A 109,934-nucleotide genomic window follows, 5' to 3' on the forward strand; every position below is an offset into this window, starting at 1 on the left:
AGACCCCCCCACGACACGAACACCGAATGGGCAGGTTACGGAAGCCCTCCAGATAGGTAGGGTCTCAGTAGGTCGTCGGCTCTCTTCGTGAGGAGGTGACGGGGCGTGGCCGCTCGTGACGATGCAGGGGCGCGAAGGGCGCAGCACGAAAAGGAGGTCAGAGACCTCCAAACGCAGATCTCCTTCCTGGAGGAGGAGATCTCCGTGCTGCGCCGCAAGCTCGCGGAGTCCCCGCGCCAAGTACGTGTTCTGGAAGAACGCCTCCATGAGGCACAGGCCAACCTGGCCGCCGTAACCGGTCAGAACGAGCGTCTCGTAGCGACCCTCAAAGAGGCTCGCGAGCAGATCGTGGCGCTCAAGGAGGAGGTCGACAGGCTCGCACAACCACCATCCGGATTCGGCGTCTTCCTCGAAGCCCGCGACGATGGAACGATCGACATCTTCACCGGCGGACGCAAGCTGCGCGTCAACGTCAGCCCCGCCGTCGACGTCGACGAACTCCAGCGCGGCCAAGAGGTCATGCTGAACGAGGCCCTCAACGTCGTCGAAGCGCTCAAGTTCGAAGAGCAGGGCGAAGTCGTCATGCTCAAGGAACTCTTCGACGACGGCGAACGCGCCCTCGTCATCGCCCACGCCGACGAAGAACGCGTGGTCAAACTCGCCGAACCACTCCGCGGAGTCCCCCTCCGCGCCGGCGACTCCCTCATGCTCGAACCCCGCTCCGGATACGCCTACGAGAAGATCCACAAGGCGGAGGTCGAGGAGCTCGTCCTCGAAGAGGTCCCCGACATCTCCTACAACGAGATCGGCGGACTCGGCTCCCAGATCGAAATGATCCGCGACGCCATCGAGCTCCCCTACCTGCACGCCGACCTCTTCCGCGAGCACCAGCTCAGGCCCCCCAAGGGCGTCCTGCTCTACGGCCCGCCCGGATGCGGCAAGACCCTCATCGCCAAGGCCGTCGCCAACTCCCTCGCCAAACAGGTCGCCGAAAAGACCGGCCAGGAAGGCAAGAGCTTCTTCCTCAACATCAAGGGCCCCGAACTCCTCAACAAATACGTCGGCGAAACCGAACGGCACATCCGCCTCGTCTTCCAGCGCGCCCGCGAAAAGGCCTCCGCCGGAACCCCCGTCATCGTCTTCTTCGACGAGATGGACTCCATCTTCCGCACCCGCGGATCCGGAGTGTCCTCCGACGTCGAGAACACCATCGTCCCGCAGCTCCTCAGCGAGATCGACGGCGTCGAAGGCCTCGAGAACGTCATCGTCATCGGCGCCTCCAACCGCGAGGACATGATCGACCCCGCGATCCTGCGCCCCGGCCGGCTCGACGTCAAAATCAAGATCGAACGGCCCGACGCCGAAGCCGCCAAGGACATCTTCTCCAAGTACATCCTCGGCGGCCTCCCGCTCCACCCCGACGACGTCAAGGAACACGGCGGCTCCAACGAGGCCACCGTCGAAGCCATGATCCAGCGCACCGTCGAACGCATGTACACCGAGACCGAGGAGAACCGCTTCCTCGAAGTCACCTACGCCAACGGCGACAAGGAAGTCCTCTACTTCAAGGACTTCAACTCCGGTGCCATGATCCAGAACATCGTCGACCGCGCCAAGAAAATGGCCATCAAGCAATTCCTCGACACCGGCCAGAAAGGTCTGCGCGTCACCCACCTCCTCGCCGCCTGCGTCGACGAATTCAGCGAGAACGAAGACCTCCCCAACACCACCAACCCCGACGACTGGGCCCGCATCTCCGGCAAGAAGGGCGAGCGCATCGTCTACATCCGCACCCTCGTCTCCGGAACCAAGGGCGCCGAAGCCGGCCGGTCCATCGACACCGTCGCCAACACCGGCCAATACCTGTAAGACCGACCAACCGCGGACCCGGACCGGACCCGGCCGCGAACCGCACCGCGACACGCGCGGCGGCCTCACAACGCGAGGCCGCCGCGCACGCATGCCCCGCCACACCCCCCGCGAATCCCCGGCCCCGTGGCTCCACCCCGCCGGCCCCGATAGGCTCGACGATATGAGTGTTCGGCGGGTGATGGGCATCGAGACCGAGTACGGCATCTCCGTACCCGGCCAGCCAGGGGCCAACGCGATGGTGACCTCGTCCCAGGTCGTCAACGCCTACCTCGCGGCGTCCGCCGCACGGGCCCGCAGAGCCCGATGGGACTTCGAAGAGGAGAACCCCCTCCGCGACGCACGCGGCTTCGACCTCGCCCGCGAGGTCGCCGACCCCACCCAGCTCACCGACGAAGACCTCGGCCTCGCCAACGTCATCCTCACCAACGGCGCCCGCCTCTACGTCGACCACGCCCACCCCGAATACTCCGCCCCCGAATGCACCAACCCCCGCGACGCCGTCATCTGGGACAAAGCCGGAGAACGCGTCATGGCCGACGCCGCCAAACGCGCCGCCATGGTCCCCGGCACCCACCCCATCCAGCTCTACAAGAACAACACCGACAACAAGGGCGCCTCCTACGGCTGCCATGAGAACTACCTCATGCGCCGCGAGACCCCCTTCGCCGACATCGTCCGCCACCTCACCCCCTTCTTCGTCTCCCGCCAGGTCGTCACCGGCGCCGGCCGCGTCGGCATCGGCGTCGACGGCCGCGGCGACGGCTTCCAGATCAGCCAGCGCGCCGACTTCTTCGAAGTCGAGGTCGGCCTCGAGACCACCCTCAAACGCCCCATCATCAACACCCGCGACGAACCCCACGCCGACCCCGAGAAATACCGCCGCCTCCACGTCATCATCGGCGACGCCAACATGGCCGAGCTGTCCACCTACCTCAAGCTCGGCACCACCTCCCTCGTACTCGCCATGATCGAAGACGGCTTCCTCACCGTCGACCTCTCCGTCGACATGCCCGTCGCCGCACTCCGCGCCGTGTCGCACGACCCGTCCTGCAAACACCAGCTCACCCTCCGCGACGGACGCAAGATGACCGCCGTCCAACTCCAGATGGAGTACCTCGAACAGTCCCGCAAGTACGTCGAGGACCGCTTCGGCGCCGACGTCGACGAGATGACCAAGGACGTCCTGGACCGCTGGGAATCCGTCCTCCACCGCCTCGGCGACGACCCCATGCAGCTCTCCCGCGAACTCGACTGGGTCGCCAAACTCGCCCTCCTGGAGGGCTACCGCAGCCGCGACGGCCTCGACTGGTCCCACCCGCGCCTGCAGCTCGTCGACCTCCAGTACACCGACATCAGGCCCGACAAGGGCCTCTACAACCGCCTCGTCGACCGCGGCCGCATCGACCGCCTCGTCACCGAACCCGAGGTCGAGGCCGCCGTCGAGGACCCGCCCGAGGACACCCGCGCCTACTTCCGCGGCCGCTGCCTGCGCCAGTACGCCGACTCCGTCGCGGCCGCCTCCTGGGACTCCGTCATCTTCGACGTCCCGGGCCGCGAGTCCCTGCAGCGCGTCCCCACCCTGGAGCCCCTGCGCGGCACCAAGCAGCACGTGGGCGCCCTCCTGGACCGCTGCCGGACCGCCGCCGACCTCGTCGCCACCCTGACCGGCCAGAGCTGACCTCACGCCCCCGGAGGCGGACGCCACACGGCTGTCGTCCGGTGCCTGAACGCTCTTTTGGATAGTGCCGCTATCGAGCGTTCCAATGGCCTTTGACCTGCACAAACAGGTGACGTCTCGGTATCGTGACCGGTATGCCCGTTTCAGTGGCGGCGCGGCGGGCGATAACCCGAGCATGCCCCCGGTCCCCGGGCCGAGGCGGCGAAACGGACGTTCAAGATCCGCTCGCCGTCGAAGATCGGAGATAGGGTCGAGGGCACCGGCAGAGCGGGAGGTACGGAATGGCCACGAAGGACACCGGCGGTCAGAAGCAGACCACTCGACGCACCGAAGAGGTCGAGGAGACCGAGGCCACGACCACCGAGGACGTGCAAGAGCGCCAGGAGAAGCTCACCGACGACGTGGACTCAATTCTGGACGAAATAGACGAAGTACTAGAAGAGAACGCAGAAGACTTCGTAAGGGCCTATATACAAAAAGGCGGCGAGTGATCCTGGTATGTCCGATTTATCTCACCACTGATCGGACTACATAACCGGGCATCATTCACATAACGAAATACGGGCTGCAAGCACATGGGCGAGGCCGATAAAGTCTCGCCCATGCGTTCGAAAAAATGCCTCGACTGCGGTGAGATCAAGCCCGCAACGGAGTTCTGGAAGTTGAAGGCCTCCAAGGATGGCCTCGCCTACTACTGCAAGGCCTGCTTCGGACTGCGCAACAGTCGGTCATATCGGAAGAAGCAGGGAGAGCTAGGCAAAGAGACCCGAGCTTATCGGCGATACTCAGATGTCCCCGAGGGGATGAAGTATTGCCCACAGTGCGAAGAGACTAAGTCGGTCGACCAGTTCGGGCGAAATCGCGCTAACAGCTCTGGGCTCGCCAACTACTGCCGTCCCTGTCACAACGTGGTCATGACCGCGGAAAGGCGACGCAACCACGGGAGCGCGCGCAACTATCTCCTCAAGCTCCGCTACGGCGTGACTGAGCAGCAGGTCGAGGAGATGATCGCCGAGCAGGGCAGCGTCTGTGTCATCTGCCTCCGCGCGGACGCGAAGCACGTCGACCACGACCACCTGACCGGGCTCGTCCGCCGCATCCTGTGCTTCAAGTGCAACGGAGGGCTCGGGCAGTTCGACGATGACCCGGAGCGGATGCGCCTCGCTGCGGACTACCTGGAGCTGCGGGGCTCCCACGCACGGCGGATGCGCATCGAGATCGGCGCTCCGGTCTTCGGAGGCCCGGACCGCGTTCGCTGGGACCCGTTCTGGCGTTCGAGGGGGAGCAGCCAGCAGTCTTCCCGTCACTACCACCTGCGCCAGAAATACGGGATTAACGACAGGGACGCCGAGTGGCTCCTGAAGGTGCAGATGGGCCAATGTGCGGTGTGCTTCGACTTCCCGGCCGAGCATGTCGATCACGACCATGTGAGCGGCGCGGTGCGCGGGATGCCGTGTTCGGCGTGTAACACGGGCATGGGGCAGTTGAGGGACGATCCGATCGCGCTTCGTCGCGCGGCGGATTACGTGACGGGTCGTCTCGTGCGGACCGTGACGGGCGAGGATGGCAGGACGCGCCTGTCGCTGACCGTTCCGGACGTTGACCCGGCGTCGGTTCCCAGGGGCGGCTGGAAGGTGTTCTGGGAGCAGGACGGGGAGTACCGCAAGCAGACCTTGCCGTTCGACGAGGAGCTCGACATGCCGACATGGGACGGCCTGGGCCCGGAAGGGGCGATGAGCCCTGTCTGAGCCGTCGACGCCGCCGAATCGGCGTGCCGGGCGGCCGGTGGGGCACGGGTTCGCCGTGGGCGGACTGGGACGGGGATCATGCGGCATGCGCGCGGGCGACCTTGAACAGTAGGGTCGTAGTCGTCTGCGCCGGTGGGGTTGGGCAGGGAGCCGGTGCCATGGTGGAGGGAAGGGAGTCGCGTGGCGTCCCACGATTCGCACACCGGGCGTCTGCCGGGGTTGTTCGCGAGCCCGGACACGTCGTCGTTCACGGAGTTCCTGGGCGGGTACTCTCCGGAGTTGCTGCCCGGGAGGCGGACGCCGCCTGCGTCGCGGGTGGGGGATGACATCCCGCACGGGACGACGATCGTCGCCGTGGGGTTCCCCGGCGGGGTGGTGGTCGCGGGGGACCGGCGGGCGACGGCGGGGAACATGATCGCGCAGCGGGACATCGAGAAGGTGTTCCGGGCGGACGAGTTCTCGGCGATCGCCATCGCGGGGACGGCGGGCATCGGGATCGAGATGGTGCGGCTGTTCCAGGTGGAGCTGGAGCATTACGAGAAGCGTGAGGGCCGGACGCTTTCGGTGGAGGGCAAGGCGAACCGGCTGGCGACGATGGTGCGGCAGAACCTGGGCATGGCGATGCAGGGGCTGGCCGTGGTGCCGCTGTTCGCGGGGTATGACGAGGAACAGGACGAGGGCCGGATCTTCTCGTACGACCCGGCGGGCGGACGGTACGAGGAGCGGGAGTTCTACTCGGTCGGGTCGGGTTCGGTGTTCGCGCGGGGCGCGTTGAAGAAGCTGTACCGTGCGGACCTGTCGGCGGAGGACGCCGGGCTGGTGTGCGTGCAGGCGTTGTACGACGCGGCCGATGACGATTCGGCGACGGGCGGTCCCGATCTGACGCGCCGGATCTTCCCCGTGGTGGCGTCTGTGACGTCGGAGGGGTATCGCCGGCTGGGCGAGGACGAGGTGGGCGCGTTGGCGCGGGCCGTCGTCGATGGTCGTTACGAGTCGCCGGGCGGGCCGACCGCCCCGCTGCGTTAGAAGGGATCCTGACCGGTGTCCATGCCGTTCTATGTGTCGCCCGAACAGCAGATGAAGGACAAGGCGGACTATGCGCGTAAGGGGATCGCGCGTGGCCGCAGTGTCGTCGTCCTGCAGTACGACGACGGCATCCTGTTCGTGGCGGACAATCCGTCGCGGGCGCTGCACAAGATCAGTGAGATCTATGACCGGATCGCGTTCGCGGCGGTGGGGAAGTACAACGAGTTCGAGAATCTGCGGCTGGGCGGTGTCCGGTACGCCGACATCAACGGGTATCAGTACGACCGCCGGGATGTGACGGCGCGGGGTCTGGCGAACGTGTACGCGCAGTCGCTGGGGACGATCTTCACGGAGACGAACAAGCCGTACGAGGTGGAGATCGTGGTCGCGGAGGTGGGTGATGCCGCGGAGACGGATCAGATCTACCGGTTGACGTTCGACGGTTCGGTGGCGGACGAGCACGGTTATGTGGCGATGGGCGGCCAGGCGGAGGCGGTGGCGCAGTCGCTGAAGGACGGGTACCGGGAGGGTTCGTCGCTGGCGGCGGCGTTGCGGACGGCGGTGCGGGCGCTGGAGGCGCAGGATTCGGAGCGGCGTCTGGAGGCGACGTCGCTGGAGGTCGCGGTGCTGGACCGCAATCGTGAGCATCGGCTGTTCAAGCGGTTGACGGCGGCGCGGATCGGTGACCTGTTGTCGGCGGACGAGGCCGCGCCGGGCGCGGGGGAGGCGGGGGACGCCGGGGGCGCCGGAGCGGGCGCGGACGACGATGACCTCCTCGATCTGCCCGACCTCCCCGAGGCCCCGAAGAGCGCCGAGGGCCCGAAGGACGCCCCGGGCTCGAAGGATGCCGAAGGCTCGAAGGACGCCGAGAAGGACGAGGACTGACCGCGGGGCCGGGCGTTCCGCCGTGTGGGGGAGCGTCCGGCCTGGGGATGGGCCCGTCGTCGCGGGGTGGTGGTCGCCGCCCGTGCGGCGGCGGGCTTGTCGCGTGTGCGGTGGTTGTGGTGTTCGGTGGAAACGGTCGGTTGGAGAGACTGCCAAGTCGGGTCTGTGCCGCATAGGGTCAGGGTGTGGACAGGCGCATCTTCGGGCTTGAGAACGAGTACGGCGTCACTTGCACCTTCCGGGGGCAGCGGCGGTTGTCACCGGACGAGGTGGCGCGCTATCTGTTCCGGAGGGTGGTGTCGTGGGGTCGCAGCAGCAACGTGTTCCTGCGTAACGGGGCGCGGCTGTATCTGGACGTCGGCAGTCACCCGGAGTATGCGACGCCGGAGTGCGACAGCGTCGTGGATCTGGTGACGCATGACAAGGCCGGTGAGCGGATCCTGGAGGGGCTGCTCGTGGACGCGGAGCGGCGTCTGCGGGAGGAGGGGATCGCCGGGGACATCTACCTGTTCAAGAACAACACCGACTCGGCGGGCAACTCGTACGGCTGTCATGAGAACTATCTGGTCGGGCGGCATGGGGAGTTCGGGCGGCTGGCGGACGTGCTGATCCCGTATCTGGTGACGCGGCAGATCATCTGCGGTGCGGGGAAGGTGCTGCAGACGCCGCGCGGTGCGGTGTACTGCGTGTCGCAGCGTGCGGAGCACATCTGGGAGGGCGTGTCGTCGGCGACGACGCGGTCGCGTCCGATCATCAACACGCGGGACGAGCCGCACGCGGACGCGGAGCGGTTCCGGCGGCTGCATGTGATCGTCGGTGACTCGAACATGAGCGAGACGACGATGCTGCTGAAGGTCGGCGCGACGGATCTCGTGCTGCGGATGATCGAGGCCGGGGTGGTGATGCGGGATCTGACGCTGGAGAACCCGATCCGGGCGATCCGCGAGGTCAGCCATGACATGACGGGCCGGCGGAAGGTGCGGCTGGCGAACGGCCGCGAGGCGAGTTCGCTGGAGATCCAGAAGGAGTATTTCGGGAAGGCGCGGGATTTCGTGGACTCGCGCGGCGGGGACGCGACGTCGAAGCGGGTGCTGGAGTTGTGGGAGCGGACGCTGCGGGCGGTGGAGACGGGCGACCTCGATCTGGTGTCGCGTGAGATCGACTGGGTGACGAAGTACAAGCTGATCGAGCGGTACCGGCGGAAGTACGATCTGCCGTTGTCGTCGCCGCGTGTGGCGCAGCTGGATCTGACCTACCACGATGTGCATCGTGACCGGGGGCTGTACTACCTGCTGGAGAAGCGGGGGTCGGTCGATCGGGTGTCGCGTGATCTGGACATCTTCGAGGCGAAGTCGGTGCCGCCGCAGACGACGCGGGCGCGGCTGCGCGGGGAGTTCATCCGGAAGGCGCAGGAGAAGCGGCGCGATTTCACGGTCGACTGGGTGCATCTGAAGTTGAACGATCAGGCGCAGCGGACGGTGTTGTGCAAGGACCCGTTCCGGTCGGTGGACGAGCGGGTGGACAAACTGATCGCCGGTATGTGACGGGTTTCCGGGGGAGTTGCCCACTGGGGGCTACTGGCCGGTCACCAGGGCGGTAGGGTGAGCGCGCAGTAGCGTGGGCGTCCCTCGAAGGATCTTTGTATGCGTCGTCGTGTTCGGCTGGTGTCGGTGGTCGTGGCGCTCGCGGTGCCGTTGGCGTCGTCGGCGGCGTGTTCGGGCGGCGACGACGTGGACGTGACGGTGCGCGGCGATTTCGGGAGGCTGCCCGATGTGGAGTTCCCGAAGGGCGCGCCCGCGGATTCCCTTGCGGTGAAGACGCTGACGAAGGGGAAGGGGTCGGCGGCGCGCAAGGGTGATCTGGTGGTGGCGGATTATGTGGGCTACCGGTGGAATGAGGGCGGGCGGAAGCTGCTGGCGGACAGTTACGCGAAGGGGCAGCCGGGGGCTTTCCCGACGGGGCAGCTGGTGCCGGGGTTGACGAAGGCGCTGGTGGGGGCGCGTCCGGGGGCGCGGGTGGTGGCGCGGATTCCGCCGGGGGACGGTTTCGGCGCGAAGGGCGATCCGAAGCATCGGGTGGGTTCGGACGACACGCTGGTGTACGTGCTGGACGTCCGTGCCGTGTATTCGAGTTCGGCGGGCCCGCGCGGGGTGAAGCAGGCTCCGCTGGCCGATCCGAAGCTGCCGAGGGTGAAAGAGGCGGCGGGGCGGGCGCCGTCGGTGACGGTGCCGCGTGCTGCGCCGCCGAAGCGGCTTCAGGTGCGGACGCTGGTGCGGGGGGACGGTCCGGCGGTGCGCGCGGGGCGGCTTCTGGCGTTGCAGTACGGGGGGTTCTTCTGGCGGGACGGCAAGGAGTTCAATTCGTCCTGGTCGGCGGGTCACCCGTACGGGCTGATGATCGGCACCGGTCAGGTGATCAAGGGGTGGGAGCAGGGTCTGGTCGGTCAGCGGGTGGGGAGCCGGGTGCTGCTGGTGGTGCCGCCGTCGCTGGGGTACGGGCCGAAGGGGCTGGCGCAGTTCGGGATCAGGGGGGACGACACGCTGGTGTTCGTCGTCGACCTCCTCGGCGTCCACTGACGGCGCGCCAGGGCGCACCGACCGCCGCGAGATCGGCCCGGTTCTATCTTGAATCCTCGTTGTTCATAGAATGGCGGAGTGGAGGACATCGACGCGATCGCGCTGCTGCAGGATCCGGTGCGGCGGCGGCTGTACGAGTTCGTCGCGGCGCAGGGCCGTGACGTGGGGCGGAACGAGGCGGCGGAGGCGGCCGGGGTGGCGCGGACGCTCGCGGCGTTCCATCTGGACAAGCTGGTGGGGGCGGGCCTGCTGGAGGCGGGCAGCAGGCGGCTGACGGGCCGTTCGGGGCCGGGCGCGGGGCGTCCGGCGAAGGTGTACCGGGCGTCGGCGGCGGAGCGGGCGGTGTCTGCGCCGGCGCGGGACTACCGGACGGCGGCGGGCCTGCTGGCGGAGGCGGCGGAGATGGCCGGTCTCGACATGGAGGTGCAGGACGCGGCGCGCCGCAAGGGCAGGTCGCTGCGCGGCCCGTCCGGGTCGTGCGGCGACCTGGACGGGGTCGAGGGGGTGTTGGCGGCGCGGGGGTACGGGCCCGTCCGGGATGAGGACGGGGGCGTGGTGCGGATGCGCAACTGCCCGTTCCGCGCGGTGGCGGAGCAGTTCCCGCCGCTGGTGTGCGGGCTGAATCTGGCGCTGCTGGAGGGGCTGGTGGAGGGGTCGGAGGTGCGGGTGCGGATGGATCCGCTGCCTGGCTGGTGCTGCGTCGCGGCGGAAAAGTCTAAAAACAATGAAGATTGACATAGAAGTGGGCGGCGTGCTGGACTGAGCGCATGGACGATCACGCCCCCTCCGATCACGCCCCCTCCCGGTTCCACCTGGCCCAGTTCAACGTCGCCACGCTCCTGGTCCCGCTCGACGACCCGGGCATGGCCGGCTTCCTCGCGCTGCTGGAGCCCGTCAACGCGCTCGCCGACGCCGCGCCCGGTTTCGTGTGGCGGCTGGTCGAGGAGGGGGAGCCGGACGCGACCGGCATGCGCCCCGCCGGCGAGGACGTGATCATCAACTTCTCGGTGTGGGAGTCGCCGGAGCCGCTGTGGGACTTCGTCTACCGCAGCGCCCACCTGGAGACGATGCGGCGGCGCCGCGAGTGGTTCCGGCGGCACGTGGAGGCGCATCTCGTCCTGTGGTGGATCCCGGCGGGCCACGTCCCGACGGTGGAGGAGGCCATGGAGCGCCTCGCCCTGATCCGCGCGCACGGCCCGACGCCCCGCGCGTTCACCTTCAACTCGTCCTACACCGCCGAAGAGGCCGCGGAAGCCAGCGCCGCGGAAGCCAGCGCTGCGGAAGCCAGCGCTGCGGAAGCAGGAGCCGCGGAGGCGGAGTCCAGCCCGGCCGTCAGGTGAGGAGGGCGGCGGTGTGGCGTCCGGCGGCCGCCGCGGTGAGGAAGTAGGCGAGGTCCTCGTCCAGGCGGCGGCCCATGGTGGACAGCCGGACGCCCCAGTCCTTCTCGGCGGCCCGCAGGACGTCCTCCAGGCCGTCGACGGCGACGGGCACGAGCCGGTGCTGGTCGCCGAGCGGGGCGGCGCCGGCGGCGACGCGGGCGCCGAACTCGCCGCCGAGCTCGGGGACGGGGATGTCGGCGGCGGCCAGGGCGACGCGCCCGTAGGCGGTGAGGGAGTGGTGGGAGACGCCGACGTGGCGTTCCCGCTTGTCGCCCTCGGAGACGCGCAGCGACCCGACGGGCCGCCCGCCGAGGACGGACGCGGCGTTGACGGCCTCACCCGCCGTGACCCCGGAGAAACCCCACCTGGTGCCCGTCCCGAGGTTCCCGGGGCCCTGGGCGAGGACGGCGACGTCGGCGTCCAGGACGAGCCGGGCCGCGAGCAGCCCGGTGTGGACGGTGACGGTCTCCAGATCGCCGCCGAACGCCTGCCCCGCGGTGACGGTGGCGGCGAGCGCGCCCGCGTCCTTCAAGCGGGCGATGGACATGGAGAACCACGACGGCAGCGCCCCGCCGTCCGGCATGACGTACACCACGCGCGCGGACGGCCGCTCGGCCAGCAGCGCGGCGAGGATCGGGGGCAGCGCGGAGTGCAGGTCGGCGACGACGACGGGCATGCCGCCGATGGAGTCGGCGTCGCGGAGGACGGCGTGGTGGGGAGAGTCCTGCTCGTCGGCGCCGAGGACGGTGGCCTGCAGCGGCGTGTAGCGGGCCTTGACGAGGTGGCCGGGTCCGGACGGGTCGGGCGGGAGCCGGTCGGGGACCGCGACGACCATGGCGTAGCCGCCGGTGCCGAGGCCCATCGCCAAGGCCGTAGTGTTGAGCAGGACGGTATCTCCCGTTTCGGGCCGTCCGACCAGGGCGGGGTAGGCCAGGGCGCGGCAGGTGCCGCCGTCCCCGAGCGAGACGGTCAGCTCGACCGCCCCGGGCCATTCGCGCCGGATGCCCTCGACTGTGCCTTTGCGCCATCGGATCACACCGGGAAACGGTAGCGTCCTGAGCGGTGGGCGCGGGAACGATCGGGCGCGCCCGGGGCGGTCCGGGCCCGACGGAGCGAAGAGGTGGTGGCGAAGTGTCGCGGCGCAAGACCGAGCGTCTGCTCAACCTGGTGGTCTGCCTGCTCGCCACGCGGCGTTATCTCACGGCCGAGCAGATCCGCCGCGCGGTGCCCGGCTACCCGGACTCCGACGAGGCGTTCAAGCGGATGTTCGAGCGGGACAAGGAGGAGCTGCGCGAGCTCGGCGTCCCGCTGGAGGTCGGCAGCGACCAGCAGGGCGGCGGCGGCGAGGAGATCGGGTACCGGATCCCGCCGCAGGCCTACGAACTGCCGGACATCCATCTGACGCCGGACGAGGCGGCGGTGCTGGGCCTGGCGGCGCGGGTGTGGCAGCGGGCGAGCATGGCGGAGGCGGCGTCGGGCGCGCTGCTGAAGCTCCGCGCGGCCGGGGTCGAGACGGACGTGACGACGGCGGTGGGGATCGAGCCGCGGGTCAACACCCACGACCCGGCGTTCCCGGCGCTGTGGGAGGCGGTGCGGGACGGCCGCCCGGTCGCGTTCGACTACCAGGGCATCGGGCGGACGTCGATGGCGCGGCGGCATCTGGAGCCGTGGGGCGTGGTGTCGCGGCGGGGCCGCTGGTACGTGGTCGGGTTCGACCGCGACCGCGACGAGCAGCGCGTGTTCCGGCTGAGCCGCATCGTCGGCGACGTGAAGACCGAGGGGCCGGCCGGGTCGGTGACCGTCCCGGACGGGGTGGACGTGCGGCGCATCGCGTTCGACTGGGGCGACCCGGTGAGCGAGCCGCGCCCGGCGACGGTGCTGCTGCGGCGCGGCGCGGCGCAGGGCCCGCGGCGGTGGGCGCGCGACGTCCGCCCGGCGCGGGACGGCGCGGCGGGGGACGGGGAGTGGGACGAGGCCGTCCTGACGTTCCGCGACGCGGACCGGTTCGCGCCGTACCTGGTGCGGTTCGCCGACGACGTGGTGGTGCTCGACCCGCCGGACCTGCGGGAGGCGGTGATCCAGCACCTGAAGTCGGTGCTGGCGGCCGGCGGCCACCCGCCGGGACCGGCGGAGATCGGGGAGATCGACGAGATTGACGGGACGGTGAACGGCCGATGACGGCGAAGGCCGCGGCGACGACGTCGACCGACAGGCTGGGGCGGCTGCTGGCGCTCGTCCCGTACGTGGTGAACCGCGACTCGGTGGCGCTCGGCGAGGCCGCCGCCGCGTTCGGGGTGACCGAGAAGCAGCTGATCGACGACCTGAACCTGCTGTGGTGCGTGGAGCTGCGCGCCCCCGACCCGTACTGCCCGATCGACCTGTCCTACGAGGGCGGGGAGATCACGGTGGCGGAGGCGGAGTCGATCGCGCGGCCGCTGCGGCTGAAGGTGGACGAGGCGGCGGCGCTGCTGGTGGCGCTGCGGATGCTGGCCGGGATCCCCGGGCTGGACGACCGCGACGCGCTCAGCCGCGTGATCGCGAAGCTGGAGAGCGCGGCGGGCGCGGCGGCGGCGGTGTCCAGCCAGGTGTCGGTGGAGGTGGACGCCTACAGCGGGTCGTCCGACCCTGAGCGGACGGGCCTCGCGCTGTTGCGCGACGCGATCGCCCGTAACCGCCGTGTGCATCTGACGTACTACGTGCCGGCGCGGGACGAGAACACCGAGCGGGACGTCGACCCGATGCGGCTGCTGGTGGTGGAGGGCAACACCTACCTGGAGGGGTGGTGCCGCCGGGCGGAGGCGGTGCGGCTGTTCAAGCTGGACCGGATCGCCGACCTGGCCGTGCTGGACGTGCCCGCGCAGGTTCCGGACGACGCGGAGCCGATCGACGTGGACGCGGGCCTGTTCCGCCCGTCGCCGCAGGACGAGGCGGTGACGCTGGAGCTGACGCCGCGCGGGCGGTGGGTCGCCGACTACTACCCGTGCGAATCGGTGGAGGAGCTGGGGGAGGGGCGGCTGCGGGTGGTGCTGCGGACCCCGGACACGCGGTGGGTGCGGGGCCTGGCGCTGCGGCTCGGCGACCAGGGCCGGGTCGTGGCGCCCGAAGGGCTGGCGGCCGGGATCCGCGACGACGCCGTCCGCGCCCTCGCCCGCTACGGCCTGGCCTGAGCTCCCGAACGCCGGGGCCCGAGCCCCGTCCCGACCGGGTCTGAACCCTCGTGGCAGGGGCCTGGGGCTGGGGCGCTATGGCGGCGGGGGATTGTCGGCTACCGTTGCGGGCGTGGCGTGGGTAGCGGTATCGGTGTCGCTGGGCTTCGTCGGCCTGGCCGTGCTGGCCTACTGCGCGTTCCGGGTGTGGCTCGGCGTGCGGCGGTTCGGCCGTGAACTGGAGCGCACCAGGCGGCGGCTGGCCCCGAAACAGTCGGCGCTGCGCGGTGAACTCTCGCGGCTGGAGGAAGCGCGTGCGTCACAACCGTCCGAGGGGGGCGTACGATCGTCCTGAGGACCCGCGTCCGTGAGGACCCTGCTGAAGAGGATTGTCATGGCTGGACTTGGCACGACCGAGATTCTGATCATCCTGGCTGTGGTATTGCTGCTGTTCGGGTCGACGAAGCTTCCGACGCTCGCGCGGTCGCTGGGCAAGTCGGCGCGGATCTTGAAGGCGGAGACCAAGGGCCTGCACGACGACGATGACGACGGCAAGCCCGCCAAATCCGAGCAGGCGCAGGCCGAGCAGGCCGCCGAGCCGGACAGCGCCGCGAAGCCGGCCCGGGACGCGTCCGACGGCGGCGCGCAGCGTCCCCGCGGGGCGCTGGGCTCCGGTGAGCCGATCCAGGGCGTCCCGGTTTCGGACCCCGGCCAGGTCCGCAAGAGCGGCTGACCGCGGCCCGGACCCGCGACCCGACCCTTCCCGCCCCCGAGCCTGAATGCCGACGATGAAGCTGACCAGGCGCGACGCCGCCGCCCCCGACGGCCGCATGCCCCTCATGGAGCATCTCCGTGAGCTGCGCAACCGGTTGATCAAGGCGATCCTCGGCCTCGTGGCCGGCGCCGTCGTCGGATGGATCTTCTTTCCCCCGATCTGGGACTTCCTGAAGCAGCCCTACACGCGGATCCCGTCCGAGCACTGCCTGGAAGGCAAGTGCGACCTGGTCGTGCACGGGATCTTCGACGGGTTCTTCATCCATCTGAAGGTCGCGCTGATCGTCGGGGCGGTGCTGTCGTCGCCGATCTGGCTGTACCAGATCTGGGCGTTCGTCGCGCCCGGCCTGTACAACAAGGAACGCCGCTGGACGTACACGTTCATGGCTGCGGCGGTGCCGCTGTTCGGGCTCGGCGCGGCGCTGGCGTACCTCACCATGGACAAGGGCCTGAGCATCTTCATCGGGCTCGCGCCGGGCGACACGACCGTCCTCGTCGGCGTCCAGGACTACCTGGGCTACGCGCAGGCGATGCTGTTCATCTTCGGGCTGACGTTCGAGCTGCCGCTGTTCGTCGTGATGCTGAACCTCATCGGCGTCCTCACCCACGAGCGGATCCGCAAGTCGCGGCGGCTCCTGGTGTTCGGGGTGTTCGTGTTCGCCGCCGTCGCCACCCCCAGCCAGGACCCGTTCACCATGCTGGCGCTCGCGCTCCCCACCATCGTGCTGTTCGAGGTCGCCGAGGTGATCGCCTACTTCCACGACCGGCGCCTGTCCCGCGCCCCCGACCCGTACGAGGACCTCGCCGACGACGAGGCGTCCCCGCTCGACCTGGACGCCATCGACGCCGAGTTGGAGAAGGGCGAGTTGGAGAAGGGCGACCGCGCCCGCTGACCCCCCGCCGGGCCTCCCGATCGGGACGGGGCTCGCGGGGATCGCCTCCGGATTGGGAATCGGGCCGGTCGAAACCGTAGGCTCCAAGGTATGACCTCCCCCGACACCGACGCCGGCACCGGGTCGGCCGGTGAGACCCCGGCCCAGCGGTACGCCGCCTACCGCAGGCGCACCGCAGGGAACGGCCCGGCCCTGCTGGACTTCCGCACCCTGTACGACTTCGAGCTGGACCCGTTCCAGATCGAGGCGTGCCAGGCGCTGGAGGACGGCAGCGGCGTCCTCGTCGCCGCGCCCACCGGGTCCGGGAAGACGGTGGTGGGGGAGTTCGCCGTGCACCTCGCCCTCACCGGCGGAGGGAAATGCTTCTACACCACGCCGATCAAGGCGCTGTCGAACCAGAAGTACGCCGACCTCGTCCGCCGCTACGGGCCGGACAAGGTCGGGCTGCTCACCGGCGACAACAGCGTCAACGGCGAGGCGCCCGTCGTCGTGATGACGACCGAGGTGCTGCGGAACATGCTGTACGCGGGGTCGCAGACCCTCGCGGGCCTGGCGTTCGTCGTCATGGACGAGGTGCACTACCTCGCCGACCGGTTCCGCGGCGCCGTCTGGGAAGAGGTGATCATCCACGTTCCGGACTCGGTGCGGATCGTGGCGCTGTCGGCGACCGTCAGCAACGCCGAGGAGTTCGGCGAATGGCTCCACGAGGTGCGGGGCGACACCGCGGTGATCGTGGACGAGCACCGTCCCGTCCCGCTGTTCCAGCACATGCTGGTCGGCGCCCGCCTGTACGACCTGTTCGTCGACACCGGCAAGGGCAAGGACCGGCAGGCGCGGCTGAACCCGCAGCTCACCCGCATGGCGGTCGACGAGGTCCGGCGCGCCAAGGTCAACCAGGGCCGCCGCACCGGGCGGCGCCGCGCGCCCCGCCCGCAGCGGTTCCGGCCGCCGCCCCGCCCGGACGTGATCGAGCGGCTGGACCGCGCCGGGCTGCTCCCGGCTATCACGTTCATCTTCAGCCGCGCCGGGTGCGACGCCGCCGTCCTGCAGTGCCTGCACGCCGGGATCCGGCTGACGTCCAAGGAGGAGGCGGAGGAGATCCGCGCGCACGCCGAGCTGCGCACCGCCGACATCTCGCCCGAGGACCTGCGGGTCCTCGGCTACGGCGACTTCCTCGCCGCGCTGGAGCGCGGCGTCGCCTCCCACCACGCCGGGATGCTCCCCACGTTCAAGGAGATCGTCGAGGAGCTGTTCACCCGCGGGATGATCAAGGCGGTGTTCGCGACGGAGACGCTCGCGCTCGGCATCAACATGCCCGCCCGCACCGTCGTGATCGAGAAGCTCGACAAGTGGAACGGCGAGGCCCACGTCGACCTGACCCCCGGCGAGTACACGCAGCTCACCGGGCGGGCCGGGCGCCGCGGCATCGACGTTGAGGGCCACGCCGTCGTGGTGTGGGGGCCGAACGTGGAGCCCGCGTCCGTCGCCGGGCTCGCCGGCACCCGCACCTACCCGCTGAACTCCAGCTTCCGGCCCTCGTACAACATGGCCGTCAACCTCGTCGGCGCCGTCGGGAACGAGCGCGCCCGGACGCTGCTGGAGGAGTCGTTCGCGCAGTTCCAGGCCGACCGGGCCGTCGTCGGCCTCGCGCGGCAGGTGCACAAGAACGAGGAGGCCCTCGACGGGTACGCCAAGGCCGCCGAATGCCATCTCGGCGACTTCATGGAGTACGCGGCGATGCGGCGCCGCCTGTCGGACCGGGAGGCGGAGCTGTCGCGGGAGCGAGCCGGGACCCGCCGCGCCGAGGCGGCGAAGTCGCTGGAGCACCTGCGGCCCGGCGACGTCATCCTCGTCCCGTCGGGGCGGCGGTCGGGGCTGGCGGTCGTCCTGGACCCGGGCGTCGGACGCCGCTCGGACGGGCCAGCGCCGCTCGTCCTGACGATCAACCGGTCCGTGCAGCGCCTGTCGATCCAGGACTTCCCGCGCGCCGTGGAGCCCGTCGAGCGGATCCGGATCCCGAAGTCGTTCAGCCCCCGCAACCCGCAGGACCGCCGCGACCTGGCGTCCACCCTGCGCGCGAAGGTCCCCGACGACGTCCGCGGGCGAAAGCGCGTCCGCGGCGACACCGCGGCCGCCGACGACGCCGAGATCACCGGGCTGCGCGCCGACCTGCGCCGCCACCCCGTGCACGGCTGCGACAAGCGGGAGGAGCACGCCCGCTGGGCCGAGCGGTACCACCGCCTCGACCGCGAGACCGAGCAGCTCCGCCGCCGCGTCGAGGGCCGCTCCCAGGTCATCGCCCGGACGTTCGACCGGGTCTGCGCCGTCCTGGAGCAGCTCGGCTACCTGGAGGGCGGCTCCGTCACCGCCGAGGGGCGCCGCCTCGGCCAGATCTACAACGAGCTCGACCTGCTCACCGCCGAGAGCCTCCGCGAGGGCCTGTGGGACAAGCTCGGCCAGGCCGAGCTCGCCGCGTGCGTGTCCGCGCTGGTCTACGAGTCGCGGCAGCCCGACGACGCCGCGCCGCCCCGCACCCCCGCCGGGCCCGCGCAGGACGCCCTCGCCGCGATGGTGCGGCTCTGGGGCGAGCTGGACGCCGTCGAACGCGACAACCGCGTCTCGTTCCTCCGCGAGCCCGACCTCGGGTTCGCGTGGACGGCGTACCGGTGGGCCAAGGGCGACGACCTCGACGAGGTCCTCCTCGAAAGCGACCTCACCGCCGGCGACTTCGTCCGCGCCGTCAAGCAGCTCCTCGACCTGCTCGGGCAGGTCGCGGACGCCGCCCCGCCGAACAGCCACATCCGCAAGACGGCCCGGCGCGCGATGGACTCGATGCGGCGCGGCGTCGTCGCGTACTCGTCCGTCGCCTAGGGAGCGGGGGCCCGGCGGCGGGCGCGGCGCGCCGACAGGGTCCGGTCGACGCGGTAGGCCGCCAGCCGGACGAGGAACGCCTGCGGCGGGCGCCGCAGGAACCCCGGCGTCACGCGGTGGACGCCGCCCGCCGTCCGCAGCATCAGCGTCGCGGTGCGGCGGCGGTTGTCCGTCCAGGGCAGGCCGTACTGGTCGCGGAGCGTGCCGGGCAGCAGCGCCGCGGTGAGCAGCCGGAACACGGCCAGGGCGGGGAACAGGGCGCGCAGCCTGCGCGGCCACAGGACGGCGCCGGCGACCTCGCGGGCCGTGTCCGTCACCTCCAGCGACGCGAGCATGTCCGCCATGTAGGCGCGGAACGCGGCCAGGTCGGCGGGCTGCGACTCCAGCGGGCAGCCGAGGACCTCGGCGACCGCGCGGGCCTGCCGATAGTACTCCTCCGCCAGGCCGCGGTCGTCGGGGCCGTCCCGGCCGCCGCGGAGCATGACGCTCTCGTGGATGTGCAGCGCCGAGTCGATGAGCGTCGCGTTGACCCACAGCTGCAGGTCCGGGTCGTCGGCGGAGTAGCCGTCGCCGCGGACCGTCCCGTGGACGCCGCGGACCTTCGCCGCGATCCGCCCGACCTGCTCCGGCGTCCCGAACGTCACGATCAGCAGGAAGTCGAGCGTGCCGAACAGGCGGGCCAGCGGACGGCCGGCGAAGTCGCTGTGCTCGGCGACGCCGCGGGCCACGTCCGGGTGCGCGAGCTGCATCAGCAGCGCCCGCCCGGCGCCGAGGCCGACGAGCGGCTCGGCGGAGAGCCGGCGCAGCACGTCCCGGTCGGCGAGCCGTTCGACGAGCTGCTCGGACGAGGGGATCCGCGGTGCGGCGGGCACGGTGCCTCCCGGCGGTCGGAACCTGCGCGGCCATCCTCGCCCACTATTGACAGGTGGTCAATAAGGGTGCGGGACGCCGAAGGCTGCTGAAATGCCGGGAAATGGCCCCGTAACCTGCGATTCAGTGCCACAATCGGGGCGCCCGATCACCATTGAGGGCCGTGGGGAGCACGATGCGCCCGGGGGCGCCGAGGACGGCGCGCACCGCGCCGGCGACGGCGCGCCCCGCCGCTGCCGCCGCCGGAACCGGGAGCGGCCGCCGCCCACGAGACACACGAGAAAGGTCCCGACCCGTGGCCATCCGCGACAAGATGCGCGCCAACGCGGCCCCCGTCCTGCAGCCAGGCGAGAACGTCCAGGCGGTGTTCGGCGCCCAGACCACCAGCCAGTACTTCGCGCTGCTGTCCTACTGGATCATCATTTTCGCCAACGCCTACCGCGTCGTGGTGGTCACCGACCGGCGGATCCTGGTGTGCCGGTCCGGGCGGTTCCGCATGACGCCGGTGAACGAGGTCCTGCGCGAGCTGCCGCGCGGCACCCGCATCGGCCCGCCGAGCGGCCTGTGGTGGCGCTGCGAGACGCTCGGCGAGAAGCTCTACGTCCACAAGCGGTTCCACAAGGACGTCAACGCCGCCGACGGCGTCAACGCCTGACGCCGGACAGACCAGGGGCCTTCCCGCCGAGCGGGAGGGCCTCTCGTCTTTCCCGGGGCGTGGACGGCGCGCGGGCGGGCACCCTACGCAGGTCGGAGACGGATCCGCTGCACGGAGGATCCGGCGCCCCGGAAGGTACCGCTAGCGTGATCCCGATCACGCTATTTCCCGAAACGAACACGCAGGATGTGTGCATGATCGAGGCGGAGAACCTCACCAAGCGCTACGGCGACAAGACCGCCGTGGACGATCTGTCCTTCACCGTCGTCCCCGGGCGGGTCACCGGGTTCCTCGGCCCGAACGGCGCCGGGAAGTCGACCACCATGCGGCTGCTGCTCGGCCTCGACCGGCCGGACCGCGGCGACGCCCGCATCGACGGCGTCCACTACGCCGACCTGCCCGCGCCGATGCGCGTGGTCGGCGCGCTGCTGGAGGCGCGGGCCGTCCACACCGGACGCAGCGCCTACCACCACCTGCTGTGCCTCGCGCAGACCCAGGGGGTCGGCAAGAAGCGCGTCGACGAGGTCGTCGAGCTCGTCGGCCTCACCGGCGTCGCCCGCAAGCGCGCCGGCGGCTTCTCGCTCGGCATGGGGCAGCGGCTCGGCATCGCCGCCGCGCTGCTCGGCGACCCGTCCGTGCTGATCCTGGACGAGCCCGTCAACGGCCTCGACCCGGAGGGCATCGTCTGGATCCGCACCCTCATGCAGCGGCTCGCCGCCGAGGGCCGGACGGTGTTCGTGTCCAGCCACCTGATGAACGAGATGGCCGTCACCGCCGAGCACCTCATCGTCATCGGGCGCGGCAGGCTCATCGCCGACTGCTCCACCGAGGAGTTCATCGAGCGCAGCACCGAGAAGATGGTCGCCGTCCGCAGCCCCGACGCCGCCCGGCTCGCCGGCGTCCTCACCGACGAGGGCGCCAAGGTCACGCCGTCCGAGGACGGGCTGCTGACCGTCACCCACATGGAGGCGCCCCGCGTCGGGGAGCTCGCCGCCGCCGAAGGAGTCGTCCTGCACGAGCTCACCCCGATGCGCGGCTCGCTGGAGGCGGCGTTCATGGATCTGACCCGAGAGAGCGTCGAATACGGCGCGGCCGGAGGCCCCGTGGCCGGACCGATCCCGGGCGCCGGACCCGTCCCGGGCCCCGGGCCCGCCGCCGGAGGAGCCGGCGCCGCGCCCGGCGCGGGTCCCGCCGGGAAGGAGGAGCCGCGATGACCGCCGCCACCACCGAGGCCGCCGCGCGGCCCGCGGGCCCGCCCGCCCACGACCGTCCCGGCTTCGGACGGCTCATGCTCGCCGAGTGGACGAAGATCCGCACCGTCCGCTCCACCCTGTGGTCGCTGATCCTGCTCATCCTCCTCGACCTCGGGTTCACCGCGCTGTTCGTCGGGCTGACCACCGCGCAGTGGGACAATATGACCGAGGGCGACCGCGCCTCGGTCGCCGCCGACCCGGTCAGCTTCATCCTCGGCAGCGGGTTCTTCCTCAGCCAGCTGACCGTCTGCGTCCTCGGCGTCCTGGTGATCGCCTCCGAGTACTCCACCGGCATGATCCGCGCCAGCCTCCTCGCCGTGCCGCGGCGGCTGCCGATGCTGTGGGCCAAGGCCCTGGTGTTCGCGCTGGTCGTCCTCGCGCTCGGCGTCCTGGTGTCGTTCGCGTCGTTCTTCATCGGCGCGGCGCTCATCGGGGACAAGGCGGAGGTGTCGCTCGGCGACGAGGGCGTCCTGCGCGCCGTCGTCGGCGGCGGCCTCTACCTGGCCATGCTCGGCCTGTTCGCGCTGGCGATCGGCGCGATCGTCCGGCACACCGCCGGCGGCATCACCGGAGTGATCGGGTTCGTGCTCGTGCTGGCGCCGCTCGCCACGCTGCTGCCCGGCAGCATCGGCGAGCACGTCCACGCCTACCTGCCGTCCGAGGCGGGCTACCTCATCGCCAAGGCCCACCAGGGCGAGAACGACCTGCTCACGCCCTGGCAGGGGTACGGCGTGTTCGCCCTCTGGACGGTCGCGCTCCTCGCCGTCGCCGCGTTCCTCCTCAAACGCCGCGACGCCTGACCCGCACGCGCAGGCCGTTCACCGGCGACGCGAACGGGCGCCCGCACGGATCTCCGTGCGGGCGCCCGCGTTCGGGCGGGTCAGGCGTAGACGTCCTGCAGCCAGGTGCGCCACGCCTTCTTCGCCGGCTCCTGCTCGGCGGCCGAGCCGGGCGCGAAGTCGTGCACGGCGATCCCGACCGGGCCGCCCCACGCGTCGCGTCCGAAGAACCGGTACATCGCGTCGTCCGTGCGCAGGCCGAGGAAGTACTCGTTGCGGAAGTCGACCACCGCGTCCTTCGCCCCCGCGCCCGGCACGTCCACCCGGACCGTGTCGCCCTCGGCGGCGGCGTCCAGGCCGAGCGCGCGGACGGCCGCGTCGAACGACCCCTTCGCCATGGACGCCTTCGGCCCGTGGACGTCGGACTGCGTCGCCGGCAGCCCCGGGAAATGCGCCAGGTACTGCCGCAGGGTGTGCAGGTAGAAGTCGGTGTGCCGGTTCGCGCCGTCGTACTGGTTGTCCCAGTCGTCGGTGAAGATCCCGCTGTGCACGTAGCGGACCCAGGCGCGTCCGCCGTCGCGCGGCTCGATCAGGTTGTCGAGCTGGTTCAGCGACTGGGGGAGGCCCTCGATGCCGTTCGGGTCCTCCTGGCGGCTGGTCAGCCGGTGCGGCGGGTCCCACGCGGTGACGACCCCGCCGAGCCCGGCCGCGCCGCCGACCCGCGGCTCGTACTCCGCGGGCCACAGCCACCCCGCGGCGCCCGTGGTGATCGCCTCCCACACCTGCTCGGGCGACGAGTCGACCTCGAACTCGCGGACGATCTCGAATGCCTTGGCCATGACGACTCTCCTCTACGTTTTCGTGGTTGCGTTGCGTTGAGCGGCGTTGCGTTTGAGTGGCGGTGCGTTGAGCGGCGTTGCGTTGCGGCGACCGGCCGCCGGTCAGGACTCGATCTCTCCGGGGACGTCCCGCTCCGGTTCGGCGGCGGCCCCGGGCTCAGCCTTCAGCGACGGGTGGACGGCGATCACGACGCGGTGGCCCCGCCCGCCCTCCGACTCCGCGTCGTGGTACTTGCGGACCAGCGCGCCGACGCCGGCGGTCAGCTCCTCGATGAACGCCGCCCGGTCGGCCGCGGACGCGAACCGGACCTCCCCGTCCAGCGCGAACGTCGCCAGGCGCTGGTCGGCCCGCGCCGCGCCGGTGATCAGCGCGCCGACGTCGCGGACCAGCCGGGCCGCGAGCGCCAGCAGCCACCGCGCCGACAGCGCGTCCCGGTGCCGGTCCGGGTCCGGCTGCACCGACGCGAGCGCGAGCGGCGAGATGACGTAGGACGCCGCCGTGGCCCGCATCAGCCGCTCGGTCATGTTGCCCTTGCGGCGCTCGCCGACCAGCTCGACCAGCCCGTGCCGCTCCAGCGCCCGCAGGTGGTAGTTGACCTTCTGCCTGGGCAGGCCGACCCGGGCCGCGAGCGCGGTCGCCGACATCGGCTCGGCCAGCTCGGCGAGCAGCCGCGCCCGCATGGGGTCCAGCGAGGCGGCCGCCGCCTCGGGGTTCTCGATCACCGTCACGTCCAGCATGGCCCCATCATGGCAACCGACAATCAGATTTGTCAAGACAGAATCTTTTGTCGGAGCCTGGCGCGGGACCGGCTGGCACACATTGGCGCACGGGGCTCCGGGCGTTGTAGAAAGTCGTCATGAGCAAGCAGGCCGCCCCCGCCGGCGACGCGCACGGCGTCGACGAGGTCACCTCGGCGGTGCTGACCGCGTCCCGGCTGCTGGTGGCGATCTCCGTGCGGTCCCTCGCCGCCGTCGAGGACGCCGTCACGCTGCCGCAGTTCCGGCTCCTCGTCGTGCTGTCCTCGCAGGGGCCGCTCAAGCTCGTCACGCTCGCCGGGCTGCTGGAGGTCAACCCGTCCACCGCCATGCGGATGGTGGACCGGCTCGCCGCCGCCGGGCTGCTGGACCGGCAGGCCAGCCCCGACAGCGGCCGCGAGGTCCGGATCCAGCTCACCGCCGCCGGCCGCGCCATCGTCGACGACGTCACCGCCCGCCGCCGCGCCGACATCGCCGAGATCGTCGCCCGGATGCCGCCCGGCCAGCGCCGCACCCTCGTCGCCGCCCTGCGCGCCTTCACCGAGGCGGGCGGCGAGCCCCCGGCCGCCTCCCCCGTCCCGCTCGCCTGGACCTGACGCGCCCCGCCCCGCCGTTGAACCCGCCCCGCCGCTGAACCCCGCCGGGGCGACGTGCGTACAGCCCCGGTGACGCACCTCTCCTCGACCGGAAGGACGGCGGCGGATGCGAACACCCCGGCCCATCCCCGTGGCGGCACAGGTCGCGGCGTTCGGGCTCGCCGCGCCGCTCCTCCTCGGCGGCTGCACCGCCCTGGCGCGCCAGTCCAGCGACGGCGGGGCGCAGCCCGCGGCGGCCGCGGCGGAGAACGCCCGCCAGGCCACCGTCACCACCGAATGGGGGCCGCTCGGGCCCGCCGACCGCGTCCTCATCGTCAAGGTCAGAGAGGCCGGGCTCTGGGAGATCCCCGTCGGGCGGGAGGCCGCGCGCCGCGCCGCCCGGCCCGCCACCCAGCGCAACCTCGCCGAGATCGCCCGCCAGCACGAGCGGCTGGACGAGCTCGCCCGCGGGATCGCCGCCCAGCTCAACGTCCCGCTGCCGGACCGGCCGACCGCCGAGCAGCAGAGCTGGATGTCGGAGATCGGCGGCAAGTCCGGCACCGAGTACGACAAGACGGCCGTGGCGCGGATGCGGGTGGCGCACGGCCAGATCTACCCGCAGATCGCCGCCGTCCGCGCCAGCACCCGCAACACCCTCGTCCGGCAGTTCGCCAAGCAGTGCGAGACGTTCGTCCACACCCACATGACGCTGCTGGAGGGGACCGGTTTCGTCACCGTCGACGCGCTGCCCGACCCGCCGACCGTGACCGGCGCGCCCGAGCCCGGCAGCCCGATCCAGCGGCGGACGCCCGCGCCCGCCGCCACCTCCGTGATCAGGGGCTGATCGTGCCCGCGCGGTTCAGCCGCGGGCGTCCAGCTCGGCGAGCAGCGCCCGCAGCGTCGCGCCGAGCGGCGCGTCCAGCGTCACCCGGGCGTGCTCGTCGCCCCTGGTCGCGCCCCGGTTGACGATCGCGACCTGGACGCCGTGCCCGGCCGCGTGCCGGACGAACCGGTACCCCGACAGCACCGTCAGCGACGACCCGAGCACCAGCAGCGCGCCCGCCGCCTCCGTGAGCGCGAAGCAGTCCCGCACCCGGCCCGGCGGCACGTTCTCCCCGAAGAAGATCACGTCGGGTTTGAGGACGCCGCCGCACCGCTCGCAGTCCACGACCCGGAACGCCTCGACGTCCGCGTCGGCGAGGACGGCGTCGCCGTCCGGGTTGACCGTGCCGGGGGCCGCGGCGCGGGCGTCCCAGCCGGGGTTCGCGGCGCGGAGCCGCTCGTCCAGGCGGGCGCGGGGCGTCCGGTCGCCGCACACCAGGCAGACCACCCGGTCGAGCGCGCCGTGCAGCTCGACGACCCCGTCCGCCCCGGCGGCCTGCTGCAGGCCGTCGACGTTCTGGGTGATGATCCCCGTGACCAGCCCGCGCCGCGCCAGCTCCGCGACCGCGCGGTGCCCGTCGTTCGGACGCGCCGCCGCGATGTGCCGCCACCCCAGATGGCTGCGCGCCCAGTACCGGCGCCGCGCCGCCGCCGACCCGGTGAACGTCTGGTAGGTCATCGGCTCGGCCCGCCGCCGTCGCCCCGTCTCCCCGCGGTAGTCGGGAATGCCCGACTCGGTCGACAGGCCGGCGCCGCTCAGCACCAGCACGCCGCCGTCCGAGACGAGGTCGGCCAGCGTCCGCAGCCGCGCCCCCGCCTCCGCCCCGCCGCCGGCGAACCGGCTCTCAACCTGCGTCACCCCTCCATGGTGCACGACGCCGGGCGCTGGACGGGCGCCGGACGGGTGCTACGTTCCGCTGCATGAAGCTGGCCATTCTCGGCGGCGGCGGGTTCCGGGTGCCGCACGTGTACGAGGCGCTGCTGCGCGACCGCGGGACCCCGCGGATCGACGAGGTCTGGCTGTACGACACCGACACCGCGCGCCTGAAGGTCATGGCGGCGGTCCTCGCCGCGCTCGCGGACGGCGCCGGGAGCGCCGCGGACGCGCCGGAGGTGCGCACCGCCACCGGCCTGGACCGCGCGCTGGACGGCGCCGACTTCGTCTTCTCCGCGATCCGCGTCGGCGGCACCGCCGCGCGGGTCTGCGACGAGCGGGTCGCGCTCGGCCTGGACGTCCTCGGGCAGGAGACCACCGGCCCCGGCGGGATCGCCTACGGCCTGCGCACCGTCCCCGTCATGACGCGCATCGCCCGCCGGGTCCGGGAACTCGCGCCGGACGCCCACGTCATCAACTTCACCAACCCCGCCGGCATGATCACCGAGGCGATGCAGGCGGTGCTCGGCGACCGGGTGCTCGGCGTCTGCGACACCCCGTCCGGGCTCGGGACCCGCGTCGCCGCCGCGCTCGGGCTCGACCCGTCCCGCCTCCGGCTCGACTACGTCGGCCTGAACCACCTCGGCTGGACACGCCGCGTCCTGCACGAGGGCGCCGACGTGCTGCCCGCCGTCCTCGCCGACGACGGCCTGCTCGGCTCCCTGGAGGAGGGCGTGGTGTTCGGCCGCGACTGGCTCCGCGACCTCGGGATGATCCCCAACGAGTACCTGTACTACTTCTACTTCAACCGGGAGGCGGTGCGCGCCACCCTCGACGCGCCGCAGACCCGCGGCGAGTTCCTCGCCGCGCAGCAGGCCGCGTTCTACGAGCGCGTCGCGCCGCTGGCCGACCGGGCGTCCGGCGGCGCGGCCTTGGAGCTGTGGCGCGAGACCGTCGCCGCCCGCAGCGCCAGCTACATGGCCGAGATGAAGGGCTCCGTCACCGGCGCCGAGACGGCCGGACACTCCGGCGTCGACCCGGTCGACGAGGGCTACGCCGGCGTCGCGGTGAGGGTCATGGCCGCGATCGCCCGCGACGAGCCCGCCACCATGATCCTCAACGTCCGGAACGGGACGACGGTGGCCGCGCTGCCGCCGGACGCGGTCGTCGAGGTGCCGGTGCGCGTGGACGCCGACGGCGTGCACCCGCTGCCGCTCACCCAGCCCGGCCTGCACCAGACGGGCCTGATGCAGCAGGTCAAGGCCGTCGAGCGCCTGACGATCCGCGCCGCGCTGACCGGCTCGCGCCCCGACGCCGCCAAGGCTTTCGCGCTCCACCCCCTGGTCGACTCCGTGTCGGTGGGACGGCGGCTCCTGGACGGCTACGTCACCCGCATCCCCGAGGTCGCCGCCGTGTTCGCCTCAAAGTGACCCCGCTATTGGCTCGCCGGGGCGGCGGAGCCGCCGAGCGCGCCGCGGTGCCGGGGGAGGCGCCCCGAGCCGGTCGCCAGGGCCAGGCCCGCCGCCAGGGCGAACAGGCCGACGCCGAGGAAGGTCAGCGGCACGATCGTCTTCAGCAGCCGGATCTTGGCGGCGCCGTCGTCGGACTTCGCTTGCAGGGCCTTCCGCGACTCGGGCGTCATCTTGAGGTCCAGGTCGGCGACGACGAGGGCGCCCGCGCCGCCCTGCTGGGGCCGCAGCGTCGACACCACGTGCCGCTGCTGGTCGACGGGCGCGCCGGTCCGCGGGTCGATCCAGTACGTGGACTCCGACCGCTGGAAGCGGTCCACCGGCACGGGCGCGCCGCCCTTGGGGAGGCCGAGCAGCTCGGGCGGCACGGCGGGCAGGCTGCTGGGGATCTTGGTGTCCGGGACGCGCTGGACGAACCGGAAGGTGCGGACGCCGTCGCGCCGCTCCTCCCCGGCGAAGACCATCGGCCAGGCGCGCCGGGTGCCGGTGTCGAAGAGCTGCAGGCCCTTCTTCTCCGGCTCCACCGGCCAGAAGAGGCCGATTCCGGACTGCCGGACGCTCTTGTCGTCCTCCACCGCCGCGCCGCAGCAGTTCTGGAGCCGTCCCGTCCGGCGGTCGAAGGCGAGCCGCTGCTTCTGTATCTCGATCGTGACGCCGTTCGCCGTGTCCTGGACGACCGTGGTGGAGTCCCATACGGCGAGCCCGTCGTCGCGGGCGTCCACATCGGCCCGGATCGTGTTGGTCGCGACGACCGTGGCGCCGGTCCGCGGGGTGAGCTTCCCGGCGTCGAAGTAGGCGGCGCCGTCGGCCTGCAGCCGCGTGACCTGGTACAAGTCCGTCGGCGCGCCGATCAGCGACGGCGCGACGTAGAAACGCGCGAGGACGAACCCTGCCAGCATGAACGCACCGATGCCGATCAGGGTGAAACCGATGGCCCTTCGCATTGCGGCCTCCCAGGAACGCGGCGAAAGTAAAACGGGTGCGCGCACAATCCCACAAAGGTTGCGTACCTGACCAGAGCGGGACGAAAAGCATTTCTCATCGCGGTCGCGGCGGGTGTGAGCGACCGTTTACGCGGAGGTGATATCCGCGACGTCCGGGCGAAATGGGCGCCGCTCAGAATCGGCCGCATGGGAGCCGACAGCGAACCGGGCGGGCGGCTCGTGGTGGCCGGGCACGGCCCGTCCGCGCACCGCCTCGTGGAGGCCCTGCGCGAGCGCGACGCCGCCCGGACCTGGACGATCACCGTCATCGGCGAGGAGCCCCGCCCGGCCTACGACCGGGTGGCGCTGACGACGCACCTGGAGGGCGCCGACCTCGCCTACCCCGCGCACGGCGGCGGGGTCGCCGTCGTCACCGGCGAGCGCGTCACCGCCGTCGACCGGGCCGCCCGGACGGTCACCACCTCGGCGGGACGCGTCGCCGCCTACGACGCGCTCGTCCTGGCCACGGGGTCGGCGCCGTTCGTCCCGCCGGTCGAGGGCCGCGACCTGCCGGGCGTGTTCGCCTACCGCACCGTCGACGACCTGGACGCCCTCCGCGAGTACGCGCGGGGCCGGGCCACCGCGGCCGTCATCGGCGGCGGGCTCCTGGGGCTGGAGGCGGCCCGCGCGCTCCAGGGCCTCGGGCTGCGCGGCGCCGTCGTGGAGGTCGCGCCGTGGCTGATGCCGCGCCAGCTCGACGAGGGCGGCGGCGCGATGCTGCGCCGCCACATCGAGGGCCTCGGCCTGTCCGTCCACGTGGGCGTCCCGGTGCGGGCGCTGGAGGCGGGGGAGGACGGCGCGGTCCGGCGGGTCGTGCTCGCCGACGGCGAGGCGATCGAGGCCGAGGTCGTCGTGTTCTCCGCCGGGGTCCGCCCGCGCGACGAGCTGGCCCGCGCCTGCGGCCTGCCGGTGGGGGAGCGGGGCGGGATCGTCGTGGACGTGTCCTGCCGCACCGAGGACCCGGCCGTCTGGGCGATCGGCGAATGCGCCCAGGTCGGCGGCGCCGTGCATGGGCTGGCCGGGCCCTGTTTCGCGATGGCGGAGGTCGTCGCCGACCGGCTGCTGTCGGACGCGAGCACCGCCGTGTTCGGCGGCGCCGACACGTCCGCGAAGCTGAAGCTCATGGGCGTGGACGTCGCCGCCTTCGGCGACCCGTCCGCCGGGCCGGAGCGGGGCGCGCTCAGCGTCACCTACACCGACCCCGTCGCCGGGGTCTACAAGAGGCTCGTCGTCAGCGACGACGCCCGGACGCTCCTCGGCGGCGTCCTCGTCGGCGACGCCGAGCAGTACGGGACGCTCCGCGCCCACGTCGGCCGGGGCCTGCCGGACGCCCCCGAGCGCATGCTGTTCGGCGGCACGGAACCGGCAGGCGGCGGCGACCTGCCCGGCGCGGCGGTCGTCTGCTCCTGCAACAACGTCACCGCCGACGGCGTCCGCCGCGCGATCACCGAGCACTCCCTCACCGGCGTCCCGGCCGTGAAGGACTGCACGCGCGCCGGGACGAGCTGCGGAAGTTGCGTCCCGCTGCTGAAACGGATCCTGGACGCCGAGCTGACCGCCGCCGGGATCGAGGTCGGCACGGCCCTCTGCGAGCACTTCGGCCACAGCCGCGCCGAACTGTTCGACATCGTCCGGGCGGGGCGGATCACCAGCTTCACCCGGCTCATCGAGAAGCACGGGACGGGCCGCGGCTGCGACATCTGCAAGCCCGCCGTCGCGTCCATCCTGGCGAGCCTCGGGAACGGGCACGTCCTGGAGGGGGAGCAGGCCGCGCTGCAGGACACCAACGACCACTTCCTGGCGAACCTGCAGAAGAACGGCACGTACTCGGTGGTGCCGCGCGTCCCCGGCGGCGAGATCACCCCGGCCGGGCTCATCGCGATCGGCGAGGTCGCCCGCGACTTCGGCCTCTACACCAAGATCACCGGCGGGCAGCGGATCGACCTGTTCGGCGCCCGCGTCGAGCAGCTCCCCGAGATCTGGCGGCGGCTGACGGCCGCCGGGTTCGAGTCCGGGCACGCCTACGGCAAGGCGCTGCGGACGGTGAAGTCGTGCGTCGGGTCCGCGTGGTGCCGCTACGGCGTCCAGGACTCGACGGCGATGGCGATCCGCCTCGAACTGCGGTACCGGGGGCTGCGCGCCCCGCACAAGCTGAAGTCCGCCGTGTCCGGGTGCGCCCGCGAATGCGCCGAGGCGCAGAGCAAGGACTTCGGCGTCATCGCCACCGAGAACGGCTGGAACCTCTACCTCGCCGGGAACGGCGGCATGCGGCCCCGGCACGCCGACCTGTTCGCCACCGACCTCGCCGACGACGAGCTGATCACCCTGATCGACCGGTTCCTGATGTTCTACATCCGCACCGCCGACCGGCTGCAGCGCACCGCGAGCTGGCTGGAGGCGCTCGACGGCGGACTCGACTACCTCCGCGAGGTCATCGTGGACGACCGGCTCGGCATCTGCGCCGACCTCGACGCCGCGATGGCCCGCCACGTCGCCGCCTATTCCGACGAATGGCGCGACACCCTCGACGACCCCGACCGGCTCGGCCGTTTCGTCTCGTTCGTCAACGCCCCGCACACCCCGGACCCGAGCATCGCCTTCGACGTCGAACGCGACCAGATCAGGCCCCTTCTCCCGCTGGAGGTGAAGCGGTGAGCCCCGGAGGCACGGCAGGCGTCGTGGTGGTCGGCAACGGCATGGCCGGGTCCCGGTTCGTCGGCGAGCTGCGGGCCCGCGACGCCGCGACGCCCGTCACCGTGTTCGGCGCGGAGCCGCAGCGCCCCTACAACCGGGTGCTGCTGTCGAACGTCCTCGCCGGGGTGACGCGGCCCGAGCACATCAGCCTGGTCGACGCCGCCTGGTACGCCTCGCACGGTGTGGACGCCAGGCTCGGCGTCGAGGTCACCCGCGTCGACCGCGCGGCCAAGACCGTCCACGCGTCCGACGGGACCGTCACCCCGTACGGGACGCTCGTCCTCGCGACGGGCAGCACCGCGTTCGTCCCGCCCCTGCCCGGCCTGCGCGGCGGGCTCCCCGACGGCGCGCTGGTGTTCCGCACCCTGGACGACTGCCGCCGCATCTCCGGCCTCGCCGAGTCGGCGCGCCGCGCGGTGGTCGTCGGCGGCGGCCTGCTCGGCATCGAGGCCGCGCGGGGGCTCGCGGGCCGCGGCCTGGACGTGACCGTCCTGCACCTGGCCGGGCACCTCATGGAACGCCAGCTCGACCCCGCCGCCGGGAAGGTCCTGGCCCGGACGCTGGCGGCCCTCGGCGTCGGCGCCCGCCTCCAGGCCGCCGTCACCGGGCTGCGCGTGTCGGACGGCGCCGTCACCGGCGTCGAGCTGGCCCTGCCCGGCGGCGGGACGGAGACCGCCGACGCCGACCTCGTCGTCCTGTCGTGCGGCGTCCGGCCCGAGACGGCGCTCGCCCGGGACGCGGGCCTCGCCGTCGGCCGCGGCGTCGTCGTGGACGACGAGCTGCGCTCGGTCACCGACCCGTCCGTCCGCGCCATCGGCGAGTGCTCCGAGCACCGCGACGAGGTGTACGGGCTGGTCGCGCCCGCCTGGGAGCAGGCGGGCGTGCTCGCCGGGCTGCTCGCCGGCACCGACCCCGCCGCCCGCTTCACCGGCGCCCGGCAGATCACCCGGCTCAAGGCCGCCGGGATCGAGCTGGCGTCGATGGGCGAGACGCACTTCGGCGACGACGACGCCGGTGTCGAGGTCGTCCGGTTCACCGACGCGGCGCGCGGCACTTACAAGAAGGCGGTCATCCGGGAGGGGCGGCTGATCGGCGCGATCCTGCTCGGCGAGACCTCCGCCGCCGGGACCCTGACCCAGCTCTACGACCGCGCCGCTCCGCTGCCGTCCGAGCGCCTCGGCCTCCTCTTCCCCGGCTTCGACACGCCCGCCCAGGCGGACGCGCCGCTGCGGATGCCGGACGCGGCCACCGTCTGCCACTGCAACAACGTCAGCAAGGGCCGGATCCGCGCCTGCTGGGAGCGCGGCGCACGCACCGCCGGGGACGTCGCGCGCGAGACCAGGGCGGGCACCGGCTGCGGGACGTGCCGCGACGCCGTCGAGGGCATCGTCGCGTGGCTGGCCGGGCAGGAGCCCGCCGACGTCGCCTGACCGGGGCCGCGGCGGCGGGTAGGCTCACGCCTCCAGGCCCGCGCGGGCCTGCCCGTTTAACCCGCACCCCGGGGAAAGGACGACTCCATGACCGACGCGGGCCCCTTCACCGACGACGTCGTCCGGCAGATCATGCGCCACATGAACGAGGACCACGCGGCCGACTGCCTCACGATCTGCCGGGCGCTCGCCGGCCGGCCCGGCGCGACCGCGGCCCGGATGACCGGGATGGACGCCGACGGCATCGACTTCGCGGTGATGGACGGCGGCGCCGAGCGTCCCGTCCGGATCCCGTTCGCCGAGCGGCTGACCGAACGCCCGCAGGTGCGCCGGGAGGTCGTCCGGATGACCGAGGAAGCCCGTGCCGCACTGAGCGGCTGACCTGCGGCGCGGCATCGCCGCTGGACGTTCCCGACGCCATGTCGGTAAAGTAACCGACGTCACGTCGGAAACTTCGCCGCCGCACCTTCCCAACAGATTTAGGTAAGGCTAGCCTAAGTCCCGGGAATCGAGGAGGGCCGGGAATGGACAGCACGGGCACGGACGGCGCGTTCTCCGCGCGGCTGAGGGCCGCGACGTGGAGCGACCACGGGGACAACGAGACGTCGGCCTACATGAGCGCGCTCGTCGAGGGCCGTCTCGCCCGCGACGAGTACGCGGTCCTGGTGGCGCAGCTCCACCCCGTCTACGACCTCCTCGAAGAGGCCGCCGACCGGATGGCGTCCGACCCGGTCGCCGGCCCGTTCGACCTTCCCGGCCTGCGCCGCCGCGACGCGCTTGAGGCCGACCTGGCCTACTTCTACGGCCCGCGCTGGCGCGCCCGCATCGAGCCCGGCGAGGCCACCGAGCGGTACTGCGACCGGCTCCGCGAGGTGTGCTTCGACTGGCCGGCCGGGTTCGTCGCCCACCACTACACCCGCTACCTGGGCGACCTGTCCGGCGGGCAGTACATCGGCAGGCAGGTCCGCAAGACCCTCGACCTGACGGCCGGCGACGACGGCGTCCGCTTCTACCGCTTCCCCGGCAAGCCCAAGGCGTACAAGGACCGCTACCGGGACCTCCTGGACGCCGCGCCCTGGGACGCCGCCGAGCAGGACCGCGTCATCGACGAGGTCAGGACCGCCTACCGCCTCAACGCCGGCGTCACCGAGGAGCTCGGCCGGATCATCCGCCCCAGCGCCGCCTGACGCGCACGCCCGGAAGGGCGGGGGGCGTCAGGCCGTGCGGGAGAAGCGGACGCGGCGGCGCGCCGGGTCCGCCTCCTCAAGCCGCACCCTGACCTGCTCGCCGAGCGGCAGCGCGGCCCCGTCGCAGCGGCCGAACACCGGCGGCGACACCAACTGGACGCGCCCGCCGGACCGGTCGGCGCTCACGTCCACCACCACCGCGTCGAAGACGTCGCCGACGTGGTCGCGCAGCAGCAGCGCCTCGACGAGGTCGACGCACGCGTGGTCGATGTCGGCGGCGCGGCGCAGCGCCCGCTGCATCACCTCCGGCAGCTCCGGCAGCGCCTCGCGGGCCCAGCCGGGGACGGGGCGTCCCGCCGCGAGCGCCAGGCACACCTCGGTGGCGTACCGGTCGGCGAGCCGCCGGATCGGGGCCGTGACGTGCGCGTACGGGGCGGCGACGGCGGCGTGCTCGGCCTGTCCCGGCGGCGACCCGTCGAACGCGGTGTACCCGGCGCCGCGCATCAGCGCCCCCGCGTCGTGCAGGAACGCGGCGTGCCGGGGCAGGGACGGGTCCAGCGCGCGGACGATGTCGCCGTACGCGGAGCCCCCGGGCCAGGCGACGCCGAGCGCGCCGGCGGCGAGCCTGAGCCGCGCCACCGCCTCGGGCGGCGCGGGCGGCATCGTGCGCAGCAGCCCGACGCCGCCGTCCAGCATCAGCCGCGCCGCCGCCCGCCCGGTGAGCAGCGAGATCTGCGCGTTCCACGCCTCGGTCGCCAGGTCGCCGCGCAGCTTCAGCGCCCAGCCGCCGTTGGCGTGCACGACCTCCTGCTCGGGCAGCGGGAGGCTGACGCCGCCGCGCGCCGCCTCCGCCGCGATGAGCCGCTCGCCGATCTCGCCGAGCAGCGCGATCCGGGGGTCGCCGCCGTCGTGCCGGGCGGTCGCGTAGTCGAGCCGGGCGCGGCTGCGGACGAGCGCGCGCCGCACGTCCACGCCGGTGATCCGCCCGGCGTCGTCGATGTCGATCGTCCACGCGACGGCGGGGCGGTCCCGTCCCGGCAGCAGGCTCGCGGCGTTCTCCGACAGCGGGCGCGGGTGCAGCGGCGCGTTGGCGTCGGGCAGGTAGAGCGTGACGCCGCGGGACCGCGCCTCGGCGTCCAGCGCGCCGCCGGGCCGCACGAACCCGGCCATGTCGGCGATCGCGTACCGGACCCGGTGGCCGGGGCCGCGCCGCTCCAGGTGCATGGCCTGGTCCAGGTCGAGGGAGCCGGGCGGGTCGAGGGTGAAGAACGGGAGCCCGCGCAGGTCGGCGCGGCCGTCGGGATGGACCGCGGGCCCGGCGGCCTCGGTGAGGACGGCGGGCGGGAACGGGCCGGGCACCGAGTACTCGGCGCGGATCCGGTCGAGGCCCGCGCGGATCTCGGCGTCGGCCTCCGCGGTACGCAGTCGCAGCGGTCGGCGCGGCACAGCACCGAGCGTACGGGACGAAAACCCGGTTACGGACCTGATCTACATTGTAAAGGCGTCGGCCGACGGGCGCTCCGGCGTCCGCGCGAACTCCGCCAGCCGCGCCGCGTCCACCACGGTGATCTTGCGGCGGCCGGTGACGACGAGGCCCTCGGCCCGCAGCGTGCCGAGCGCGCGGGCGACGGTCTCGCGCGAGGCGTCCATCCAGCTGCCGAGCTCCTCCTGGGACAGCGGCGGGCCGATCACGATGCGTCCGGCGGCGTCCGGCGGCGCGTGCCTTGCCGACGCCTCCGCCAGCTCGGTCAGCAGGATCGCCAGCCGCCGCGCGCCGTGCGCGGACACGTGCGCCTGCAGCCTGCGGTCGGCGTCGTCGAGCCGGCGCACGAACGTGCCGCTGACCAGCCGCCACACGCCCGGATGGGCGTCCAGGAAGCCGGTGAACCGGGCGGCGGGGACCACCAGCGCGCGCAGCGGGCTGAGCGCCGCCACGGTCGCCGACCGCTCCCGGCGGCCGAGCACCGCGCTCTCGCACACCAGGTCGCCGGGCCCGCGTACGGCGAGGACCACCTCCCGGCCGTCCTCGCTCGACGACGTCACCTTCGCCCAGCCCGACTCGATGATGATGATGTGGTCGGAGTCGTCGCCCTGGTAGCACAGCGGCGTCCGCGGCGCGTACTTGCGCGGCCGCGCGACCGCCCGGAGCGCCGCGCGCTCGGGGTCGTCCAGCGCGGCCCAGAAGGCGTCGCCGGGGTCGGCGGGGCCGCCGCGGCCGCCGCGGGACGCCGCCGCCGGGGCAGGCGGGCGAGCCGCCGGCGCAGGCGGGCGAGCGGCCGGCGGCCGGTCGGTCGGCACGTGCTCGGTCACGGGTCCGCGTCTCCGGTTCCTGGGGTCGGGTGAACCGGTACCCGCGGCAGATGGGGGGAGTGGGGCGGTGAGGCCCAGTGCCGCGGGTACCGGTCGCTCATGCGGCCGCCGGCCGGACGGGCGTCATCGTCCGTCCCGCGGCGGCGCACTGCCTTCATCCCAATGAGAACCCCTCACTGGGCAGGATGCTGCACGCGGGAGAACGCCCTGTCTGCGTCATCTGACACTTTTGACGAAAATTGCAGCGACGATCAGTCAGGGCGGGGGTCAAGGCGCCGGTCAGCGGGACAGGGCGTTCAGCAGGCGGTTGACGGGGCTCGCGAGGTTCCACTGGTCCGCCAGCGCGACGAGAGTCTCGGGGTCGCGCGCGCCGGACGGGAGCCGGTCGTCGAGGTTCGCCAGCTCCGGCGCGTCGATGTCGGTGACGACCCGCACGACCGTCTCGGCGGCGGCGAGGTACTCGCGCGCCGCCTCCATGCGGCGCCGCGCGCCCGCCGGGAACCCCTCGTCGGCGCCGGAGTCGAGCGCGGCGAGGATCCCCGCCACCGACCCGAACCGGGTGACGAGCGCGGCGGCGGTCTTGTCGCCGACGCCGGGCACGCCGGGCAGGCCGTCGGACGGGTCGCCGCGCAGCGTCGCGTAGTCGCCGTACCCGCGGCCGGGGATGCCGTACTTGGCCGTGATCTCCTTCTCGCCCATGATCTGCAGGTTCCTGATGCCGCGCGCCGTGTACAGGACGGCGACCGGGGCGCGGTCGTCCACCAGCTGGAACAGGTCGCGGTCGCCGGTCACGATGTCGACCGGGCCGTCCGCCGCGCCCCGCACCGCCAGGGTCCCGATGACGTCGTCGGCCTCGTAGCCGGGGACGCCCGCCCGCGCCAGCCCGAACGCGTCCAGCACCGCGTCGATGACCGGGAGCTGCGCCTCCAGCGCGTCGGGCGTCTGGTCGCCGCCGCTCTCGGCCACCCGGTGCGCCTTGTAGGACGGCAGCGCCGCCACCCGGAACGCGGGCCGCCAGTCGGCGTCCATGCAGCAGACCAGGCGCTCGGGCCCGCGGTCCTGGACGAGCCGCGCGATCATGTCGATGAGGCCGCGGACGGCGTTCACCGGCGTCCCGTCCGGGGCGGTGACCGTCTCGGGCACCCCGAAGAAGGCGCGGAAGTACAACGACGGCGTGTCCAGCAGCATCAGCCCGCTCATGCGCCACATCGTGCCATGCCGCGCCGACACCGGGGCGCAGGCGGGCCGGGGCGCCGCGGCCCCGGTCCGCCTGCGATCCTGGTACCGCAGTGAAGACCGGAGAATGGAGACGGGTGTGACAACGGAGTTGTATCCGCGTGAGCGCCTCGGCCTGGTGCGGGACGCGGCGGCGAAGGCGGGGCTCGGGGCGGTGCTGCTGACCCCCGGCCCGGACCTGCGGTACGTCACCGGGTACGACGCCAAGCAGCTGGAGCGGCTCACCTGCCTGGTGGTGCCGGCCGGCGGCGAGGCGTTCCTGGTCGTCCCGCGGCTGGAGCTGCCCGCGGCCCAGGCGTCGCCCGCCGGGTCGCTCGGCGTGGAGCTGGTGCCGTGGGACGAGATCGACGACCCGTACGCGCTGGTCGCCGGGCGGCTCCCGCAGGACCCGGGGACGGTGGGCGTGGCCGACCGGATGTGGGCGGTGATGGCGCTGCGGTTCCGCGCCGCGATGCCCGCCGCCGAGCAGGTCGCGGCCGGGGGAGTGCTGCGGGAGCTGCGGATGCGCAAGAGCCCGGCGGAGGTCGCGGCGCTGCGCGAGGCGGGCGCGGCGATCGACCGGGTGCACCGCCGCGTGCCGGACCTGCTGAAGGCGGGCCGCACCGAGCGGGAGGTCGCGCGCGACATCGCCGACGCGATCACCGGCGAGGGGCACGCGCAGGTCGACTTCGTGATCGTCGGGTCGGGCCCGAACGGGGCCAACCCGCACGCCGAGCCGTCCGACCGGGTGATCCGGCCGGGCGAGCCGGTCGTGGTCGACATCGGCGGGACGATGCCGAGCGGGTACTGCTCGGACTCCACCCGCAACTACTGCGTCGGCGAGCCGCCCGCGGAGTACCGCGCGTACTTCGAGGTGCTGGAGGAGGCGCAGCGGGCGTCGTGCGCGGCCGTCCGTCCCGGGGTCACGCCCGAGGCGGTGGACGCGGCGGCCCGCGACGTCATCGAGGCCGCCGGGCACGGCGCCGACTTCTTCCACCGCACCGGCCACGGCATCGGCCTGGAGTCGCACGAGGACCCCTACATCGTGGCGGGCAACCTGGAGCCGCTGGAGCCGGGCATGGCGTTCTCAATCGAGCCGGGCATCTACCCCGGCCCGCACGGCGCCCGCATCGAGGACATCGTCGTGTGCACCGAGGACGGCTGCGAGCCGATGAACGTCACCGACCACGGCCTGGTCATCGTCGGCTGACCCACCCGGCTCGAACCTCAACCGGGGTCACGGGTCGTGCGGCCGGAGGGCGCCCAGCGCCCGGAGGTCGCACGACCCGAGCACGGCGGGTGTGTTTCACGAGACGCGCCAGCGGCTCGGGAAACGTGCCCGCCGTGCCTGACGGGGGTTCCAGGGGGTCGTCCCCCTGGGCTAGCCCTGCTTGTGGAAGTCGGTCACGGTGTCCTGGGGACCGGGGGCGGTCTTGCGGACGGTGTCGGGGTGCCCGATCGCCAGGCCGCTGGACGGGTCGAAGAAGTGCAGCCGGCGGGTGTCGACGCCGAGGTCGACGTGCTGCCCGGGGCGCACGCGCGAGCGGGAGTTGACGCGGGCCGTCCACAGCGCCCGGTTGTCGGTGAGCGGGATCGCCATGTCGGCCTCGCCCTCGGCGGCGTCCTCGGCGAGGTCGGCGGTGTCCTTGTGCTCGACCGGCGGCGCGTCGATCGTGAAGATCACGTTGATCTCGCTGCCGAGCTCCTCGGTCACGCTGCTGCGGACCGCCATCGGCGCCCACTCGGGGCTGGCGTGCGCGGCGTCCTCGAAGTCGGACGGCCGGATGCCCAGGATGATCTGGCGGCCGAGGTAGTTCTGCAGGCCGGGCTTCTCGTTCAGGACGGACGCCGGGACGGGCAGCGTGTACCCGGCGAAGGCGACCTGCGCGCCGCCCTCGCCGGAGGTGAGGCTCGCGGACACGAAGTTCATCGCCGGGGAGCCGATGAAGCCCGCCACGAACAGGTTGACGGGGTTGTCGAACAGCCGCTGCGGCGTGTCGACCTGCTGCAGGCGGCCCTCGCGCAGCACGCAGACCCGCGTCCCGAGCGTCATCGCCTCGACCTGGTCGTGGGTGACGTACACGGTGGTGACGCCGAGCCGCTCGTGCAGCTGGCTGAGGGACGCGCGCATCGACACGCGGAGCTTGGCGTCCAGGTTGGACAGCGGCTCGTCCATCAGGAACGCCTGCGGCTGCCGGACGATCGCGCGGCCCATCGCGACCCGCTGCCGCTGCCCGCCCGACAGCGCGGCGGGCTTGCGGGACAGGAACTGCTCGAGGCCGAGCATCTTGGCGGCGTCGCGGACCTTCTGCTTGATCTCCGCCTTCGGCGTGCCGCGCAGCTTGAGGCCGAACGCGAGGTTCTGCTCGACGGTCATGTGCGGGTAGAGGGCGTAGTTCTGGAAGACCATCGCGATGTCGCGGTCCTTGGGCGCGAGGTCGTTGACGACCCGCTCGCCGATGGAGATCTTCCCGCCGGTGATCTCCTCCAGCCCGGCGATCATGCGCAGCGCGGTGGACTTGCCGCAGCCGGACGGGCCGACCAGCACCATGAACTCGCCGTCGCGGATCTCCAGGTCGAGGCCGTCCACGGCCTTGACGCCGCCGGAGTACACCTTGTCGACCCGGTCCAGCACGATCCTGGCCATCCGAACCCCCTCTTGGAAACGTTTCCATAACCCCCTGTCGAGCAGGGGTTTTGTTCAGTAGCTGGAGTAAACATCATGGAAACGTTTCCAGGGGAGGGACGATCGTGAGAAGATGATCTAAAACCTCCTGAAGGGACTATCCGGGCATGACGGACAGGCGGCCGGCGACGATCAAGGACGTGGCGGCGTCGGCGGGCGTCGGCATCGCGACCGTGTCGCGCGTGTTCTCCGGGACGGGCTCGGTCAGCGCCGCCACCCGCGACCGCGTGCTCGCCGCCGCCCGCGCGCTCGACTACCGCCCGAGCGCCCTCGGCCGCGGCCTCAAGCTGCGGCGCAGCGGCGGCATCGGGCTGATCGTCCCCGACGTCACCGACCCCTTCTGCGCCGCGCTGGTCGCCGGCGTGCTGGACTGCGCCCGCACCTTCGGCGAGCACGTCATCGCCGACGCCGCCGACGGCGACCCCGCCCGCGAGGCCGAGATCGTCGAGCGGCTCGCCGGGCAGCGGGTGGACGGCATCATCGCCATGCCCGCCGGAGACGAGGCCGACTGGCGCGGCGCCGCCCGGGTGTGCTCCAGCGTCGTGTTCGCGGGCCGCGTCCTGCCGGGGCTGCCGGACGTGCCGTCCGTCCTCGCCGACGACGCGGGCGGCGTCCGGGCCGTCACCGAGTACCTCGCCGGGCTCGGGCACCGCCGCATCGCGTTCCTCGGCGCCGTCCCCGGCGGCCCGCCCCGGGTGCGGGAGCGCGCGTTCCGCGCCACCCTCGCCCAGCTCGGCGTGCCCGTCGAGGAGGACCTGGTCGTCGCCGCCCGCCCGGCCCGCGACGCCGCCTACGCGGCCGCCGCCGGGCTGCTGCAGCGCCGCGCCGACGTCACCGCCGTCCTGGCCGCCGACCACCTGCTCGGCGAGGCCGCCGTGCTCGTGGCCCGCGAGCTGGACCTGCGGGTCCCCGCCGACGTGTCCATCGCGATGGTCGACGACGTCGCGTGGGCGGAGCTGTGCGACCCGCCGCTGACCGCCGTCGCCCGCCCCGGCCACGACATCGGCTACCGCGCCTGCGAGCTGGCGCTGCGCGAGCCCGCCCGGCGCGGCCGCGGCGGGCCGGTGCTGCTGCCGACCGAACTCGTCGTGCGCGGCAGCTGCGGCCCGCCGCGCGCCCAGCGCCGCCGGACGCGCGCGCACCCCGCCGATTGAGCCGATCCGTGATCGCGGACGGGCCCGGGCACCGCCCCCGGCACGCTAGATTTCCCGCGTGGAGGACATCGATCGTCAGATCCTGGGGTTGCTGGCCGGCGACGGGCGGATGAGCTTCACCGACCTGGCCAAGGAGACCGGCCTCTCGGTGTCGGCCGTGCACCAGCGCGTGCGCCGGCTGCAGAAGCGCGGCGCCATCACCGGCTTCGCCGCCCAGCTCGACAGCACGCAGATCGGGCTGCCGCTCACCGCGTTCATCTCGATCAAGCCGATCGACCCGGCCGCGCCGGACGACGCGCCCGACCGGCTGGCCCATCTCCAGGCGATCGAGGCGTGCCACTCGGTGGCCGGGGACGAGAGCTACATCCTCAAGGTGCGCGTCGCGTCCCCGAACGAGCTCGAGGACCTGCTGCAGAAGATCCGCGCCGCCGCGAACGTCGCGACGCGCACGACGGTCGTCCTCAGCACGCCGTGGGAAGCGCGCCGCCCCCCGCTGTGACTCAGCGTTCGCGGAAGGCGGCGCGGAGGGTCTCGTGGGCGGCGGGCGCGGCGGTGACGTGGTCGAGGGCGAGCAGCGCGGCGCCGAGCAGCGGCGGGTCCTCGGGGACGAGCAGCCGCGCGTGCGGGGCGAGTTCGGCGTAGCGGGCGGCGACGGCGTCCATGAGCAGCGGACGGCGCGCCGCGAGGATCCCGCCGCCGAGGACGACGTCGGCGGGCTCGTCCAGCAGCCCGAGCCGGCGCAGCGCCACCGAGCCGAGCACCGCGACCTCCCCGGCGAGCCGCGCCACCACCTCCCGCGCCACCTCGTCGCCCGCCTCCGCGGCGTCGAACAGGACGGGCGCGAGGGCGGTGAGGCGCCCCTCGTCGAACTCGCCGAGATGGATGCCGAGCCCGACGTCGATGGCGCGCTCGACGCCGAAATGGGCCGCGACGGCGCCGGTCAGCGCCGTGCGGGGGCCGCGGCCGTCCTCGCCGCGGATGCCGTGCCACAGCGCCGCGCGGCCGAGGGAGCCGCCGCCGCCCCAGTCGCCGGTGTGGGGCCCGAGGGACGGGAACCTGGCGGTGCGCCCGTCCGGGCCGACGCCCGCGCAGTTGATCCCTGCGCCGCACACCACGGCGACGCCCCAGCCGGCGGTGACGGCGCTGCGCAGCAGCGCGAACGTGTCGTTGCCGACCGCGACGCTCGCCGCCGCGCCCCGGCTGAGCAGCAGCTTCTCCAGCCGCTCCTCCTCGCCCGGCAGGTCCACGTTGGCCATGTAGGCGGCGAGGTGGGCGACCTCGCCGGGCGGCGCGCCCGCGCGGCGCAGCGCCGTGTCGATCACGGCCGACAGCGCGTCGAGCGCGGTGTCCAGGCCCTCGGCCTGGGGCCGGAACCCGTCGCCGCGGACGGTGGCGAGCAGCTCCCCGCCGTCCCCGACCACGGCCGCGTCGGTCTTGCTGTTGCCGCCGTCGACGGCGACCAGCACGCCCCCCGGCGTGTTCGCGGAAGCGGCCATCACGCGGCCCAGGGGAGGTGGTCGCGGTTGGCGGCCACCAGGTCGCGGGCGAGGCGGTCGGCGACGTCGTGCTGGCCGATCAGCGGGTGCGCGAGCAGCGCCGCGGCGACGCGGTCGACGCCGCCGCGCAGCGCCGCGTCCAGCGCCAGCTCCTCGTAGGCCGACACGTGCGCGATCAGCCCGGCGAACAGCGGCTGCACCGGCGGGACGGGCAGCGGCACCGCCCCCGACGCGGTGATCCGCGCCGGGACCTCCACGACCGCCTGGTCGTCCAGGAACGGCAGCGTGCCGTTGTTGCGGACGTTCACCACCTGCGCGTCGCCGCGCCCCGTCAGCAGCGAAACGGCGAGCTGCACGGCGGCCTCGGAGTAGAACGCGCCGCCACGCTCGTCCAGCCGGGCGGGCTTGGTGTCCAGGGACGGGTCGGCGTACAGCTCCAGCAGGTCGCGTTCGAGCGCGGCGACCTGCTCGGCCCGCGACGGCGCGCCGCGCTGCTCCTCGACCACCCGGTCGTGCTCGTAGAAGTAGCGCAGGTAGTACGACGGGACGGCGCCGAGCCCGCGCACGAACCCGGCGGGCAGCCCGGAGATCTTCGCGAGCTCGTCCGGGTGGTCGGCGAGGAGGCGCGGCAGGACCTCCTGGCCGTCCAGCAGCACCGACCGCACCCAGGTGAGGTGGTTGAGCCCGGCGTGGCCGAGGCTGATCCGGTCCGGCGGGACGTCCAGCAGCTTGGCGGCGCGGCGCTGGAAACCGATCGCGACGTTGCACAGCCCGACCGTGCGGTGTCCCGCGTCCAGCAGGGCGCGGGTGACGATCCCGACCGGGTTGGTGAAGTCCACGATCCACGCGCTGGGGGCGAGTTCGGCGACGCGCGCGGCGACGTCCAGGACGACCGGGACGGTCCGCAGCGCCTTGGCGAGCCCGCCCGCGCCGGTCGTCTCCTGCCCGACGCAGCCGCACTCCAGCGGGAGCGTCTCGTCCACGTGCCGGGCGGCCTGGCCGCCGACGCGCAGCTGCAGCAGCACGACCGAGGCGTCCGCGACCGCCTTGTCGAGGTCGCCGGTCGTCGTCACCGCCGCGGGATGGCCGGCGCGGGCCAGCATCCGCGCGGCGACGCCGCCGACGAGGCCGAGGCGCCCGGCGTCCGGGTCGTGCAGCACCAGCTCCGACACCGGCAGCGCCGCGTGCGCGCGCGCCAGCCCGTCGACCAGCTCCGGGGTGTAGGTCGACCCACCCCCGATGACTGTCAGCTTCAACCCTTCACTCCCGTCAAGGTCACACCCTGGATGAACACCCGCTGGGCGAGGAAGAACACGACCAGCACCGGCAGGATCGTCAGCAGCGTCGCCGCCATCGTGAGGTTCCACTCGACCTCGTGCGCGGCCCGGAACGTCGCGACGCCGATCGCGAGGGTCCAGTGGTCGGGGTCGGCGTAGACGAGCGGCCGGAAGTAGTCGTTCCAGCAGTAGAAGAACTGGAACAGCGCGACCGCGGCCAGCGCCGGCTTCGCCATCGGCAGGATGACCCGCAGCATCGTGCGGAACTCCCCGCAGCCGTCCACGCGGGCGGCGTCGGCGTACTCGCGGGGGATCGTCACCAGGAACTGGCGCAGCAGGAAGATGGAGAACGCGTCCCCGAACAGCTGCGGGATGATCAGCGGCCATAGCGTGCCGGTCAGGTCGAGGCGGGCCCACACGATGTACAGCGGCACCATCGTGACCTGCGGCGGCAGCATCATCGCCGAGATCACCACGACCAGCGCGAAGTTGCGGCCGCGGAACCGGAACCGGGCCAGCGCGTACGCCACCGGGACGCTCGACACCAGCATGAACACCGTGGACAGGCCCGCGTAGATCGTGCTGTTGATCGTCCAGCGGACCATGTCGCCGCTGAACACGTCCACGAAGTTCCCGAACTGCCAATCCCTCGGCCACAGGTCGGCGCTGAGCGCCTGCCGGTCGCTCATCACGGCGGTCAGCGCGATGAACACCAGCGGCGCGAGGAACATCAGCGCGACGGCGACGGCGGTGGCGTGCACGGCGACCCACATCAGCGCCCGCCGCGTCCTCCCCCCGGGCCTCATGCGGCCTCCTCGCCCGCGAACGCCTTGAACTGGCGCAGCAGGAACAGCGTGAACACCATCGCGATGACGAACATCACCAGCGCCAGGACGCTCGCGTAGCCCATGTTGAACTGCCGGAACCCCTGGTCATACAGCCATTGCGGGAAGGTGAGCGTGGAGTCGCCCGGGTAGCCGGGCTGGTACTGGGTGCCGGGCAGGTCGGCGCGCCCGGACGCGACCTTCCCCGCCACCATCGCCTGCGTGAAGTACTGCAGCGTCTCGATGACGCCGGTGACGGCGCAGAACGCCAGCACCGGCGAGACGGTCGGCAGCGTGATGTGCCGGAACCGGGACCAGGCCCCGGCGCCGTCGATCGCGGCGGCCTCGTACAGCGACCGCGGCACGTTCAGCAGCGCCGCCAGCATGATGATCATGATGTCGCCGACGGCCCAGAGGCCGAGGAGCGTCAGGCCCGGCTTGGCCCAGGCGGCCTCGTTGAAGAAGTCGGGCAGCGTGATCCCGAGCTTGTCGAGGATCGTCGGGAACGGGCCGGTGCCGGGGTTCATCAGGAACACGAACGCGACCGTCGCCGACACCGGCGGGATCAGGTACGGCAGGTAGAAGATCGAGCGCAGCACGCCCCCGCCGGCCTTGATCTTGGTGAGGAGCTGCGCGACGCCCAGGCCGAACAGCAGCCGCAGCGGGACGAGCACCGCCACCAGCCACAGCGTGTTCCGCATCGCCGTCCACGCCTGGCCGTCGTCCAGCAGGTAGGCGTAGTTGTCCCAGCCGACGTACTCCAGCGTGAACAGGTTGTAGCGCGTGAAGGAGAAGTAGACGGTCGCCGCCAGCGGGTAGCCGAAGAACAGCGCGATCCCGACCAGCCAGGGGGACAGGAACGCCAGGGTGCGGAGCCGACGGCGGCGGCGCGCCCGCGCCGCCGCCGTCCCGGTCCGCGCCCCGCCGGTGAACGGCGGGCGCAGTGAACCGAGTGCCACAGGTCAGCCTCCGGCGAGCTTCAGCGCGTCGTCGACCTCGCCGTCGAGCCTGGTGAGCGCCGGGCCGAGGTCCTTGACCTTCCCGGTCTCCCAGTCGTCCTGGACGAACTTCTGGAACCGCACGATGTAGTCGTTGCCGTTCGGCGTCGGCGGCGTGGTGGTGCTGGCGGGGTGCTTGAACACGTCCAGGAACGTCTTGAACTGCGGCGTCAGCTTCAGGTCGGTCGACGACAGCGCCGGGATCGTGGACGGCACGTTGCCGAGCCCGTTCGACAGCGTCACCAGCGCGCCGGTGTCGGTGGTGAGGTGGCGGACGAACTCCCAGCTCGCCTGGGCGTGCTTGGCGCCGCGCGGGATCCCGATGACGGTGCCGGCGATGAAGCCGCTCCCGTACGTCGCCAGCTTGTCGTCGGCGACGGGGGAGGCCGCGGTGTCGTAGTTGAGCTTGGGCGCCTCCTTCTCGATGAACTTGGTGCGCCACTCACCGTCGACGGCCATCGCCACCTTCCCCTTCTGGAAGGGGTTGGCCGCCTCGAACTCCTGGCCCAGCGAGCGCAGGAACTTCTTGACGTTGTCGTAGCCGTACCAGTCGAGGAGCTCCTTGTTCCACTTCAGGTACGCCTGGAAGGCGGGGTCCTTGGAGAAGTTGGCCTTGCCGTCGTCGGTCAGCCACTTCACCCCGAACGGCGGGGCGAGGTGCTGCACCTGGTGCTCGTAGTACTGCGCGGACGGCATGAACCCGGCGACCTTGATGGTCCCGTCCGGGTCGCGGACGGTGAGCTTCTTGGCCAGCGCGGTCAGCTCGCTCATCGTCTTGGGCGGCTGCTCGCCCTTCATCAGGTCCTTGTTGTAGTAGAGCCCGTAGGCGTCGGCCAGCAGCGGCATCGCGCACCGGACGCCCTGGTACTCGGTGTACTTCCGCACCGCAGGCGGGAACATGTTCAGGTCGACCTTGGACTTGTCGATGTAGGGCTTGAGGTTCTGCCAGGCGCCGCTCTTGCACCACTGCCCGACGCTGTCGGTGGTGAAGGACGACACCACGTCCGGCGGGTTCCCGCCCCGGATCGCGTTGGTGATGCGCTCGTCGGTGACGCCGCTAACGAGCTTCACGGTGATGTTGGGGTGGGCCTTGTTGAAGCCGGCGACGGCGTCCTGGAAGGCCTTCACCTCGTGCGCGGCGCTCCAGCCGTGCCAGACCTCGATGGTCTGCTTCTCGTCGGACTTCGGGCCCTCGCCGGACCCGTCGCCGCCGGCGGTGCAGGCGGCGGTGAGGCCGAGCGCCGCGGCGGCCAGGGCCGCGGCGGCGCGGCGTGTCGTTGTGGTGGGCACTCCGGTTCTCCTTCAGGGGGTGGGACGGCGGTCCGCGGCCGTCCGGGTGCGGGGGAGTGATGCCGGTCGTGGATGGGCTGGTGGACGCGGGGCTCGGGGGCGGTCGGGGAGTCAGGGGCGGGGGGCGGCGGGCTGGGTCAGGGGAGGGGGACGGTGCTGGAGAAGACCTCGTCTCGGGTCTCCCGGAGCGCCTGCTGCAGCGCCCCGGCCAGGACCGGGTTGCCCTGGACGGTGCTGAGCCGCACCTCGGGGCGCGGGATCGTCAGGCTGTGCAGGTGCTGTTCGACGCGCGCGCGGAGCGGTTCCCCGCCGGCGAGGAGCACGTCGCCGGTGAGGACGACGAGCCCCGGGTCGACGATCGCCACGACGGTGGCCAGGGTGACGCCGAGCCGGCTCGCCAGCTCGGTGAGGGCCCGTTCGGCGCGGGCCCCCGCGTCGGACGCGGTGCGCGTCCCCTCCGCCGCCGCGGTGCCGACGTCGGCGGCGACGCGGCCGAGCGCGGTGGCGGCGTCGCGGCCGCGGAACCCGTGCTCGCGCATCAGCTTCAGCACGGCCGCGCCGCCGGTGAGGCTGTGCACGCCGCCGGTGTGGGTGCGGCGCACGTCCCGCATCAGCGGGGCGCCGACCGCGGGCATGTAGCCGATCTCGCCCGCGCCGCCCGTCGCGCCGCGGTGCAGCGCGCCGTTCAGCACGACGGCCATGCCGACGCCGTCGGCGACCCACAGCAGCACGAAGTCGCCCGCCCCGGCGGCCTGCCCGTCGGCGCGCTCGGCGAGCGCGGCGAGGTTCACGTCGTTCTCGATCGCGATCCGCACGCCGAGCCCGTCGCTCAGCGTCGCGACCAGGTCCGGGATGTGCCAGCCGGGGATGTGGGAGGCGTACCCGAGCCGCCCGGTCGCCGGGTCGACGGCGCCCTGGATGCCGATGACGGCGAGGCCGAGCCGGCCGCGGGCCAGCCCCGCCGCGGCGGCGGCGCCGTCGAGCGCGGCGGCCATGCGGGCGACGACGTCCACGCCGGTGCGGTCGGGCGTCGGCAGCGTGTGCTCCCCGACGACCGTCCCGGCCAGGTCGGCGACGCTGACCCGGATCCGCGCCGGGGTGACGTCGGCGCCCGCCACGTGCGCGGCGGACCCGTTGATCCGGTACAGCTCGGCGGTGCGTCCGGGCATGCCCTCCCGGATGCCGTCCCGGACGACGAGCCCGGCCTCCTCCAGCCGCGCGAGCAGCTGCGAGGCGGTCGGCTTGGAGATGCCGGTGAGGTCGGAGATCTGCGGCCGGGTCAGCGGGCCCCGGTCCAGCAGCGCCTCCAGCGCCGCGCGGTCGTTGATCGCCCGCAGCAGGCTGGGCGTCCCGGGGACGGGCGTGGACACGGCGGCGCCTCCGCGTTGAGGTCTCGCGTTAAGAAGGTTTCCTAACTTGGAGGAGAAAGTAAGGACTCTTAACGATCACGTCAAGACCTGGGCCGAACCCGGACTTTCGCGGCATGGCGGACGGGGGCGTCGGGGGAGCGGCGGGGGAGCGCTCAGGGCGCGGTGACGATGAAGCTGGAGTTGCCGAAGCCGACCTCGTCGCCGGGCCGGACGCGGGCCGGGCCGGTCAGCCGCCACCCGTTCACGCGGGTGCCGTTCATCGAGCCGAGGTCGGAGATCATCCAGCCCTCGTCGGCGCGGTAGATCTCGGCGTGGAACCGCGAGACGGTCAGGTCGGTGAGGATGAACTGGCAGCCGGGGGCGCGGCCGACGACGATGCGCTTCAGTTCGCCCGGGGGCAGCATGAACCGCGGCAGCCGCGGCGCCCGCCAGGCCGCCTCGATCCGCGCGGTCACCTGCGACACCGAGGACACGATGCCGGTCAGCCGGTTGAGGACGCGGTTGCCGGGCGGCAGGTCGTGCACGATGTCGGCCAGTTCGGCCTGGCTGCGGGCCTGGAGCACCTGGTCGACGCGGCGCTCGAACGTCTCGTTCGACATCCGGCCCTCGGCCACGCGGTCGCTGAGGACGCGCAGCACACGGTCCCGTTCCATGTCGGACGCTCTCACCGGGAATGAGGGCTGACCGTCCATAGCTGTGAGTATCCAGTCCCCATCGTCGGCTGTCCAGAAATGGCCTTCGGGCGAGGACGGGCGCCAGACCTTCACCCGCCCTCCCCCATTTCGATGCCGCGACCGCCGCGAAAGTTCGCGCCGCGTTCACCGCGCAGAGGCCGTCCCAGCGGGGGCTCCGAGGGCTCAGCGGGACAGCAGGTCGCGGGCGATGTGGGTGACCTGGATCTCGTCCGTCCCGGCGTAGATCTGGAACGATTTCGCGTCGCGGGCGAGCTGCTCGACGCGGTACTCGCTCATGTAGCCGTTGCCGCCGAACAACTGCACGGCCTCCTGCGCCACCTCGCTGGCGGCCTGCGCCGAGTACAGCTTCATCGCCGACGCCTCGGCGAGGGTGGGGGCGCGTCCGGCGCGCTGCATCTCGATGTGCCGGAACACCAGGTTCTGGACGTTGAGCCGCGCGACCTCCATCTTGGCGAGCTTGAGCTGGATGAGCTGGAAGTCGCCGATCTTCTGGCCCCACAGCTCGCGCGTCCTGGCGTACTCGACCGACAGGTGCAGGCATTCCTCGATGACGCCGAGGGCCATCGCGGCGACGCCGGCGCGCTCGGTGACGAAGTTCTGCTTCGCCGACTCCTTGCCGCCGCCCTCGCCCGCCGCCAGGAGCCGGTCGGCGCCCGCGCGGACGTCGTCGAGGAACAGCTCGCCGGTGGGGGAGGAGTGCAGGCCCATCTTCCGCAGCGGCCTGCTCTGCTCCAGCCCCGGCATGCCCTTGTCCAGGACGAACGTCAGGATCTCCCGGTCGCGCGAATCGCTCCCGTCGTCGAGTTTGGCGTAGAAGACGATGGTGTCGGCATACGGCCCGTTGGTGATGAAGGTCTTGCTGCCGTTGATGACGTACTCGTCGCCGACCTTCTTCGCGGTGGACTGCATGCCGCCGAACGCGTCCGACCCCGAGTTCGGCTCGGTGATCGCCCAGGCGCCGATCTTCTCCATCGTGAGCAGCGGCAGCGCCCAGCGCTCCTTCTGCTCCGGCGTGCCGCGCTTCATGATCGTCCCGGCGGCGAGGCCGAGGCCGACGCCCATCGCCGACACCAGTCCTGGCGCGACCCTGCACAGCTCGATCACCGGGATCATCGTCATCGCCGCGTTCCCGCCGCGCGGCCGCGCCCCGTCCGCTTCACCCTCCGTCCGGGCGCGGAAGGACGTGCGGGCCAGCTCGTCCATGCCGAACGTCTTGTAGAGGCCGCGGAGCAGGTCGTACGGCGGCAGCTCGCCCGACTCCAGCGCGTCCAGGTTCGGCCGGACCTCCGCGTCGATCCAGCCGCGCACCGCGTCCCGGATCATCAGGTCTTCGTCGGACCACTCGATCATGCTCGCCTCGTCCCTGCGCTCCCGACGGTCACGCGGACCATCCTCGCAGACGGCGAAAGCGAGCGCTTACTCGGGGAGCGTGACCACGTCGGCGAGGACGCCGCCGTCCGCCGTGAGCCGCTCCGGCGACGGGCTGTCGTAGACGACCAGGACGCGGGTGCCCGGCCCCTCGTCCAGGACCGCGATGCCCTCGGCGTGGTCGTCGCCGTCGCCGTAGGGGAGGTCGCCCACCACCTCCAGCTCGTCGGCGGTGACGATCTCGGCGGCGTCGGCCTTCGCCGCGTTCCGCCACCGCACGACCCGCACCGGCCCGTCCAGGTCCATGCTGGGCCCGGTGAGGACGAGCAGGTCGTCGCCGTGCGGGCACAGGTCCCGGATGCCGAGGCCGCGCAGGTCGAGGAAGTGCGTCCGGTAGAGCTCGCCGCCGTCGCCGACCGGCAGCGCGCGCAGGCGCTGCGGGTCGCGCGGGTGCTCGCCGGGGCGGATCTCCACCAGCACCGCCCAGCCGCGCAGCACCGGCCCGCGGAACCCGATGTAGAGGCGGTCGCCGTGCGCGGCGACGCCCTCGATGTCGATGCCGTTGTCCTTGCTGGGGATGGGCAGGAACGGCGCGAGGTGCGGGTCGTCCTGCAGCAGGTCGGTGAGGGAGTCCTTGTCGAGGCCGAGGACGGCCGCGGTGCGGCCGCCGTCCTCGCGGACGACCGAGGGCAGCCCGTCGTCGCCGGTGACCAGGGGGAGCCGCACGAGGATGAAGCGGTTGTCCTCGCGGACGACGGTGCCCAGCCGCTTGCGCGCCTTCGCGTCGCTCTGCCCCGCCTTGACCTTCTTGCGCTTGAGGCTGTGCGAGCCGACCGCCCACAGCCAGCCGTTGGCGCGGGCCAGCCCCTCGATGTCGGCCTCCTCGCCGGGGCCCGCCGGCAGCGGGACGAGGTCGGCGAGCGCGACCGTGGCCTGCCCCTCGTAGGCGGTGACGCGCTCGTCGCCGTCCAGCGTGGCGGTCAGCCGCTCGATGGTGGCGGTCTCGTCGCCCGCCACCCAGAGGCAGCGTCCGTCCTGGCGGACGGCGGACAGGTTGGTGTGCGTCTCGGCCTCTCGGCTCTCCTGCGCGAAGCGCAGCTCGACCCGGCGTTCCACGATCATTGGGGCATGCTCCCACATCACGTGTCCCATTGGACGTGCAGATGCGGCGGCTTGCGGAAGACCAGCCCGTGCGGGAAGGCCGGGCGGGACGGGTCGAGCCGCAGGCCCGGCAGCCGGTCCAGCAGCGCGGTGAGGGCGGTCCTGGCCTCCAGGCGGGCGAGGTGGGCGCCGAAGCAGAAGTGCGGGCCGTGCGCGAACGCCAGGTGCTCGGCGGCGTTGCCGCGGCGGATGTCGTAGCGGTCGGGGTCGGCGAAGGCGGCCGGGTCGCGGTTGGCGCCGGCGAGCGACACCCGGACGAGGTCGCCCGCGCGGATCTCCGTCCCGCCGATCTCGGCGTCGCGGGCGGCGTACCGGTCGACGACGGACGCGGCCGGCTCCAGCCGCAGCGACTCCTCGATCGCGGCGGGCAGCAGGTCCCGGTCGTCCAGGACGAGCCGGAGCTGGCCGGGATGCCCGAGCAGATGCATGACCGCGTTGGCGATCATGCCCTCGGTGGTGTCGATGCCGCCGAACATCAGGATCGCGGCGTTCGCGACGACCTCGGCGGTGGTCAGCCCGGCCTCGTCGCGGGCGGCCTCGGCCAGCAGCGACCCGGGACGCGACGCGCTGATCGCCTCCTCGACCGCCGCGGTGAGCAGCCGGTACGCCTCGCCCGACGCGGGCGGTGCGGCGCCGCCCGCCGTGATCGCGGAGACGGCGTCCACGAACGCGCCGTACCAGGACCGGACGGTCGCCGCGTCCACGCCGTCCAGCCCGTCCCCGCCGTCCAGGCCCTCCCCGCCTTTCAGGTCCAGGGCCTCGGCGACGACCGCGACGGCCAGCGGCCCCGCCAGCTCGCCGCGCAGCTCGGCCCGGCCCGCCGGGGCGAACCCGTCGACGAGCCGCGCGGTCTCGGCCTCGACGAACGCGGTGAACCGCGCGCGGGTGCGGGCGGGGCGGAACGGGCGGGCGAACGGGTCGCGGTGGCGGGTGTGGACGGGCCCGTCCAGCGACAGCATGCTCGGCCCGACGACCTGCGCGGTGGAGAAGCGCGGGTCGTCCACGGTGAACGCGGCCGCGTCGCGCATGACCCGCAGCGCCAGGTCGCGGGACGTCACCAGCCAGCCGCCGAGCGCCGGCAGCCAGGACACCGGCTCGCGCTCGCGCAGCCGGGCCAGGTGCGGGTGCGGGTCGTCCTCCAGGTCGGCGGCCGTGAGGGCCGCGCCGAGCGGGAACCGGCAGGTCAGATCGGTGGTCACCTGCCCGAGCATAGGCAACCCCGCTAATGATCTACAACGTAAAGGCCCCCGGCGGCGGTGATCACGGGCGGTGGCGCTCAGGCGGCTCGCGCCTGCCGCCGCCACCACTCGCGGCCGCGCTCCGGCAGCGTGTAGATCGGGTCGTGGTACTCGTACCGCCTGGTCAGCGCGTCCGGGTCGGACGCCTCCAGGGCGGTGCGGTAGTTCTTCGTCCAGTAGGAGATGCCGCGCTCGCGGTCGTAGTCGGCGAGCTGGTGCACCCAGCGCTTGCCGACGTAGGGGACGTCGCAGACGATCCGCGGGGTGGCGAAGCCGGGCAGGTAGCCCATGATCGCGTGCTGCAGCTCCTGGGCCTCCCAGACCGCGAGCCGCCAGTGCTCGCTGTAGGGGATCATGTCGCACATGTACAGGTAGTACGGCATGATCGCGGCCTCGTCGAGCAGCGCGAACGACAGGTCGAGCAGCGCGGCGGGGGAGTCGTTGACGCCGCGCAGCAGCACGCCCTGGTTGCGGACGTCGCGGATCCCGGTGTCGAGCATCGCGCGGGCGGCCTTCGCGACGAGCGGCGTCACCGACTGGGCGGCGTTGACGTGGGTGTGGATCGCGATCTGGACGCCGCGCTCGTGCGCGGTGGCGGCCAGGCGCTCCATGCCGGCGCGGACGTCGTCCTGGAGCCAGTGCTGCGGCAGGCCCATGAGCGCCTTGCTGGCCAGGCGGATGTCGCGGATGTTGTCGATCTCCATCAGCGACGCGACGAACGACTCCAGCCGCGGCCACGGCATGTTGGCGACGTCGCCGCCCGACACGACGACGTCGCGGACGCCGGGCGTGCGGCGCAGGTAGTCGAGCATGGCGCCGAGCCGGTCCGGCGGCTTGACGGTGAACTTGTGCTTGTCGACGTTCGGGGTGGAGTTGCCGACCAGGTCCATGCGGGTGCAGTGCCCGCAGTACTGCGGGCACGTCGGCAGGATCTCGGCCAGGACCTTGGTGGGGTAGCGGTGCGTGAGGCCCTCCACCGCCCACATCTCGGCCTCGTGCAGCGAGTCGCGCGCGGCGTGGGGGTGGGACGGCCAGTCGGTGCGCCGGTCGCTGAACACCGGGAGCATGTAGCGGCGCACGGGGTCGGCGTAGAAGGCGTCGGTGGACGAGGCGTCCATCGTGTTCAGCATCTGCGGGGGCAGCAGCATCGACATCGTCGCGCGCTCGCCGTGGTCACGTTCCAGGTCGGCGTAGAACGACTCGTCCAGCAGGTCGCCCATGACCTGGCGGAGCTGGCGCAGGTTCTTCACGCAGTGGGCGCGCTGCCACTGGGCGGACTCCCACTCGTCCTGTGTGACGTCCCGCCATCCGGGAATCCGCCGCCAGTCGGGCTCTTCCAGGGGCCGGCGCCGGTACGCGTAGGGCTGGCGTGCGGTCTCGTCGGACAGGACGGGCCCGCCGCTGTCCGGATGCAGGGCAGTGGTCATCGCCGACCGCCTCCTCGCCTCATACTGATCGCATAAAACTCTTGTACGAGGCCGACGTTACGGGAAGAATTTCGATGAAACCAGTAGTGTTCGGTACATCTTACGTGACGCCATCGGATTCGGCGGAGAGGCGGGGACGGCGATGAGCGACGGCGGGGGCGGCGCGCGCGGTACGGGTGACCCAGGCGGCACGGGCATGGACATGGGCACGGCGGTGGGGCTGCACCGGGTGCTGGAGCCCGCGGGCGTGCTGCCGCAGGCCGCGCTGCGGCTGGACCCCGACCCCCGGATCCGCCCGGACGAGGTCCGCATCGCCGTCGAGCGCCTCAACCTGGACGCCGCGTCCTACCGGCAGCTGCGCACCGCGCACCGCGGCGACCCGGACGCGATCCGGGCGGACGTGCTGCGGATCGTCCGCGAGCGCGGCAAGATGCACAACCCGGTGACCGGGTCGGGCGGCATGCTCGTCGGCGTCGTCGACGAGGCCGGGCCCGGCTCGCCGCTCGGCCTCAAGCCCGGCGACCGCGTCGCGACCCTCGTCTCGCTCACGCTCACCCCGCTGTCCATCGCCGACGGCCTGGCCCGCTGGGACGGCCTGTCCGAGCAGGTGCCGGCCGAGGGCCACGCCATCCTGTTCGCCCGGTCGATCGCCGCGGTGCTGCCCGGCGACATGCCGGTGCCGCTGGCCCTCGCAGTCATGGACGTGTGCGGCGCGCCCGCCCTCACCCACCGCGTCGTCGCGTCGCAGCGGAGCGCGCCCACGGTGGCGGTGCTCGGGGCCGCGGGCAAGAGCGGCTGCCTGTCGCTGGCCGCCGCCCGCCGCGCCGGCGCGTCCCGCGTGATCGGGCTGGTGCCCACCGCCGAGGAGGAGGAGACGCTGGCCGCGACCGGGCTCGCGGACGCCGTCGTCCGCGCCGACGCCCGCGATCCCGTCGCCGTCGCCGCGGCGATCGGGGAGCCCGTGGACGTCACCGTCGTCTGCGTGGACGTCCCGGGCTGCGAGCACGGCGCGATCCTGGCGACCGCGCCCGGCGGCACCGTCGTGTTCTTCTCGATGGCGACCTCGTTCCCGGCGGCCGCGCTCGGCGCCGAGGGCCTCGCCGCCGATGTGACGATGCTCATCGGGAACGGCTACGTCCCCGGGCACGCCGACGCCGCGCTGGACCTGGTGCGGTCGGAACCGGCCGTCCGCGCCCTGTTCACCTCCCGGACCGGGCACGATTCGGCACAATGACCGGAACGCCCCGGACGCGGCGGGGGAACCGATCATTGAGGGAGACGGCATGGGGAGCATCACCGAGGAGCTGCGCGGGCGGGACCCGAAGGAGCGCCGGGCGCAGATCGTCGACGTCCTGGTCGACGCGTTCTCGGGCCTGATGGAGCGCAGCCCCGCCGAGTTCCGCCGCCGCTTCCGGACGATGGCGTCCGACCCGTTCGCGTTCTACCGGGGCAGCGCCTGCCTGTTCTTCGCCGACATCGCCGGCGACGACGACCCGTGGGCCGACGAGCGCACGTCCCGCGTGTGGATCCAGGGCGACCTGCACGCGCAGAACTTCGGCACCTACATGAACGACGACGGCGTGTTCGTGTTCGACGTCAACGACTACGACGAGGCCTACGTCGGGCACTTCACCTGGGACGTCAAGCGGTTCGTGGCGAGCCTGGCGCTGCTGGCCTGGCAGAAGGCGATCTCCGACGCCGACATCCGGCGGCTCATCGAGACCTACGTGCGCGCCTACGTCGACCAGGTCCGCCGGTTCGCCGCGCACGGCGACGGCAACGGCAATGGCGACGGAGACGGAGACGGCGACGGCGACGAGAAGTTCGCGCTGACGCTCGACACCACCGACGGGTACGTCCGGGACGTGCTGGTCGCCGCGATGGGCGGCACCCGGATCGGGCTGCTGGCCGGGATGACGGAGGTCCACGGGCCCGACCGGCGGTTCCGCGACCGTCCCGGCGTCCGGCGGCTGGACGACGCCGAGCGCGCCGAGGTCGAGGCCGCCTACCGGGAGTACCTGACGACCATCCCGGCGGAGAAGCGGTTCGGCAGCCTCACCTACCAGGTCAAGGACATCGTCGGCGCGTCCGGTTTCGGCATCGGGTCGGCGGGGCTGTCGGCGTACAACATCCTGGTGGAGGGGAACACGCAGGCGCTGGAGAACGACGTCGTCCTGTCGATGAAGCAGGGGAACATCGCCGCCGCCAGCCGCGTCGTCGACGACCCCCGCATCCGCGAGTACTTCCGGCACCACGGCCACCGCACCGCCGTGTCGCGGCGGGCGCTGCAGGCCAACAGCGACCCCTGGCTCGGCCACACCCAGATCGGAGGCGTCGGGTACGTCGTGCAGGAGCTGTCCCCCTACGAGGAGGACCTGGACTGGAGCGGCCTCACCGAGCCGGAGGACATGCTGTCGGTCCTGGACGACCTCGGCCGCGCCACCGCCAAGGTGCACTGCGTGTCCGACACCGACTCCGACCACACCCTGGTCGGCTTCCAGGTCGAGGACGCCATCGACGCGGTGATCGGCCCGGACGAGTCCGCGTTCGTCGCCGCGATGGTGGCGTTCGGCACGCAGTACGCCGAGATCGTCCGCGACGACCACACCTACTTCGTCGACGCGTTCCGCAACCACGAGATCCCCGGCCTGTAGGGGCCGGGCCCGGTCAGACGGGGCGGATGAGCAGGAGGGCGATGTCGTCGCGGCCGCGCTGGTCCGACAGCAGGGCCAGGACGCCGTCCGCGGTCTCCTCCGGCGTGCCCGACCGGGACGCGACCAGCGCGGACGCCAGCCGGGCGATGCCCTCGTCCACGTTGCGCCGCCGGCTCTCCACGAGCCCGTCGGTGTAGAGGGCGAGGGTGGCGCCCGCCGGGATCGTCTCGGTGACCTGCTCGTACTCGGGCGGGTGCGCCTGGTCGGACACCCCGAGCGGCAGGCCGCGCGGGGCGGCGAAGTGCCGCGCGGTCCCGTCGGGGAGCGCCAGCAGCGGCGGCGGATGCCCGGCGCACGCCACCTCGCAGCGCCGCGTCGCCGGGTCGCAGACCAGGCACAGGCAGGTCGCGAACTGGGCGGCGTGCAGGTCCTGGGCGATGGCGTCCAGGCGCTCCAGCACCTCGGCGGGCCGGAACTCGCAGCTGGCCAGGGTGTGCGCGGCGACCCGCAGCTGCCCCATCGCCGCGGCTGCGGTGACGCCGTGGCCGACCGAGTCGCCGATCACGACGGCGATGCGGCCGCCGGACAGCGGCACGACGTCGTACCAGTCGCCGCCGACGCCGCTGCGCGCCGGCAGGTAGCGGTGCGCGATCTCCAGGCCCGGCGGCGCGGCGATCGCGGCGGGCACCAGGCTCGACTTGAGCGCGGTGGCGGTGCGGTGCTCGCGCCGGTACAGGCACGCGTTGTCGATGCAGGTCGCGGCGCGTGCGGCGAGCTCGGCGGCCAGCGCGGCGTCGGCGGCGGCGAACGGCAGCCGGCCGCGCTTGCGGCTGAACACCGCGAACCCGAGCGCCCGGCCCCGCGCCACCAGCGGCACCGCCAGCAGCGACACGTGGTCCAGGAGGCCCTCGATCAGGCGGCCGGTGCGGTGCGCGAGGGTCCTCTGGACGGTGTCGCCGCCGAACTTGACCATGCGGCCGGTGGCCAGGCACCGCGCGTACGGCGTGGACGGCGGGTAGACGATCACCTCGTTGACGGGGAACTCGCGGGACCAGCCGCGCGGGTCGTCCTCGGCGAACGCGACCGCCAGCCGCCGCACGACCGCCGGGCCGCCGCCGTCCCCGCCCCCGCCGTCCCCGCCCCCGCCCCCGGCTTCGGTGGCGGGCCGGTCGTCGTCGGCGAGGAGCCGCTCCAGCACGTAGATGGCGCCCGCGTCGGCGAACCGCGGGACGGCGACCTCGACGATCTCCCGAGCGGTCGGGTGCAGCTCCAGGGTCGAGCCGATGCGGCGGCCCGCCTCGCTCAGCAGCTCCAGCCCGCCGGCCCACGGCGGCGACACGGTCAGCGCGACGGCGGTCGCGCCGTCCTCGACGGTCATCGGCTCGCAGGCCACCGACAGGCCGTCGCCCGCGCCCGCGCCGCCCGGCAGGGGCAGCACGCCGGACCACGGGCGTCCTTCGGCGGCGCGCTTGAGCGCGCCCATGAGCGGCTCTGCCGCGCCGTCCCCGCCGGGCAGGCCGGCGAGCAGGTCGGCGAGCGAGACCCCGACGGCCTCGCCGGCGCGGCGGCCGAACAGGCGTGCCGCGCCCTCGCTCCAGCCGGTGATCCTCCCGTCCGGGGTCAGCAGGACGGTCACCGGCGCGGCCTGCCGCGGGAGTCGTTCGGGCACGTCCTCAACTTTTCCGTATGCCGGACGATTCCGCATACCGGAGTTTTGCGTTTGTCAGGGTCGCGTGCGCCAGTGATCGTGCGCGCGGGGCCGCGCGGGCGGAACCGCGTTACGCTGAGGCCCGCTGACGGCACCCTCCGGTCGCAAAGGGAGACGACGCATGGGCTCCGAGTGGATTCCCCCCGAGGTCGACAGCCGGCGCCCGAGCGTCGCGCGGGTCTACGACTACCTGCTCGGCGGTGACCACAACTTCGCGTCCGACCGCGACCTGGCCACCGCGCTGCTGCGGGTCGAGCCGCTGGCACGGGAGCTCGCGCAGGCGAACCGGGCGTTCCTGCGGCGCGCGGTCCGCGCGATCGCCGGGACGGGCGTCGACCAGTTCGTCGACATCGGGTCCGGCATCCCGACGCAGGGCACCGTGCACGAGGTCGCGCGGAGCGTGAACCCTGGCGCGAAAGTGGTGTACGTCGACAACGACGACGTCGCCGTCGCGCACAGCCGTACCATCCTGGCGGGTGACGATCAGGCGGTCGTGTTGCAGGCCGACATGCGCAGCCCGGAGGACATCCTCACCGCCCCCGCGCTGAAGGGGCTGCTCGACCTGTCCAGGCCGGTCGCGTTCCTGCTGGTCGCGGCGCTGCACCTGGTCAAGGACGAGGAGGACCCGGCCGCGATCGTCGCCGCGCTGCGGGACGCCGCCGCCCCCGGCAGCCACTTGGTGGTCTCCCACCTCACCCACGAGGCGGAGCCGGGGAAGACCGCGGCGATCGGCAAGCTGTACGACCGGGCGAGCTCCCCGGCCGTGTCCCGCTCGCACGCGGAGATCCTGCGCTTCTTCGACGGCTGGGACCTGCTGGACCCCGGCCTGGTGTACGTGCCGCTGTGGCGTCCGGGCGAGGGCGAGGCCGTGGCCGACCCCGAGCGCTTCCTGGTCTTCGGCGGCGTCGGCCGCCGCTAGCACGAGCTCCCCGGCAGGCTCGGTCAGCGGGCGAACATGATGGCCGCGCCCGCGCTGACGACGATCGCGATGACCGCGATCACCAGCGAGGTGCCGAGCGGGTCGCGGCGCCGCGGCGGGGTCCGCTGCGCGCGGGGCGCGGTGTGCGCCGGGGCCGGCTCGGCCTCCGCCGGCGGCGACGGCCGCGGCCGGGGAGGCTGCGGGGGAGCGGGCGGGCGCGCCGTCGCGGGCCGCGGGCGCGGCTTGGGCGGCGGCTTCGGGGTCTCGGTGGCGGGCGGCGCCGGGAGCGTCGGCTCGGGAGGCTCGGAAGGTTCCGGCGGGTCCGGCGGGTCCGGCGGGACGACGGTCGGCGGCGGCGGTATCGGCGGAATCGGTGGCGTGGGGGGCGTGGGGGGCGTGGGCAGCGGCGGCGGCGTGCAGGTCGGCCAGTGGGAGGGTTTGGGCGCGCCCGGCCGCCCGGGCAGGTGGATCTCCACGCCGACGCACAGGCCGGCGCGCGGCTTCGGGATCGGGATCGGGGGCGGCTGGGCGGCGAGCGCGCAGCACGGGAAGGCGAGCCCGGCCGCGACGGCGGCGGACAGGACCGGCAGGACGACGGCGCGGCGCGTGCGCATGCTCATCCGCCCCCCGCGATGCGCAGCAGGTCGGCGTGCAGGTCCGTGAACGCCTCCGGGCCGACCGCCAGGGCCCCGGTGAACACGTGCGAGATGTCGATGGTCAGGTACGTCCCGGCCGCGAGCAGCGACGCCATCAGGCACAGCGGGACCAGGGTCATCCCGCGCGGCCGGGCGCCGGACAGGAACGGCAGCAGGACGACGACGATGCCGGTCAGCACGGTGATGATCAGCAGCCCGGCGGGCGGCGAGGTCTGGGCGTCCATGGCGCGCTGGCGGCGGGCCGAGGAGATCTCGCCGAGGTGGTTCAGGACGGTGGTGCGGGCGTCCTTGAGCTCGTCGTCGTCGCCGGTCTTGACGGCGATGACGTCGCGGCGCAGGCGGTCCAGCTCCGTCCAGCCGCGGTGGCTGAGGCGCCCGTCCTTCATGAGGCTCCACTCGGGGCCGCGGACGAGGTCGACGTAGTCGCGCAGCCCCTGCTGGACGTGCCGGGCGTCGGCGGGCCGCAGTCGCGACGCGGCCCAGTGCGCCTCGGCGATCGCCTGGCTCTCGGTGTAGGTGTTGGAGCGCGCGGAGTCGGCCGACGTCCACGGGACGACGACGGCGATGGCGAACGCCAGCAGGAACAGCGCGGACAGCATCGCGCCGGTGTGGGCGACGGTGGGGCCGTCGGGGTCGGGGTCGTCGACGCCGCGCGTGCGCCGGACCAGCCGGCCTGCCGCGATCACGACGCCGATGGCGCAGGCCGCGGCCGCTATATAGACGATCATGGCTCTCCCGGGGGACGGATCCGCCACTACCTGCGGTGATTGTAGATTTACGGTCAGTCGCCACGCCCGGGATCCGCCGCAGGCGTCACCCGGCGGTGAGGTGACCGCCCGGCCAGGGAAGATGGAGCTGTACTCGGGAGTGAGGCGGGAGGAGAACCGGTGGTAGTTCTTGTGAAATACGGTGTTCGTACCGGAAGATCTCTCGTAGAGATCTCGGATTGACGGACGATTGACGGAACGGCCCGACAGGGACGCCCGTGCGAGGGGAGTCGGCGGCATGAACGGCAACGGGGCGCCGCAGGGGAAGCTGGACCTCGACCCGGAGGCGGTGCGCGCCGCCCGGCGGCTCGCCGCCCGGGCCGCCGAGCCGATCATCCGGATGGCCCGCTCGCACACGACCGTCTCCGTCGAGCGGGCCCTGCTGCGCCTCGCCGGGCTCACCGGCGCCGACGACGAGGGGCGGCCGTGGGCCAACCACCTCGCCGACGCCGTCCGCGACCAGGTCGGCCTGGAGCACGGCGCGGCCCTGCCGGTGTGGGACGCGCTGCTGACCGGCCCGCACGGCTCCCTCGGCGACCTCGCCCGCGCCGCCGCCCGGGGCCGCGTCTCGTTCCGGCTGCCCGCCGGGACCGACGCCGAGCACGCCCGCAAGGCCGCCGCCGAGGCCGCCCGCGCCGGGATCGGCCGCATCGACCGCCGCCGCGCCGAACGCGACGCCCTGCTGCGCGAGCTGCCCACCCCCGACGCCTCCGACCCGCCCCGCCCGCTGGTGTACCTGATCGTGGCGACCGGCGACATCTACGAGGACATCCCGCAGGCGCAGGCCGCCGCCCGCGAGGGCGCCGACGTCGTCGCGGTGATCCGCTCCACCGGCCAGTCGCTGCTGGACTTCGTCCCCGAGGGCGCCACCCGCGAGGGCTACGCCGGCACGTACGCCACCCGCGAGAACTTCCGGCTGATGCGGTCCGCGCTGGACGAGGTGTCCCGCGAGCTGGGCCGGTACGTGCGGCTGACGAACTACGCGTCCGGGCTGTGCATGCCGGAGATCGCGACGCTCGCCGGGCTCGAGCGCCTGGACATGATGCTGAACGACTGCATGTACGGGATCATCTTCCGCGACATCAACCCCCGCCGGACGTTCATCGACCAGCGCTTCTCCCGCCAGATCCACGCCCGCGCCGGCATCGTCATCAACACCGGCGAGGACAACTACCTCACCACCGCCGACGCCGTCGACGCCGCGCACACCGTGATCGTCAGCCAGCTGCTGAACGAGCGGTTCGGGCACGAGGCGGGCCTCACCGACGCGCAGCTCGGCCTCGGCCACGCCTTCGAGATCGACCCGTCGATCCCCGGGTCGTTCCGGCTGGAGCTGGCGCACGCGCAGCTCGTCCGGGAGCTGTTCCCCGGCGCGCCGCTGAAGTACATGCCGCCGACCAAGCACATGACCGGCAACATCTTCAACGGGTATCTGCTGGACGCGTTCTTCAACCTCGCCGGCGTGATGACCGGCCAGTCGATCATCCTGATCGGGATGATGACCGAGGGCATCCACACCCCCTGGCTGTCGGACCGCGACCTGGCGCTGGAGAACGTCCGGTACGTCCGCGACGCCTGCGGGAGCCTCGCCGAGGACTTCATGCCCCGCCCGGACGGCATGCTCGTCCAGCGCGCCAAGCAGGTGCTGGCCGAGTCGGTCGAGCTGCTCGGCCGCATCGCCGACGACGGCCTCCTCGACGCCATCGCCGACGGCACGTTCGGCGTCACCCGCCGCCCGCCCGACGGGGGCAAGGGGCTGGACGGCGTCGTCCCCCGCGCCGACGGCTACGTCAACCCCGCGATCGAGATCCTCGACGCCGAGAACCCGGACCCCGCCGCCCGCGCGGCGGGCGGCCCGGCCGCCGGCGCGGCCGGACAGGAGGTGCCCGCATGACGGTCGAGAGCCCCGGGACCGGGACGCAGACCCCCATCGAGCCGGCCGACACCCGGCAGGTGATCCGCCCCTACGGCGACACCACCGGCGACGGCATGGTGCAGATGTCGTTCACCCTGCCCGTCCCCGCCGGCAAGCGCGCCGACGCGGCCGCGCTGCAGCTCGCCGGGAAGATGGGCCTGGACCCCGCCAGCGTCGTCCACGCCAAGCCGATGGGCCCCGACTTCACCTTCTTCATCGTGTACGGGAAGGTCGGGCACCTGATCGACTACGCGTCCATCCCCGTCCCGGCGGAGCGCGCCTACCCGCTGCTGACGTCCCAGGAGGTCAACCAGGCGATCCGGCGGGCGCTGAACCGGAAGCTGGTCGTCGTCGGCGCCTGCATCGGCACCGACGCCCACACCGTCGGCATCGACGCGATCCTGAACGTCAAGGGGTTCGCGGGGGAGAAGGGCCTGGAGTACTACCGCGAGATCCACGTGGTGAACATGGGCGCGCAGGTGACCGTCGCGGAGCTGGTGGAGCGCGCCAAGGCCGAGGACGCCGACGCCGTCCTGGTGTCGCAGGTCGTCACCCAGCGCAACGCGCACCTGCACAACACCAAGCAGATGGCCGCCGCGTTCCACGCCGAGTACCCCACCGCCGTCGCCGGCGGGATCGGACGGCCGCTGCTGGTCGTCGGCGGCCCCCGGTTCGACACCGTGAGCGAGGCCGACCTGGGCGTCGACCGGATCTTCGGCAAGGGCACCACGCCCGCCGAGGTCGCCGGCTACCTCGTCCACGCCCTGCTGCCCGCCGAGACCCAGCCCCAAGCCGACGATGCCGATGAGACCGACGAGGAGGACGACGACCAGTGAGCGAACCGCGCGAGGGGACGTCCGTCACGCACCGCCGCTACATCCCCTACTCCCACGCCCACTACGCCGGCGACCTGGTCGACGGCGCCTACGTCCTCGGCCTGTTCGGGGACGTCGCGACGGAGCTGTGCATCCGCACCGACGGCGACGAGGGCCTGTTCGCCTCCTACTCCGACGTGCAGTTCCGCGCGCCCGTCCGCGCCGGGGACGTCCTGGAGACCACCGCCGTCCTGACCCGGGCGGGCACCCGCAGCCGCGTCATGGAGTTCGAGGCCCGCGTGGTGTGCCGGGGACGTCCCGACAAGGGCGAATCTGCCGCCGAGGCGCTGCCCGAGCCGATCGTCGCGGTCACCGCCACCGGGACCGTGGTCGTGTCCGCGCCCGCCGGCTGAGCGACCCCGGCGGCTGAGCGGCCCGGCGGCCGAGCGCCCGCCTCGCCCGGGGCCGCCGGCCACGCTCGGTCATGCCCGGCCGCGCAAAGATCGAAATTCGGGCCGGCCAATTCGCACAGCGTCACGATCATGGTGTTGAGCTGGGAAAACACTGAGTCGCCGCAGAACATGCGGCGGTTGACAAGGTGGCGGAAGCCGGTAGTTTTGCAGCAGTCCAGCACGGGACTCACCGATCGGCCGCACGGGGCGCCGCCGGGCGCCGCGCACGACGGGACGGGGATCACGCGAGTGGTCGACACGTGCCCGCCCGAGCCAGCGCGGCGATCCGGGGCCGTGCCCGGACGGAGCCGCCCGATCGCGCGGGGGGTTGGACCCGGGAAGGGCCCGGACATCCAGTAGAAAACGGAGCTCGCTCTCACCGCCTGTGGGACGACTCCGGCCCGATGGATGTCGCGGGCCCTCTTCCGTGTCCGCGCGCCCGCGGCCGTGGTCGCCGTGGCCGCCGGAGCCCGGTAGCGTTCCCACCAAGGACCGAATGAACGAGGTGGGACGTGGCCCAGGAGACCCTGCCGGACCGGTCGCCGGCCAAAGGCCCCGGCGAGGGCCCCGGCGCCGAGACCGGCGGCGAGTCCGCGGGCCCCGCGCGGCAGGGACGGCTGAGCGGCCTGCCCGGACGGCTCCGCGGCGGCGGCCGCGCCGGCTGGCCCCGCACCCTGCTGGCCGTCGCGTCCGGGCTGATCATGTGGCTGGCGTTCCCGCCCCTCGACCTCACGCCCTTCGCGCCGATCGGCGTCGCGCTGCTGGCCCTCGTCCTGCGCGGCCGGTCGCCCCGCACCGGCGCCTGGCTCGGCTTCGTCGCCGGCGCCGCGTTCTTCCTGCCCGTCCTGGAGGGGATCTCCGCGATCGGCCCGGACGGGTGGATCGTCCTCAGCCTCGTCCAGGCCCTGTATTTCCTGCCGCTCGGCGCCGGGATCTCCCTGGTCTCGCGGCTGCCGGGCTGGCCCGTCTGGACGGCAGCGCTCTGGGTCGGCGAGGAGTTGATCCGGGGGCACTTCCCGTTCGGCGGGTTCCCGTGGGCGCGGCTGGCGTTCAGCCAGACCGCCACGCCCCTGACGCCCTACGCCTCCGTCGGCGGCGCGCCGCTCGTCACGTTCCTGACCGCGCTGATCGGCGGCCTGCTCGCCTACGCCGCCGTCGTCGCCCACCGGGCGTATCGGGCGCGCGAAGCGAAGGCGGAGGAGAAGCGCCCCGCTGGGGTGTGGCGCACCCTGGCGCCCGCCGTGGCGGCGCTCGCGGTGATCGCGGCGCTCGCCGGGGGCGGCGCGCTGATCCCCACCCCGACCTCGGGCCGCCCGGTCACGGTCGCGGTCGTCCAGGGGAACGTGCCGCGCCTCGGGCTGGACTACCTCGGCCAGCGCAAGGCCGTCCTGAACAACCACGTCCAGGCCACGCACGAGCTGGCCAGGCGGGTCCGCGCCGGCGAGGTCGCCCGGCCCGAGCTGGTCGTGTGGCCCGAGAACGCCAGCGACCTGGACCCCTACTCCGAGCCCGACGCCTACAACGCCATCGACGGCGCGGTGAAGGCCGTCGGCGTCCCCGTCCTGGTCGGCGCGCTCACCGACACCCCCGACGGCGAGAAGGTCGAGAACCGCGGCATCGTCTGGGACCCGCAGACCGGGCCCGGCGACTACTACGTCAAGCGGCATCCCGTCCCGTTCGGGGAGTACCTGCCGTTCCGCGACGTCCTCACCAAGCTGATCACGCGGTTCGAGCGGATCCCCCGCGACTTCGCCAAGGGCACCCGCTCCGGCGTCATGCGGCTCGGCCCGGTCACGGTCGGCGACGTGATCTGCTTCGAGGTCGCCTACGACAGGGAGGTCCGTGACGTGGCGCGCGGCGACCTCCTGGTCGTGCAGACCAACAACGCCACCTACGGCCGCACCAGCCTCCCGCCGCAGCAGATCGCGATGTCCCGGCTGCGCGCGGTCGAGCATGGCCGTACGATCTTGGTTGCCGCGACGAGCGGCATCAGCGCGATCGTCGCCCCGGACGGCCGGATGATCGACCAGTCCGGGGAGTTCGTCCCGGACCTGCAGGTCGCGACCGTCCAGGCGCGGACGTCGCGGACGCTCTCGGACCGGCTCGGCGCCGCGCCCGAACGGGCGCTCGCGGCGCTCGGGCTCGCCGCCGCCTGCGCGGCGGCGTGGGCGGCACGCGCCGCACGGGCCGCACGGACGGCGGCCAGGACGAACGAGGGGAACTGACACCGATGGAGATCCCAGCCGACCTCGGCCGGGTGCTCGTGATCATCCCGACGTACAACGAGCGGGAGAACATCGAGCGCATCGCCGGCCGGGTGCGCGAGGCCGTCCCCGCGGTGGACGTCCTGGTGGTCGACGACGCCAGCCCCGACGGCACCGGCGAGGTCGCCGACGCCCTGGCGGCCGCGGACGGGCAGATCAAGGTCCTGCACCGCGCGGGCAAGGACGGCCTCGGCCCCGCCTACATCGCCGGGTTCCGGTGGGCGGCCGAGCACGGCTACGACGTCATGGTCGAGATGGACGCCGACGGCTCCCACCAGCCCGAGGAGCTGCCGCGGCTGCTGGCCGCCCTGGCGGACGCCGACCTGGTCATCGGCGCCCGCTGGGTCCCCGGCGGCAAGGTCCGCAACTGGCCCAGGCGCCGCGAGGCGCTGTCGCGCGGCGCCAACACCTACGCGCGGCTGATGCTCGGCTTCCACCTGCACGACGCCACCGGCGGCTACCGCGCGTTCCGCGCCGCGACGCTCGACAAGATCGGGCTGGACGACGTCGACTCGCGCGGCTACTGCTTCCAGATCGACCTGGCGCTGCGGGCCGTCCGGCAGGGCCTGCGGGTGGTGGAGGTCCCGATCACCTTCGTCGAGCGCGTCCACGGCACCAGCAAGATGAGCCGCGACGTGATGGCCGAGGCGGCGCTGCGCATCACCCAGTGGGGCGTGTCCGACCGCACCCGCAAACGCCGCCCGCCCCGCTGAACCGCCGCGCCGCCCCGGCCGGCACCTGGCCTGGGCTGCGGAGGGAAACGTTCGGGGGCGTCCCGGCGTTGTACGGGGAGAGGGAAATTTCCCGCGACCCGAAGATGGAGCCATGCTGCCGCTGCTACTGGTCCTGGCGTTCCTGGTGATGCCCGTCCTGGAGATCTACGTGATCATCCAGGTGGGCGGGGCGATCGGCGCCTGGCCCACGGTCGCCCTGCTGGTCGCCGAGAGCCTGCTCGGCGGCTGGATCGTGCGCCGCGAGGGCCGCCGCGCGTGGCGCGCCCTGGAGGAGGCGCTGCGGCGCGGCGTCATGCCCGACCGGGAACTCGCCGACGCGGCCCTGGTCATGGCCGGGGGCGTGCTGCTGCTGACGCCCGGCTTCGTCACCGACGTGTTCGGGTTCGCGTTCGTGCTGCCGTTCACCCGTCCGCTGGTGCGGCGCGTCCTGTCGCGGTACGCGTCCCGGCGGATGCGCGCCGCCGAGGCCCGGGCCCGGACCCGGTCGGCGTTCCCGCCGGGCTTCACCGCCGGGTTCGACCCGTTCGACCGCGGGCGCGGCCCCGGCCGCGTCGAGACCCCGCCGGGACCGGTCGTCCGCGGCGAGGTCATCGACGAGGACGACTCCCCGTCCCGCACCTGACACCCTGACCACACGCTTCACGCGCCTCAGGCGTCGCGGACGGCGAGCAGCACCGCGCCCACCAGCAGCGCCGCCGCCGCGTACCCGGCCAGCACGGCGAGTCCCGGCCAGGGCCCGATCGGCAGCCGCTCCAGGGCCCGCGTCGACTGGACGGCCAGCCCCGCCGACATCGGCGCGAACTTCTCCAGCCGGTCCCGCCACGCCTCGTCCCCGACGAACTGGACGACGATCGGGACGATCCACAGCAGCCCCAGCACCGCCGTGATCGCCGCGGCCTGCTCCCGGACCGCCGTCCCCACCCCGAGCGCCAGCAGCGCCACCAGCACCAGGTACAGGACGGTCCCGGCCGCGGCCCGCGCCGTGGGGCCGTCCAGCGGCGACAGCGGCGGGTAGCCGTTCGCGGCGGTGAACCCGTTGCCGGGCAGCAGCCCCCGCGCCGCCGCCAGCGACGCCAGCACCCCGGCCGTCCCCGCCGCGGCGACGGCGCCCGCGACCACGGCGGCCTTGGCGGCCAGGACCGTCCCGCGCCGCGGGACCGCCGCCAGCGTCGCGGAGATCGTCCCCGCCGCGTACTCGCCGCCGACCGCCAGGACCCCGAGGACGACCGCCGCGACCTGCCCCAGCCGGACGCCCGACAGCGCCAGCTTCGGCGTGTCCTCCTGGCAGCCGGCGGGGCTCGTGCAGTGCGTGGTGTCCACCGACCCGGTCACCGCCGCGCCCACCGCGACCGTCAACCCGGCCAGCGCCAGCAGCAGCCATCCCGTGCTCGGCAGCGTCCGCAGCTTCGTCCACTCCGCCCGCACCGCACATCCCGTCGCGCTCATGCGTCACGCCTCCTGACCAGCCAGAGCGCGGCCGCCAGCGCCGCCGCCGCGTACGCGCACAGCACCCCGAACCCGGCCCACGGGTCGATCGCCCGGTCGAACCGCGTGACGGTCTGCTGGATCGCGAACCCGGCCGCCGGGGTGAGCCGCTCCAGCCACCGCGCCGCCGACAGCGGCAGCCCGGTCGCGACGATCTGCGGCAGCAGCAGCACCATCAGCACGATCGTGATCGCGGGCGCGCTGCGCCGCACGATCACCGCGACGGCCAGCGCGAACACCGCGACGACGGCCAGCAGCGCCGCCGTGCCGAGCACCGCGCGCAGCACGGCGCCGTCCCACGGCGACGGCGGCGACAGGCCGTTGGAGCGCTGCACCGGGGCGGACAGGAGCACCGCGCCGAACGCCGCCGCGAGCCCGGCCGCCAGCGCGGCCAGGGCCGCCACGACCGCCTTGGCGGCCAGCGCCCGGCCGCGCCGCGGGGTCGCCGCGAACGTCGTCCGCACCATCCCGCGCCGGTACTCGGACGTGACGAACAGCACCGCGAGCGCGATGATCGCCGCCTGCCCGACCAGGACGCCGGTGAGGGTGCGTTTGGTGTCGTCGTCGGCGAACATGTCGGGGCCGACGTCGCCCGTCCCGGTGAGCGTGAACGTCCCGCCGGACCGGGTGCGGCCGTCCATCGACGGGTCGGCGGCGGGCCCGCCCGGCATCCCCCGGTCGCGCCACTGCGCGCCCTGCGGCGCCGGGGACGCCGACACGTGGTCGAACGTGGCCTTTGTGACGCGGGGACGCCCGTCGACGGTCTCGCCGCCGAACATCCGCCGGAACTTGATCTCGTCCGGGGCGGCGACGAACATCCCGGCGAGCGCGGACGGCGGCAGCCCCTCCAGCCGCACCGCCCCCACGCGCCGCCAGGCGCGCCCGTCCGCGGACTCGTAGCCGGTGACGGTGGCGCCCGCGCGGGTCAGCTTCAGCCAGCGCGGGGCAATCCCCGCGCCGCCGCCCACGCCGTCGCCCTTGTAGCCGGTCTGCAGCCGGACGCCGTGCTCCGGCGTCACCGCCAGCGCCGCGTACGGGGCGGCCCGCTCCGCGCTGCCCCTGATCATGAGGCCGGCCTTCGCCCACCCGCCGCCGCCGTCCTGGGACGTGACGCGCGCGACGACCGACCCGTCCCCGCTCAGCGGCAGGTAGGTGTAGTGGCCCAGGTCGATGATCTGCCGCCGGGCGGGGTCGACCGGCCCGCCGCCCCCGCCGCCGCTGGACTGGCTGCTCGCGGCCGTCAGCAGCGCCACCGCCACCGTCACCAGGACCGCCGCCAGCAGCGTCAGCATCCAGCGCGGGACGGTCCGCAGCTTGGTCCACTCGGCCAGCAGCAGCCGCCCGAACCCGTCGCGGGCCTCCGCCTGGACGGTGCTGCGGTACGACTCCACGGCGGGGGTCTCGGCGGGGGTCACGACGCCTCCCGCCCGGTCACGGCCTGGAACTCCACCGCGTCCTTGGTCAGCTCCATGTACGCCTCCTCCAGCGACGTCCGGTGCTCGGCGATGCCGGTGAACGCCACCCCGGCCCCCGTGAGCAGGGTGATGATCCGTTCGGAGGGCAGGCCCGTGACGGTCACCGCGTCCCCGCCGGTCGCGGTGACGGTGGCGCCCGCGTGCGCCAGCACGGTCATCGCCTCCTGGCGGCGGCCGGTGCGCAGCTCCACCCGTCCGGCGGACGCGGCGTCCAGCAGCTCCCGGACGCTCGTGTCGGCGATCAGCCGGCCCCGGCCGATCACCACCAGGTGGTCCGCGCCGCCCTCCAGCTCGCTCATCAGATGGCTGGACACCAGCACCGCCCGGCCCTCGGCGGCCAGCGACCGCAGCAGCCCCCGCATCCACGCGATGCCCTCGGGGTCCAGGCCGTTGACGGGCTCGTCGAACATCAGCACGGGCGGGTCGCCGAGCAGCGCCGCCGCGATCCCCAGCCGCTGCCGCATGCCGAGCGAGAACCCGCCCGCGCGGCGCCGGGCCGCGCTTCCCAGCCCCGCCAGCTCGATCACCTCGTCGACCCGGCGGACCGGCAGCCCGTTGGCGTGCGCCAGCCACAGGAGATGGTCGCGGGCCCGGCGCGCCGGGTGCACCGCGGACGCGTCCAGCATCGCCCCGAGCCGGCACAGCGGCGTCCGCAGCGTCCGGTAGGGCTTACCGCCGACCAGCGCCGCGCCCGCGTCGGGCCGGTCCAGGCCCATGATCATCCGCATGGTGGTGGACTTGCCGGCGCCGTTGGGGCCGACGAACCCGGTGACCTGCCCGGGGGCGGCGGTGAACGACAGGTCGTCCACGGCGACGGTCGGTCCGAACCGTTTGCGCAGGCCCCGCACTTCGATGGTTGCGTCCATGTTCCGGGAGGCTACGGACTCGCGCCGCCCCGGGGCGTCCCGCCGTGGAGCCGTTTCCCGCGGCCGGACGCGGGGGACGGGCGCGTCCCCCTGGGGAGGGACGCCGCCGCGCCGCGTTCACGCCACAATGTCCTGCGTGGGGCGGAACGGCACTGGTCAGGGCGGCGGGCACCGGGCGCGGTGGCCGAGCCTGTCACCGGCACGCCTGCCGCCAGCGCGCCTGTGGCCCGCGGTGGGGGGCCTGCTGGCGCTGGCCGGGACCGCCGAGGCGGTGGTGCGCGCCGGCGGGTCGGGCGCGGTGCTGTCGCTGGCGATCGTCGTGGACGTGTGCGCGACGCTCCCGCTCGTCCTGGCCCGCGACCGGGTCACCGCCGCCGCCGTCGCGATCACCGTCGCGGCGCCCGCCGCGTGCGTCCTGCACCGCGGGGTCGCCGTCGCGGCCGTCGTCGCGCTCGTCACGGTCTGGTCGGTGCTCGTCCGCCGCCGGGTGCTGCGCCGCCGTGCCGCCGCCGCCGCGCTGGACGCCTCCCGCCGCGCGTTCGAGAGCACGCTGCTGGAGCACACCGCGCGGGGCGAGCGCGCCCGGATCGCCCGCGAGCTGCACGACGTCGTCGCCCACCACATCTCGATGATCTCCGTCCAGGCGGAGACGGCGCGGCTGGCCGTCCCGGGCATGCCGGACGAGGGCGCCGCGCGGCTGCTGGCCATCGGCGACACCGCCCGGACCGCCCTCACCGAGATGCGGCGGCTGCTCGGCGTGCTGCGCGAGGACGCGGGCGCCGAGCCCACCCGCCGCCCCCAGCCCGGCCTTCAGCAGCTCTTGGACCTGATCGACGAGACCCGCGAGTCGGGCGCGGCGAGCGTCCGGCTGATCGTCCGCGGCGGCGTCGGCGTCCTGGACCCGGGGGTGGAGCTGGCCGCGTACCGGATCGTCCAGGAGGCCCTCACCAACGCGCGGCGGCACGCGCCCGGCGCCGCCGTGGACGTGGACGTCGACTACGCGCCGGGCGTGCTGCGGGTCAGCGTCCGCGACAACGGGCCAGGCCCGGGGCGCGGCGATGGCGGTGTGGCCGGGCACGGCCTGCTCGGAATGCGCGAACGCGCCGCGGCCGTCGGCGGCGACCTGCGCACCGGCCCCGGCCCGGTCGGCGGCTTCCTCGTCGAGGCGACATTGCCGACCGTGGCGGAGTCATGACGATCCGTGTGGTGGTGGCCGACGATCAGGAGGTCGTCCGGGCCGGGTTCGGGGCGCTGCTCGGCACCCAGCCCGACCTGGCCGTCGTCGGCACCGCCACAGACGGCGCCGCCGCGGTCCGCGCCTGCGCCGAGCACCGGCCCGACGTCGTGCTGATGGACGTGCGGATGCCCGTCATGGACGGCATCGAGGCCACCCGCCGCATCGCCGCCGGCCCGGACGCCCCCCGGGTCCTGATGCTCACCACCTTCGACCTGGACGAGCACGTCTACGACGCCCTCGTCGCCGGGGCCAGCGGGTTCCTGCTCAAGGACGTCACCGCCGAGCGGCTGTTCGACGCCGTGCGGGTCGTCGCGGCGGGGGAGGCGCTGCTGGCGCCGGCCGTCACCCGCCGCCTGATCGGGGAGTTCGCCCGGCTCCGCCCCCGCCCGCCGTCGCGACCCCCGGGCGGCCCCGGCGGCCCGGACGCCGCAGGCGGCCTCGACGGCCTGGAGGTGCTGACGCCCCGCGAGACCGACGTGCTGCGCCTGGTCGCCGAGGGCCTCGCCAACGCCGAGATCGCGGCCCGGCTCGTCGTGGGGGAGGAGACGGTGAAGACCCATGTCAGCCGCATCCTGCGCAAGCTGGGGCTGCGCGACCGCGTCCAGGCCGTCGTGACCGCCTACGAGAGCGGCCTCGTCCGCCCCCGCTCAGGCCGCTGACCCCAAGATCGGACCGGGCCGACGCCCGGATCGGCCCGAGATCGGCCCGCCCCGAGATCGGACCGGGCCCGGACATGGGTCGGGCCCGTACCGTCGCCGGTACGGGCCCGATCCGCTGATTGTCAGTCGCTCACGCCGACTTCCTGCGCCCCGCGCGCAGGATCTCCAGCCGCTCAGCCAGAACCTCCTCAAGGTCTTCGAGCGTCCTGCGCTCCATGAGCATGTCCCAGTGCGTGCGCGGCGGCTTGCCTTTCTTCGCTTGCGGCAGTTCCCCGTCGACCCGCAGGGCCGTGGCGCCGCAGTTGCGGCATTCCCAGGTCATCGGCACCTCGGCCTCGGCCGCGAGCGTCACGGTGAACCGGTGGCCCTTCGTGCAGGTGTAGTCCACCTCTTGGCGAGGGGCCAGATCGGTGTTGCGATCGTTCTCGTAGCTCGTCGCTCCGAGTCGGGTGCCGCGAAGTGCGCGCTCGGCCATCGTCACGTGCCTCCCAGACGGCTTGCGGTCTTGCTCTAGCCAACGCTGAATCCCACGACAAGATTCCCCGGGCCGGGATGATCCAACCCTGCCGTTTGCGGCCGCACCGCGCCGCGCCCCCGCAGCGGCACCGCTCAGGACCCGCTCCGGCACCGCATGGCCCTCAGCGACGGGACGTGAGCACCTCGTCGATCAGCCCGTAGTCCTTGGCCTCGGCGGCGGTGAAGTACCGCTCCCGGTCCAGGTCGCGGCGGACGGTCTCGGGGTCCTTCCCGGTCGCCTCCGCCACGATCGCCTCGGTCTGCTCGCGCAGCCGCAGCACCTCGCGGGCCTGGATGTCCAGGTCGGTGGCGTGGCCGCGGGCCACGTCGATCGCCGGCTCGTGCAGCAGGATCCGCGCGCCGGTCAGCGCCGCCCGCCGTCCCGGCGTGCCCGCCGCGAGCAGCACCGCCGCCGCCGACCCGGCCTGCCCGACGCACGTCGTCTCGATCGGCGGCCGGACGTAGCGCATCGTGTCGCAGATCGCCAGCATCGCCGTCAGCGACCCGCCCGGCGAGTTGATGTAGAGGGCGATGGGCCGGTCGGGGTCCGTGCCCTCCAGCGCCAGGAGCTGCGCGGTGACGTCGTTGGCGCTGGTGTCGTCCACCGGCGCGCCGAGGAACACGATCCGGTCCTCGAAGAGCTTGTTGTAGGGGTCGGTGTGTTTTCGCCCGTAGGTGGTCTGCTCCTCGAACTCGGGGACGAGGTAGCGCCGTTCCGCCCGTGTCATGTGCCCACCCGGTCGGTGCTGTCGATGACATGGTCGACGAAGCCGTAGTCGCGCGCCTGCTCGGCGGTGAACCACGCGTCCCGGTCGCCGTCGGCCTCGATCCGCTCCAGCGGCTGCCCGGTGTGGAACGCCGTCCGCTCCGCCAGGGTCCGCTTGAGGTACAGGGACTGCTCGGCCTGGATCCTGATGTCGGACGCGGTGCCGCCGATCCCGCCGTGCGGCTGGTGCATCATCACGCGCGCGTGCCGCAGCGCGTACCGCTTGCCCCGCGTCCCGGCGCACAGCAGCGTCTGTCCCATGGACGCGGCCATGCCCATCGCGACCGTGGATATGTCGTTCGGGACGAACTGCATCATGTCGTAGATCGCCATTCCGGCGTCGACGACCCCGCCGGGCGAGTTGATGTAGATCGTGATGTCGCGCCGCGCGTCGTGGGCGGCCAGGAGCAGCAGCTGCCCGTTGACCCGGTTGGCGAGCTGGTCGTCGATCTCGGCTCCGATGAACACGATCCGCTGCGCGAGCAGCCGCTCGTACAGCTGCGCCTCGGCGAGCTGCGGCGCTTCCGCCACCTTGGCGTAGGTCCTGCCGACGAACGTCTCCGCCCGCCGCTCGCCGTTCCAGCGCTCCGGTCCGCCGCTCACGCGTCCTCCCCTGATCTGTACAGTCTGTACGCTACGTACGTAAGCAACGCTAGTCCGGACCGGACGGGGTGACCAGGGGAGGGCGCGGTGTTTCGCTATACGATGAATCACGTGGATGTTCCGGTGACCGAAGCACGTGCCCAGTTCGCGGACCTGGTGAACCGGGTCGCCTACACCGGCGAGCCCGTCACGCTGACGCGGCGGGGCCGCGTGATGGCCGCGCTGATCAGCCCGGAGGATCTGGAACTCCTGGAGACGGTCCGGGCGCAGCGCGTCGACCTGGCGCAGGCGGGTCACACGGGTCAGTCGGGTCAGCCGGCGCGTCCGGCGGAGCGCCCGCAGGCCCCGTCCGCGCCGCTGCGGGTCGCGGCCGAGTACCGCCCGCCGGGCTTCAGCCGCTGAGGACCGGCTCCGTCAGCCCGAGGCGGGCAGCCCGAGCGGCGGTCAGCCCGGGGCGCCGGCAGGGCCGGTCCACTGGCCGCGGGACTTCATGACGTCGCGGAGGATGATCAGCTCGTCGGTCATGATCCCGTCGACGCCGAGGTCCAGGAGGCGCTCCATGTCGGCGCGGTCGTTGACCGTCCAGGCGTGGACCTGCAGGCCCAGCTCGTGGGCGCGGGCGACGAACGACTCGGTGACGAACGGGAGGCGTCCCAGCCCGTAGGGGACCTGGGCGCACGCCACGCCGGTGGCGGCCAGGCGGACGAGCTTGGCGGCCGGTCCGCCGTAGGACTTGGCGCGCAGCGCCATCACGCCGCGCGGCCCCAGCGCCGTGCACACGTCGCGGTCGGTGAACAGGGGCAGGCGGGCGCGCATCTGGGCCAGCCGGCGGGTGGAGAAGGACGTGATGCACACCCGGTTCCAGGCCCTGGTGCGGTGCAGCGCCGCGGCGAGGGGGCCGATGACGGGGGCGTCCTTGAGGTCGATGTTGACGCGCGCGTCCGGGAACGAGCCGAGCAGCTCCTCCAGGCGGGGGATGGGCTCGGCGCCGCCGATGCGGGCCTTGGCGACCTCGGCGTAGGGGAGCTGGGCGATGGTGCCCTTGCGGTCGGTGACGCGGTCGAGGGTGCGGTCGTGGAAGGCGACGACGACGCCGTCGGCGGTGGCGTGCGCGTCGGTCTCCAGGTAGCGGTAGCCGAGGTCGACGGCGCGCTGGAACGCGGGCATGGAGTTCTCGGGCCGGCCGCCCGCGCCGCCGCGGTGGGCGAAGGGGATCGGGCCGGGATGATCGAGGAACTCGTACGAGCGGCGCACCCGTCCGATTATGCCGAACCCGCGGCCACCCTGGACCTTACTACGTAAAGGCATCGGGCCGGACGCGCCCGGTGCTACGGTCGGCCCCGGCAACCGATCACCGAGGGAGCAGGCCGATGGCGGACGTGAACGAGTACCGGGCGACGTTCGAGCTCGTGGACGTGGACGGCGACGGGTACATCTCGACGTCCGAGCTGAAGAACCTCATGACCAAGCTCGGCCAGGACATCACCGACACCCGCGCGGTGGAGGTGGTCGTGGCCGCCGACGCCAACGGCGACGGCAAGATCTCGCTGGAGGAGTTCACCGCGCTGATGGAGCGGACCGCCGGCCGCTGAGGCGGCCGCTGACGGCGGCCCGCCCCGCGCGGGTCAACCGCCCCGCGGGTCAGGCGGGGCGGCGCCGGACCTTGACGGTGCTGTCGGTGCGGTTCATGACGCGTCCGTCGGGAGCGGTCTGGACGCGGTCGTGCTCGCCGCTGTAGAGCACGTCCCATTCGTCGTCCGGGAGCCGCAGTGACGCCACGACCTCGACGGCGGTGGGCAGGTCGGCCGCGGGGTAGGCGTCGGGGTCCCAGGGCGGGGGACCGGAGTGGCCGACGATCAGCAGGGTGCCGCCGGGGGCGACGGCCGCGGCGGCGGCGCGCAGGATCGGCTCGCGCGGCAGGCCCTCCTTGGGGAAGTGCAGGAACGCGGCCGAGACCAGGTCGTAGCGGCCTTCGGGGAAGGACACGCCGAGGTCGTGCCGCTGGAAGTCGATGCGGTCGGCGACGCCGGCGTGGTCGGCGTGGTGGGCGGCGCGTTCGAGGGCGACGGTGGAGATGTCGGTCGCCGTGACGCGCCAGCCGCGCTCGGCGAGCCAGATCGCGTCGCCGCCCTCGCCGCATCCGAGGTCCAGGGCGGTGCCGGGTTCCAGGTCGCTGATCTCCTGGACGAGCATGTGGTTGGGTTCGCCGCTCCAGAGGTGGTCGTGCTCGGCGTAGCGGGTGTCCCAGAATTCCTGGCGGGCGGTGGTGTCGTCCATGTTCCGATGGTGGACCTCGATTGGCTCGTCCGGCGAATCCTGTTGCGGTTTCGGCAAACACAGGAGCAGGGCTGGGGCGAGGGCTGCCGGGGCGGCGGCGAGGGCGTAGCAGAGGGGCAGGGGCAGCGCGTCCAGGAACACGCCGGTCGCCGCCGCCCCGGCGGAGATGCCGAGGTTGAGGGACGTGCTGGTCCACGCCACGGCGCGTGTGCGGGCGCGGGCCGGCGTGGCGGCGTCGGTGATGAGGAACGCGGTGGTGAACGTCGGGCCGACGAACAGCCCCACGGCGAACGCCGCCGCGGCCAGAACGGGGACGGACGGGGCGAGCCCGGCCGCGGCGAGGACGAGCCCGACCGGGCAGACGAAGGCGGCCAGGCGGCCGCGTCCCGGCCCTGACCTGCCGAGGGCGCCGTAGGCGAGGCCGCCGAGGGTGCTGCCCGCGGCGATCGCGGCCTCCACCCAGGCGACGGCCGCGGGCTGGTGGTGCCGTTCGGTGAACGCGACGGCGAGCAGCCCGGTCGAGCCGAGGGCGAAGCCGGTGGCCGCGGCGGCGACGGCCGGCACCGGCGCGAACGCGCGGATACGGGGGCCGCGCTCGCGGCGTCCGGACGGGTTGGGCGGCACGGCCGGGGAGGCGGCGACGCCGAGGACGCCGGCCAGCACCAGGGCGGCGCTGACGGCGATGCCGAGGGACGGGGAGGCGGCCGCGGCCAGCAGTCCCGCCAGGAGCGGCCCGGTGACGAAGACGAGCTCCTCGGCGACGGTGTCGAGGCTGTAGGCGCGGCGGACGAGCGCGGCGTCGGGCAGGATGCCGCGCCACAGCGTCCGCATGACGACGCCGATCGGGGGCGCGCAGGCGCCCGCGGTGACGGCCGCGGCGGCCAGCAGCGGCACGGGCGCGCCGGGACGCCAGGTGAGGGCGGCCAGGACGGCGAGCAGACCGGCGTAGGCGGCCGTCATCGGGGGCAGGACGCGGCGTGCGCCGTGCCGGTCGATGAGGGCGGCGCGGACGGGCGACAGGGCGGCGCCGGTGAGCCCGTTCGCGGCCATCAGCGCTCCTGCGCGGGCGTAGGAGCCGGTGGAGGCGGTGAACGCGAGGGTCAGGGACAGGAACAGCGTGCCGTAGGAGAGGCGTCCCAGCAGCGCGAGGGTGAAGGTGCGCAGGGCGTGCGGGGCGCGCAGGACGGAGGCGTACGACGCGGTCACGAAGGGTGTTCCTCAGAAAGGCCCCGCGAGGGGGCGGTTACAGGGTCGCCGGATGCGGCCGCCCGTGTTCCGCGACGGCGCGCGGCGCTCTACCCGTAGATGAGGAACTGCACGCGGGGAAGTGTAGCCCCGGCTCCTATGGGGTGGTCCAGTCGCGGCGGCGGGCCTCGGCGAGGGCGATGGCGGTGGCGACGGCGACGTTGAGGGAGCCGACGCGTCCGAGCTGGGGGATGTAGGCGACGGCGTCGGCGGCGGCCAGGAGGGCGGGGGAGCAGCCGTGGTCCTCGCCGCCGACGGCGAGGCAGACGTCGCCGTCCAGGGGCGCCTCGTGGAGGGGGACGGCGTCGGCGGTGAGCTCGACGGCGACCAGCCGCAGGCCCTCCTTGCGGACGGCCGCGGCGGCCTCGCCGGGGGTGCCGGCGTGCTCCCAGGGGACGAGGCGGGCGGTGCCGAGGGCGGTCTTGTCGACGGCCTTGTGGGTCGGGGGCGTGGCGTTCCCGGCGAGCCAGAGGTGATCGACGCCGAACACGGCGGCGCTGCGGATGATCGAGCCGATGTTGAACGGCTGGGTGACCGATTCGACCAGCAGGCCGAGGCGGGCGTCGGTGCGGCGGCGCCAGTCGCGGTTGAGGCGCTTGACGTCGGTGCCGCGCAGCTGCCTGCGTCCCTGGGCGGGCGTCTGGGGGCCGTCGGGGCCGCTCATCGGGTGTGGCCTTCCGTGCTGGTTCCTGCGCCGGCCTCCGTGCGGGGCGCGACGCGCAGGACGCGGTAGGCGGACCGGGAGGCGATCCGCTCGGTGGGGTGGCCCCGGGCGTCCAGCCAGCGCTGCAGGGAGTCGGAGCCGAGGTGTTTCTGGACGACGAGGTGGGCGTGCCCGGTGGGGGTGAGGCGGGGGAGCCAGGTGAGGAGGAGGTCGTGCAGGGCGGCCTTGCCGATGCGGATCGGGGGGTTGGACCAGATCGCGGCGAAGCGGAGGCGGGGGTCGAGATCGTCCGCCAAGATGAACCTTACATTGTCAAGGCCGGCGGCGGTGGCATTGCCTTCCGCCAGCTCCAAGGCTCGCTGATTAACGTCCACGCCCCAAACCATCGCCTGGGGCGAACGCTTGGCGAGGGTGAGGGCGATGGGGCCGTATCCGCAGCCGAGGTCGAGCAGGTCGCCGTGCTGGGGCGGTGGGGGGACGGTCTCCAGCAGTACGCGGGTGCCGGGGTCGACGCGGTCGGGGGAGAACACGCCGCTGTCGGTGTCCAGGCGCAGGTGCAGGTCGGGCAGGACGAGGTCGACGGTGCGTCGGCGGCTCGCGGTGCCGGGCCGTTCGGCGAAGTAGTGTTCCCCCACGTCGGCGAACCGTATCAGCGGTCAGGGCAGGCGGGAGAACCAGGCGAGGGACGCGCCTCCGGCGGCGAGCGCGAACAGCAGCGCGATGCCGGTGTAGCGGGCGGCGACGTCGCGGTGCTCGGTCTTGAAGCCGAGGGAGCTGCCGATGTTGGCGTAGACGTCGCGGAGCTCGCCGGAGTCGGCGGCCTCGTAGGCCTTGCCCTCGGTGCTGTCGGCGAGGGCGCGGAGGGTCTCCTTGTTGACCGAGACGCTGGTGGTCTCGCCCTCGATGTCGACGGTGCCGTAGGGGGTGCCGAACGCGATGGTGGAGACGGGGACGTGCGCGCCGCGGCTGGCGTCGATGGCTTCCTGGACGGAGCGTCCGGTGGTGTTGTCCCCGTCGGACAGCAGGACGATGTGGGCGGGCGGTGGATCTTGGCTGGCCTCGGCGTCGAAGGACCGCACGGCTTGGAGGCTGGTGAAGACGGCCTCGCCGATGGCGGTGCGCTTGGCCAGGACGAGCTGGTCGATGGAGGCGACTGCGGCGTCGCGGTCGGCGGTGGGCGCGGCGATGAGGTTGGCGCTGCCGGCGAAGGCGACGACGCCGACGTTGAACCGGCTGGGGAGTTCGCCGATGAACTTCTTGGCGGCGGCCTTGGCGGCGTCGAAGCGGCTGGGCGGGACGTCCCTGGCCATCATGGACAGGGAGACGTCGATGGCGACGAGGATGGTGGCGCGGTCGCGGGGGACCTTGACGGAGTCGGCGGGCCGCGCGAACCCGATCATCATGAGGGTGATCATGACGAGGAACAGGCCGGCGGCGACGTGGCGGCGCCAGCCGGGGCGGCGGGGCGCGATCTGGGAGAGCAGGGCGAGGTTGGTGAAGCGGACGGCGTGCCGTCCGCGGCGGAGCTGGAGCAGGACGTAGACGGCGGCCAGGGCGGGCAGGACGCCGAGGAGCCAGAGGCGTTCGGGTGACAGGAAGGTCATGGGCGCACTCCCGCGGTGCTGACTGGCCGGCCTGCGGCGCGGCGCTGGCGGAGGGCGAAGCGGGCGATGTCGGCGATCCAGTCGCGGTCGGTGCGCAGGACGAGGTGGTGGGCGCCGCAGCGGCGGAGGGCGGCGCGGGTGTGTTCGCGTTGCGCGGCGGCCGCGGCGGCGTAGCGTTCGCGGACGCGGCGGCTGAGGACGATCTCGTGGACGGCGCCGGTCTCGGGGTCGGCCATCTCGACGAGGCCGACGTCGGGGAGGTCGAGTTCGCGGGGGTCGATGATCTCGATGGCGAGGACCTGGTGGCGGGCGGTGAGGCGGCGCAGGGGCCGTTCCCAGTCGGGCCGGGCCGGGTCGGCGGTTTCCTGGCGGGTGCCGTGGGTGCCGTGGGTGCCGTCGGGGGCGAGGAAGTCGGAGATGACGACGCGGAGGCCGCGGCGGGTCTGGCCGCGGTCGAGGGCGGCGATGGCGGAGGCGAGGTCGCGCTGGGGTGCGGTACCGGCGCGTCCGGTGCCGGTGCGGGGGGTGCCGTCGTGGACGGATTGGGCGTCGAGGGCGGCTTGGAGGAGGGCGTAGAGGGCGGCTTTGCCGGTGCGGGCGGGCCAGCGGCGCATGCCGTCGGTGTGGAGGAGGTAGGCGCCGGCGCGGTCGCCGAGGCGGACGGTGAGGAAGCCGACGGCGGCGAGCGCGGCGACGGCGAGGTCGCGTTTGATCATGGTGCCGGTGCCGAAGTCCATGCTGGGGGTGAGGTCGAGGAGGGCCCAGCATTCGAGTTCGTGGTCGGCGATGAGGTCGCGGACGTGGGGGGTGGTGGTGCGGGCGGTGACGGCCCAGTCCATGTGGCGGACGTCGTCCTCGCCGGGCTGGTAGAGGCGGGCTTCGGCGAGTTCGGTGCCGGGGCCGGGGAGGAGGCCGAGGTGTGCGCCGTTGAGGAGGCCGTCGAGGCGGCGGGTGACCTGGAGTTCGAGGCGGCGCAGGGTGCGTTCGGGGGCGAGGTGGGCGAGTTTGCCGCTGCGCCGCTGCCTGGCGCTCATGCGGTGGTCACCGCCGCCGATCCGTGGTTCCACACGACGCGGGGCGGGGGGACGGCGGTGAGGATCTGGTTGACGACGTCGGCGGCGTGGACGCCGTCGGCGAGGGCGTCGAAGGTGAGGACGAGGCGGTGGGCGATGACGTCGCGGGCGACGGCGCGGACGTCGTCGGGGAGGACGTAGTCGCGTCCGGACACCAGGGCGAGGGCGCGGGCGGTGGCGGCGAGGCCGAGGGTGGCGCGGGGGCTGGCGCCGATCTCGATGACGCCGCGGAGGTCGGGGAGGCGGTACTGGTCGGGTTCGCGGGTGGCCATGACGAGCCGGACGATGTAGTCGGCGATGAGTTCGTGGACGGCGACTTCTTCGGCGGCGCGCTGGAGGCCGGCGAGGCGTCCGGTGTCGAGGATCTGGGTGGCTTCGGGCGGGTCGACGCTCATGCGCTGGAGGATCTGGAGTTCCTCGTGGGCGGCGGGGTGGTGGACGTCGATCTTCATGAGGAAGCGGTCGCGCTGGGCTTCGGGGAGGGGGTAGACGCCTTCGGATTCGATGGGGTTCTGGGTGGCGAGGACGATGAAGGGGGTGGGGAGCGGGTAGGTGTTGCCGCCGAGGGAGACCTGGCGTTCGGCCATGACCTCCAGGAGGGCGGACTGGACTTTGGCGGGGGCGCGGTTGATCTCGTCGGCGAGGACGAAGTTGACGAAGACGGGGCCGAGTTCGACGTCGAACTGTTCGGTGGAGGGGTGGTAGATGCGGGTGCCGACGATGTCGGAGGGGACGAGGTCGGGGGTGAACTGGAGGCGGGCGAAGGTGCCGCCGACGACGTGGGCGAGGGTGTCGACGGCGAGGGTCTTGGCGACGCCGGGGACGCCTTCGACGAGGCAGTGGCCGTGGGCGAGGAGCGCGACGATCATGCGTTCGACCATGTGGTCCTGGCCGACGATGACCTTTTTGACTTCGGCGAGGGTGGTCTGCAGGAGGGCGGCGGCCTCGTCGACGTCGGTGGCGGCGATGGTCATGTGGGATTCCCTCACTGTCCCTTGGGTGCCGGGCTGGGCGCCTTTCGACCCTACGCGATCGCTTGTACCCGTTCGCGGGGGATACGTGCGTGGTGCGGGTGATCGGTTCACGGGCGTGTCGGGGCTGGTCGGGGTGGTGTGGGGTGGTTCGGGCGGGGCGGCGGCGGGTGTGCGGCGGGTGTGCGCGGGGGTGCCGGTTGATCTTTGAGCCGATCGTAGGGCGTGGTTGTTAGTGTTGCGGCCATGTCGAGGCCGTTGCCGCCGGGTGATCCTGACCGGCTGGGTCCGTTCCGCTTGTCGGCGCGTTTGTCGGAGTCGGCCGCCGGGATCGTGTTCCTGGGGGTGGACGGTGAGGGCCGGCGCGCGAGTGTGGCGGTGCTGAACCGGGGTGCGGCGGAGGACGCGGCGGCGCGGGACCGGTTCCGTGCGGCGATCAACGCCGCGGTACCGGGCCGCGGGCCGGGCGGTTCGGGCGGTTTCGGAGGCGGGAGCGGCGGCGGGTCGCGGGGGCCGGGTGATCCGGCGCCGGTGGTGGCGGCGCAGCCGGACGGGCCGGCGCCGTGGGTGGCGACGTCGTATGAGGCGGATCGTGCGGGTGCGGAGCGGTTTCTGGAGCCGGTGGTGTTCCAGGGTTCGGGGCGTACGTGGTGGGGCGGTCGGCGGCGGGGGCCGCAGTTCCAGCCGTATTGGCTGGGGTCGGCGGAGCCGGCGTTGGAGCGTCCGGGGCCGCCGCCGGGTGCGGGGGGTCCGGTTCCGGTGGGGGAGCGTGCGCCGCAGCGGAGTCTGGTGGGGACGGTGTTGACGCTGGCGGCGGGGTTGCTGCTGCTGGCGGTGCTGATGGGTGTGTTGTTCGCGTGCCAGCCGGAGGCGAAGGAGCCGCCGCCTCCGCCGCCGGAGCCGACGCCGTCGTTTCCGTTGCCGTCGCGTCCGCCGTCGTCGCCGTCTCCGGCTCCGACGGGTGTGCCGTCGACGCCGTCGTCGCCGGCGCCGACGACTCCTGCTCCGTCGCCGTCGGGTTCGGGCGGCGGGGAGGGCGACGGCCCGCCGCTGTAGCGGTCGCGCCGCAGGCGGTCGAGGCGGGCGGTAAAGGGTTTGCGGCGGGGTGCGGGGGTGGTCAGCATGGGGGGATGCTGGAGAGCCTGTTCGCTTTCGCGGGTGCGGCGGTGCTGATCGCGATGGCGCCGGGGCCGAGCACGGTCGTGATCATGCGTCAGTCGATGCGGTCGGGGCGGCGGGCGGGGCTGGCGACGGTGCTGGGGAACGAGACCGGGGTGCTGGTGTGGGGTGTGGCGGCGGCCGTGGGGTTGTCGGCGCTGCTGGCGGCGTCGCGGCTGGCGTATGACGGGCTGCGGTTGGCGGGTGCGGTGGTGCTGGTGTGGTTCGGGGTGCGTGCGCTGTGGCATGCGCGCCGCGGCGGCGGTTCGGGTGGTGCCGGTTCGGGTGGTGCCGCTGAGGTGGATGGCGAGGGCGTGGAGGAGGCGTCGAATGGGGGCTATTCGTGGTTGCGGTGTTACCGGCTGGGTCTGGTGACGAATTTCGCCAATCCGAAAGCGGGGGTGTTCGCGGTTTCTTTTCTTCCGCAGTTCGTGCCGGAGGGGTGGCCGGTGCCGGTGGTGCTGGTGGGGTTCTCGGTGCTGTGGGCGTTGATCGATCTGGCGTGGTATGCGGTGGTGGTGTGGCTGGTGGGGGCGGCGCGGCGGGTGCTGGGGCGTCCGGGGGTGCGGCGGCGGCTGGATCAGGTGTCGGGGGTGGTGCTGGTGGGCCTGGGTGTGCGGCTGGCGGCCGAAACACGTTGACCGGCCCGCCGCTTTGGCACATTTTCATGATCGCGTCTTGGGGCGGGTTGCCCGTAGCCTTGGGGCCGTGACCGCACTGGATGACCTCGCAGACCGGTATGTGGACGAGTTCGCCTCGCTTGACCCGTGTCTTGCGGCCTTGATGGGGATCGCCGGGCAGGACGCGCGGCTGACCGATTACGGTCCGGAGGCGGCGCAGGGGCGGGTGGAGCTGGCGCGGCGGACGCTGGCGGAGCTGGCGCGGACTCCGGTGGAGGGGGACGCGGGGCGGGTCGCGGCGGCGATGCTGCGGGAGCGTCTGGACGTCGAGGTGGCGTTGGCCGAGGCGGGCGTGCTGGAGGGCGCGCTGGACACGATAGACGGGCCCGTGCAGCGGATCATCCGGGCGGTGGAGCTGCTGGACCAGGGCGCGGCCACGGATTGGGAGGCGGCCGAGGCCCGGCTGCGGGCGGTGCCGGAGGCGCTGGCGGGGTTGCGGGTGTCGCTGGAGCGGGCGTGCGGGCGGGGGCGGGTGGCGGCGCGGCGGCAGGTGGTGCGGAACGCGCGTGAGTGCTCGGACGTCCCGGTGTATCTGGCGGAGTTGTCGGCGCGGTACGGGGACGGTCCGCTGCGCGGCGGGCTGGACGCGGCGGTGCGGGCGGCGTCGGAGGCGCTGGCGGAGTTCGCGGGGTTCCTGACCGGTGAGTTGGCGGCGCGGGCGCCGGAGCGGGACGCGCTGGGCGCGGACCGGTACCGGCTGGGTGTGCGGGACTTCTTGGGCACGGATCTGGATCTGGAGGAGACGTACGCGTGGGGCTGGGAGGAGCTGGCGCGGATCCAGGGGGAGATGGCGGAGGAGGCGGCGCGGATCCTGCCGGGTGAGCCGCTGCCGGCGGTGCTGGAGGCGCTGGACGCCGACCCGGCGCACCGGATCAAGGGCGCGGAGGCGTTCCGGACGTGGATCCAGGGGCTGGCCGACCGGGCGATCGCGGATCTGGACGGGGTGCATTTCGACATTCCGGAGCCGCTGCGGCGGATCGACTGCCGGATCCCGCCGGTGGAGTCGGGGATCTACTATCTGGCGCCGGCGGAGGACCTGTCGCGTCCGGGGACGGTGTGGTGGACGGTGGAGGAGGACCCGTCGGGCGACATCGTGACGTGGTCGGCGCCGTCGACGATGTTCCACGAGGGCGCGCCGGGTCATCATCTGCAGCTGGGGGTGACGACGCTGAACCCGGTGCTGAACCGGTTCCAGCGGGTGTCGAGCGAGCTGTATCCGGGGCACTGCGAGGGGTGGGGCCTGTACGCGGAGCGGCTGATGGACGAGCTGGGGCACTACCGGGATCCGGCGCACCGGCTGGGGATGCTGGCGGGCGGTCAGCAGTTCCGCGCCGCGCGGGTGATCCTGGACATCGGGATGCATCTGGAGTTGCGGATCCCGGCGGGCACGGGGTTCCACGAGGGGGAACGGTGGACGCCGGAGCTGGGGTTCGAGTTCCTGCGGGCGAACAAGGGCCCCGACCCCGATTCGGTGGTGGCGTTCGAGATCGACCGGTATCTGGGGCGTCCGGGGCAGGCGATCGCCTACAAGCTGGGGGAGAAGATCTGGCTGGAGGCGCGGGAGGCGGCGCGGCGGCGGGACGGCGCGGCGTTCGACCTGAAGGAGTTCCACCGGCGTGCCCTGGACCTGGGCCCGATGGGCCTGGACCTGCTGCGCGCCGAACTGGCCCGCTCCTGACCCGCTGACCCGCTGACCCGCGGTATCGCGCCGTTGCCAGGGGCGGCGGTTGCCAGGGGCGGGCGGTGGGTCAGACGGGTTCGGAGGGGTCGAGGCGTGTGCGGGCGGGCGGTGCGGGCGTGGCGTCGACACCGGTCTCGCGGAGCCAGCGGCGCGCGTTGCGCCACTGCCGTTCACTCACCTGCCGCCCCGCCCCCGGGGCGTCGTCCGCCGCGCCGTTCAGCCCACCGCTCTCAGCGCCGCTCTCCGCGCCGTTCCGCGTCCCGGCGGGGGTGTCCGCAGGCGTGTCGGCGGAGCTGCCGACGTGGCCGGCCCGCTCATCGCCCGGTTCGACGATCTGCTTCTCGTAGTGCGGTGGCCAGCGCAGCAGCAGCCGGCGGCCGCAGGTGGGGCAGGCCCATTCCTCGAGCCCGGACTCCTCGATCCGGACCATCCGCATCTCGTGCGTGCCGTACACGATGTGGCCTCCTCGACCTCGGCGCGGGGTTCCGGTTCCGGGGGGTTGTGGGTTTGTGATTGCCCACGTCAAGAGGGTTAAACGGGATGGCGAGCGACCTTTAAGGTCTGGTCACGTGTCAGGCGGGAAAACCTTTTGGGACGGGCGCGGGCCCGGCACTACGATGGCGCGCATGTCAGGTATGACGAAGAGCGCGGTCCGGGTGGCCGTCTCCGTGGCCGCCTACGTCCGGCCGCGTGAGCGTCGCCCCGCCCTGGACCGCCCCGCGCGCACCGGCGCCTGACCCCTTTTCCGGCGGGCCCGCCGAGCCGTCTCGGCCGCCCGCCGCCGTTGACGCCTGTCGCACGGTGTCATCCGTCTCACGGTGCCTCCTGCCTGCGGTGTCTGCCGCCGGCAGTGTTCTTCGCCTGCGGTGTCCAGGGCCTTCGAGCGTCCGCCGACCATTTCGGGCGGGCCCGCCGGGCACCGGTCACGCGCTGCGCGCTTCCCCGGGGTGAGCCACGGGTGCGGCCCGTCCCGACCGGCCCGCCGAGGCCGCAAGCCGAGGACACCCACCGTGACCCCAAGGCCCCGCAGCACCCGCGAGAACACTGGTAACACCCGTTACGGCCCATACGGCTCACGTGCGGCGCGCGGGAGGGCGCGCCGCGAGCTGTCGCAGAACTTCATCGCCGACCCCGGCGTCATCGCCCGGTATGTCCGTGCCGTCTTTGAAGGGCCGGGCGGAGCCCGTCACTTGACTGGTGGTGGGCGGGGGCTGGAGGACGGTGGGCCGGGCGGGCTGGTGGTGGAGGCCGGCGCGCGCGACGGCCGCGTCACCGCCGCGCTGGCCGGACGCGCCCGCCGCGTGATCGCCTACGAGATCGACCCGGTGATGGCGCGGCGGCTGGCCGAGCGCTGCCGCGACCTGCCGAACGTGCGCTGCGTGACCGGCGACTTCCTGGCCGCCCGGCCCCCGCGCGGGCCGTTCCACCTGGCCGGGAACATCCCGTACTCGGTCACGTCCCGGATCGTGGCGTGGGCGCTGGACGCACCCGGCCTGGCGTCGGCGACGCTGGTGACGCAGCGGGAGTACGCGCGCAAGCGCACCGGCGACTTCGGGCGGTGGAGCCGCCTGACGGTGCGGACGTGGCCGGAGTTCTCCTGGCGGCTGGGCGCCCGCATCCCCCGGGACCGGTTCCGTCCCGTCCCGCGCGTGGACTCGGCGGTGCTGCGCCTGGACCGCCGCCCCAGCCCGCTGCTGGCGCCGCGGACGATGGACGACTACGTCCGGTGCGTCGACGTGGGGTTCAGCGGCGTGGGCGGCACCTTGCGCGCCTCGCTGCGGCGGGCGTATCCGGGGGCGCGGGTGGACGCGGCGTTCCGCGCGGCGGGGGTGCCGCGCGACGCCGTGGTGGCGTTCGTCCATCCCGACCAGTGGGTGGCGCTGGCGCGCGTCCTGCACGACCACGACCGGCCCTGACGCCCCGCCCTGACGACTGCCCGGTCGATCTGAGGGCCGCCGCGCCCGCCGCCCGTCCCTGGACGCGGGCGGCGGGCGGGCGGTGTCAGAACGGGCGTGTCAGAACGGGTAGGTGGCGATCTGGTCGCGGACGGTGACCCACTGCGTCTCGGTGAACGCCTCGATGTTGGCGTCGGGCCCGCCGAACCGCGACCCGTTCCCGGACGCCGCGAGCCCGCCGAACGGGACGACGGGCTCGTCGTTGACGGTCTGGTCGTTGATGTGGACGAGCCCGGTCGGGACCGCGTCGGCGATCCGCATGGCCTGCCCCACGTCGCCGAGGATGCCGAGCGACAGCCCGTACTCGCTGGCCGCCGCGAGCGCGATCGCCTCCTCGGTGGTGGAGAACGGCACGACGGGCGCGACGGGCCCGAACACCTCCTGGGCGTAGGCGGGCATGTCCGGGGTGACCTCGGCCAGGACGGTCGGGCGGTAGAACAGGCCCTCGTGGGTGCCGCCGGCGGCCAGCCGCGCGCCGGCCGCGACGGTGCCGCGGACGAGTTCGTCGACGTGGGCGAGCTGCCCCTGGTCGATGATGGGGCCGAGCGCGACGGGCCCGGACGCCGGGTTCCCGACGGGGAGTTTGTCGGCCTTGTCGGCCAGCGCGGCGACGTACTCCTCGTGGAGGCTCTCGTGGACCAGGTGCCGCCCGGAGGTCATGCATATCTGCCCCTGGTGCAGGAACGAGCCCCACGCGCCGGCCGACACCGCGTCGGCGACCTTCGCGCCGGGCAGGACGATCAGCGCGTTGTTGCCGCCGAGTTCCAGGTGCGCGCGTTTGAGGAGCCGCCCGCACACTTCGCCGATCTTGCGTCCGGCGGCGGTGGAGCCGGTGAAGGACACCACCCGCACCTCCGGCGCCGCCACGACCGCCTCGCCGGCCTCGCGGCCGCCGGGCAGCAGGTGCAGCAGGCCCTCGGGCAGCCCGGCCTCCTGGAAGATCCGCGCGAGGACCACGCCGCCGCACACCGCGGTGCGGGGGTCGGGTTTGAGGAGCACGGCGTTGCCGAGCGCCAGCGCGGGCGCGACCGACCGCATCGACAGGATCAGCGGGAAGTTGAACGGGGCGATCACGCTGACGACGCCGGCGGGGCGGCGGCGCGCCAGGCTCCACCTGGGCTGCGCCGACGGCAGGACCAGCCCCTGCGGGTGGGAGGCCAGCGCCGCCGACTCGTAGCACAGGCTCGCCGCGAAGTGCGCCTCCAGTTCGGCCTTGGGCGGGATCGACCCGGACTCGCGGACGATCCAGTCCTGGATCTCGGCGGCGTGGTCCTCGAACAGCCGCCCGGCGCGGCGCAGCACGGCGGCGCGTTCCTCGTAGGTGCGGGCGGCCCAGTCGCGCTGTGCGGAGGCGGCGTTCTCGGCGGCGCGCTGGACGTCGGCGGCGGAGGCCTGGCCCAGGGTGCCGAGCGTCCCGCCGGTCGCGGGCTCGGTGACGTCGTAGACGCCGCCGGCGGCGGCGGTCCAGCCGCCGTCGAAGATCTTCCCGGTCCAGACGCCGGGGTCGAGCAACGCCATCGCTCCTCCTCGCTTACGGGGTCGTGCGCGCGGACCCGCGCACGCACGCAGATCCCCAGATTCCACCCTTGCCATGCCGGACGCGTCCGGGAACTTCATCGTTCCACTCAATGGAAACGCCCCCGCCGCGAAAACCCGTTGCGGCCGGGCGGAGGGGCGGGGCAGTCTGGAGATCACACGGACGCCGGAACGCCCGGCGCCCCCGGCCACGGGAGGGAGCGGTCATGATGCTCCGGCGGCGCGATCGCGACCGGGCCCGCAGCGCCTGGCCGGCGGCCCTCTGACGTCCGCGCCCCCCGCGCGCGGCGGCCGCCTTCCCACCCGGAAGAGCGGCCCTTCCCGTCTCCGGCCCCTCGGGGGCCGGTTCCCGGTTCCGTCTTCGACGTTCACGACCTCGTAGCTCAGCGGTCAGAGCACCGGCCCGTCACGCCGGACGCCGTGGGTTCGAATCCCATCGGGGTCGCCGCCCCGCCCCCGCCGTCACCCTGGGGGCGGGGTCCCCTCCCCGTAGCTCAGCGGACAGAGCACCGGCCTCCGAAGCCGGGGGCGCAGGTTCGATCCCTGCCGGGGAGACCGCCAGGCGCCCGGGTCAGGCGCCCGGGTCATAGAGGCGGGTCAGGGGGCGGGAGGACGGCGGCGATGCAGTCCAGGACGCGGTCCAGGCCGTAGCGGAACTGCTCGTCGGGGGTCATGTGCGGCAGGCGCGCGTCGAGGACGATGCGCTCGAACATCGGGTACGCGCCGGTCTGCAGCAGTTCGCGGACGTAGGGGCCGCTCCGCGACATCCACCGCTCGGGCGTCATCCCGCTCTGCTCGCTCTCGCGGGCCCATTCGATCTCGCCGCGGACGACCCGTTCGACGTAGCCGCCGAGCATGTCCAGCAGGGTGAACATCTCGTCGATGGGGATGCCGACGTCCAGCGCGCCGAACGCGAACTCCGTCAGCCGCAGCCGGTTGGGGCCGGGCACGGCGCGGGGGCGGTGCAGGCCCGCCAGCCAGGGGTGGCGCCTCCACACCGCGCGGGTCCGCTCGGCGAACAGGGCCAGGTCGGCGCGCCAGTCGCCCGACGGGCGGGCGGGCATGTCCATCTCGGCCAGGACGTGGTCGGCCATCAGGTCGAGGAGGTCGTCGCGGGAGGGGACGTACCGGTACAGCGACATCGCGCCGGTGCCGAGTTCGGCGGCGATGCGGCGCATGGACGCGGCGTCCAGCCCGTCGGCGTCGGCGATCCGGATCGCCGCCTCGGTGATCTGGGCGCGGGAGTAGGCGGGGCGGGGCCCGCGGCCGGGCCGCCCGGCCCGCTCGGGCCGCTCGGGGACCGACCAGATGCTCACGAAGTCGCCGCCTGACACGTCGCCGCCCGACACCGGACCTCCTCGTCTCCCGCTTCCGCAGCATCCTAGTTGCGTACGACGTACCCAGTTGTTTACGCTGGCACGCGTTAGTTGCGTACATCGTACTCAGATAGTGCTGGAGGGCTCTCGTGACCGACGAACCGATCGTGGTCGCCGAGGCGCTGCGCAAGCGCTTCGGCGGCACCCAGGCCCTCGACGGCCTCGACCTCGCCGTCCCCGCCGGGACGGTCTGCGGCGTCCTCGGACCCAACGGCGCGGGCAAGACCACCGCCGTGCGGATCCTGGCGACCCTCGCCGACGCCGACTCCGGGCACGCCCGCATCGCCGGACACGACGTCGCCCGCCGCCCCGACCGGGTGCGGGAGCTGATCGGGCTGGCCGGGCAGCACGCCGCCGTCGACGAGAAGCTCACCGGGCGCGGCAACCTGCGCATGTTCGGCCGCCTGTACCACCTGTCGCGCCGCGACGCGCGCCGCCGCGCCGACGAGCTGCTGGACCGGTTCGGGCTCGCCGAGGCCGCCGACCGGCAGGTCGCCGGCTACTCCGGCGGGATGCGCCGCCGCCTCGACCTGATCACCAGCCTGATCCTGCGGCCCCAGGTGCTGTTCCTGGACGAGCCCACCACCGGCCTGGACCCCCGCGGCCGCGGCGAGATCTGGGACGCCGTCCGCGAGCTCGCCGCCGACGGCACCACCGTCCTGCTCACCACCCAGTACCTGGAGGAGGCCGACCGGCTCGCCGACGACATCGCCGTCGTCGACCACGGCCGCGTCATCGCCACCGGTCCCCCCGAGCGGCTGAAGGCCTCCGTCGGGGACCGGCTCGACGTCGTCCTGGACGACCCCGCCGACGACCCCGCCGCGGCCGGCGCCGCCGCCGACGTGCTGCACCGCCTCGCCGGCGCCTACCCCGCCCTGGACGCGGGCCGCCTGTCGGTCCCGCTGGCCGCCGGGGCCGTCCGGCTCGCCGACGTCGTCCGCGAACTGGACCGCGCCGGCGTCGCCGCCGCCGACGTCGCGCTGCGCCGCCCCACCCTCGACGAGGTGTTCCTGCGCCTCACCGGCGACCCCGCCAACCCAGCCGTCCCTGCCGAGCCCGGCGGGACCGAGCCGCGCAAGGAGGCCGTGCGATGACCGCCTACACCGCGCCCGCGTCCCGCGCCGGACGGCTGCGCTGGACCCTCACCGACGGCCTCACCCTCATCGGACGCGAGCTCGCCCGCCTCCGCCAGGCGCCCGGCGAGCTCGTCGGCGCGCTGGTCTTCCCCGCGACGATGGTGGTCCTGTTCGGATACGTGTTCGGCAGCGCCATCGCCGTGCCCGGCGGCGGGAACTACCGCGAGTACCTGATGCCCGGCCTGTTCGCGATGGTCACCTTCACCGCCACCATGGCCGTCACCCTCCGCGTGGCGACCGACGCCTCCCGCGGCGTCATGGACCGGTTCCGGTCCATGCCCGTCGCCCGCTCCGCCGTCCCGTTCGGGCAGACCGGCGCCGAACTCCTCAGCGGGGTCCTCGGCCTGGCGATCATGGCCGCCGCCGGGCTCCTGGTCGGCTGGCGCGCCCACGGCGGCCTCTGGCCCACCGCCGAGGCGTTCCTGCTGCTGGCGCTGATGCGGTACGCGCTGAGCTGGGCCGGGTGCTACCTCGGGCTGGTGGTGAAGAACGAGCAGACCGCCGACCAGCTCATCCCGCTGGTGTTCCCGGTGACCATGCTGTCCAACTCGTTCGTCCCCACCGGCGGGATGCCCACCGTGCTGCAGGTGATCGCCGACTGGAACCCCGTCAGCGCCCTCACCGCCGCCTGCCGCGACCTGTTCGGCAACCCCGGCGCGGCCGAGCCCGGCGCCGACCCGGCGTGGCCGCTGGCCCACCCGGTCGCCGCCACACTCGGCTGGTCGGTGCTTCTCCTGGCGGTCTTCGTCCCGCTGTCGGTGCGGACCTACCAGCGCCGCGGCCGGTGACGCCGAGGGGCAGGGCCGCAGCCCGGCTTGGACGGCCAGGCCGCGGCCCCACCCCTCACACGCCCCTCAGACGCCCCTCACACGCCGCTCACGCGCTGCTCACCGTGGGGCTGGTCAGACGCCGAACGGGGGCGGGTAGGCGACCGTCCCGGACGGGACCGGGCCCGGCCCGTCCAGCACCAGCGCCATCAGCGCCTCGTCCGGCACCGGGAACGCCACCCCGACGCCGAGCGACGACGCCCGGACGAACCCGAACCGCGGGTAGTACTCCGGATGGCCGAGCACCACCACCAGCCGCTCCCCGCGGCCCGCCGCGGCACGCGCGGCCGCCGCGTCCAGGACGGCCCGGACCGCCGCACCGCCCGCGCCGCGCCGCTGCCACTCCGGCAGCACCGCCACCGGCGCCAGCGCCAGCGCCCCCGACACCTCCGCCGGGCCCGCGCCGACCCGGCACCGCGTCACCAGCGCGTACCCGGCGACGCCGCCGTCCGGCGCCTCGGCGACCGCCGACAGGCCCGGCGCCCACGCCGGGTCCGCGCGCAGCGCGTCCACCAGGTCCGCCTCGGCGGCCGTCGGGAACGCCGCCTCGACCACCGCGCGGACCGCGCCGCGGTCGCCCGGCCGCTCCGGCCTGGTCGTCCACTTCACCGGTCCCGCCCCCGCTCCTTGTACATCTGCCGTTGCGCCTTCCTGATGGTCTTCCACCGGTTGTCGCGCTCGGCGCGCAGCCGCGCGTCGGTACGCGAGGCCGCCCACTCGTTCTCCCGCAGCAGCTTGCGGTAGCTGTCCAGGCGGCGGCGCTGCAGCGTGCCGTCCTCGACCGCGGCGAGGACGGCGCAGCCCGGCTCGGCGTGGTGCGCGCAGTCGCCGAACCGGCACCGGGCGGCCAGCTCCTCGACGTCGGCGAACGTCCGCTCCAGGCCCTCGGACGCCTCGAACAGGCCGACGCCGCGCAGCCCCGGCGTGTCGATCAGGACGCCGCCGCCCGGCAGCGGCAGCAGCTCCCGCCGGACGGTGGTGTGGCGGCCCTTGCCGTCCTGCTCCCGGACCGCGCCCGTGGCCAGGACCTCCTCGCCGAGCAGGGCGTTGCCGAGCGTGGACTTGCCCGCGCCCGACGGCCCGATCAGCACCACCGTCCCGTCCAGGACGGCGCGGACGACGTCCACGCCGTCGCCGGTCGCGGCGCTGCACGACACCACGTCCACGCCCGGCGCGGCGCCCGCGGCCTGCGCCTCGGCGTCGGCGCCGTCGGGCGCCCGGTCGGATTTGGTGAGGACGACCACGGGCCGCGCGCCGCTCTCCCAGGCCAGCGCGAGCAGCCGCTCCATCCGGCCCAGGTCCAGGCGGGCGGCCAGCGACACCGCGATCGCGACGGTGTCGACGTTGGCGGCCAGCACCTGGCCGCGGGAGTCCCGCGACGCCGACGACCGCACGATCGCGGTCCGGCGCGGCAGCAGCGCCGCCACCGCGGGACGCCCGTCCGGGCCGTCCGGGCGCAGCGCCGCCCAGTCGCCCGTGCACGGCGCCACCGCCGCATCACCCGCCGGGTCCGCGGGATCACCGGCCGGGTCGCCGGGGGAGAGGGAGGACGCGGGGACGGGGCCGGCGGAGGCCCGCAGCGGGCCGGTCTCGGCGACCACGTCGCACAGGCCGCGGTCGACCGCGGCCACGCGCGCGGGGATCAGCCCCGCGGCGCGATGAGAGGTGAACTCGTTCTCCAGGGTCGTGTCCCAGCCGTAGACGGCCAGCGGCGACGACCCCGCTGAAGCGGAAGACAATGTCGGAACCTTCGCGTGAAAAGGGACCCCGGCACGGGACGCGCCGCAACGAAGGTGCGGGAACGCGTCAGCCGGCGGCCCGGGAAATGAGGACGGGCTGAATGCTGCGGGCAGCAGCCACCGCAACGACGGCCATACGTCCACACCTCCTCACGAGTCCGGACGCGACTCTACCGCCGCGTGCCCGGCCCGGCCAACCGGTTATCCGGGCGGACGGGCGTTTCCCCCGCGCGGGGGAGCGGGATCGCCCCCGGCGGGGAGGCGGCGGCGCGCGCGCCCGGCGCAGGATCGGGGTCATGGCCACCACCACCCTCACCGACCCCGCCGACCCCGCCGACCCGACCGACCCGACCGAGCCCGCCGATCCGGCCGACCGCGCCGATCCGGCCGACCCGGCCGACCCAGATAGGCGCGCCGGTCCAGGTAAGCGCACCAATCCAGTTCGGCGCGGCGGCGGCGTCCGCGGCGGGGCGGCGGGCCTGGCGGCGTGGTTGACGGCCGGGCGGCGGCTTCCGCTCGTCGCGCTCGCCTGGGTCGGCGCCTACGGCGCGCTGCGCGTCTACTGGGCGTCCGGGCATCAGCCAGAGAACATGTCGCCCGTCGACACAGACCTGGTCGCCTTCACCGGCTGGGCCGGCGTGGCGCTGTGCGGGGCCGCGGCGGTCGTGCTGGCCGCGCTCGCCGCCCCCCGCGCGGACGCGCTCGCGCCGCTGCCCCGCCGGGTCCTGCTGGCCGCGGCGTGGACGGTCGCCCTCTGCCTCGTCGCGTCCAGCGCGCTGCTGCTCCTCGACGTCGTCGGCGGCGTCCTGCCCGGCCTCGGCATCCGGTTCTACCCGCTCGGCGCGCTCAGCCGCGCCGCCTGCGCCGCCGCCGGGATCATGACCGGGCTGTCGGCCCTCGCCTACGCCCGCCGCACCCGCGCCGGCTGCGACCGCTGCGGGCGCCGCGACGGCGCGGCCGGCCCGCTGGCCGCCACCCCGGCGTGGGCGTTCTGGGCCGCCTACCTCGCCGTCGCCGGCTGCCTCGCCCGGATCGCCGCGCAGGCCGCGGTCGGGTTCGGCGAGTCCCCGCTGGCGGGCGGGCCGTCGGCGATCCTGTTCGAGGCCGGGTTCCTGCTCGGCGGGAGCCTGCTGCCGCTGGCCCTCGTCCACTCCTTCGGGCGGACGTGGCCGCGGCTGGTCCCCGTCCTGGGCGGGCGCCGCGTCCCCCGCCGGCTGGTGCTGTGGCCCGGCGCCGCGATCTCCGGCGGCCTCACCGTCTACTTCGGGCTGATGCTGCTGCAGATGTTCTGGGAGCGGCTGAACGGCCGCAACCCCTTCCCCGCCGAAGGCGGCCTGGACCTGCCCGAGGCGTTCTTCTGGGTCGCCGTCCCCTCCTACCTGCTGTGGGGCGCCGGGATGGCCGTCGCCGCCCGCGCCTACGCCCGCCGCACCCGCGTACCCTGCCCGTCCTGCGCCCGCTGACCCCGCGGCGCGGCGCAGATCGGGAGCGCCGGCCGGAACCGGTGGACGACTTCGGAAGTTATGGTGATTTGTGGGGCGGGATCGCGAGGAGGGGGCGTGGCCGTGGACGACAACGACACCGTGGACCCGGAGAAAGCGGACCGGGACCTGGAGAAGCAGGACCGGGCGGAGGAGGACGGCGCTGAGCGTCCCGGGGACGGGCTCGCCGAACGCGCCGGCCGCGCCGACCGGGCCGCAGCCGACCGCCTCGAAGAGATCTGGGACGGCCTGGCCCCCGCCGCCGCGTCCGCCGCCCGGACGGCCGTCACCGCCGGCGAGCCCGTCGCCGCCGCCGCGCGCGACGCCGCCGCCCTCGCCGCGACCCGCATCCTGGAGCAGGTGTCGGGGACGCCCGCGATGAAGGCGATCGAGCAGGCCGCCCGCGACGCCGCCGTCAAGGCCGCGTCCGCCGCGGCCGAGCGGGCCGTCACCGAGGCCCGCGCCGCCGCCGCGGCCAACCCCGCCGCCGCGAGCGCGTTCGAGGCCGCCGCCACCGCCATGACCCTCGCCGAGCAGGCCGGACGGCAGGCCGCCCGGCACCCCTTCGCCGCCGCCGCGCGCCGCCTGGCCACCGGCAGCCCCCTGGCCCGCGACGTCGCCGCCACCGCCCGCGACGTCGCCGGACGCACCGTCACCGCGACCGTGTCCGCCCCCGTCGTCCAGGCCGCGACCAGGACCGTCGTGGACGCCGCGGTCGACACCGTCGCCGACGCCGCCGTCGACGCCGCCATGATCGCCGGGCGGGACGTCGTCGCCCGCGTCGTCCGCGAGACCGCCGAGCAGGCCGCCCGCGACCTGGCCGCCGGGCTGCGCGACCGCGCCCGCCTGGCCGCCGAGCGCGCCGCCCGCGACACCGGCGTCACCGCCGCCGACCTCGCCCCCCTCACCGGCGCCGCCCGCACCGCCGGGGACCTGCTCACCGCCGCCGCCGGCAGCGCGTTCGCCCGCACCGCCCGCGACCTGGCGCTGCACACCGCCGCCCGCGCGACCACCGCCGCGATCGAGGCCGTCCTGCGCGAGCTGATCCGCGACGCGCTCAAGCTCGCCATGAAGGACACCCTCCGCGGCCTCATCGTCGACGTGTCCCGCGACGTCGTCGTGGACGTCGCCAAGACCACCTGGACCACCGCCACCCGCCCCGCCGCCCGCCCTGCCACCCGGGCGGACGCGCCCGGGGCGGCCGTCGTGGTCGAGGCGACCGCCGAACCCGCCGGGGACGTGTGGGCCGACGCCACCGCGGAAGTCGCCGTCGAGGTCACCGCGCAGGTCACCGAGCAGACCGCGCGGCAGATCGGGGAGCGCGCCGCCGTCCAGGACCCGCCCCGCGACGACGCGCCCTGACCCGGGCCCCTCCCGGCCCGGCGCCGCCGTGATGTACTCGGAGGGGAAAGGCCGTCCTCGCCGACGAACACGGAGGTAAAACGATGGCCGACACGCTCGACGACACCGCCGTCGCCGCCCTCCTGCGCGACCTGCCCGCCTGGACCCGCGACGGCGACGCCATCCGCCGCCAGGTCAAGGCGCCCTCGTTCCCGGCCGGGATCGACGTGGTCACCGACGTCGCCCGTGCCGCCGAGGACGCCGACCACCACCCCGACATCGACATCCGCTGGCGGACCCTGACCTTCACGCTGAGCACGCACAGCGCCGGCGGCCTCACCGGCAAGGACTTCGACCTCGCCGCGACCATCGACCAGATCGCCGCCCGCCACGGCGCCGAGTAGCGGCTGGCCGTGATGGTGCAGGTGGCGGTGTGCGGGCCCGGCGAATGCACCGAGCCGGACTGGGACCGCGCCCACGAGACCGGGCGGCTCCTCGCCGCCCGCGGCGCCGTGGTGATCTGCGGCGGGCACGGCGGCGTCATGGCCGCCGCTGCCGCCGGCGCCCGCGCCGCCGGCGGGATCGCGGTCGGGGTGCTGCCCGAGGCCGACCGCGCCGCCGCCGGACCCGACCTGACCGTCGCGCTGCCCACCGGCCTCGGCCAGGCCCGCAACACCCTCATCGTCAACGCCGCCGACGCCGTCATCGTCGTCGGCGGATCATGGGGGACGCTGTCGGAACTGGCCCTGGCGATGCGGCGCGGCACCGTCCCCGTCGTGCAGCTCGGCGGATGGCGCGTCCACGACCAGGACGGGCGCCCCGTCGGCGGCATCGTCCACGCCGACCGGCCCGAGGACGCGGTCCGCGCCACCGGCCTCTGGCCCTAGCCGGGCGGGCACGGCGGCCGGGCGCAGCGGAGCGGCGGGGCGGGGCGGGGCGGGCGCACTGGCCGGGGGAGCGGGCTAGTGGGCGGAGAAGCCGCCGTCCACGAAGATCGACTGGCCGGTGACGTAGGCGGCCGACGCCGACGCCAGGAACACCGCCGCGCCCGCGAAGTCGTCCGGCAGGCCGTTGCGGCCCGTCATCGTCCGCCCGGCCAGGGCCTGCACCGCCGCCGGGTCCGCCGACAGCCGCGCGTTCAGCGGCGTCATCACGAACCCCGGCACCAGCGTGTTGGCCGTCACGCCGCGGCCCGACCACGCCTCGGCCTGCGACCGCGCCAGCGCCACCAGCCCCGCCTTCGACACCCCGTACGCGCCGCTGGTCACCGACGCCCGGAACGCCTGCTGCGAGGCGATGTGGATCAGCCGCCCGAAGCCGCGGGCCGCCATCGCCGGACCGAACCGCTGCCCGAGCAGGAACGGGGCGTCCAGGTTCACCGCCATCGTGGTGTCCCACACGTCCTCGCCCAGCTCGTCCATCGGCGGCCGCAGGTTGACCGCCGCCGCGTTCACCAGGATGTCCGGCTCCCCGAACGCCGCCGCCGCGCCGTCGGCCGCCGCCGCGACGCCCGCCCGCGACCCCAGGTCCGCGCTGACCGCCGCGGCGCGGCAGCCGTGCCCCTCCAGCTCCCGGACCGTCGCCGCCAGCTCCGCCTCCCGCCGCGCCACGACCACGACCGACGCGCCCGCCCGCGCCAGCGCCTCCGCGATCGCCCGGCCGATGCCCGAACTGCCGCCCGTCACCACCGCGACCCTGCCCTCCAGCGAGAACAGCTCCGACAGGTACGGGACGGGAGACCGGCGACCACTCATGATCGCGAATTCTACGGGCCCGCCCCGCTCACCCCCCGGCCGCCTCCCGATCCTCCGGGGACGGCCGCCCCTCGGACGGCTGCGGCCGGCCGGTGGGCGGGGCCTCGCCGGCGGCGGACGCCCTCCTGCGGCGGCGTGCCTCGCGCGCGGCCACGACCACCGCGACCAGGATCGGCGCCCAGAACTTCGCGGTCGCCAGGACCACGGCCAGCCACGGCGGCGCCGACACGTCCGGAAGATCGGGAAGATCCGGCCAGGGGACGTCCGGCCACGGGACCGACGGCGCGTCGACGTCCGGGAACGGCACGTCCGGCCGCGGGATCCACTTCAGCAGCACCCTCACCAGCACGCCCAGCCCCAGCAGCGGGAACACCACCCGGCCGGCCGCCGCCACCACGTGCCGCGACGCGTACAGGACGGGGTGCGCCCGGGCCAGCGCCTCCCGCCTGGCCGCCCGCGTCCCCTCCGCCGGCCCGAACGCGAGCCTCTCGATCCTTTCCGGCCTCCCGCCCCTCCCCGCCCCGGCGCCCTTCACCAGGCTGACCTTCTCCGGGACGTCCTCGGCGGGGGCGGGCGGGACCAGGGCGCAGCGGGACGCCTGCCCGTCGACCAGCCCGACGGCGTCGAACACGACGTCGACGCTCATGTCCCCGTACGGCAGCGACGCCTTCAGCCAGCCGGCCGCGGCGTCCCCGGCGGGTTCACCGTCCACGAACAGCCGCACGGTCCTGTTCCACCCGGCGCGCGCGGTCTCGACCTCCAGGCGGCGGCCGCCGTGGTCGAGCGTCCAGCGGCCCGCGGGCGCGCCGCTCAGCGAGATGCCCCCAGTCATGCCGTCCAGTCTCCGGGCCGCCGGACGCCCGGGAATCACCCGAACGGCCACGCCCGGTAGACCAAAGTCGACACCGCCCGCACACCGCCCCCACCCGGGCGGCGGCGGGGGTCAGGCGAAGCGCCAGCGGGTCGCGCCGAACGGCTCGGCGATGCCGACCGCGACGACGGTGTGGAAGGTGAACCGGTACACGTGCCACGGCGGCGGGCCCGCGCTCTGCGCGCTGAACGGCGCCGTCAGCCCGTCGCCGTCCACCTGCGCCGGCCAGCCGCCCTCCCGGTACCCGGCGGCGATCGGCTCCAGCACCCCGGGGTCGGTCACGCGCCGCGCCTCGCCCTCCAGCACCACGTCCGCGATCGCCGTCCGGATCGAGAACGTGCACGCCGGGTTCGCCGCCAGGTCGCGGGACTTGCGGGTGCCGGGCCCGCTGGTGAAGTACAGGTCGCCCTCGTACCACTGCGCGCCGACGCCCGCCGCGTGCGGACGGCCGTCGGGGCGGGCCGTGCCCAGGAACACCGGCGTCTCCATCTTCGGCAGCGCCGCGGTCAGCGCGTCGCGCACGGCGCCCCACGCCAGCTCACCGCCGCCGTAGATGTCGAGATTGCGGGCCTCGACGGGCTCACGGTCGGTCATCGTCGTCTCCTTCGGTCGCGCTTCGGTCGCGGTTCGTCGCAGATGCAGACCGCGCGCGGCGCCCGAACTCATCGCCCTCGGCCGCCCCGTCCCGGACGGGAACGCGGTCAGTCAGTGTCCTCATTGCCGCGCATACTGGGATCATGTCATCGGCCCGGCTGCTGCGGCTGCTGTCACTGCTGCAGGCCCGGCGCGAATGGCCGGGCTCGGAACTGGCGGGACGGCTCGGCGTCAGCGTCCGCACCGTCCGCCGCGACGTCGAACGGCTCCGCGGCCTCGGCTACCCCGTGCACGCCGCCCCCGGCGCCGCCGGCGGGTACGGGCTGGAGGCCGGGACGGCGATGCCGCCGCTGCTGCTGGACGACGAGGAGGCCGTCGCGATCGCGGTCGGGCTCCGCGCCGCCGCCGGCGGGGCCGTCGAGGGCATCGGGGAGGCGTCCGTGCGGGCCCTGGCCAAACTCGAACAGGTCCTGCCGTCCCGGCTGCGGCGCCGCGTCACCGCGCTGCACACCGCCACGACCCCGCTGACCGGCCCGCCCGCCGGGCCCGCCGTCGACCCCGAGACCCTCACCGTCCTGGCCGCCGCGTGCCGCGACCGCGAACGCGTCCGGTTCACCTACCGCGACGCAGGCGGCGCGGACACCGCCCGGCACGCCGAGCCGTACGGGCTGGTCACAGCCGGGCGCCGCTGGTACCTGGTCGCCTACGACGCCGACCGAGGCGCCTGGCGGACGTTCCGCGCCGACCGCATCGCCCGCCCCCGGCCCACCGGGGCCAGGTGCCCGCCCCGCGACCCGCCCGCCGCCGACGCCGCCGCGTTCGTCACCCGCTCCCTGGCCGAATCGGCGGCGGGAACCGCTCAGGACCCGCGGCCCCTCCGGCGGGCCGTGCTGACCGTGCACGCCTCCGCCGAGGAACTCGCCGACCGGTTCCGCGTCACCGGCGCCGAGATCGAACCCGTCGACGATCACACCTGCGTCCTGCGCACCACCCCCGACTCCCTGGAATGGACGGCGCTGCGCATCGCCTACCTCGACCTGGACTTCGACGTCCAGGGCCCGCCCGACCTCACCGCCCGCCTGGCCGCGATGGCCGCCCGCCTCTCCCGCGCCACCACCCCGGAAACCGGCGGAAAGCCGGGCCCGTAACGCAGGAGCTGGCCTTGACCCCCAGCGGCCATGAGCGCCTCGCCGGTGGTCCGGGGGCGCCGGGCTAGCTGGGGCGTCCGTCCGGTTCGGGCGGGGCGGGTTCGCCGGGCTGTGCCGGCGGCTGGGCTGTGGCCGTCGTGCCGGGCGGACGCGGCGGGGCGGGGTCGGCGGCGACGGCGGTGAGCTCGTCCAGCAGGGCCGTGACCGCGGGCGGGCGCGGGCCGGCCGGGACCAGCGCGGTGATCCTCCGGCGGCCCGCGCCGGGCACGTCCGGGGCGGCGACGCCCGGCTCGGTGTGCAGGCCGAGCGCCAGCGCCGGGAGCGCGGTGACCGCCAGGCCCCGCGCGACCAGGCGCTGGATCGCGACGTGGTCCTCGGTGGTGTAGGCGATGTCGGGGACGAAACCCGCCTGCCCGCACGCCCACCGCAGATGGTCGCGGCACCGCGCGCAGCCCGACGCCCACCGCTCGCCCGAAAGGTCCGCCAGCCGCGGCCGCGCCGCCGCCGCGAGCGGGTGCGCGGCCGGGACCAGCAGCCGCAGCGGGTCGTCGCGCAGCGGCACCTCGCGCACGCGCGCGTCGGTGTCGGGCGGCAGGTGCGCGTGCCGGAACACGACCGCGACGTCGGTGTCGCCCGCGCGGAGCATGGCCAGCGCCTCCGGCGGCTCGGCGTCCACCAGCGTCACCGACACGCCCGGCGCGCGGGCCCGCAGCCGCGCCAGCGCGTCCGGCAGCAGGGCCCCGGCCGCGGTCGGGAACGCCGCGACCCGCACCCGCCCGGCGCGCAGCCCCGCGATCGCGGCGATCCGCTCCTCGGCGTCGTCCATGCGGGCCAGGACGTCCTCGACGTGCTCGACCAGCACCCGGCCCGCCTCCGTCAGCCGCACCCCGCGGCCGTGCCGCACCACCAGCGGCGTGCCGACCTCGGCCTCCAGCCGCGCGATGTGGTGCGACACCGCCGGCTGGGTGTAGGACAGGGACCGCGCGGCGGCGGTCATCGAGCCGAGCCGCGCCACCTCCCGCAGGATCCGGCCGCGGTGCAGGTCCAGCATCCCCGCAAAGTATCAACACGGTTTATGGGTGGCCAAGAGAACCGTACTTTGTGCTATGGCGCGTGGTGGACGACGATCGGTGCATGAGCCTTTCCATCCGGGACGCGCAGCGCGAGTTCGGCGCCGGGGTCGCCTACCTCAACACCGCCACCTACGGGCTGCCGCCCCGCGCCGCGCACGAGGCGATGCTCGCCGCCGAGCGGGACCGCGCCGCCGGGCTGCTGGCCGCCGCCGCGCTGGACGAGGCGGTGACCCGGTCCCGGGAGGCGTTCGCCCGCCTGCTCGGCGTGCCCGCCGGGCGGGTCGCGTGCGGGCCGCAGGTGTCCTACTTCGTCGGGCTCGTCGCCGCGTCGCTGCCCGCCGGCGCGACCGTGCTGGTCGCCGACGGGGACTTCACCTCGCTGCTGTGGCCGTTCGCCGCGCGGGCCGGGCTGACCGTCCGGTCGGTCCCGCTGGAGCGGATCGCCGCCGAGGTCCGGCCCGGCGACGACCTGGTCGCGGTGTCGGCGGTGCAGTCCGCCGACGGGCGCGTCGCCCCGATGGACGACCTGATCGGCGCCGCCCGCGCGCACGGCGCCCGGATCCTGCTGGACGGCACCCAGGCCGCCGGGTGGCTCCCGCTGCCCGCCGACCGCGTCGACTGGCTGGTGTGCGGCGGCTACAAATGGCTCCTCGGACCCCGCGGCACCTGCTTCCTCACCGGCACCGCCGAGGCGCTGGACGCGCTGCCCGCGATCGGCGCCGGCTGGTACGCCGGAGCCGACGTGTGGGACTCGGTGTACGGGCTGCCGCTGCGGCTCGCGGCGGACGCGCGGCGCCTGGACCTGTCCCCGGCGTGGCAGTGCTGGGCCGGGCACGCGCCCGCGCTGGAGCTCCTCGAACGCGTCGGCGTCCAGGCGATCCACGACCACGACGTGGCGCTGGCGCGCCGGTTCCGCGCCGCGCTCGGCCTGCCGCCCGCCCCGCCGGGCGGGGAGTCGGCGATCGTGTCGGTCGCGGTCCCCGGCGGCGCCGCCGAGACGCTCCGCGCCGGCGGGGTGATCGCGTCGGTGCGGGCGGGACGGCTGCGCTGCTCGTTCCACCTCACCACCACCGAGGCCGACGCCGACAAGGCCGCCGGGCTCCTCGCCCCGCTGCTGGCCCCGGTGGCGCCCGGGCGCTGAGGCTCTTCGCCGAAGCTCTTCGCCGACGTTCTCACGCCGAAGTTCTTACAAGGTTGGAACAAAGCGTCTTGACGGGCGCTCCCGCGCGGGTGGCGGGGCGCGGCGCGTCCTACGTTCGACGGCATGAACGTACTGCTCACCGGGTCGGCCGGCTTCATCGGCTCGCACGTCGCCGAGGCCCTGGACGCCGCGGGCCACCGCGTCCGCGGCCTGGACCCGCGGCCCGACGCGCTCGGCGGCCCGCCCGCCGACGTCCGCGACGCCGCCGCGCTCGCGCCCCGCCTGGACGGGGTGGACGCCGTCTGCCACCAGGCCGCCAAGGTCGGCCTCGGCGTCGACGTGTCCGACCTGCCCGACTACACCTCCGCCAACGTCCAGGGCACCGCCGTGCTGCTGGCCGAGATGGCCCGCGCCGGCGTGGGGGTGCTGGTGCTGGCGTCCTCGATGGTGGTGTACGGGGAGGGCGCCTACACCTGCCGCCGGGACGGTGCCGTCCGGCCCGGGCCGCGCCCGGAGGAGGCGCTGCGCGCCGGGCGGTTCGAGCCCGCCTGCCCCGCCTGCGGGCGGCCCCTCGACCCCGCCGCCGTCGCCGAGGACGCCCCGCCCGACCCCCGCAACGTCTACGCCGACACCAAACTCGCCCAGGAGCACCTCGCCGCGTCGTGGGCGCGGGCGACCGGCGGGACCGTCGCGGCGCTGCGGTACCACAACGTGTACGGGCCGCGGATGCCGCGCGACACCCCCTACGCGGGCGTCGCGGCGATCTTCCGGTCCCGGCTGGAGGACGGGCGGGCGCCGCTGGTGTTCGAGGACGGCGGGCAGCGCCGCGACTTCGTCCACGTCCGCGACGTCGCCCGCGCCAACGTGCTGGCCCTGGAACACGCCGCCGCCGGCCCGCCGCCGCCCGGCCCCGGGCCCGTCCCCGGGCTCGGCTCCGGCGGGCTGCGCGCCTTCAACATCGCCAGCGGCGAGCCGCGCACCGTCGGCGACATGGCCGCCGCGCTGTCGGCCGCGTTCGGCGGGCCCGCGCCGCGCGTCACCGGCGGTCACCGGCTCGGCGACGTCCGCCACATCGTCGCCCACCCCGACCGGGCCCGCCGCGAGCTGGGATTCTCCGCCGCGGTGGCGTTCGCCGACGGGATGGAGGAGTTCGCCCGTCGGCGCGTCACCAGTTCGTAAGGGTCGCCCGGCCGTCACCGAGAGTAGCGTCGGAGCGTGATCGATGTGGTTCTCCCGTGCCTCAACGAGGCCGAGGCGCTGCCCTGGGTGCTGTCGCGGATGCCGCGCGGGTTCCGCCCGCTGGTGGTCGACAACGCCTCCACCGACGACTCCGCGCGCGTCGCCGCCGACCACGGCGCGCGCGTCGTCGCCGCGCCCGACCGCGGCTTCGGCGCCGCCTGCCACCGGGGCCTGCTGGCCGCCCGCACCGACGTCGTGTGCGTCATGGACGCCGACGCGTCCCTGGACCCGGCCGAGCTGCCCCGCCTGACCGCCGCGCTCGACGCCCTCCACACCACCGGCCCGCCCGAACCGGACCCGGATCCGGGAGCGGGTCCGGGTCCGGGTCTGGTGCTGGGGCGGCGGCGGCCGTCCGGGCGGGGCGCGTGGCCGCCGCACGCACGGCTCGGCAACGCCGTCCTGGCCCGGTCCCTGAACCGGCGCGCCGGCACCCGGCTGCACGACCTCGGGCCGATGCGCGCCGCCCGCCGCGACGCGCTCCTGGCCCTCGACCTGACCGACCGCCGGTTCGGCTACCCGCTGGAGATGGTGCTGCGCGCCGCCCGCGCCGGCTGGCGGATCGGGGAGATCGACGTCGCCTACCGTCCCCGCACCGGCTCCTCCAAGGTCACCGGGACGCTCGGCGGGACGGTCCGCGCCGTCCGCGACATGCGCCGCGTCCTGGCCGAGGCCTCCTCATGACCGGCTCGACCGGCTCACCGGACGCGGATCTGATCGTGATCGCCAAGGAGCCGGTGCCCGGACGCGTCAAGACCCGGCTGACGCCCGCCTACACGCCCGCCGAGGCCGCCGCGCTGGCCGAGGCGGCGCTGCGCGACACCCTCGACGCCGTCGCCGCCGCCCCGGCCGGGCGCCGCACCCTCGCCCTCGACGGCGCGCCCGGGCCGTGGCTGCCCGCCGGGTTCGCCGTCGCCGCGCAGCGCGGCGGCGGCCTGGACGAGCGCCTGGCCGCCGCGTTCGCCGACGCGTGGGCCGGCCGCCCGCTGGTGCTGATCGGGATGGACACCCCGCAGGTCACGCCCGCGCTGCTCGCCCGCGCCGGGCGGGCGCTGCGGCGGCGCGGCGCGGTGTTCGGCCCGGCGTCCGACGGCGGGTTCTGGCTCCTCGGCCTCCGCCGCCCCGACCCCGCGCTGCTGCGCGGCGTGCCGATGTCGCGGCCCGGCACCGGCGCGGCGCAGCTGGCGCGGCTGCGCGCCGCCGGGCTGGACGTCGCGCCGCTGCCCGAGCTCACCGACGTCGACACCCCCGCCGACGCCGCGGCCGTCGCCGCCGCCGCGGGCGGGACCCGGTTCGCGGCGGCCGTGCGGGAACTCGGCGTCAGGACGGTCCCGGCATGATCGGCGAACTGTACGAGGACGCGCTGCGGGGCCGCGCGCCCGTCGAGATCGAGCACGCCGACGGGCGCCGCCGGCCGCTGCCCGTCCAGGACTGGCTCGCCGCCCGGCCCGGCGACGGCGGGCTCCTGGCCCGCTGCGAGGGCGCCACGCTGGACGTCGGGTCCGGGCCCGGCCGCCTCACCGTCGCGCTGGCAGGGCGCGGCGTCCCGGTGCTGGGCATCGACCTGGCGCCCGCCGCGGTCGCGCTGACGGTCGCGGCGGGCGGGCCCGCGCTGTGCCGGGACGTGTTCGGCCGCGTCCCCGGCGCCGGGCGCTGGCGTACCGCGCTGCTCGCCGACGGCAACATCGGCATCGGCGGCGACCCCGCCGCGCTGCTGCGCCGCGTCCTGGCGCTGCTGGCGCCCGGCGGGCGGGTCCTGGCCGAGGTCGACCCGCCCGGCGGGGCCTCCCGCGCCGAGCCGCTGCGGCTGCGGTCGGGCCGCGCGGTCGGGGAGTGGTTCACGTGGGCGCACGTCCCGGCCGACGCCGCCGCCGCGCTCGCCGCCGCGTGCGCGGCGACCGTCACCGAGATGTGGGAGGAGGCGGGCCGATGGTTCGTCGCCCTTCGTTCCTGACCCGCCTGCTCGCGGCGCCGGCCCGGCTGCCCGCGCGGTTCACCAGCCGGCTGCATGACGAGCGGGTCGCGGCGTGGCTGGGCATGGCGCTGGGCGTCAGCTTCCTGTCGGCGTTCGCGACCGGGCTGATCTCCCACTTCATGCAGCACCCGCCCGGCTGGGCGCAGTGGCCGTCGCGTCCGGTGAACCTGTACCGGGTCACCCAGGGCGTGCACGTGATCGGCGGGCTGGCGACCGTGCCGCTGCTGCTGGCCAAGCTGTGGACGGTCTACCCGAAGCTGTGGCAGTGGCCGCCGGTCCGGTCCGCGCTGCACGGGGCGCGGCGGGCGCTGATGTTCGTGCTGGTCGGCGGGGCGCTGTTCCAGTTCGTCACCGGGGTGCTGAACATCGCGTACTGGTACGCGTTCCCGTTCCTGTTCACCACCGCGCACTACTGGACCGCCTACATCGTCATCGGGGCGCTGCTGATCCACGCCGCCGACGAGTGGTCCAAGGTGCGGCGCACGGTGATGACCCGCCCGCAGGACGCCGTCGGGCGCCGCGCGTTCCTGCTCACCGTCGCCGGCGCGAGCGGTGTCATCACGGCCGTCACCGTGGGGGAGGCGTTCTCGCCGCTGGCGCGGCCGGCGGTGCTCGCGCCGCGCCGCCCGGGCACCGGGCCGCAGGGCCTGCCGGTCAACAAGTCCGCGGCCGCCGCCGGGGTGACCGCCGCCGCCCGCGACCCGGCGTGGCGGCTGACGGTGACCGGGCGGGTCCGCCGCGACGTCGTCCTGACCCTGGACGGCCTGCGCGCCCTCCCGCAGCACCCGGCGCGGCTCCCGATCGCGTGCGTGGAGGGATGGAGCGCCGACGCCGACTGGCGCGGCGTGCGGCTGCGGGACCTGCTCGCCCTCGCCGGGGCCGCCGGCGACGCCCGCGTGCGGGTCGAGTCGCTGCAGAACTTCGGGATCTACCGCACCTCCCGCGTCGACCCCGAGCACTGGCACGACCCCCTCACCCTCCTCGCCCTGGACCTCGGCGGCGAGCCCCTCGACCTCGACCACGGGCACCCGTGCCGCCTCATCGCGCCCAACCGGCCCGGGGTCATGCAGACCAAATGGGTGCACCGGCTGGTGGTCCTGTGAACGCCGCGAAGATCGCCGTGTGCGGGGCGGGGCTGGCGCTGATCGCGGTCGGCGCGCGCGGGATCGCCGTCCACGTCGACGCGGTGGCGTGGCTGGCGTGGTTCGCGGGCGCGGCCGTCCTGCACGACGGCGTCCTGGTCCCGGTGGTGCTCGCGGCGGGGCTGGCGACGGGGCGGCTGCCCGCCGCGCACCGCCGGACCGTCCGCGCGGCGCTGATCGTCGCGGGGTGCGTGTGCGCGGTCGCGCTGCCGCTGGTCCTCGGGTACGGGCGCCGCGCGGACGAGCCGTCCCGGCTGCCGCTGCCCTACGGCCGCAACCTCGCGATCGTCCTGGCGGCGATCACGGCCGCGGCGGCGGTGACCGTCGCGGCCCGCGTGTACGCGGCCCGCCGGAAGGAGCGCCGGAGGGGGCGGGCGTGACCCTCACCGACGCGCGCACACCCGACGCCGCTCGGTGCGGCGGCGGCCGGGGCGCGTGGCGGGGGCGGGCCGCGGTCGCGGTGTGGGCGGCCGGGATCGCGGCGGCGTTCGCGGCCGGGTGGTGCCTGCGCCGCGCCGGCCTGGCCACCGAGGACCCGCTGCCCCCGCTCCACGCCCGCGCCCGGGAATGGCCGCTGACCTGGCAGCTCCTGCCCGCCGCCGTGGTCGCCGCCGCCGCGGTGGCGGCGCTGCCGGTGCTGGCGGCGCGGCTGCCGTGGCGGGCCCTGCTCCCCGCCGCGTGGGCTTTCGCGGCGGCGTGGACGGTCGCGCTCGCCGCCGCCGACGGCTGGGACGCGCTCACCGCCCCCCTGGACGCGCCGACCGAGTACCCCGCGGGCCTGGCGCAGCTGCGGCCCGACCCCCTGACCTGGCTGGACACCTTCACCGAGCGGCTCGGCGGCTACACCACGCACGTCCGGGGGCATCCGCCGCTGCCGGTGCTGGTCCTGTGGGCGCTGGAGGAGGCGGGGCTCGGCGGGACCGGCTGGGCGGCGGCGTTCATCGTCGCGGCGGGCACGTCCTCGGCCGCCGCGATCGCGGTGACGGTGCGGGTGCTGGCCGGTGAGCGGGCGGCGCGGGCGGCGGTGCCGTTCCTGGTCCTGGCGCCGCTGGCGCTGTGGGTCGCGACCGCGATGGACGCGTTCTTCCTGGCCGTGGCCGCGTGGGGCACGGCCCTGCTCGCGGTCGCCGCCCACCGCACGGGCGCCCACCGGACGGGGGCG

General features: G+C 74.1%; 106 protein-coding genes, 2 tRNA genes and 1 pseudogene. 62 read left to right on the forward strand and 47 right to left on the reverse strand.

Translation table 11 applies throughout. The annotated features are described in order from the left end of the window. The first annotated feature begins 105 nt into the window (after positions 1–105). The 10 genes from arc to ACH35V_RS39135 all read left to right on the forward strand — a co-directional run bounded on the left by arc (position 106) and on the right by ACH35V_RS39135 (position 11,125). A complete protein-coding gene (gene arc / locus ACH35V_RS39090) occupies positions 106–1,869 on the forward strand; it encodes a proteasome ATPase (RefSeq protein WP_395979935.1) in 1,764 nt (587 codons plus the stop codon). A gap of 163 nt (positions 1,870–2,032) precedes the next feature. Continuing rightward, positions 2,033–3,550 carry a depupylase/deamidase Dop gene (gene dop / locus ACH35V_RS39095; RefSeq protein WP_395979936.1) on the forward strand — a complete coding sequence of 506 codons (1,518 nt, stop codon included), beginning with the start codon at positions 2,033–2,035 and terminating at the stop codon, positions 3,548–3,550. Positions 3,551–3,831: 281 nt separating this feature from the next. Next, complete coding sequence (locus tag ACH35V_RS39100; RefSeq protein WP_089325987.1) at positions 3,832–4,041, forward strand: ubiquitin-like protein Pup; 210 nt, start codon at positions 3,832–3,834, stop codon at positions 4,039–4,041. Positions 4,042–4,152: 111 nt separating this feature from the next. Beyond that, complete coding sequence (locus ACH35V_RS39105; RefSeq protein WP_395979937.1) at positions 4,153–5,298, forward strand: endonuclease VII domain-containing protein; 1,146 nt, start codon at positions 4,153–4,155, stop codon at positions 5,296–5,298. Positions 5,299–5,478: 180 nt separating this feature from the next. Next, a complete protein-coding gene (gene prcB / locus ACH35V_RS39110) occupies positions 5,479–6,324 on the forward strand; it encodes a proteasome subunit beta (RefSeq protein ID WP_395979938.1) in 846 nt (281 codons plus the stop codon). A gap of 21 nt (positions 6,325–6,345) precedes the next feature. Then, complete coding sequence (gene prcA, locus ACH35V_RS39115; RefSeq protein WP_395980032.1) at positions 6,346–7,209, forward strand: proteasome subunit alpha; 864 nt, start codon at positions 6,346–6,348, stop codon at positions 7,207–7,209. 185 nt (positions 7,210–7,394) lie between these two features. Next, positions 7,395–8,753 (forward strand): Pup--protein ligase, encoded by a 1,359-nt coding sequence (gene pafA, locus ACH35V_RS39120; protein WP_131971666.1) that lies wholly within the window; start codon positions 7,395–7,397, stop codon positions 8,751–8,753. A 99-nt stretch (positions 8,754–8,852) separates the two neighbouring features. After that, on the forward strand, positions 8,853–9,785 hold the full coding sequence (locus ACH35V_RS39125; RefSeq protein WP_395979939.1) for an FKBP-type peptidyl-prolyl cis-trans isomerase: 933 nt from the start codon (positions 8,853–8,855) through the stop codon (positions 9,783–9,785). A gap of 78 nt (positions 9,786–9,863) precedes the next feature. Then, entirely contained in the window at positions 9,864–10,520 is a 657-nt protein-coding gene (locus ACH35V_RS39130) for a helix-turn-helix transcriptional regulator (protein ID WP_395979940.1), read from the forward strand. 32 nt (positions 10,521–10,552) lie between these two features. Next, complete coding sequence (locus tag ACH35V_RS39135; protein ID WP_395979941.1) at positions 10,553–11,125, forward strand: DUF3291 domain-containing protein; 573 nt, start codon at positions 10,553–10,555, stop codon at positions 11,123–11,125. Here ACH35V_RS39135 and ACH35V_RS39140 read toward each other — a convergent pair. Further along, the gene (locus tag ACH35V_RS39140; RefSeq protein ID WP_395979942.1) at positions 11,118–12,200 is read right to left on the reverse strand and encodes a DUF3866 family protein; all 1,083 of its coding nucleotides are present in this window, start codon (positions 12,198–12,200) and stop codon (positions 11,118–11,120) included. The two genes, ACH35V_RS39135 and ACH35V_RS39140, sit on opposite strands and share 8 nt — an antisense overlap. Positions 12,201–12,295: 95 nt before the next feature. Here ACH35V_RS39140 and ACH35V_RS39145 point away from each other — a divergent pair, with 95 nt between their 5' ends. The 6 genes from ACH35V_RS39145 to ACH35V_RS39170 all read left to right on the forward strand — a co-directional run bounded on the left by ACH35V_RS39145 (position 12,296) and on the right by ACH35V_RS39170 (position 18,848). Next, complete coding sequence (locus ACH35V_RS39145; RefSeq protein WP_395979943.1) at positions 12,296–13,342, forward strand: helix-turn-helix transcriptional regulator; 1,047 nt, start codon at positions 12,296–12,298, stop codon at positions 13,340–13,342. Further along, positions 13,339–14,331 (forward strand): helix-turn-helix transcriptional regulator, encoded by a 993-nt coding sequence (locus tag ACH35V_RS39150; protein ID WP_395979944.1) that lies wholly within the window; start codon positions 13,339–13,341, stop codon positions 14,329–14,331. Before ACH35V_RS39145 ends, ACH35V_RS39150 begins: the two co-directional genes overlap by 4 nt. A 112-nt stretch (positions 14,332–14,443) precedes the next feature. Next, complete coding sequence (locus tag ACH35V_RS39155) at positions 14,444–14,665, forward strand: hypothetical protein (protein ID WP_131971409.1); 222 nt, start codon at positions 14,444–14,446, stop codon at positions 14,663–14,665. A 12-nt stretch (positions 14,666–14,677) separates the two neighbouring features. After that, positions 14,678–15,043 carry a Sec-independent protein translocase subunit TatA gene (gene tatA, locus ACH35V_RS39160; RefSeq protein WP_395979945.1) on the forward strand — a complete coding sequence of 122 codons (366 nt, stop codon included), beginning with the start codon at positions 14,678–14,680 and terminating at the stop codon, positions 15,041–15,043. 55 nt (positions 15,044–15,098) lie between these two features. Further along, a complete protein-coding gene (gene tatC, locus ACH35V_RS39165) occupies positions 15,099–15,977 on the forward strand; it encodes a twin-arginine translocase subunit TatC (protein ID WP_395979946.1) in 879 nt (292 codons plus the stop codon). A gap of 90 nt (positions 15,978–16,067) precedes the next feature. Next, entirely contained in the window at positions 16,068–18,848 is a 2,781-nt protein-coding gene (locus ACH35V_RS39170) for a DEAD/DEAH box helicase (protein ID WP_395979947.1), read from the forward strand. Here the strand turns inward: ACH35V_RS39170 and ACH35V_RS39175 are convergent. After that, positions 18,845–19,720: an oxygenase MpaB family protein gene (locus ACH35V_RS39175; RefSeq protein ID WP_395979948.1), complete on the reverse strand. Its 876-nt coding sequence runs from the start codon at positions 19,718–19,720 to the stop codon at positions 18,845–18,847. The two genes, ACH35V_RS39170 and ACH35V_RS39175, sit on opposite strands and share 4 nt — an antisense overlap. Before the next feature lie 293 nt (positions 19,721–20,013). Here ACH35V_RS39175 and ACH35V_RS39180 point away from each other — a divergent pair, with 293 nt between their 5' ends. The 3 genes from ACH35V_RS39180 to ACH35V_RS39190 all read left to right on the forward strand — a co-directional run bounded on the left by ACH35V_RS39180 (position 20,014) and on the right by ACH35V_RS39190 (position 22,426). Continuing rightward, positions 20,014–20,373, forward strand: coding sequence for a hypothetical protein (locus ACH35V_RS39180; RefSeq protein ID WP_138645430.1), 360 nt, complete (start codon positions 20,014–20,016; stop codon positions 20,371–20,373). A gap of 194 nt (positions 20,374–20,567) precedes the next feature. Next, positions 20,568–21,587 (forward strand): ABC transporter ATP-binding protein, encoded by a 1,020-nt coding sequence (locus tag ACH35V_RS39185; RefSeq protein WP_395979949.1) that lies wholly within the window; start codon positions 20,568–20,570, stop codon positions 21,585–21,587. Further along, a complete protein-coding gene (locus ACH35V_RS39190) occupies positions 21,584–22,426 on the forward strand; it encodes an ABC transporter permease (RefSeq protein ID WP_395979950.1) in 843 nt (280 codons plus the stop codon). Before ACH35V_RS39185 ends, ACH35V_RS39190 begins: the two co-directional genes overlap by 4 nt. A gap of 80 nt (positions 22,427–22,506) precedes the next feature. Here the strand turns inward: ACH35V_RS39190 and ACH35V_RS39195 are convergent, their stop codons facing one another. Next, positions 22,507–23,244 (reverse strand): hypothetical protein, encoded by a 738-nt coding sequence (locus ACH35V_RS39195; RefSeq protein ID WP_395979951.1) that lies wholly within the window; start codon positions 23,242–23,244, stop codon positions 22,507–22,509. A 102-nt stretch (positions 23,245–23,346) separates the two neighbouring features. Then, positions 23,347–23,982 (reverse strand): ArsR/SmtB family transcription factor, encoded by a 636-nt coding sequence (locus tag ACH35V_RS39200; protein WP_395979952.1) that lies wholly within the window; start codon positions 23,980–23,982, stop codon positions 23,347–23,349. Positions 23,983–24,101: 119 nt separating this feature from the next. On the opposite strand from ACH35V_RS39200, the gene ACH35V_RS39205 reads away from it, so the two are divergent. Both ACH35V_RS39205 and ACH35V_RS39210 read left to right on the forward strand, forming a co-directional pair. Next, positions 24,102–24,596, forward strand: coding sequence for a MarR family winged helix-turn-helix transcriptional regulator (locus ACH35V_RS39205; protein WP_395979953.1), 495 nt, complete (start codon positions 24,102–24,104; stop codon positions 24,594–24,596). 106 nt (positions 24,597–24,702) lie between these two features. Next, a complete protein-coding gene (locus tag ACH35V_RS39210) occupies positions 24,703–25,419 on the forward strand; it encodes a DUF4142 domain-containing protein (protein ID WP_395979954.1) in 717 nt (238 codons plus the stop codon). A gap of 15 nt (positions 25,420–25,434) precedes the next feature. Here ACH35V_RS39210 and ACH35V_RS39215 read toward each other — a convergent pair whose 3' ends face one another. Beyond that, positions 25,435–26,316: an NAD-dependent protein deacetylase gene (locus tag ACH35V_RS39215; RefSeq protein ID WP_395979955.1), complete on the reverse strand. Its 882-nt coding sequence runs from the start codon at positions 26,314–26,316 to the stop codon at positions 25,435–25,437. Between the two features lie 62 nt (positions 26,317–26,378). Between ACH35V_RS39215 and ACH35V_RS39220 the strand changes: the two genes are divergently transcribed. Next, a complete protein-coding gene (locus tag ACH35V_RS39220; RefSeq protein ID WP_395979956.1) occupies positions 26,379–27,761 on the forward strand; it encodes a 6-phospho-beta-glucosidase in 1,383 nt (460 codons plus the stop codon). A gap of 5 nt (positions 27,762–27,766) precedes the next feature. On the opposite strand, the gene ACH35V_RS39225 is transcribed toward ACH35V_RS39220, so the two are convergent. Then, on the reverse strand, positions 27,767–28,744 hold the full coding sequence (locus ACH35V_RS39225) for a DUF3068 domain-containing protein (protein WP_395979957.1): 978 nt from the start codon (positions 28,742–28,744) through the stop codon (positions 27,767–27,769). Positions 28,745–28,930: 186 nt separating this feature from the next. On the opposite strand from ACH35V_RS39225, the gene nirB reads away from it, so the two are divergent. The 4 genes from nirB to ACH35V_RS39245 all read left to right on the forward strand — a co-directional run bounded on the left by nirB (position 28,931) and on the right by ACH35V_RS39245 (position 34,094). Continuing rightward, the gene (nirB, locus tag ACH35V_RS39230) at positions 28,931–31,438 is read left to right on the forward strand and encodes a nitrite reductase large subunit NirB (protein ID WP_395979958.1); all 2,508 of its coding nucleotides are present in this window, start codon (positions 28,931–28,933) and stop codon (positions 31,436–31,438) included. Beyond that, positions 31,435–32,907, forward strand: a complete 1,473-nt coding sequence (locus ACH35V_RS39235) for an FAD-dependent oxidoreductase (RefSeq protein ID WP_395979959.1) — start codon at positions 31,435–31,437, stop codon at positions 32,905–32,907. The genes nirB and ACH35V_RS39235 overlap by 4 nt, the downstream gene beginning before the upstream one ends. 87 nt (positions 32,908–32,994) lie before the next feature. Next, the gene (locus ACH35V_RS39240; protein ID WP_395979960.1) at positions 32,995–33,288 is read left to right on the forward strand and encodes a DUF2470 domain-containing protein; all 294 of its coding nucleotides are present in this window, start codon (positions 32,995–32,997) and stop codon (positions 33,286–33,288) included. 143 nt (positions 33,289–33,431) lie between these two features. Next, positions 33,432–34,094 carry a heme oxygenase (biliverdin-producing) gene (locus ACH35V_RS39245; RefSeq protein WP_395979961.1) on the forward strand — a complete coding sequence of 221 codons (663 nt, stop codon included), beginning with the start codon at positions 33,432–33,434 and terminating at the stop codon, positions 34,092–34,094. 27 nt (positions 34,095–34,121) lie between these two features. On the opposite strand, the gene ACH35V_RS39250 is transcribed toward ACH35V_RS39245, so the two are convergent. The 3 genes from ACH35V_RS39250 to ACH35V_RS39260 all read right to left on the reverse strand — a co-directional run bounded on the left by ACH35V_RS39250 (position 34,122) and on the right by ACH35V_RS39260 (position 37,604). Continuing rightward, the gene (locus ACH35V_RS39250; protein ID WP_395979962.1) at positions 34,122–35,540 is read right to left on the reverse strand and encodes an RNB domain-containing ribonuclease; all 1,419 of its coding nucleotides are present in this window, start codon (positions 35,538–35,540) and stop codon (positions 34,122–34,124) included. Positions 35,541–35,582: 42 nt separating this feature from the next. Beyond that, positions 35,583–36,404 carry a Crp/Fnr family transcriptional regulator gene (locus tag ACH35V_RS39255; protein ID WP_395979963.1) on the reverse strand — a complete coding sequence of 274 codons (822 nt, stop codon included), beginning with the start codon at positions 36,402–36,404 and terminating at the stop codon, positions 35,583–35,585. A 279-nt stretch (positions 36,405–36,683) separates the two neighbouring features. Then, positions 36,684–37,604 carry a 5'-3' exonuclease H3TH domain-containing protein gene (locus ACH35V_RS39260; RefSeq protein ID WP_395979964.1) on the reverse strand — a complete coding sequence of 307 codons (921 nt, stop codon included), beginning with the start codon at positions 37,602–37,604 and terminating at the stop codon, positions 36,684–36,686. Between the two features lie 115 nt (positions 37,605–37,719). On the opposite strand from ACH35V_RS39260, the gene ACH35V_RS39265 reads away from it, so the two are divergent. Continuing rightward, complete coding sequence (locus tag ACH35V_RS39265) at positions 37,720–38,829, forward strand: M24 family metallopeptidase (RefSeq protein WP_395979965.1); 1,110 nt, start codon at positions 37,720–37,722, stop codon at positions 38,827–38,829. A 171-nt stretch (positions 38,830–39,000) separates the two neighbouring features. Here ACH35V_RS39265 and ACH35V_RS39270 read toward each other — a convergent pair whose 3' ends face one another. Further along, on the reverse strand, positions 39,001–40,266 hold the full coding sequence (locus tag ACH35V_RS39270; RefSeq protein WP_395979966.1) for an ABC transporter ATP-binding protein: 1,266 nt from the start codon (positions 40,264–40,266) through the stop codon (positions 39,001–39,003). A 146-nt stretch (positions 40,267–40,412) separates the two neighbouring features. On the opposite strand from ACH35V_RS39270, the gene ACH35V_RS39275 reads away from it, so the two are divergent. Together ACH35V_RS39275 and ACH35V_RS39280 are read left to right on the forward strand one after the other, a co-directional pair. Further along, positions 40,413–41,459, forward strand: a complete 1,047-nt coding sequence (locus ACH35V_RS39275; RefSeq protein WP_395979967.1) for a LacI family DNA-binding transcriptional regulator — start codon at positions 40,413–40,415, stop codon at positions 41,457–41,459. Positions 41,460–41,517: 58 nt separating this feature from the next. Next, positions 41,518–41,958, forward strand: a complete 441-nt coding sequence (locus ACH35V_RS39280; RefSeq protein WP_395979968.1) for an Lrp/AsnC family transcriptional regulator — start codon at positions 41,518–41,520, stop codon at positions 41,956–41,958. A gap of 1 nt (position 41,959) precedes the next feature. Here ACH35V_RS39280 and ACH35V_RS39285 read toward each other — a convergent pair whose 3' ends face one another. From ACH35V_RS39285 to ACH35V_RS39335, 11 genes are all read right to left on the reverse strand, one after another. Beyond that, positions 41,960–42,955, reverse strand: coding sequence for an N-acetylglucosamine kinase (locus ACH35V_RS39285; protein ID WP_395980033.1), 996 nt, complete (start codon positions 42,953–42,955; stop codon positions 41,960–41,962). Next, entirely contained in the window at positions 42,955–44,211 is a 1,257-nt protein-coding gene (locus tag ACH35V_RS39290) for a 6-phospho-beta-glucosidase (RefSeq protein WP_395979969.1), read from the reverse strand. Before ACH35V_RS39290 ends, ACH35V_RS39285 begins: the two co-directional genes overlap by 1 nt. Further along, entirely contained in the window at positions 44,208–45,038 is an 831-nt protein-coding gene (locus ACH35V_RS39295; RefSeq protein ID WP_395979970.1) for a carbohydrate ABC transporter permease, read from the reverse strand. Before ACH35V_RS39295 ends, ACH35V_RS39290 begins: the two co-directional genes overlap by 4 nt. After that, positions 45,035–46,015, reverse strand: a complete 981-nt coding sequence (locus tag ACH35V_RS39300; protein ID WP_395979971.1) for a carbohydrate ABC transporter permease — start codon at positions 46,013–46,015, stop codon at positions 45,035–45,037. The genes ACH35V_RS39295 and ACH35V_RS39300 overlap by 4 nt, the downstream gene beginning before the upstream one ends. A gap of 3 nt (positions 46,016–46,018) precedes the next feature. Beyond that, a complete protein-coding gene (locus ACH35V_RS39305; protein ID WP_395979972.1) occupies positions 46,019–47,344 on the reverse strand; it encodes an ABC transporter substrate-binding protein in 1,326 nt (441 codons plus the stop codon). Positions 47,345–47,481: 137 nt separating this feature from the next. Further along, positions 47,482–48,714 (reverse strand): ROK family protein, encoded by a 1,233-nt coding sequence (locus ACH35V_RS39310; protein ID WP_395979973.1) that lies wholly within the window; start codon positions 48,712–48,714, stop codon positions 47,482–47,484. A 152-nt stretch (positions 48,715–48,866) separates the two neighbouring features. Then, positions 48,867–49,406: an FHA domain-containing protein gene (locus ACH35V_RS39315; RefSeq protein WP_395979974.1), complete on the reverse strand. Its 540-nt coding sequence runs from the start codon at positions 49,404–49,406 to the stop codon at positions 48,867–48,869. A gap of 165 nt (positions 49,407–49,571) precedes the next feature. Continuing rightward, positions 49,572–50,759, reverse strand: coding sequence for an acyl-CoA dehydrogenase family protein (locus ACH35V_RS39320; RefSeq protein ID WP_395979975.1), 1,188 nt, complete (start codon positions 50,757–50,759; stop codon positions 49,572–49,574). Between the two features lie 66 nt (positions 50,760–50,825). Further along, positions 50,826–51,899: a DUF3616 domain-containing protein gene (locus tag ACH35V_RS39325; protein ID WP_395979976.1), complete on the reverse strand. Its 1,074-nt coding sequence runs from the start codon at positions 51,897–51,899 to the stop codon at positions 50,826–50,828. 17 nt (positions 51,900–51,916) lie between these two features. After that, a complete protein-coding gene (locus tag ACH35V_RS39330; protein WP_395979977.1) occupies positions 51,917–53,137 on the reverse strand; it encodes a cytochrome P450 in 1,221 nt (406 codons plus the stop codon). Between the two features lie 77 nt (positions 53,138–53,214). Next, complete coding sequence (locus tag ACH35V_RS39335) at positions 53,215–54,603, reverse strand: KamA family radical SAM protein (protein ID WP_395979978.1); 1,389 nt, start codon at positions 54,601–54,603, stop codon at positions 53,215–53,217. Between the two features lie 142 nt (positions 54,604–54,745). Between ACH35V_RS39335 and ACH35V_RS39340 the strand changes: the two genes are divergently transcribed. Together ACH35V_RS39340 and ACH35V_RS39345 are read left to right on the forward strand one after the other, a co-directional pair. Continuing rightward, entirely contained in the window at positions 54,746–55,837 is a 1,092-nt protein-coding gene (locus ACH35V_RS39340; RefSeq protein WP_395979979.1) for a zinc-binding dehydrogenase, read from the forward strand. Between the two features lie 49 nt (positions 55,838–55,886). Continuing rightward, on the forward strand, positions 55,887–57,257 hold the full coding sequence (locus ACH35V_RS39345) for a DUF2252 domain-containing protein (RefSeq protein ID WP_395979980.1): 1,371 nt from the start codon (positions 55,887–55,889) through the stop codon (positions 57,255–57,257). Between the two features lie 13 nt (positions 57,258–57,270). Here ACH35V_RS39345 and ACH35V_RS39350 read toward each other — a convergent pair whose 3' ends face one another. Continuing rightward, positions 57,271–58,926 (reverse strand): SpoIIE family protein phosphatase, encoded by a 1,656-nt coding sequence (locus tag ACH35V_RS39350; RefSeq protein ID WP_395979981.1) that lies wholly within the window; start codon positions 58,924–58,926, stop codon positions 57,271–57,273. Between the two features lie 160 nt (positions 58,927–59,086). Here ACH35V_RS39350 and ACH35V_RS39355 point away from each other — a divergent pair, with 160 nt between their 5' ends. Beyond that, complete coding sequence (locus ACH35V_RS39355) at positions 59,087–59,884, forward strand: SAM-dependent methyltransferase (RefSeq protein WP_395979982.1); 798 nt, start codon at positions 59,087–59,089, stop codon at positions 59,882–59,884. A gap of 23 nt (positions 59,885–59,907) precedes the next feature. Here ACH35V_RS39355 and ACH35V_RS39360 read toward each other — a convergent pair whose 3' ends face one another. Together ACH35V_RS39360 and ACH35V_RS39365 are read right to left on the reverse strand one after the other, a co-directional pair. Then, the gene (locus tag ACH35V_RS39360) at positions 59,908–60,504 is read right to left on the reverse strand and encodes a hypothetical protein (protein ID WP_395979983.1); all 597 of its coding nucleotides are present in this window, start codon (positions 60,502–60,504) and stop codon (positions 59,908–59,910) included. After that, positions 60,501–61,268, reverse strand: coding sequence for a hypothetical protein (locus ACH35V_RS39365; RefSeq protein ID WP_395979984.1), 768 nt, complete (start codon positions 61,266–61,268; stop codon positions 60,501–60,503). The genes ACH35V_RS39360 and ACH35V_RS39365 overlap by 4 nt, the downstream gene beginning before the upstream one ends. Positions 61,269–61,545: 277 nt before the next feature. On the opposite strand from ACH35V_RS39365, the gene ACH35V_RS39370 reads away from it, so the two are divergent. The 6 genes from ACH35V_RS39370 to ACH35V_RS39395 all read left to right on the forward strand — a co-directional run bounded on the left by ACH35V_RS39370 (position 61,546) and on the right by ACH35V_RS39395 (position 68,109). Continuing rightward, entirely contained in the window at positions 61,546–63,201 is a 1,656-nt protein-coding gene (locus ACH35V_RS39370; RefSeq protein ID WP_395979985.1) for a lysine 5,6-aminomutase subunit alpha, read from the forward strand. Beyond that, positions 63,198–64,058, forward strand: coding sequence for an OAM dimerization domain-containing protein (locus tag ACH35V_RS39375; protein ID WP_395979986.1), 861 nt, complete (start codon positions 63,198–63,200; stop codon positions 64,056–64,058). Before ACH35V_RS39370 ends, ACH35V_RS39375 begins: the two co-directional genes overlap by 4 nt. After that, positions 64,055–64,450 carry a hotdog domain-containing protein gene (locus ACH35V_RS39380; RefSeq protein WP_395979987.1) on the forward strand — a complete coding sequence of 132 codons (396 nt, stop codon included), beginning with the start codon at positions 64,055–64,057 and terminating at the stop codon, positions 64,448–64,450. The genes ACH35V_RS39375 and ACH35V_RS39380 overlap by 4 nt, the downstream gene beginning before the upstream one ends. Positions 64,451–65,001: 551 nt before the next feature. After that, complete coding sequence (lnt, locus tag ACH35V_RS39385; protein ID WP_395979988.1) at positions 65,002–66,714, forward strand: apolipoprotein N-acyltransferase; 1,713 nt, start codon at positions 65,002–65,004, stop codon at positions 66,712–66,714. 5 nt (positions 66,715–66,719) lie between these two features. Further along, positions 66,720–67,466, forward strand: a complete 747-nt coding sequence (locus ACH35V_RS39390; protein ID WP_395979989.1) for a polyprenol monophosphomannose synthase — start codon at positions 66,720–66,722, stop codon at positions 67,464–67,466. A gap of 112 nt (positions 67,467–67,578) precedes the next feature. After that, on the forward strand, positions 67,579–68,109 hold the full coding sequence (locus tag ACH35V_RS39395; RefSeq protein WP_395979990.1) for an FxsA family protein: 531 nt from the start codon (positions 67,579–67,581) through the stop codon (positions 68,107–68,109). 26 nt (positions 68,110–68,135) lie between these two features. Here ACH35V_RS39395 and ACH35V_RS39400 read toward each other — a convergent pair whose 3' ends face one another. Genes ACH35V_RS39400 through ACH35V_RS39410 form a run of 3 tightly spaced genes read right to left on the reverse strand, consistent with a single transcriptional unit; the run spans position 68,136 to position 71,313 of the window. After that, a complete protein-coding gene (locus ACH35V_RS39400; RefSeq protein ID WP_395979991.1) occupies positions 68,136–68,933 on the reverse strand; it encodes an ABC transporter permease subunit in 798 nt (265 codons plus the stop codon). Further along, positions 68,930–70,387: a hypothetical protein gene (locus ACH35V_RS39405; protein ID WP_395979992.1), complete on the reverse strand. Its 1,458-nt coding sequence runs from the start codon at positions 70,385–70,387 to the stop codon at positions 68,930–68,932. Before ACH35V_RS39405 ends, ACH35V_RS39400 begins: the two co-directional genes overlap by 4 nt. Then, entirely contained in the window at positions 70,384–71,313 is a 930-nt protein-coding gene (locus ACH35V_RS39410; protein ID WP_395979993.1) for an ABC transporter ATP-binding protein, read from the reverse strand. Before ACH35V_RS39410 ends, ACH35V_RS39405 begins: the two co-directional genes overlap by 4 nt. A gap of 136 nt (positions 71,314–71,449) precedes the next feature. Between ACH35V_RS39410 and ACH35V_RS39415 the strand changes: the two genes are divergently transcribed. Beyond that, entirely contained in the window at positions 71,450–72,508 is a 1,059-nt protein-coding gene (locus ACH35V_RS39415; protein WP_395979994.1) for a sensor histidine kinase, read from the forward strand. After that, on the forward strand, positions 72,505–73,209 hold the full coding sequence (locus ACH35V_RS39420; RefSeq protein ID WP_395979995.1) for a response regulator: 705 nt from the start codon (positions 72,505–72,507) through the stop codon (positions 73,207–73,209). The genes ACH35V_RS39415 and ACH35V_RS39420 overlap by 4 nt, the downstream gene beginning before the upstream one ends. A gap of 130 nt (positions 73,210–73,339) precedes the next feature. Here the strand turns inward: ACH35V_RS39420 and ACH35V_RS39425 are convergent, their stop codons facing one another. From ACH35V_RS39425 to ACH35V_RS39435, 3 genes are all read right to left on the reverse strand, one after another. Then, complete coding sequence (locus ACH35V_RS39425) at positions 73,340–73,684, reverse strand: RNA polymerase-binding protein RbpA (RefSeq protein WP_024936496.1); 345 nt, start codon at positions 73,682–73,684, stop codon at positions 73,340–73,342. A 163-nt stretch (positions 73,685–73,847) separates the two neighbouring features. After that, complete coding sequence (locus tag ACH35V_RS39430) at positions 73,848–74,453, reverse strand: ATP-dependent Clp protease proteolytic subunit (RefSeq protein ID WP_395979996.1); 606 nt, start codon at positions 74,451–74,453, stop codon at positions 73,848–73,850. Further along, entirely contained in the window at positions 74,450–75,022 is a 573-nt protein-coding gene (locus ACH35V_RS39435; RefSeq protein ID WP_395980034.1) for a ClpP family protease, read from the reverse strand. The genes ACH35V_RS39430 and ACH35V_RS39435 overlap by 4 nt, the downstream gene beginning before the upstream one ends. A gap of 195 nt (positions 75,023–75,217) precedes the next feature. On the opposite strand from ACH35V_RS39435, the gene ACH35V_RS39440 reads away from it, so the two are divergent. Continuing rightward, positions 75,218–75,496: a type II toxin-antitoxin system Phd/YefM family antitoxin gene (locus ACH35V_RS39440; protein WP_395979997.1), complete on the forward strand. Its 279-nt coding sequence runs from the start codon at positions 75,218–75,220 to the stop codon at positions 75,494–75,496. A 42-nt stretch (positions 75,497–75,538) separates the two neighbouring features. Here ACH35V_RS39440 and ACH35V_RS39445 read toward each other — a convergent pair whose 3' ends face one another. Next, positions 75,539–76,348, reverse strand: coding sequence for a glycerophosphodiester phosphodiesterase (locus tag ACH35V_RS39445; RefSeq protein WP_395979998.1), 810 nt, complete (start codon positions 76,346–76,348; stop codon positions 75,539–75,541). A 116-nt stretch (positions 76,349–76,464) separates the two neighbouring features. On the opposite strand from ACH35V_RS39445, the gene ACH35V_RS39450 reads away from it, so the two are divergent. Then, positions 76,465–76,686, forward strand: coding sequence for an EF-hand domain-containing protein (locus tag ACH35V_RS39450; RefSeq protein WP_395979999.1), 222 nt, complete (start codon positions 76,465–76,467; stop codon positions 76,684–76,686). 49 nt (positions 76,687–76,735) lie between these two features. Here ACH35V_RS39450 and ACH35V_RS39455 read toward each other — a convergent pair whose 3' ends face one another. The 7 genes from ACH35V_RS39455 to ACH35V_RS39485 all read right to left on the reverse strand — a co-directional run bounded on the left by ACH35V_RS39455 (position 76,736) and on the right by ACH35V_RS39485 (position 84,052). Next, a complete protein-coding gene (locus ACH35V_RS39455; protein ID WP_395980000.1) occupies positions 76,736–78,577 on the reverse strand; it encodes an MFS transporter in 1,842 nt (613 codons plus the stop codon). 136 nt (positions 78,578–78,713) lie between these two features. Beyond that, the gene (locus ACH35V_RS39460) at positions 78,714–79,280 is read right to left on the reverse strand and encodes a TrmH family RNA methyltransferase (protein WP_395980001.1); all 567 of its coding nucleotides are present in this window, start codon (positions 79,278–79,280) and stop codon (positions 78,714–78,716) included. Next, positions 79,277–79,915, reverse strand: a complete 639-nt coding sequence (locus tag ACH35V_RS39465; protein WP_395980002.1) for a class I SAM-dependent methyltransferase — start codon at positions 79,913–79,915, stop codon at positions 79,277–79,279. Before ACH35V_RS39465 ends, ACH35V_RS39460 begins: the two co-directional genes overlap by 4 nt. A 21-nt stretch (positions 79,916–79,936) precedes the next feature. Then, positions 79,937–80,884 (reverse strand): VWA domain-containing protein, encoded by a 948-nt coding sequence (locus ACH35V_RS39470; protein WP_395980003.1) that lies wholly within the window; start codon positions 80,882–80,884, stop codon positions 79,937–79,939. Continuing rightward, positions 80,881–81,918 (reverse strand): DUF58 domain-containing protein, encoded by a 1,038-nt coding sequence (locus ACH35V_RS39475; RefSeq protein ID WP_395980004.1) that lies wholly within the window; start codon positions 81,916–81,918, stop codon positions 80,881–80,883. Before ACH35V_RS39475 ends, ACH35V_RS39470 begins: the two co-directional genes overlap by 4 nt. Further along, positions 81,915–82,931, reverse strand: coding sequence for an AAA family ATPase (locus ACH35V_RS39480; RefSeq protein WP_395980005.1), 1,017 nt, complete (start codon positions 82,929–82,931; stop codon positions 81,915–81,917). Before ACH35V_RS39480 ends, ACH35V_RS39475 begins: the two co-directional genes overlap by 4 nt. A gap of 107 nt (positions 82,932–83,038) precedes the next feature. Next, entirely contained in the window at positions 83,039–84,052 is a 1,014-nt protein-coding gene (locus ACH35V_RS39485; RefSeq protein ID WP_395980006.1) for a hypothetical protein, read from the reverse strand. Positions 84,053–84,058: 6 nt separating this feature from the next. Between ACH35V_RS39485 and ACH35V_RS39490 the strand changes: the two genes are divergently transcribed. Next, the gene (locus ACH35V_RS39490) at positions 84,059–84,727 is read left to right on the forward strand and encodes a LysE family translocator (RefSeq protein ID WP_395980007.1); all 669 of its coding nucleotides are present in this window, start codon (positions 84,059–84,061) and stop codon (positions 84,725–84,727) included. Positions 84,728–84,794: 67 nt separating this feature from the next. Next, positions 84,795–86,444, forward strand: a complete 1,650-nt coding sequence (locus ACH35V_RS39495) for a DUF885 domain-containing protein (RefSeq protein WP_395980008.1) — start codon at positions 84,795–84,797, stop codon at positions 86,442–86,444. A gap of 70 nt (positions 86,445–86,514) precedes the next feature. Here ACH35V_RS39495 and ACH35V_RS39500 read toward each other — a convergent pair whose 3' ends face one another. Then, complete coding sequence (locus ACH35V_RS39500; protein ID WP_395980009.1) at positions 86,515–86,901, reverse strand: hypothetical protein; 387 nt, start codon at positions 86,899–86,901, stop codon at positions 86,515–86,517. Between the two features lie 556 nt (positions 86,902–87,457). On the opposite strand from ACH35V_RS39500, the gene erm reads away from it, so the two are divergent. Continuing rightward, positions 87,458–88,363 carry an ErmE/ErmH/ErmO/ErmR family 23S rRNA (adenine(2058)-N(6))-methyltransferase gene (erm, locus tag ACH35V_RS39505; RefSeq protein WP_395980010.1) on the forward strand — a complete coding sequence of 302 codons (906 nt, stop codon included), beginning with the start codon at positions 87,458–87,460 and terminating at the stop codon, positions 88,361–88,363. A gap of 99 nt (positions 88,364–88,462) precedes the next feature. Here erm and ACH35V_RS39510 read toward each other — a convergent pair whose 3' ends face one another. After that, positions 88,463–89,920 carry a benzaldehyde dehydrogenase gene (locus tag ACH35V_RS39510; protein ID WP_395980011.1) on the reverse strand — a complete coding sequence of 486 codons (1,458 nt, stop codon included), beginning with the start codon at positions 89,918–89,920 and terminating at the stop codon, positions 88,463–88,465. A gap of 390 nt (positions 89,921–90,310) precedes the next feature. Between ACH35V_RS39510 and ACH35V_RS39515 the strand changes: the two genes are divergently transcribed. Together ACH35V_RS39515 and ACH35V_RS39520 are read left to right on the forward strand one after the other, a co-directional pair. Further along, a tRNA-Asp gene (locus tag ACH35V_RS39515) sits at positions 90,311–90,383 on the forward strand. A gap of 38 nt (positions 90,384–90,421) precedes the next feature. Then, a tRNA-Arg gene (locus tag ACH35V_RS39520) sits at positions 90,422–90,493 on the forward strand. Positions 90,494–90,522: 29 nt separating this feature from the next. Here ACH35V_RS39520 and ACH35V_RS39525 read toward each other — a convergent pair. Next, a complete protein-coding gene (locus tag ACH35V_RS39525) occupies positions 90,523–91,287 on the reverse strand; it encodes a TetR/AcrR family transcriptional regulator (protein WP_395980012.1) in 765 nt (254 codons plus the stop codon). A 116-nt stretch (positions 91,288–91,403) separates the two neighbouring features. On the opposite strand from ACH35V_RS39525, the gene ACH35V_RS39530 reads away from it, so the two are divergent. After that, the gene (locus ACH35V_RS39530; RefSeq protein WP_395980013.1) at positions 91,404–92,408 is read left to right on the forward strand and encodes an ATP-binding cassette domain-containing protein; all 1,005 of its coding nucleotides are present in this window, start codon (positions 91,404–91,406) and stop codon (positions 92,406–92,408) included. Beyond that, positions 92,405–93,238, forward strand: a complete 834-nt coding sequence (locus ACH35V_RS39535; RefSeq protein WP_395980014.1) for an ABC transporter permease — start codon at positions 92,405–92,407, stop codon at positions 93,236–93,238. The genes ACH35V_RS39530 and ACH35V_RS39535 overlap by 4 nt, the downstream gene beginning before the upstream one ends. A 114-nt stretch (positions 93,239–93,352) precedes the next feature. Here ACH35V_RS39535 and ACH35V_RS39540 read toward each other — a convergent pair whose 3' ends face one another. Next, positions 93,353–93,886, reverse strand: a complete 534-nt coding sequence (locus ACH35V_RS39540) for a GNAT family N-acetyltransferase (protein ID WP_395980015.1) — start codon at positions 93,884–93,886, stop codon at positions 93,353–93,355. Next, a complete protein-coding gene (rsgA, locus tag ACH35V_RS39545) occupies positions 93,883–95,016 on the reverse strand; it encodes a ribosome small subunit-dependent GTPase A (RefSeq protein WP_395980016.1) in 1,134 nt (377 codons plus the stop codon). Before rsgA ends, ACH35V_RS39540 begins: the two co-directional genes overlap by 4 nt. A 296-nt stretch (positions 95,017–95,312) precedes the next feature. Between rsgA and ACH35V_RS39550 the strand changes: the two genes are divergently transcribed. From ACH35V_RS39550 to ACH35V_RS39565, 4 genes are all read left to right on the forward strand, one after another. Further along, positions 95,313–96,479, forward strand: a complete 1,167-nt coding sequence (locus ACH35V_RS39550; RefSeq protein ID WP_395980017.1) for a hypothetical protein — start codon at positions 95,313–95,315, stop codon at positions 96,477–96,479. Positions 96,480–96,575: 96 nt separating this feature from the next. Beyond that, positions 96,576–97,859, forward strand: coding sequence for a hypothetical protein (locus tag ACH35V_RS39555; protein ID WP_395980018.1), 1,284 nt, complete (start codon positions 96,576–96,578; stop codon positions 97,857–97,859). 83 nt (positions 97,860–97,942) lie between these two features. Further along, entirely contained in the window at positions 97,943–98,242 is a 300-nt protein-coding gene (locus ACH35V_RS39560; protein WP_395980019.1) for a 4a-hydroxytetrahydrobiopterin dehydratase, read from the forward strand. Between the two features lie 12 nt (positions 98,243–98,254). Further along, complete coding sequence (locus ACH35V_RS39565; RefSeq protein ID WP_395980035.1) at positions 98,255–98,725, forward strand: TIGR00725 family protein; 471 nt, start codon at positions 98,255–98,257, stop codon at positions 98,723–98,725. A gap of 75 nt (positions 98,726–98,800) precedes the next feature. Here the strand turns inward: ACH35V_RS39565 and ACH35V_RS39570 are convergent, their stop codons facing one another. The 3 genes from ACH35V_RS39570 to ACH35V_RS39580 all read right to left on the reverse strand — a co-directional run bounded on the left by ACH35V_RS39570 (position 98,801) and on the right by ACH35V_RS39580 (position 101,057). After that, positions 98,801–99,592: an SDR family NAD(P)-dependent oxidoreductase gene (locus tag ACH35V_RS39570; protein ID WP_395980020.1), complete on the reverse strand. Its 792-nt coding sequence runs from the start codon at positions 99,590–99,592 to the stop codon at positions 98,801–98,803. A 28-nt stretch (positions 99,593–99,620) separates the two neighbouring features. Then, a complete protein-coding gene (locus ACH35V_RS39575) occupies positions 99,621–100,424 on the reverse strand; it encodes a hypothetical protein (RefSeq protein WP_395980021.1) in 804 nt (267 codons plus the stop codon). A 111-nt stretch (positions 100,425–100,535) separates the two neighbouring features. After that, positions 100,536–101,057 carry a pyridoxamine 5'-phosphate oxidase family protein gene (locus tag ACH35V_RS39580; protein WP_395980022.1) on the reverse strand — a complete coding sequence of 174 codons (522 nt, stop codon included), beginning with the start codon at positions 101,055–101,057 and terminating at the stop codon, positions 100,536–100,538. 143 nt (positions 101,058–101,200) lie between these two features. Between ACH35V_RS39580 and ACH35V_RS39585 the strand changes: the two genes are divergently transcribed. Further along, a complete protein-coding gene (locus ACH35V_RS39585) occupies positions 101,201–102,205 on the forward strand; it encodes a helix-turn-helix transcriptional regulator (protein ID WP_395980023.1) in 1,005 nt (334 codons plus the stop codon). Between the two features lie 64 nt (positions 102,206–102,269). Here the strand turns inward: ACH35V_RS39585 and ACH35V_RS39590 are convergent, their stop codons facing one another. Next, the gene (locus ACH35V_RS39590; RefSeq protein ID WP_395980024.1) at positions 102,270–103,256 is read right to left on the reverse strand and encodes a LysR family transcriptional regulator; all 987 of its coding nucleotides are present in this window, start codon (positions 103,254–103,256) and stop codon (positions 102,270–102,272) included. Between the two features lie 83 nt (positions 103,257–103,339). On the opposite strand from ACH35V_RS39590, the gene ACH35V_RS39595 reads away from it, so the two are divergent. The 8 genes and pseudogenes from ACH35V_RS39595 to ACH35V_RS39630 all read left to right on the forward strand — a co-directional run. After that, positions 103,340–104,419: an aminotransferase class V-fold PLP-dependent enzyme gene (locus tag ACH35V_RS39595; protein WP_395980025.1), complete on the forward strand. Its 1,080-nt coding sequence runs from the start codon at positions 103,340–103,342 to the stop codon at positions 104,417–104,419. Positions 104,420–104,542: 123 nt separating this feature from the next. Further along, entirely contained in the window at positions 104,543–105,598 is a 1,056-nt protein-coding gene (locus ACH35V_RS39600) for an NAD-dependent epimerase/dehydratase family protein (protein WP_395980026.1), read from the forward strand. A gap of 36 nt (positions 105,599–105,634) precedes the next feature. Beyond that, complete coding sequence (locus tag ACH35V_RS39605) at positions 105,635–106,339, forward strand: glycosyltransferase family 2 protein (protein WP_395980027.1); 705 nt, start codon at positions 105,635–105,637, stop codon at positions 106,337–106,339. Then, on the forward strand, positions 106,336–106,995 hold the full coding sequence (locus ACH35V_RS39610; RefSeq protein WP_395980028.1) for a TIGR04282 family arsenosugar biosynthesis glycosyltransferase: 660 nt from the start codon (positions 106,336–106,338) through the stop codon (positions 106,993–106,995). Before ACH35V_RS39605 ends, ACH35V_RS39610 begins: the two co-directional genes overlap by 4 nt. After that, positions 106,992–107,609, forward strand: a complete 618-nt coding sequence (locus ACH35V_RS39615; protein ID WP_395980029.1) for an SAM-dependent methyltransferase — start codon at positions 106,992–106,994, stop codon at positions 107,607–107,609. Before ACH35V_RS39610 ends, ACH35V_RS39615 begins: the two co-directional genes overlap by 4 nt. Beyond that, positions 107,585–108,733: a molybdopterin-dependent oxidoreductase gene (locus tag ACH35V_RS39620; protein WP_395980030.1), complete on the forward strand. Its 1,149-nt coding sequence runs from the start codon at positions 107,585–107,587 to the stop codon at positions 108,731–108,733. The genes ACH35V_RS39615 and ACH35V_RS39620 overlap by 25 nt, the downstream gene beginning before the upstream one ends. Beyond that, a complete protein-coding gene (locus tag ACH35V_RS39625) occupies positions 108,730–109,152 on the forward strand; it encodes a hypothetical protein (protein ID WP_395980031.1) in 423 nt (140 codons plus the stop codon). The genes ACH35V_RS39620 and ACH35V_RS39625 overlap by 4 nt, the downstream gene beginning before the upstream one ends. After that, positions 109,149–109,934, forward strand: a pseudogene (locus ACH35V_RS39630) (hypothetical protein); the annotation flags it as partial. The gene ACH35V_RS39625 and the pseudogene ACH35V_RS39630, both read left to right, overlap by 4 nt.

This window comes from Actinomadura sp. 1N219 (assembly GCF_044326405.1).
In the GTDB taxonomy this organism is placed as follows: Bacteria; Actinomycetota; Actinomycetes; order Streptosporangiales; family Streptosporangiaceae; genus Spirillospora.

Excerpts from the sequence above, each read along its gene's own strand:
- dop (WP_395979936.1), top strand. The coding sequence starts at position 2,033 with ATGAGTGTTCGGCGGGTGATGGGCATCGAGACCGAGTACGGCATCTCC.
- ACH35V_RS39100 (WP_089325987.1), top strand. The coding sequence starts at position 3,832 with ATGGCCACGAAGGACACCGGCGGTCAGAAGCAGACCACTCGACGCACC.
- ACH35V_RS39105 (WP_395979937.1), top strand. The coding sequence starts at position 4,153 with ATGCGTTCGAAAAAATGCCTCGACTGCGGTGAGATCAAGCCCGCAACG.
- prcA (WP_395980032.1), top strand. The coding sequence starts at position 6,346 with ATGCCGTTCTATGTGTCGCCCGAACAGCAGATGAAGGACAAGGCGGAC.
- ACH35V_RS39125 (WP_395979939.1), top strand. The coding sequence starts at position 8,853 with ATGCGTCGTCGTGTTCGGCTGGTGTCGGTGGTCGTGGCGCTCGCGGTG.
- ACH35V_RS39135 (WP_395979941.1), top strand. The coding sequence starts at position 10,553 with ATGGACGATCACGCCCCCTCCGATCACGCCCCCTCCCGGTTCCACCTG.
- ACH35V_RS39150 (WP_395979944.1), top strand. The coding sequence starts at position 13,339 with ATGACGGCGAAGGCCGCGGCGACGACGTCGACCGACAGGCTGGGGCGG.
- tatC (WP_395979946.1), top strand. The coding sequence starts at position 15,099 with ATGAAGCTGACCAGGCGCGACGCCGCCGCCCCCGACGGCCGCATGCCC.
- ACH35V_RS39170 (WP_395979947.1), top strand. The coding sequence starts at position 16,068 with ATGACCTCCCCCGACACCGACGCCGGCACCGGGTCGGCCGGTGAGACC.
- ACH35V_RS39185 (WP_395979949.1), top strand. The coding sequence starts at position 20,568 with ATGATCGAGGCGGAGAACCTCACCAAGCGCTACGGCGACAAGACCGCC.
- ACH35V_RS39190 (WP_395979950.1), top strand. The coding sequence starts at position 21,584 with ATGACCGCCGCCACCACCGAGGCCGCCGCGCGGCCCGCGGGCCCGCCC.
- ACH35V_RS39195 (WP_395979951.1), bottom strand. The coding sequence starts at position 23,244 with ATGGCCAAGGCATTCGAGATCGTCCGCGAGTTCGAGGTCGACTCGTCG.
- ACH35V_RS39200 (WP_395979952.1), bottom strand. The coding sequence starts at position 23,982 with ATGCTGGACGTGACGGTGATCGAGAACCCCGAGGCGGCGGCCGCCTCG.
- ACH35V_RS39205 (WP_395979953.1), top strand. The coding sequence starts at position 24,102 with ATGAGCAAGCAGGCCGCCCCCGCCGGCGACGCGCACGGCGTCGACGAG.
- ACH35V_RS39210 (WP_395979954.1), top strand. The coding sequence starts at position 24,703 with ATGCGAACACCCCGGCCCATCCCCGTGGCGGCACAGGTCGCGGCGTTC.
- ACH35V_RS39220 (WP_395979956.1), top strand. The coding sequence starts at position 26,379 with ATGAAGCTGGCCATTCTCGGCGGCGGCGGGTTCCGGGTGCCGCACGTG.
- ACH35V_RS39225 (WP_395979957.1), bottom strand. The coding sequence starts at position 28,744 with ATGCGAAGGGCCATCGGTTTCACCCTGATCGGCATCGGTGCGTTCATG.
- nirB (WP_395979958.1), top strand. The coding sequence starts at position 28,931 with ATGGGAGCCGACAGCGAACCGGGCGGGCGGCTCGTGGTGGCCGGGCAC.
- ACH35V_RS39240 (WP_395979960.1), top strand. The coding sequence starts at position 32,995 with ATGACCGACGCGGGCCCCTTCACCGACGACGTCGTCCGGCAGATCATG.
- ACH35V_RS39245 (WP_395979961.1), top strand. The coding sequence starts at position 33,432 with ATGGACAGCACGGGCACGGACGGCGCGTTCTCCGCGCGGCTGAGGGCC.
- ACH35V_RS39260 (WP_395979964.1), bottom strand. The coding sequence starts at position 37,604 with ATGAGCGGGCTGATGCTGCTGGACACGCCGTCGTTGTACTTCCGCGCC.
- ACH35V_RS39270 (WP_395979966.1), bottom strand. The coding sequence starts at position 40,266 with ATGGCCAGGATCGTGCTGGACCGGGTCGACAAGGTGTACTCCGGCGGC.
- ACH35V_RS39275 (WP_395979967.1), top strand. The coding sequence starts at position 40,413 with ATGACGGACAGGCGGCCGGCGACGATCAAGGACGTGGCGGCGTCGGCG.
- ACH35V_RS39285 (WP_395980033.1), bottom strand. The coding sequence starts at position 42,955 with ATGGCCGCTTCCGCGAACACGCCGGGGGGCGTGCTGGTCGCCGTCGAC.
- ACH35V_RS39295 (WP_395979970.1), bottom strand. The coding sequence starts at position 45,038 with ATGAGGCCCGGGGGGAGGACGCGGCGGGCGCTGATGTGGGTCGCCGTG.
- ACH35V_RS39315 (WP_395979974.1), bottom strand. The coding sequence starts at position 49,406 with ATGGACGGTCAGCCCTCATTCCCGGTGAGAGCGTCCGACATGGAACGG.
- ACH35V_RS39320 (WP_395979975.1), bottom strand. The coding sequence starts at position 50,759 with ATGATCGAGTGGTCCGACGAAGACCTGATGATCCGGGACGCGGTGCGC.
- ACH35V_RS39325 (WP_395979976.1), bottom strand. The coding sequence starts at position 51,899 with ATGATCGTGGAACGCCGGGTCGAGCTGCGCTTCGCGCAGGAGAGCCGA.
- ACH35V_RS39335 (WP_395979978.1), bottom strand. The coding sequence starts at position 54,603 with ATGACCACTGCCCTGCATCCGGACAGCGGCGGGCCCGTCCTGTCCGAC.
- ACH35V_RS39340 (WP_395979979.1), top strand. The coding sequence starts at position 54,746 with ATGAGCGACGGCGGGGGCGGCGCGCGCGGTACGGGTGACCCAGGCGGC.
- ACH35V_RS39345 (WP_395979980.1), top strand. The coding sequence starts at position 55,887 with ATGGGGAGCATCACCGAGGAGCTGCGCGGGCGGGACCCGAAGGAGCGC.
- ACH35V_RS39355 (WP_395979982.1), top strand. The coding sequence starts at position 59,087 with ATGGGCTCCGAGTGGATTCCCCCCGAGGTCGACAGCCGGCGCCCGAGC.
- ACH35V_RS39360 (WP_395979983.1), bottom strand. The coding sequence starts at position 60,504 with ATGAGCATGCGCACGCGCCGCGCCGTCGTCCTGCCGGTCCTGTCCGCC.
- ACH35V_RS39365 (WP_395979984.1), bottom strand. The coding sequence starts at position 61,268 with ATGATCGTCTATATAGCGGCCGCGGCCTGCGCCATCGGCGTCGTGATC.
- ACH35V_RS39370 (WP_395979985.1), top strand. The coding sequence starts at position 61,546 with ATGAACGGCAACGGGGCGCCGCAGGGGAAGCTGGACCTCGACCCGGAG.
- ACH35V_RS39375 (WP_395979986.1), top strand. The coding sequence starts at position 63,198 with ATGACGGTCGAGAGCCCCGGGACCGGGACGCAGACCCCCATCGAGCCG.
- ACH35V_RS39390 (WP_395979989.1), top strand. The coding sequence starts at position 66,720 with ATGGAGATCCCAGCCGACCTCGGCCGGGTGCTCGTGATCATCCCGACG.
- ACH35V_RS39395 (WP_395979990.1), top strand. The coding sequence starts at position 67,579 with ATGCTGCCGCTGCTACTGGTCCTGGCGTTCCTGGTGATGCCCGTCCTG.
- ACH35V_RS39400 (WP_395979991.1), bottom strand. The coding sequence starts at position 68,933 with ATGAGCGCGACGGGATGTGCGGTGCGGGCGGAGTGGACGAAGCTGCGG.
- ACH35V_RS39410 (WP_395979993.1), bottom strand. The coding sequence starts at position 71,313 with ATGGACGCAACCATCGAAGTGCGGGGCCTGCGCAAACGGTTCGGACCG.
- ACH35V_RS39420 (WP_395979995.1), top strand. The coding sequence starts at position 72,505 with ATGACGATCCGTGTGGTGGTGGCCGACGATCAGGAGGTCGTCCGGGCC.
- ACH35V_RS39425 (WP_024936496.1), bottom strand. The coding sequence starts at position 73,684 with ATGGCCGAGCGCGCACTTCGCGGCACCCGACTCGGAGCGACGAGCTAC.
- ACH35V_RS39430 (WP_395979996.1), bottom strand. The coding sequence starts at position 74,453 with ATGACACGGGCGGAACGGCGCTACCTCGTCCCCGAGTTCGAGGAGCAG.
- ACH35V_RS39450 (WP_395979999.1), top strand. The coding sequence starts at position 76,465 with ATGGCGGACGTGAACGAGTACCGGGCGACGTTCGAGCTCGTGGACGTG.
- ACH35V_RS39460 (WP_395980001.1), bottom strand. The coding sequence starts at position 79,280 with ATGAGCGGCCCCGACGGCCCCCAGACGCCCGCCCAGGGACGCAGGCAG.
- ACH35V_RS39470 (WP_395980003.1), bottom strand. The coding sequence starts at position 80,884 with ATGACCTTCCTGTCACCCGAACGCCTCTGGCTCCTCGGCGTCCTGCCC.
- ACH35V_RS39475 (WP_395980004.1), bottom strand. The coding sequence starts at position 81,918 with ATGAGCGCCAGGCAGCGGCGCAGCGGCAAACTCGCCCACCTCGCCCCC.
- ACH35V_RS39480 (WP_395980005.1), bottom strand. The coding sequence starts at position 82,931 with ATGACCATCGCCGCCACCGACGTCGACGAGGCCGCCGCCCTCCTGCAG.
- ACH35V_RS39485 (WP_395980006.1), bottom strand. The coding sequence starts at position 84,052 with ATGCTGACCACCCCCGCACCCCGCCGCAAACCCTTTACCGCCCGCCTC.
- ACH35V_RS39490 (WP_395980007.1), top strand. The coding sequence starts at position 84,059 with ATGCTGGAGAGCCTGTTCGCTTTCGCGGGTGCGGCGGTGCTGATCGCG.
- ACH35V_RS39510 (WP_395980011.1), bottom strand. The coding sequence starts at position 89,920 with ATGGCGTTGCTCGACCCCGGCGTCTGGACCGGGAAGATCTTCGACGGC.
- ACH35V_RS39535 (WP_395980014.1), top strand. The coding sequence starts at position 92,405 with ATGACCGCCTACACCGCGCCCGCGTCCCGCGCCGGACGGCTGCGCTGG.
- ACH35V_RS39550 (WP_395980017.1), top strand. The coding sequence starts at position 95,313 with ATGGCCACCACCACCCTCACCGACCCCGCCGACCCCGCCGACCCGACC.
- ACH35V_RS39560 (WP_395980019.1), top strand. The coding sequence starts at position 97,943 with ATGGCCGACACGCTCGACGACACCGCCGTCGCCGCCCTCCTGCGCGAC.
- ACH35V_RS39565 (WP_395980035.1), top strand. The coding sequence starts at position 98,255 with ATGGTGCAGGTGGCGGTGTGCGGGCCCGGCGAATGCACCGAGCCGGAC.
- ACH35V_RS39570 (WP_395980020.1), bottom strand. The coding sequence starts at position 99,592 with ATGAGTGGTCGCCGGTCTCCCGTCCCGTACCTGTCGGAGCTGTTCTCG.
- ACH35V_RS39575 (WP_395980021.1), bottom strand. The coding sequence starts at position 100,424 with ATGACTGGGGGCATCTCGCTGAGCGGCGCGCCCGCGGGCCGCTGGACG.
- ACH35V_RS39580 (WP_395980022.1), bottom strand. The coding sequence starts at position 101,057 with ATGACCGACCGTGAGCCCGTCGAGGCCCGCAATCTCGACATCTACGGC.
- ACH35V_RS39585 (WP_395980023.1), top strand. The coding sequence starts at position 101,201 with ATGTCATCGGCCCGGCTGCTGCGGCTGCTGTCACTGCTGCAGGCCCGG.
- ACH35V_RS39590 (WP_395980024.1), bottom strand. The coding sequence starts at position 103,256 with ATGCTGGACCTGCACCGCGGCCGGATCCTGCGGGAGGTGGCGCGGCTC.
- ACH35V_RS39595 (WP_395980025.1), top strand. The coding sequence starts at position 103,340 with ATGAGCCTTTCCATCCGGGACGCGCAGCGCGAGTTCGGCGCCGGGGTC.
- ACH35V_RS39600 (WP_395980026.1), top strand. The coding sequence starts at position 104,543 with ATGAACGTACTGCTCACCGGGTCGGCCGGCTTCATCGGCTCGCACGTC.
- ACH35V_RS39610 (WP_395980028.1), top strand. The coding sequence starts at position 106,336 with ATGACCGGCTCGACCGGCTCACCGGACGCGGATCTGATCGTGATCGCC.
- ACH35V_RS39615 (WP_395980029.1), top strand. The coding sequence starts at position 106,992 with ATGATCGGCGAACTGTACGAGGACGCGCTGCGGGGCCGCGCGCCCGTC.
- ACH35V_RS39620 (WP_395980030.1), top strand. The coding sequence starts at position 107,585 with ATGGTTCGTCGCCCTTCGTTCCTGACCCGCCTGCTCGCGGCGCCGGCC.